This is a genomic window from Sphaerochaeta associata (genome assembly GCF_022869165.1).
GTDB classification, from domain to species: Bacteria; Spirochaetota; Spirochaetia; order Sphaerochaetales; family Sphaerochaetaceae; genus Sphaerochaeta; species Sphaerochaeta associata.
Genome location: NZ_CP094929.1, coordinates 1497462 through 1612804 on the forward strand (window position 1 = coordinate 1497462; position 115343 = coordinate 1612804).

General features: G+C 52.2%; 98 protein-coding genes, 7 tRNA genes, 3 rRNA genes and 1 riboswitch (2 of these 109 cut by a window edge). Of the genes, 81 read left to right on the forward strand and 27 right to left on the reverse strand.

The genetic code is table 11. The features are described from left to right. Positions 1–1244, reverse strand: partial view of a chloride channel protein gene (locus MUG09_RS06930; RefSeq protein WP_244774855.1) — the 5' portion only. The gene continues 70 nt to the left of window position 1, outside the view; 1244 of the gene's 1314 nt are visible here — the first part of the coding sequence; its start codon is at positions 1242–1244; the stop codon falls past the left edge of the window. Between the two features lie 111 nt (positions 1245–1355). Here MUG09_RS06930 and MUG09_RS06935 point away from each other — a divergent pair, with 111 nt between their 5' ends. Further along, positions 1356–2057 carry an L-ribulose-5-phosphate 4-epimerase gene (locus MUG09_RS06935; protein ID WP_244774857.1) on the forward strand — a complete coding sequence of 234 codons (702 nt, stop codon included), beginning with the start codon at positions 1356–1358 and terminating at the stop codon, positions 2055–2057. An 11-nt stretch (positions 2058–2068) separates the two neighbouring features. Continuing rightward, on the forward strand, positions 2069–3541 hold the full coding sequence (locus MUG09_RS06940; RefSeq protein WP_244774859.1) for an L-fucose/L-arabinose isomerase family protein: 1473 nt from the start codon (positions 2069–2071) through the stop codon (positions 3539–3541). Between the two features lie 34 nt (positions 3542–3575). Here MUG09_RS06940 and MUG09_RS06945 read toward each other — a convergent pair whose 3' ends face one another. From MUG09_RS06945 to MUG09_RS06955, 3 genes are read right to left on the reverse strand one after another with little or no spacing between them, the layout of a single operon-like run. After that, the gene (locus MUG09_RS06945; protein ID WP_244774862.1) at positions 3576–4478 is read right to left on the reverse strand and encodes a hypothetical protein; all 903 of its coding nucleotides are present in this window, start codon (positions 4476–4478) and stop codon (positions 3576–3578) included. An 18-nt stretch (positions 4479–4496) separates the two neighbouring features. Beyond that, a complete protein-coding gene (locus tag MUG09_RS06950) occupies positions 4497–5867 on the reverse strand; it encodes an aldehyde dehydrogenase (protein ID WP_244774864.1) in 1371 nt (456 codons plus the stop codon). A 45-nt stretch (positions 5868–5912) separates the two neighbouring features. After that, positions 5913–6977, reverse strand: a complete 1065-nt coding sequence (locus tag MUG09_RS06955; RefSeq protein WP_244774866.1) for a M42 family metallopeptidase — start codon at positions 6975–6977, stop codon at positions 5913–5915. 85 nt (positions 6978–7062) lie between these two features. Further along, a riboswitch (Fluoride riboswitch) is annotated at positions 7063–7140 on the forward strand. A 23-nt stretch (positions 7141–7163) separates the two neighbouring features. Here MUG09_RS06955 and MUG09_RS06960 point away from each other — a divergent pair. Next, a complete protein-coding gene (locus tag MUG09_RS06960; protein WP_244774868.1) occupies positions 7164–8417 on the forward strand; it encodes a cation:proton antiporter domain-containing protein in 1254 nt (417 codons plus the stop codon). Between the two features lie 252 nt (positions 8418–8669). Here the strand turns inward: MUG09_RS06960 and MUG09_RS06965 are convergent. The 4 genes from MUG09_RS06965 to MUG09_RS06980 form a co-directional block, all read right to left on the reverse strand. Continuing rightward, a tRNA-Glu gene (locus tag MUG09_RS06965) sits at positions 8670–8741 on the reverse strand. Positions 8742–8773: 32 nt separating this feature from the next. Then, positions 8774–8846 (reverse strand) — tRNA-Lys (locus tag MUG09_RS06970). A gap of 79 nt (positions 8847–8925) precedes the next feature. After that, complete coding sequence (locus tag MUG09_RS06975) at positions 8926–10290, reverse strand: ATP-binding protein (RefSeq protein WP_244774870.1); 1365 nt, start codon at positions 10288–10290, stop codon at positions 8926–8928. Between the two features lie 24 nt (positions 10291–10314). Continuing rightward, entirely contained in the window at positions 10315–11655 is a 1341-nt protein-coding gene (locus tag MUG09_RS06980) for an MATE family efflux transporter (RefSeq protein ID WP_244774872.1), read from the reverse strand. A gap of 475 nt (positions 11656–12130) precedes the next feature. Here MUG09_RS06980 and MUG09_RS06985 point away from each other — a divergent pair. The 8 genes from MUG09_RS06985 to MUG09_RS07020 all read left to right on the forward strand — a co-directional run bounded on the left by MUG09_RS06985 (position 12131) and on the right by MUG09_RS07020 (position 21027). Next, positions 12131–13671 (forward strand): 16S ribosomal RNA (locus tag MUG09_RS06985). Between the two features lie 133 nt (positions 13672–13804). Next, positions 13805–13878: transfer RNA gene (locus MUG09_RS06990), tRNA-Ile, on the forward strand. Positions 13879–13965: 87 nt separating this feature from the next. After that, positions 13966–16900 (forward strand): 23S ribosomal RNA (locus MUG09_RS06995). Positions 16901–16971: 71 nt separating this feature from the next. Continuing rightward, positions 16972–17084 (forward strand): 5S ribosomal RNA (rrf, locus tag MUG09_RS07000). Together the 16S, 23S and 5S rRNA genes with 1 tRNA gene alongside form the textbook arrangement of a ribosomal RNA operon. 99 nt (positions 17085–17183) lie before the next feature. Continuing rightward, positions 17184–18215 carry a DegT/DnrJ/EryC1/StrS family aminotransferase gene (locus tag MUG09_RS07005; protein ID WP_244774875.1) on the forward strand — a complete coding sequence of 344 codons (1032 nt, stop codon included), beginning with the start codon at positions 17184–17186 and terminating at the stop codon, positions 18213–18215. Positions 18216–18225: 10 nt separating this feature from the next. Beyond that, positions 18226–19089, forward strand: coding sequence for an NAD(+)/NADH kinase (locus tag MUG09_RS07010; RefSeq protein ID WP_244774877.1), 864 nt, complete (start codon positions 18226–18228; stop codon positions 19087–19089). Next, entirely contained in the window at positions 19082–20755 is a 1674-nt protein-coding gene (gene recN, locus MUG09_RS07015; RefSeq protein ID WP_244774878.1) for a DNA repair protein RecN, read from the forward strand. The genes MUG09_RS07010 and recN overlap by 8 nt, the downstream gene beginning before the upstream one ends. A 2-nt stretch (positions 20756–20757) precedes the next feature. After that, positions 20758–21027 (forward strand): GNAT family N-acetyltransferase, encoded by a 270-nt coding sequence (locus MUG09_RS07020; protein ID WP_244774879.1) that lies wholly within the window; start codon positions 20758–20760, stop codon positions 21025–21027. Here MUG09_RS07020 and MUG09_RS07025 read toward each other — a convergent pair. After that, entirely contained in the window at positions 21014–23353 is a 2340-nt protein-coding gene (locus MUG09_RS07025; protein ID WP_244774880.1) for a DUF3536 domain-containing protein, read from the reverse strand. The genes MUG09_RS07020 and MUG09_RS07025 overlap by 14 nt on opposite strands. A gap of 94 nt (positions 23354–23447) precedes the next feature. Here MUG09_RS07025 and deoD point away from each other — a divergent pair, with 94 nt between their 5' ends. The 19 genes from deoD (at position 23448) to MUG09_RS07120 (ending at position 41721) form a co-directional block, all read left to right on the forward strand. Next, a complete protein-coding gene (deoD, locus tag MUG09_RS07030; RefSeq protein WP_244774881.1) occupies positions 23448–24155 on the forward strand; it encodes a purine-nucleoside phosphorylase in 708 nt (235 codons plus the stop codon). A 90-nt stretch (positions 24156–24245) separates the two neighbouring features. Beyond that, positions 24246–24977 (forward strand): DUF4912 domain-containing protein, encoded by a 732-nt coding sequence (locus MUG09_RS07035; RefSeq protein ID WP_244774882.1) that lies wholly within the window; start codon positions 24246–24248, stop codon positions 24975–24977. Continuing rightward, positions 24977–26572: a glycoside hydrolase family 57 protein gene (locus MUG09_RS07040; RefSeq protein WP_244774883.1), complete on the forward strand. Its 1596-nt coding sequence runs from the start codon at positions 24977–24979 to the stop codon at positions 26570–26572. Before MUG09_RS07035 ends, MUG09_RS07040 begins: the two co-directional genes overlap by 1 nt. A gap of 239 nt (positions 26573–26811) precedes the next feature. After that, positions 26812–27267 carry a division/cell wall cluster transcriptional repressor MraZ gene (mraZ, locus tag MUG09_RS07045; protein WP_244774886.1) on the forward strand — a complete coding sequence of 152 codons (456 nt, stop codon included), beginning with the start codon at positions 26812–26814 and terminating at the stop codon, positions 27265–27267. Then, entirely contained in the window at positions 27267–28157 is an 891-nt protein-coding gene (rsmH, locus tag MUG09_RS07050) for a 16S rRNA (cytosine(1402)-N(4))-methyltransferase RsmH (RefSeq protein ID WP_244774888.1), read from the forward strand. Before mraZ ends, rsmH begins: the two co-directional genes overlap by 1 nt. 13 nt (positions 28158–28170) lie before the next feature. After that, on the forward strand, positions 28171–28515 hold the full coding sequence (locus tag MUG09_RS07055) for a hypothetical protein (RefSeq protein ID WP_244774890.1): 345 nt from the start codon (positions 28171–28173) through the stop codon (positions 28513–28515). Further along, complete coding sequence (locus MUG09_RS07060; protein ID WP_244774892.1) at positions 28512–29900, forward strand: UDP-N-acetylmuramoyl-tripeptide--D-alanyl-D-alanine ligase; 1389 nt, start codon at positions 28512–28514, stop codon at positions 29898–29900. Before MUG09_RS07055 ends, MUG09_RS07060 begins: the two co-directional genes overlap by 4 nt. Beyond that, positions 29890–30825, forward strand: coding sequence for an MraY family glycosyltransferase (locus MUG09_RS07065; protein ID WP_244774894.1), 936 nt, complete (start codon positions 29890–29892; stop codon positions 30823–30825). The genes MUG09_RS07060 and MUG09_RS07065 overlap by 11 nt, the downstream gene beginning before the upstream one ends. Positions 30826–30829: 4 nt before the next feature. Next, on the forward strand, positions 30830–32065 hold the full coding sequence (locus MUG09_RS07070; protein WP_244774896.1) for an FtsW/RodA/SpoVE family cell cycle protein: 1236 nt from the start codon (positions 30830–30832) through the stop codon (positions 32063–32065). Continuing rightward, positions 32062–32817 carry a cell division protein FtsQ/DivIB gene (locus MUG09_RS07075; RefSeq protein ID WP_244774899.1) on the forward strand — a complete coding sequence of 252 codons (756 nt, stop codon included), beginning with the start codon at positions 32062–32064 and terminating at the stop codon, positions 32815–32817. Before MUG09_RS07070 ends, MUG09_RS07075 begins: the two co-directional genes overlap by 4 nt. A 28-nt stretch (positions 32818–32845) precedes the next feature. Further along, positions 32846–34093 carry a cell division protein FtsA gene (gene ftsA / locus MUG09_RS07080; RefSeq protein WP_244774901.1) on the forward strand — a complete coding sequence of 416 codons (1248 nt, stop codon included), beginning with the start codon at positions 32846–32848 and terminating at the stop codon, positions 34091–34093. Positions 34094–34121: 28 nt separating this feature from the next. Continuing rightward, positions 34122–35366: a cell division protein FtsZ gene (ftsZ, locus tag MUG09_RS07085; protein WP_244774904.1), complete on the forward strand. Its 1245-nt coding sequence runs from the start codon at positions 34122–34124 to the stop codon at positions 35364–35366. A 2-nt stretch (positions 35367–35368) separates the two neighbouring features. Continuing rightward, positions 35369–36268, forward strand: a complete 900-nt coding sequence (locus MUG09_RS07090) for a tyrosine-type recombinase/integrase (protein ID WP_244774907.1) — start codon at positions 35369–35371, stop codon at positions 36266–36268. Next, positions 36265–37008 carry a TSUP family transporter gene (locus MUG09_RS07095; RefSeq protein WP_244774909.1) on the forward strand — a complete coding sequence of 248 codons (744 nt, stop codon included), beginning with the start codon at positions 36265–36267 and terminating at the stop codon, positions 37006–37008. Before MUG09_RS07090 ends, MUG09_RS07095 begins: the two co-directional genes overlap by 4 nt. 32 nt (positions 37009–37040) lie before the next feature. Next, positions 37041–37901: a DNA-processing protein DprA gene (locus MUG09_RS07100; protein WP_244774911.1), complete on the forward strand. Its 861-nt coding sequence runs from the start codon at positions 37041–37043 to the stop codon at positions 37899–37901. Continuing rightward, a complete protein-coding gene (gene xerA, locus MUG09_RS07105; protein ID WP_244774913.1) occupies positions 37894–38790 on the forward strand; it encodes a site-specific tyrosine recombinase/integron integrase in 897 nt (298 codons plus the stop codon). The genes MUG09_RS07100 and xerA overlap by 8 nt, the downstream gene beginning before the upstream one ends. After that, the gene (gene hslV / locus MUG09_RS07110) at positions 38780–39319 is read left to right on the forward strand and encodes an ATP-dependent protease subunit HslV (RefSeq protein ID WP_244774915.1); all 540 of its coding nucleotides are present in this window, start codon (positions 38780–38782) and stop codon (positions 39317–39319) included. Before xerA ends, hslV begins: the two co-directional genes overlap by 11 nt. Positions 39320–39322: 3 nt before the next feature. Next, the gene (hslU, locus tag MUG09_RS07115; RefSeq protein ID WP_244774917.1) at positions 39323–40702 is read left to right on the forward strand and encodes an ATP-dependent protease ATPase subunit HslU; all 1380 of its coding nucleotides are present in this window, start codon (positions 39323–39325) and stop codon (positions 40700–40702) included. Positions 40703–40710: 8 nt separating this feature from the next. Beyond that, positions 40711–41721, forward strand: a complete 1011-nt coding sequence (locus MUG09_RS07120; protein ID WP_244774919.1) for a flagellar biosynthesis protein FlhF — start codon at positions 40711–40713, stop codon at positions 41719–41721. Here the strand turns inward: MUG09_RS07120 and MUG09_RS07125 are convergent. Continuing rightward, the gene (locus tag MUG09_RS07125) at positions 41718–43292 is read right to left on the reverse strand and encodes a peptidoglycan D,D-transpeptidase FtsI family protein (RefSeq protein ID WP_244774921.1); all 1575 of its coding nucleotides are present in this window, start codon (positions 43290–43292) and stop codon (positions 41718–41720) included. The two genes, MUG09_RS07120 and MUG09_RS07125, sit on opposite strands and share 4 nt — an antisense overlap. Positions 43293–43426: 134 nt before the next feature. Here MUG09_RS07125 and MUG09_RS07130 point away from each other — a divergent pair, with 134 nt between their 5' ends. Next, entirely contained in the window at positions 43427–44545 is a 1119-nt protein-coding gene (locus tag MUG09_RS07130; RefSeq protein WP_244774924.1) for a M23 family metallopeptidase, read from the forward strand. Between the two features lie 36 nt (positions 44546–44581). Here the strand turns inward: MUG09_RS07130 and secA are convergent, their stop codons facing one another. Next, a complete protein-coding gene (gene secA, locus MUG09_RS07135) occupies positions 44582–47347 on the reverse strand; it encodes a preprotein translocase subunit SecA (RefSeq protein WP_244774927.1) in 2766 nt (921 codons plus the stop codon). A gap of 176 nt (positions 47348–47523) precedes the next feature. Between secA and murG the strand changes: the two genes are divergently transcribed. The 6 genes from murG to MUG09_RS07165 are packed head-to-tail and all read left to right on the forward strand — an operon-like array spanning position 47524 to position 54923. Beyond that, the gene (gene murG, locus MUG09_RS07140; RefSeq protein WP_244774928.1) at positions 47524–48594 is read left to right on the forward strand and encodes an undecaprenyldiphospho-muramoylpentapeptide beta-N-acetylglucosaminyltransferase; all 1071 of its coding nucleotides are present in this window, start codon (positions 47524–47526) and stop codon (positions 48592–48594) included. 3 nt (positions 48595–48597) lie between these two features. Beyond that, positions 48598–49125 (forward strand): CvpA family protein, encoded by a 528-nt coding sequence (locus MUG09_RS07145; RefSeq protein WP_244774929.1) that lies wholly within the window; start codon positions 48598–48600, stop codon positions 49123–49125. Further along, a complete protein-coding gene (locus MUG09_RS07150; protein WP_244774932.1) occupies positions 49118–50299 on the forward strand; it encodes a hypothetical protein in 1182 nt (393 codons plus the stop codon). Before MUG09_RS07145 ends, MUG09_RS07150 begins: the two co-directional genes overlap by 8 nt. Further along, positions 50296–51489 (forward strand): two-component system sensor histidine kinase NtrB, encoded by a 1194-nt coding sequence (locus tag MUG09_RS07155; RefSeq protein WP_244774934.1) that lies wholly within the window; start codon positions 50296–50298, stop codon positions 51487–51489. The genes MUG09_RS07150 and MUG09_RS07155 overlap by 4 nt, the downstream gene beginning before the upstream one ends. Further along, positions 51479–52840: a sigma-54-dependent transcriptional regulator gene (locus tag MUG09_RS07160; RefSeq protein ID WP_244774936.1), complete on the forward strand. Its 1362-nt coding sequence runs from the start codon at positions 51479–51481 to the stop codon at positions 52838–52840. Before MUG09_RS07155 ends, MUG09_RS07160 begins: the two co-directional genes overlap by 11 nt. Then, the gene (locus MUG09_RS07165; RefSeq protein ID WP_244774939.1) at positions 52827–54923 is read left to right on the forward strand and encodes an ATP-dependent DNA helicase; all 2097 of its coding nucleotides are present in this window, start codon (positions 52827–52829) and stop codon (positions 54921–54923) included. The genes MUG09_RS07160 and MUG09_RS07165 overlap by 14 nt, the downstream gene beginning before the upstream one ends. An 88-nt stretch (positions 54924–55011) precedes the next feature. On the opposite strand, the gene MUG09_RS07170 is transcribed toward MUG09_RS07165, so the two are convergent. After that, positions 55012–55284 (reverse strand): co-chaperone GroES, encoded by a 273-nt coding sequence (locus MUG09_RS07170; RefSeq protein ID WP_244774941.1) that lies wholly within the window; start codon positions 55282–55284, stop codon positions 55012–55014. A 221-nt stretch (positions 55285–55505) separates the two neighbouring features. On the opposite strand from MUG09_RS07170, the gene MUG09_RS07175 reads away from it, so the two are divergent. The 6 genes from MUG09_RS07175 to ppdK all read left to right on the forward strand — a co-directional run bounded on the left by MUG09_RS07175 (position 55506) and on the right by ppdK (position 62709). Next, positions 55506–55961: a hypothetical protein gene (locus MUG09_RS07175; protein ID WP_244774943.1), complete on the forward strand. Its 456-nt coding sequence runs from the start codon at positions 55506–55508 to the stop codon at positions 55959–55961. Positions 55962–56195: 234 nt separating this feature from the next. After that, on the forward strand, positions 56196–57077 hold the full coding sequence (locus MUG09_RS07180; RefSeq protein ID WP_244774945.1) for a sigma-70 family RNA polymerase sigma factor: 882 nt from the start codon (positions 56196–56198) through the stop codon (positions 57075–57077). A 158-nt stretch (positions 57078–57235) separates the two neighbouring features. Then, positions 57236–57973, forward strand: coding sequence for a GntR family transcriptional regulator (locus MUG09_RS07185; RefSeq protein ID WP_244774948.1), 738 nt, complete (start codon positions 57236–57238; stop codon positions 57971–57973). A gap of 10 nt (positions 57974–57983) precedes the next feature. Then, positions 57984–58826, forward strand: a complete 843-nt coding sequence (kduI, locus tag MUG09_RS07190; RefSeq protein WP_244774950.1) for a 5-dehydro-4-deoxy-D-glucuronate isomerase — start codon at positions 57984–57986, stop codon at positions 58824–58826. 4 nt (positions 58827–58830) lie between these two features. After that, the gene (locus tag MUG09_RS07195) at positions 58831–59634 is read left to right on the forward strand and encodes a gluconate 5-dehydrogenase (RefSeq protein WP_244774952.1); all 804 of its coding nucleotides are present in this window, start codon (positions 58831–58833) and stop codon (positions 59632–59634) included. A gap of 363 nt (positions 59635–59997) precedes the next feature. Beyond that, positions 59998–62709, forward strand: coding sequence for a pyruvate, phosphate dikinase (gene ppdK / locus MUG09_RS07200; protein ID WP_244774955.1), 2712 nt, complete (start codon positions 59998–60000; stop codon positions 62707–62709). Positions 62710–62797: 88 nt separating this feature from the next. Here ppdK and MUG09_RS07205 read toward each other — a convergent pair. Next, positions 62798–62869, reverse strand: a tRNA-Thr gene (locus tag MUG09_RS07205). Positions 62870–63006: 137 nt separating this feature from the next. Here MUG09_RS07205 and MUG09_RS07210 point away from each other — a divergent pair. The 7 genes from MUG09_RS07210 (at position 63007) to MUG09_RS07240 (ending at position 67553) form a co-directional block, all read left to right on the forward strand. Next, complete coding sequence (locus tag MUG09_RS07210) at positions 63007–63294, forward strand: hypothetical protein (protein WP_244774957.1); 288 nt, start codon at positions 63007–63009, stop codon at positions 63292–63294. Further along, positions 63291–64310 carry a tRNA (adenosine(37)-N6)-threonylcarbamoyltransferase complex transferase subunit TsaD gene (tsaD, locus tag MUG09_RS07215; RefSeq protein ID WP_244774959.1) on the forward strand — a complete coding sequence of 340 codons (1020 nt, stop codon included), beginning with the start codon at positions 63291–63293 and terminating at the stop codon, positions 64308–64310. Before MUG09_RS07210 ends, tsaD begins: the two co-directional genes overlap by 4 nt. A gap of 11 nt (positions 64311–64321) precedes the next feature. Beyond that, on the forward strand, positions 64322–64855 hold the full coding sequence (locus MUG09_RS07220; RefSeq protein WP_244774960.1) for an adenine phosphoribosyltransferase: 534 nt from the start codon (positions 64322–64324) through the stop codon (positions 64853–64855). Between the two features lie 67 nt (positions 64856–64922). Next, positions 64923–64993 (forward strand) — tRNA-Gln (locus MUG09_RS07225). Between the two features lie 5 nt (positions 64994–64998). Further along, positions 64999–65070 (forward strand) — tRNA-Glu (locus tag MUG09_RS07230). A gap of 74 nt (positions 65071–65144) precedes the next feature. Then, on the forward strand, positions 65145–66782 hold the full coding sequence (locus MUG09_RS07235; protein ID WP_244774961.1) for an ABC-F family ATP-binding cassette domain-containing protein: 1638 nt from the start codon (positions 65145–65147) through the stop codon (positions 66780–66782). A 9-nt stretch (positions 66783–66791) separates the two neighbouring features. Continuing rightward, the gene (locus MUG09_RS07240; protein ID WP_244774962.1) at positions 66792–67553 is read left to right on the forward strand and encodes a type III pantothenate kinase; all 762 of its coding nucleotides are present in this window, start codon (positions 66792–66794) and stop codon (positions 67551–67553) included. Here MUG09_RS07240 and MUG09_RS07245 read toward each other — a convergent pair. The 3 genes from MUG09_RS07245 to MUG09_RS07255 all read right to left on the reverse strand — a co-directional run bounded on the left by MUG09_RS07245 (position 67550) and on the right by MUG09_RS07255 (position 70148). Next, a complete protein-coding gene (locus MUG09_RS07245) occupies positions 67550–68773 on the reverse strand; it encodes an aminopeptidase (RefSeq protein WP_244774963.1) in 1224 nt (407 codons plus the stop codon). The two genes, MUG09_RS07240 and MUG09_RS07245, sit on opposite strands and share 4 nt — an antisense overlap. 10 nt (positions 68774–68783) lie before the next feature. After that, complete coding sequence (locus MUG09_RS07250) at positions 68784–69971, reverse strand: aminopeptidase (RefSeq protein WP_244774964.1); 1188 nt, start codon at positions 69969–69971, stop codon at positions 68784–68786. Between the two features lie 106 nt (positions 69972–70077). After that, positions 70078–70148, reverse strand: a tRNA-Gly gene (locus tag MUG09_RS07255). A 114-nt stretch (positions 70149–70262) separates the two neighbouring features. Between MUG09_RS07255 and MUG09_RS07260 the strand changes: the two genes are divergently transcribed. Then, entirely contained in the window at positions 70263–70511 is a 249-nt protein-coding gene (locus tag MUG09_RS07260) for a DUF3276 family protein (RefSeq protein WP_244774965.1), read from the forward strand. Positions 70512–70560: 49 nt separating this feature from the next. After that, complete coding sequence (locus tag MUG09_RS07265) at positions 70561–71019, forward strand: GNAT family N-acetyltransferase (protein ID WP_244774968.1); 459 nt, start codon at positions 70561–70563, stop codon at positions 71017–71019. Here the strand turns inward: MUG09_RS07265 and MUG09_RS07270 are convergent. Next, on the reverse strand, positions 71016–71645 hold the full coding sequence (locus tag MUG09_RS07270) for a ribonuclease HII (protein ID WP_244774970.1): 630 nt from the start codon (positions 71643–71645) through the stop codon (positions 71016–71018). The genes MUG09_RS07265 and MUG09_RS07270 overlap by 4 nt on opposite strands. A 79-nt stretch (positions 71646–71724) precedes the next feature. Here MUG09_RS07270 and MUG09_RS07275 point away from each other — a divergent pair, with 79 nt between their 5' ends. From MUG09_RS07275 to rnc, 12 genes are all read left to right on the forward strand, one after another. Beyond that, on the forward strand, positions 71725–74574 hold the full coding sequence (locus tag MUG09_RS07275; protein ID WP_280529393.1) for a chromosome segregation SMC family protein: 2850 nt from the start codon (positions 71725–71727) through the stop codon (positions 74572–74574). 62 nt (positions 74575–74636) lie between these two features. Next, complete coding sequence (gene ffh / locus MUG09_RS07280) at positions 74637–75971, forward strand: signal recognition particle protein (protein ID WP_244774974.1); 1335 nt, start codon at positions 74637–74639, stop codon at positions 75969–75971. 37 nt (positions 75972–76008) lie between these two features. Then, positions 76009–76263: a 30S ribosomal protein S16 gene (rpsP, locus tag MUG09_RS07285; RefSeq protein WP_462708819.1), complete on the forward strand. Its 255-nt coding sequence runs from the start codon at positions 76009–76011 to the stop codon at positions 76261–76263. A 15-nt stretch (positions 76264–76278) separates the two neighbouring features. Further along, complete coding sequence (locus MUG09_RS07290) at positions 76279–76512, forward strand: KH domain-containing protein (protein WP_013606980.1); 234 nt, start codon at positions 76279–76281, stop codon at positions 76510–76512. 3 nt (positions 76513–76515) lie between these two features. Beyond that, positions 76516–77022 (forward strand): ribosome maturation factor RimM, encoded by a 507-nt coding sequence (gene rimM, locus MUG09_RS07295; RefSeq protein ID WP_244774979.1) that lies wholly within the window; start codon positions 76516–76518, stop codon positions 77020–77022. After that, entirely contained in the window at positions 77019–77771 is a 753-nt protein-coding gene (trmD, locus tag MUG09_RS07300) for a tRNA (guanosine(37)-N1)-methyltransferase TrmD (RefSeq protein WP_244774981.1), read from the forward strand. Before rimM ends, trmD begins: the two co-directional genes overlap by 4 nt. Next, positions 77758–78114, forward strand: coding sequence for a 50S ribosomal protein L19 (gene rplS, locus MUG09_RS07305; RefSeq protein ID WP_244774983.1), 357 nt, complete (start codon positions 77758–77760; stop codon positions 78112–78114). The genes trmD and rplS overlap by 14 nt, the downstream gene beginning before the upstream one ends. Positions 78115–78218: 104 nt before the next feature. Next, a complete protein-coding gene (locus MUG09_RS07310; RefSeq protein WP_244774985.1) occupies positions 78219–78710 on the forward strand; it encodes a hypothetical protein in 492 nt (163 codons plus the stop codon). After that, entirely contained in the window at positions 78707–79207 is a 501-nt protein-coding gene (gene coaD, locus MUG09_RS07315; RefSeq protein ID WP_244774988.1) for a pantetheine-phosphate adenylyltransferase, read from the forward strand. The genes MUG09_RS07310 and coaD overlap by 4 nt, the downstream gene beginning before the upstream one ends. Positions 79208–79267: 60 nt before the next feature. Beyond that, positions 79268–79453 carry a 50S ribosomal protein L32 gene (gene rpmF, locus MUG09_RS07320; RefSeq protein WP_013606986.1) on the forward strand — a complete coding sequence of 62 codons (186 nt, stop codon included), beginning with the start codon at positions 79268–79270 and terminating at the stop codon, positions 79451–79453. Between the two features lie 21 nt (positions 79454–79474). Then, positions 79475–79714, forward strand: a complete 240-nt coding sequence (gene acpP / locus MUG09_RS07325; protein ID WP_244774989.1) for an acyl carrier protein — start codon at positions 79475–79477, stop codon at positions 79712–79714. A gap of 32 nt (positions 79715–79746) precedes the next feature. After that, entirely contained in the window at positions 79747–80475 is a 729-nt protein-coding gene (gene rnc, locus MUG09_RS07330; protein WP_410176444.1) for a ribonuclease III, read from the forward strand. Here rnc and MUG09_RS07335 read toward each other — a convergent pair. Continuing rightward, on the reverse strand, positions 80448–81806 hold the full coding sequence (locus MUG09_RS07335; RefSeq protein ID WP_244774991.1) for a CCA tRNA nucleotidyltransferase: 1359 nt from the start codon (positions 81804–81806) through the stop codon (positions 80448–80450). The two genes, rnc and MUG09_RS07335, sit on opposite strands and share 28 nt — an antisense overlap. Before the next feature lie 122 nt (positions 81807–81928). Here MUG09_RS07335 and ileS point away from each other — a divergent pair, with 122 nt between their 5' ends. The 8 genes from ileS to MUG09_RS07375 all read left to right on the forward strand — a co-directional run bounded on the left by ileS (position 81929) and on the right by MUG09_RS07375 (position 92961). After that, a complete protein-coding gene (gene ileS, locus MUG09_RS07340) occupies positions 81929–85057 on the forward strand; it encodes an isoleucine--tRNA ligase (protein WP_244774992.1) in 3129 nt (1042 codons plus the stop codon). A gap of 4 nt (positions 85058–85061) precedes the next feature. Further along, complete coding sequence (locus tag MUG09_RS07345; protein ID WP_244774993.1) at positions 85062–85946, forward strand: hypothetical protein; 885 nt, start codon at positions 85062–85064, stop codon at positions 85944–85946. A 21-nt stretch (positions 85947–85967) separates the two neighbouring features. Continuing rightward, positions 85968–86144, forward strand: coding sequence for an FmdB family zinc ribbon protein (locus MUG09_RS07350; RefSeq protein WP_244774994.1), 177 nt, complete (start codon positions 85968–85970; stop codon positions 86142–86144). A gap of 5 nt (positions 86145–86149) precedes the next feature. After that, positions 86150–87142: a tryptophan--tRNA ligase gene (trpS, locus tag MUG09_RS07355; RefSeq protein WP_244774995.1), complete on the forward strand. Its 993-nt coding sequence runs from the start codon at positions 86150–86152 to the stop codon at positions 87140–87142. Between the two features lie 183 nt (positions 87143–87325). Further along, complete coding sequence (locus MUG09_RS07360; RefSeq protein ID WP_244774996.1) at positions 87326–88477, forward strand: ABC transporter substrate-binding protein; 1152 nt, start codon at positions 87326–87328, stop codon at positions 88475–88477. A gap of 66 nt (positions 88478–88543) precedes the next feature. Continuing rightward, positions 88544–90346 (forward strand): ABC transporter permease, encoded by a 1803-nt coding sequence (locus MUG09_RS07365; protein WP_244774997.1) that lies wholly within the window; start codon positions 88544–88546, stop codon positions 90344–90346. A gap of 12 nt (positions 90347–90358) precedes the next feature. After that, positions 90359–91474 (forward strand): ABC transporter ATP-binding protein, encoded by a 1116-nt coding sequence (locus MUG09_RS07370; RefSeq protein WP_244774998.1) that lies wholly within the window; start codon positions 90359–90361, stop codon positions 91472–91474. Further along, on the forward strand, positions 91471–92961 hold the full coding sequence (locus MUG09_RS07375) for a phosphohexomutase domain-containing protein (RefSeq protein ID WP_244774999.1): 1491 nt from the start codon (positions 91471–91473) through the stop codon (positions 92959–92961). The genes MUG09_RS07370 and MUG09_RS07375 overlap by 4 nt, the downstream gene beginning before the upstream one ends. Here MUG09_RS07375 and MUG09_RS07380 read toward each other — a convergent pair. The 6 genes from MUG09_RS07380 to MUG09_RS07400 form a co-directional block, all read right to left on the reverse strand. Beyond that, positions 92924–94297 carry a glucose-6-phosphate dehydrogenase gene (locus MUG09_RS07380; RefSeq protein WP_244775001.1) on the reverse strand — a complete coding sequence of 458 codons (1374 nt, stop codon included), beginning with the start codon at positions 94295–94297 and terminating at the stop codon, positions 92924–92926. The genes MUG09_RS07375 and MUG09_RS07380 overlap by 38 nt on opposite strands. Positions 94298–94304: 7 nt before the next feature. Beyond that, positions 94305–94937: a 6-phosphogluconolactonase gene (locus MUG09_RS07385; RefSeq protein ID WP_244775003.1), complete on the reverse strand. Its 633-nt coding sequence runs from the start codon at positions 94935–94937 to the stop codon at positions 94305–94307. A gap of 48 nt (positions 94938–94985) precedes the next feature. Further along, complete coding sequence (locus MUG09_RS16535) at positions 94986–96242, reverse strand: 2-hydroxyacyl-CoA dehydratase (protein WP_280529394.1); 1257 nt, start codon at positions 96240–96242, stop codon at positions 94986–94988. Continuing rightward, complete coding sequence (locus tag MUG09_RS07390; RefSeq protein ID WP_280529395.1) at positions 96239–99166, reverse strand: acyl-CoA dehydratase activase-related protein; 2928 nt, start codon at positions 99164–99166, stop codon at positions 96239–96241. The genes MUG09_RS16535 and MUG09_RS07390 overlap by 4 nt, the downstream gene beginning before the upstream one ends. 82 nt (positions 99167–99248) lie before the next feature. Then, complete coding sequence (gene thiI / locus MUG09_RS07395) at positions 99249–100451, reverse strand: tRNA uracil 4-sulfurtransferase ThiI (protein WP_244775006.1); 1203 nt, start codon at positions 100449–100451, stop codon at positions 99249–99251. After that, positions 100448–101587, reverse strand: a complete 1140-nt coding sequence (locus MUG09_RS07400) for a cysteine desulfurase family protein (RefSeq protein ID WP_244775008.1) — start codon at positions 101585–101587, stop codon at positions 100448–100450. The genes thiI and MUG09_RS07400 overlap by 4 nt, the downstream gene beginning before the upstream one ends. Positions 101588–101680: 93 nt before the next feature. On the opposite strand from MUG09_RS07400, the gene MUG09_RS07405 reads away from it, so the two are divergent. Further along, complete coding sequence (locus tag MUG09_RS07405; protein WP_244775010.1) at positions 101681–102745, forward strand: 3-dehydroquinate synthase; 1065 nt, start codon at positions 101681–101683, stop codon at positions 102743–102745. A gap of 1 nt (position 102746) precedes the next feature. On the opposite strand, the gene MUG09_RS07410 is transcribed toward MUG09_RS07405, so the two are convergent. Together MUG09_RS07410 and hisS are read right to left on the reverse strand one after the other, a co-directional pair. Then, positions 102747–105239, reverse strand: coding sequence for an oligonucleotide/oligosaccharide-binding fold domain-containing protein (locus MUG09_RS07410; protein WP_244775012.1), 2493 nt, complete (start codon positions 105237–105239; stop codon positions 102747–102749). A gap of 10 nt (positions 105240–105249) precedes the next feature. After that, on the reverse strand, positions 105250–106584 hold the full coding sequence (hisS, locus tag MUG09_RS07415) for a histidine--tRNA ligase (RefSeq protein ID WP_244775015.1): 1335 nt from the start codon (positions 106582–106584) through the stop codon (positions 105250–105252). A 118-nt stretch (positions 106585–106702) separates the two neighbouring features. Here hisS and MUG09_RS07420 point away from each other — a divergent pair, with 118 nt between their 5' ends. Beyond that, a complete protein-coding gene (locus MUG09_RS07420) occupies positions 106703–107968 on the forward strand; it encodes a tRNA nucleotidyltransferase/poly(A) polymerase-related protein (protein WP_244775017.1) in 1266 nt (421 codons plus the stop codon). Here MUG09_RS07420 and MUG09_RS07425 read toward each other — a convergent pair. Beyond that, entirely contained in the window at positions 107965–108840 is an 876-nt protein-coding gene (locus MUG09_RS07425; RefSeq protein WP_244775019.1) for a hypothetical protein, read from the reverse strand. The genes MUG09_RS07420 and MUG09_RS07425 overlap by 4 nt on opposite strands. An 85-nt stretch (positions 108841–108925) precedes the next feature. On the opposite strand from MUG09_RS07425, the gene rsxC reads away from it, so the two are divergent. The 7 genes from rsxC to MUG09_RS07460 form a co-directional block, all read left to right on the forward strand. Next, entirely contained in the window at positions 108926–110236 is a 1311-nt protein-coding gene (rsxC, locus tag MUG09_RS07430) for an electron transport complex subunit RsxC (RefSeq protein WP_244775021.1), read from the forward strand. Continuing rightward, positions 110233–111327, forward strand: a complete 1095-nt coding sequence (locus MUG09_RS07435) for an RnfABCDGE type electron transport complex subunit D (protein WP_244775022.1) — start codon at positions 110233–110235, stop codon at positions 111325–111327. The genes rsxC and MUG09_RS07435 overlap by 4 nt, the downstream gene beginning before the upstream one ends. Then, positions 111324–111881 (forward strand): RnfABCDGE type electron transport complex subunit G, encoded by a 558-nt coding sequence (locus tag MUG09_RS07440; RefSeq protein ID WP_244775023.1) that lies wholly within the window; start codon positions 111324–111326, stop codon positions 111879–111881. Before MUG09_RS07435 ends, MUG09_RS07440 begins: the two co-directional genes overlap by 4 nt. A 198-nt stretch (positions 111882–112079) precedes the next feature. Beyond that, the gene (locus MUG09_RS07445) at positions 112080–113192 is read left to right on the forward strand and encodes a transposase (protein WP_244771299.1); all 1113 of its coding nucleotides are present in this window, start codon (positions 112080–112082) and stop codon (positions 113190–113192) included. A 157-nt stretch (positions 113193–113349) separates the two neighbouring features. Then, positions 113350–113991, forward strand: a complete 642-nt coding sequence (rsxE, locus tag MUG09_RS07450; protein WP_280529406.1) for an electron transport complex subunit RsxE — start codon at positions 113350–113352, stop codon at positions 113989–113991. A gap of 1 nt (position 113992) precedes the next feature. Further along, entirely contained in the window at positions 113993–114586 is a 594-nt protein-coding gene (rsxA, locus tag MUG09_RS07455; protein WP_244775025.1) for an electron transport complex subunit RsxA, read from the forward strand. 10 nt (positions 114587–114596) lie between these two features. Then, positions 114597–115343, forward strand: the 5' portion of a protein-coding gene (locus MUG09_RS07460) for an RnfABCDGE type electron transport complex subunit B (protein ID WP_244775028.1). Its footprint extends 54 nt past the window's final position; the window shows 747 of its 801 coding nt (coding positions 1–747); its start codon is at positions 114597–114599; its stop codon lies off the right edge, out of view.

Consider the following 115343-nt stretch of genomic DNA (forward strand, 5'->3'; position numbering starts at 1 on the left):
AAGAGGTAGGCGACGCTGCACACAAAGAAAAGCGATGTTGGATTGCCGAATCCATACAGCTCCAACCCCAACACGAAGCAGGCCAGAGGCAGCTTTGTACTACCGCTGAGCATTCCGATGGCTCCGAACATTGAAAGAGCGGAGACGGGGATGGGAAGAAATTGGCCGAAAATGGCTCCACTTGTGGCTCCAATGACAAGGATTGGTATGACTTCACCCCCGATAAACCCGCTCCCTATGGTCAGCGCCGTCAGCAACAACTTAAAAAGCGGTGCAAAATTGCTGGTGGTGCCGTACTCAGCCTCGATGATTAGGTCGAGGGAGAGTCCGTTGTAGGCGAACGAGCCTGTCAATGCAAAGATGCCAAGGGATGCAAGCAGCAGCAACGTGCTGGCAAGCAAGGCTTTCTTGTACGGGTTTGCAGTAATGCGGGAGAAAAGGGTTTTTGTCAGATGGATCAGGTGGCAGAAAAGCCGGCTGGCCAAGCCCAGCAGGATTGATAGTGCCAACAAAATCAAGAGAGTAGGGAAATCGAGAGGAAAAGCCTCGGCGCGTACCGGAACCAAAGTGTGCGTATGCAGCGCCTGGCTTACCATGCAGGCTGTGAATGAGGCGGTCAGACAGGGAAGCAGGGCGTCGGTTCTGTTTACCCGGGGGTTGGAGAACTGCATCCCGAACAAAGTGCCTGCTATCGGGGCGTTGAACAGGGCTCCGAAGGCCGCCCCTGCTCCACTGATCAGCCAGATCCCCTTCTGCTGGATTGATTGCGGGCGATGCAGAAATCGGGTTTCCAGGCGTGAGCAGTAGCTGCCGATGGAAGCACCCACCTGTACGCCGACCCCTTCCTTTCCCCCCGATGCCCCAACCAGATGGGTTATGAAGGTGTTGAGCAGCAACAACGGAGCCATTTTGGTGGAAATTTTTTGCTTATGGGCATCGCGGTCCTTCTCATATCCGATACTGGTAGGGTGGGCGATATCGAGAATTCCTTGATTGATCAAGTCGATCACCTGCGAACCTCCATCCTTCAGATAGGGACCGAGTTTCTGATAGAGCAGCGCGGTAACAAGAGCCCCGAGGGGGATGAGCAGGAGGATCCACTGATGGTGGGTCCTGATCTCGCCTGCCATTGCCACGAGGAAGGTCAACAGGCTGATGACCGGTCCGATAAGGAGTCCGAGCAGAATGGCTCGGACCGTCCAAGCCAGGATGGGAATTGAGAAATGACGTCTTCTATGGTCCATGTTGCCATCATACGAGCTTTTCTCGATTCTTGGAACCTCAAGTGAGGCTACTTTGCCTTGACAACACACAAAGGTTGGCACACACTTGCTTTTGGTACGCAAGGAGAATCTATGCTGAAAGAGTTGAAAGAGAGAGTATGTGAAGCAAATCTGCTGTTGCAGAAACACAAGTTGATCACCTTTACCTGGGGCAATGTCTCCGAAGTGGACGATAATCGCGAATTGATGGTAATCAAGCCGTCCGGTGTTGCATACGACGACCTTACTCCCTCTTCGATGGTGGTTGTGGAGTTGGCTACCGGCAAACGGGTTGAGGGTTCCTACAATCCTTCGAGCGACACCCCGACTCACCGGTATTTGTTCAATCACTTCGAAAAGGTCAATGCAGTTGTGCACACCCATAGTAGATGGGCTACCATTTTTGCGCAGGCAGGACGAGGAATTCCCGCATTGGGAACAACCCATGCCGACTATTTCTATGGGGAGATTCCCTGTACCAGGGCGATGACGCCTGCCGAAATACAGGGAGAGTACGAAATGGAGACGGGCAAGGTAATCGTCGAACGCTTTTTGGACATTGATCCCAAAAGCATCCCTGCCGTCCTGGTGAACAGTCATGGACCCTTCTGCTGGGCAGATGATGCAGTCAAGGCTGTTGAATATGCGGTGGTGCTCGAGGAGGTGGCGATGATGGCCTACCATTCGATGCTGCTCGGCGATGCAACGTACATGCCGATGGATGGTCATCTGCTTGATAAACATTATTTACGGAAACACGGCTCTCATGCCTATTACGGTCAGATTGGTAAATAGGGAGTAATGCTATGAACAACATGGAAACGGTCAGATTGGGTATGGTTGCTGTCAGCAGAAGTTGCTTCCCCCGTACATTGTCCGAGAAACGGCGCAAGGCGGTGAAAGCCTCTTATAAGGATGAGCTCTATGAGTGTCCGGTCATTGTGGAGAATGAACGGGATATGCTCAACGCCCTCAAGGATGTACAGGACCACGGGGTGAATGCCTTGGTGGTGTTCCTGGGGAATTTCGGACCTGAGACACCCGAGACCCTGCTTGCAAAGCGTTTTCCAGGCCCGGTCATGTATGTCGCAGCTGCAGAGGGCGATGGGGACCTGCATGACGGCAGGGGAGATGCCTATTGCGGCATGCTCAACTGTTCCTACAACCTGAGTCTGCGTTCATTGCGCTCCTATATTCCCGAGTACCCGATAGGTAGTGACCGGGAGGTGGCGGATATGATTGAATCTTTCATCCCGATCGCCCGTACGGTACTCTCTCTGAAAAAGCTCAAGATCATCAGTTTCGGGCCGAGACCCCAGGATTTCCTGGCCTGCAACGCCCCAATACAGGGTCTCTTCGACTTGGGAGTGGAAATCGAGGAGAACAGCGAGCTCGATCTGCTGGTTGCCTACAACAAGCACGCCGATGATTCCAGGATACCCTCATTGGTAAAAGAGATGCAAAACCAAATCGGCTCAAGCCCTTACAGCGGCATCCTTGACCGGTTGGCCCAATATGAGTTGACCTTGCTTGACTGGGCTGAAGAGCACAAAGGAGAACGTTCCTACGTGGCCTTTGCAAACAAGTGCTGGCCCGCATTCCAGACCGAGTTCAAATTCGTCCCCTGCTATGTGAACAGCCGTTTGACCGAGCGGGGTATTCCCGTCAGCTGCGAAGTCGACATCTATGGCGCGCTCAGCGAGTACATCGGCCTGTGTGTCACCCAGCTGCCGGTGACGTTGCTGGATATCAACAACACCGTGCCCGCCCCGATGTATGAGCAGCACATCAGGACCAAGCGACCCTACCGCAACGACGACTTGTTCATGGGCTTTCACTGTGGAAACACCGCCTGTTCGCTGCTGAAGAATCCCCATATGGGCTATCAGCTCATCATGAAGCGGGATTTGGAACCCGAATTGAAGCATCCGGATATTACCAGAGGAACGATGGAAGGCGATCTCATCAGCGGACCTGTGACCATCTATCGGTTGCAATCCAATGCCCGCGGACAGTTGAAAGCCTATATAGCCGAAGGTGAGGTCCTCGATGTTCCTACTTCCAGTTTCGGCAGCATCGGGATCATCGGCATTGACGAGATGGCACGCTTCTATCGCTATGTGCTTCTAGCGAAAGCCTATCCTCATCACACTGCAGTTGCCTTCAGGCATGCCGGAAAAGCGTTGTTTGAGGTTTTTCGCTATCTGGGCATTGAGGATATTGCATTCAACCAGAAACCGGGTCATCTCTATGCAAATGAAAATCCCTTCAAGCACTGAGCTTGAAGGGATGTTTGCCGTCACTTGATTTTCTTTAGATCCAGGAGTTTCTCAACGCCTCGATTTCCTGGAGCTCCTTGGTGTCGGTTGCCTTGATGGGTCTGAACACCTTGGCTTTCTCCAAGATATAGGAGAGCACCATCACCGCCTCTTGGCGGTCGCTCATTCTCGTCAGGTCGACGGATGAGTAGAAGGGCTTGGTCGCCCCGCCGTCCTTACCTTCATAGTAGCGGTATTTCTCCAGGTTGGTAGCAGCCTTCTGCCAATCCTTCTGTATTTTTGGCAACTCCTTGGAACGCTTGGAAGCACTCCAATTACGAGCATACAACTCTTCGGCCAGCTTCTTGTAGTGTCCGGGATACAACAGGTGCGAGGGGATGGTATCGAGGGCCATACGCATGTAACTTACCGCCCAATCCTTGTTTCCAAAGGAAATTATTCCTCCGGGCAACTCGTCGTACAGGCTTGAGAGTACATACCATGTCTCGCTCGAGTCGAGAGTTTTAAAGTCATTGACGATGACTGTCAGGTCCTCGAGCATGCCCTTGGCTTTCCCGAGGGCGTTCAGCGGGCCCTTCGTCTGACCCCAACGACCGATATTGGATGATTTCCAAAGATATCCCAAAGAGGTGGGGTGCTTCTCGATGGATGAAAGGGCATATGTCTCACCTTTCTCATACAGAGCAAAGCGTCCAGTCTTGTCATTCTCATCCAGGTCGTCTCCGAGGGAGACCATCACTCTGGCGAGCCGCCATAAAACCTGAGCTTCCTCCTCGGCGTTCGAGGCTTTTCCGAGCTGGACGAGCAGTTCCTGCTCGGCTTCGCTGAAAGCATCCCGATCGTAGAGGGCATCGGCTTCAGTAACCGAAATTGCCGAAAAAATGAGACTGCAGACCAATAAGATTGCAGTCAGCGCCACCAGACGTTTCACACGCATAGAACCTCCTTGTGTATGTCAGGAAAAGAGTCGCTTGATTAAGGCCAGTTTGCCCCGGTAGGGAGCGTACCGTAGCTTGATTTCGAGCCAGGTCTTGCTTTCAAGGATGCTTTTTGTATGGCTGAAGGTCTTGAACCCTTCTTTCCCATGATAGGCTCCCATGCCGCTGTTTCCGACGCCTCCGAAGGGGAGGGCGGAATTGGAAAGATGCATGACCACATCATTGATGCATCCGCCGCCGAAACTGAGAGACCGAAGTATTTGCTTTTGGTGCTCCTTGTTGTTTGTAAAGCAATATAATGCCAGCGGATGTTCGCGCTTTTGGACGAAAGCCAGCGCTTGTTCGAACGTATCGTAAGGGACCAAGGGGAGGATGGGTCCGAATATCTCTTCCTGCATCAAGGCTGAATCAAGCTGGGGATCTGTAATGATGGTGGGGGCGATACGCCGCGTTTTTGGATCTATCTGTCCGCCCCAGGCAAGAGTTCCGTATGCAAAGAGCTCGATGAGACGGGAAAAGTGCTTTTCGTTGATGATGTTGCCCAGGTCGCTGGAGTGCAGGGGGTCGGATCCGAACATCGAGGTAATTGCGCTTTTCATCTGTTCAAGCAAGGCATTGGCAACTTTCCGTTCGACCAGAACATAGTCGGGGGCTACACATGTCTGTCCTGCATTCAGGCACTTGCCCCAGATGATCCTTCGTGCAGCCAAGCCGATGTCGGCATCGGCCTCGACGATGACCGGACTTTTGCCTCCAAGTTCCAAGGTGACCGGGGTGACATGCTTTGCAGCACTTTCCATCACCAATCTGCCCACTTGGGGACTGCCGGTGAAGAAAATGTGATCGTAGCGATGCTGCAAGAGTTCACGATTCATCTCCGCTCCCCCTTGGAAGGTGGCCACATGGTTGCTGTAAAAGAGCTTGGAGAGCAGTTCCTCGATCACCATGGCAGTGTGCCCGCTGTATCGGGAAGGCTTGAGAATGACACAGTTGCCTGCGGCGATTGCACTGATCAAAGGTGCGATGGTGAGTTGGAACGGGTAGTTCCAAGGGCTCATGATCAGCACGATGCCCAGCGGCTGGGCGATGGTATAGGCTTTGGAGGGAAAGGAGAGGAGGCTGGATTTGACCCGATGTCTGCCGGCCCAGGCCTCCAGATGCTTCAGATGTTCGTCAATCTCCGCATAAACGATACCCAGCTCGGTGGCGAATCCTTCAAAGTCGGTTTTCCCCAGATCCTCATAGAGCGCATTGAGAATTTGCTTCTCATAGGAACGAATACCGTCTTTCAGACGCTTGAGCTGTTCTTTCCTCCATGAAATGCCAAGTGTGGTTCCACTTTGGAAAAACGCCTGCATCTCGCTCAGGCAAAGCTGGATTTCATTCATGCTTCCCCCCCTTTCAGCCAGTATGACACCCTCTGGGTGGCTTTGTCAAAATGTTGCGATGGTTTGTGCGTTCAATTCAGTCAGCATCGCTGAGGCAAGCCTGATCGAGTTCTGTACATCATCGAGGCTGCTTACCCCCCAATGGGTGTGGGCGTAACGCACCGGGATGCCGATGACGATGGTGGGCACTCCCTGTTCGGAAAGATGAAGAGCAGAGGCGTTGGTCGCCCCTCCGTTTCGCACTCCTTTCTGTACTGGGATGTCAAATCTTGCTGCGATGTCCAACGCAAACTTTTGGAAACGTGGGTTGGTGATCATCTTCGAATCGATGAATCTGAGCATAGGTCCTTTGCCTACGATTGTCTGCTGTTGGTAGGCGGGCAGGAAGGTATCGTCGGCGGGACTTCCCTCAAAGCAGATCGCCACATCAGGCTTTACTTTACGGGCTGTCAGCTGGGCGCCCCTGCAGCCGACTTCTTCCTGACTTGCAAATCCTGCAACCAGGTTGACATCCAATTGCTTTCCTTTCAGTGCATCAAGCACATCGATGATGGTAGTGCAACCCAGACGGCAATCGAACGCTTTTCCGAACAGCAACCCGTTTTCTTCGTTGTAGATAACCTTGGCTTCGGGAATTATCGGGCTTGCAACATCGACGCCCATTTGCAGGACTTGTTCAATGGTTGAGGCTCCGATGTCGATATACATGGAAGCGATATCGGGAGCACTTTTCCGCTCTGCTTCGCTTTGGTAGTGCGGGGGTTTTGATCCCACGATGCCTGGTATGGTTTTTCCGTCAAAGGTCTGAACACGTACCAAATGGGCGGGAATGTTGGAGGAAACCCAGCCGCCGATGGGGATGAATTCAAGCATTCCATCGGGCCGAATGCATTTGACCATGAAACCTACCTCGTCGGTGTGGGCATCAAGCAGGACTACAGGTTTATCGGATTGGTTCTCTGTTCTATAGAGGTAGAGGTTTCTCAGTGAATCCTCGGCGAATCGACCGAGTGTTCCTGCTTCGTCACGGATTGCCCGGACGATATCATCCTCAAAGCCGCTGATGCCGTTGGCATCACAAATTCTTTGTATTCTGGAAAGTTGACTCATATGCATGCTCCTATAACAATGCATAATTATCCATAGATACTGGTTTTTGTATACCGACTTGACTGCAGCCGAACATATTTCTAGAATCAGTGACGGTGATGGGGTTCGCCTTCATAATGAAAACCGCAGAGCTTTGAAAGCTGCTGATGACTCCTGGAATAGATTACGTTCTTGCCGGAGGTTTGTATGGCTTTCAGTCTTGCTGCCGTGGTTTTGCTGTGTCTGTTCTTGGATTGGCTCTTGTCCAAAGCGCGTATTCCTGCCCTCATCGGCATGCTTTTTGTGGGAGTTCTCTTTGGACCGGCGGTCCTGAACTTTTTGGATCCTTCCTTGCTTGCTGTGGGATCCGATCTGCGTATGATTGCATTGATCGTCATCCTGCTTCGTTCAGGATTGGAGCTTTCGCGAGAAAGTCTGCATAAGGTCGGTTTTCATGCAATTCTTCTCTCCTTTCTTCCCGCCTTGTTTGAAGCATCGACCGTCATGCTCATCGGGCCTCCTTTGTTGGGCCTTTCGCTTCTTGAAAGTGCAATCCTTGGGTGTGTCTTGGGAGCTGTCTCCCCGGCTGTCGTGGTGCCGATGATGGTTTCCTGCATCCAGGAGAAACGTGGTACCGAGAAAGGCATCCCAACACTCGTGCTCGCCGGTGCCAGCATGGATGATGTCACCGTCATTGTTGCATTCAGCATCGTTCTCGGCCTGTATGTCGGCGATACCATGAATCTGGCATGGACCCTGGCAGGCATACCTCTTTCCATAATCTTTGGGATTGCTGCAGGTTTGGCCATCGGGCTTGTCTTGATACGGATATTCGTGCGGTTCAATCCGCGGGCAACCAAACGGGTATTGTCCATGCTGATGATTTGCATTCTTCTCGTAGAGCTGGGCGATGTCCTGGAATCGTTTCATATCCCCTTTGCAGCCTTGCTTGCGGTAATGTCCATCGGCTTCATAATTTTGGAGAAGCGAGAGCATATGGCTCATGAGCTTTCGGCGAAGCTAGGGAAAATTTGGGTTTTTGCCCAAATACTGCTCTTTACCATGGTTGGTTCGCAAGTTGATCTTACTGCAGCATGGGAAGTGGGCCTGGATGCGATACTCTTGATTCTCATCGCGCTTATCGGACGGAGCATGGGAACGTATCTGTGCACTCTTGGAGGCGGCTTCACAGCAAAGGAGAAGGCTTTCATTGTAATTTACTATCTGCCGAAAGCTACAGTCCAGGCTGCCATCGGGGCCACACCGCTTGCGGTAATGGGCTTGCACGGCATGCCCGTCAGGGCGGGACAGGTGATTTTGGCTGTCGCAGTGATGAGCATCATCCTGACAGCCCCCTTGGGAGCAATCGCCCTTGATTGGGCGGCACATCATCTTCTGAGTGTTGATACAAGAGATACTTTCAGTAGTTCGGTGGCGGTGAACGAGGGAGCTGCAACCTAAAGCGCTGCGGGTGTGGATACAACAACCTTAGATTGCAGCCCGGAAGAAGGGTACATCACAAGGATGGCAGGTAGCTGATTGGGAGATATGATGCTATCGATTAGACCATCCTGTATCTTCTTTGTATACCGTGTTCTAGCAGAAGTCAAGGGGGCGGCTTTGCGCTCTGTTCGATAAGCTTCTCAGAGAGCAAACACCATGCCTTGGAGCAATAAGAAAGGGAACCTGTACGATGACAGGCTCCCGGTATACCATCTCCTAGGGGAATTGAACCCCTGTTGACGGGATGAAAACCCGTTGTCCTAACCACTAGACGAAGGAGACATTACTGCGTGTTCCAAAAAACAGAGGCAAGATGAGCCGCACAGGATTCGGACCTGTGACCCACGCCTTAAAAGGGCGTTGCTCTACCAACTGAGCTAGCGGCCCCTGCAACGTAAAGGACTATAGCAGAGAGCAAGAAAGGGTGTCAACTACCTTGAAGGAAAAAAGACGGATGAAGAGCTTTCTAGTGATAATGCCGGTCCTCTGGGAGGAGGTAGAGTTGCATGGCTTCTTCCATAATTGCTTGTGTCACCGACTCTTTTCCTTCAAAATCCGCTATGGTTCTCGCCACTTTACAACACAGGTACGAGCGTCTGAAACTTTGTTGGGTCGAGCCTGCAACCTTGGTGTACAGCGGCAGCAGTCCCAGGATCTCCTGTTCGCTTCGATGCATATGGAGAGCCCGTACTGTTTCGATTCGTTCGTTGTCTATGGATGTCGTGGTGACTTCGCTGGTCAACAGATTTTCACTGGTCACGGCGATGGCTATGGCAAAACGGTCGATGAGAGGGTGCCCGAGCTTCGCCCAGAATGCGTCGATTTGCAGTTCACTGCAACGGCATATCCTGTCCAAAGAACCAAGGTTTGCACAAGGACATGCATTGGTGGCGCTGGCGACCAAGGTGCGCAGAGGATAGCCGCCGAAAGCTTGAACATCCATCACCGATGTGAGTGTAGTGCGGATATTGGGCTTTTGATGGGATAATTCGTCTACGATGAGCACCCCCTCGTGTGCTTTGCAAAGCGAGGGAATGATGCCCCTGTACAAATCGGCTTGCCTCATCCCCACATCAATGGAAAAAGAAGGTCTTCTTTCTATGCGGTGACCATGCAGAGCCGATAGTTCCTGTTTGATTTCACTGCCGGGCGAAGGAAGCAGAGATGCGATACGGCTGAGTAGAAGGCTTTTACCCGCTCCAGGAGGACCGTAGAGGAGAATCGGCAGGTTGCCGGCGGCGGCATATATGAGGGCTTGTTTGGCTTGTTTCAGGCCGATGATGTTTACGAAGGGGTCGTCACGAGTCTCTGTGGCATCATCGGTTTCACTGAAGTGCATCTGCTCTCCTTGATGCAGGACGCAGTATTTGCAAAGGTGGGAACCTGCTTCATCAAGCGTGTCGCACTCATGGAACTGTATGCCTTCGATTGCATCGGGCAGCTGTGTGCTGCGACCTATCAGTACCAAGCCGATACCCTGCCGCTTGCAAAGTGATGGAATGTCCCGTAGCGACGGCGTAGCCTTGAGTACGCCGCCCAGTCCCAATGGACCGAAACAAAGTACCGACGGTGCTTGCAGCTCAAGAATGTGTTTCTCATATGCGAGTAGAGCAAGGGCGAGCGGAGCAGCCATCTCTTCAATGGTGCTCAGATGCGGCAGCTGTACTGTTGCCTTGGGCAACGAGGGGAGGAATGAGCGCAACAATACCTTAAGATCTCGCTGTTTTGCAGATGAGAGTCCCAGGATGGTCAGTTCATGATTGCTTTTGGCCAGTTCAATGGGGACGAGTCCGCCTCGATAGCCGTTGCTTTGATATCCATAGATCAGCATGCCCTGTAAGGGATGGGGACTGCTCTATTGCTTCAAGAGACGGGAAATTCTTCTGTATTGGAGTTTATACGCCGCCAGCAAAAGCAGGGCGGCCGCCATCCATGCTATGGGGCTGGAGAGACAAATGCCGACATATCCAAGCACCGAGGGGAGTGTAAGGGCCACCAATGCACGGAAAATGAGTTCCTGAATGGAAGAGAGCATGGGTATGAGTCCGGATCCCAAGCCTTGGGATGTATTGCGAAAAACGAAGATCAGCCCGAGAGGTATGAAGAAATAGGAGATGATATGCAGGTATTGGACTGTTTGCCCGATAACCTGCTGCTCTGACTGGTCAATGAAGAGGAGTGCGAGCTGCCTGCCAAAGAGGAATATCAACGCCAAGGCTATTGCACTGAAAAGAATACATAAGAGAACAGCACTACGCACCCCTTGTCGTACACGTTCAAGGTGACCCGAGCCAAGGTTCTGGGCGCTGAACGTTGCCATGGCAAGACCCAGGGTTACCAAAGGCTGGGTGACCAATTGCTCGATTCTCACACCCACCGAGTACGCTGCAACCGTGTTGCTTCCGCTCTGGTTGATTACCGATTGCACGATCATTACCCCGATGGCGCATACAGAGAACTGTAATGCACTGGGCAATCCTATTCTCAGCAATCTGCTGATCATGGGCCATTCGATGTTCCAATCCTGCTTGGACAGATGCAGGCTCGGATACCGTTTATAGATATAGAGAAGACACAGCAATGCTGAGATTGTCTGGCTGAGAACGGTGGCCAATGCAACGCCTTTCACTCCCATTCCCAAGTTGACGACGGCGATCAGGTCTCCTGCAATATTGAGCGCCGATGCTATCAAAAGGAAATATAAAGGAGAACGGCTGTCACCAAGCGCTCTGAGAATTGCAGCAAGCAGGTTGTAGTAGATGGTGGCTACGATGCCTGTATAGATAATAAGCAGGTAGGAGAGCGAATCGTCGATGATGTTGTGCGGAGTCTTGAGCATAAGCAGAAGAGGCCTTGCCGTCAGTATGGCAATCGTAGAGACGACGATGGAGAGAAAGCAGGCACTGAGTATGCTCATTGCGACGGCTTTGCGCATGCTTGAAGGGTCCTTTGCTCCAAACTTCTGGCTGATGATGACGGAGAATCCGGCGGTAAGACCGACGACGAAGCCCAGGATGAGAAAGGTCATGGAGCCTGTTGCGCCTACTGCCGCCAAGGCATCGACGCCGACATACCTCCCGACTACGAAGGTGTCGACCATTGAGTAGAATTGTTGGAAAAGATTCCCCCCGAGAATGGGCAGCATAAAGAAGAATAACAAGCGAGCGGGTTTACCGCTGCTCATGTCGTGTTCCATGGATGGCTCTCCTGCGATGCATCGTATCGCTGATTCTTCCCTTGGGCAAGCAGAGAAACGTGACAGGAATTGCTCTTATGCGGCAGGTTTTGCGATTTAACACTTTTTTCCTATAAATACTGGACAGAAGGTCTGAAAGCCCGTATAGTGCCTTCTTGTCGGCCGGCGGCGCCGAGGAGGGAAAATGAAGAAAAGGGCGGAAAGCCCTTGACTGAAGGGCCCCGAATCGGGTAAGTTGGTCGAGCGCCTCAGAGAGTGGGGTGCGGGAAGCAGGCTGGTGCCGGCTTACCCTGGATTTATGAAACAACGAGCGTTAGGGAAGGGAAAGAGAAAGAGAAGGAAGCAACCGCAAGGGGCTTCCCAGTCAATTACCTAAGAAATGATGAACAGTAGTGAAAAGCTACGTTCGTTTGCGAGGAATGACAGGGCGAACTATTGAAGTATAGCAGCCCGCACCTTCGGGTGCGGGATTCCTATGACGGAGAGTTTGATCCTGGCTCAGAACGAACGCTGGCGGCGCGTTTTAAGCATGCAAGTCGAGCGGCAAGGGCCTTCGGGCCCCTAGAGCGGCGGACGGGTGAGTAACACGTGGACAATCTGCCCCCCGGCCCGGGATAGCCCAGGGAAACCTGGATTAATACCGGATGAGACGGGACCCGCGATGGCGGGATCCGGGAAAGGCGCTGCGGCGCCGCCGGGGGATGAGTCTGCGTCCCATTAGCTAGACGGCGGGGTAACGGCCCACCGTGGCGACGATGGGTAGCCGGCCTGAGAGGGTGGACGGCCACATTGGAACTGAGACACGGTCCAGACTCCTACGGGAGGCAGCAGCTAAGAATCTTCCGCAATGGGCGAAAGCCTGACGGAGCGACGCCGCGTGAACGAAGAAGGCCGTGAGGTTGTAAAGTTCTTTTCGGGAGGGGGAACAACCGTGGCAGGGAATGGCCGCGGGATGACGTGAATCCCGGAATAAGCCCCGGCTAACTACGTGCCAGCAGCCGCGGTAACACGTAGGGGGCGAGCGTTGTTCGGAATCATTGGGCGTAAAGGGCGTGCAGGCGGTCCTGCAAGTCCGGCGTGAAAGACCCCGGCCCAACCGGGGGGACGCGCTGGAAACTGCAGGGCTTGAGTACAGGAGGGGATGCCGGAATTCCAGGTGTAGGGGTGAAATCTGTAGATATCTGGAAGAACACCAATGGCGAAGGCAGGCATCTGGCCATGTACTGACGCTGAGACGCGAAGGTGCGGGGAGCAAACAGGTTTAGATACCCTGGTAGTCCGCACAGTAAACGATGTGCACCAGGTGGCGGGGGGTCGACCCCCGGTACCGTAGCTAACGCATTAAGTGCACCGCCTGGGGAGTATGCTCGCAAGGGTGAAACTCAAAGGAATTGACGGGGGCCCGCACAAGCGGTGGAGCATGTGGTTTAATTCGATGGTACGCGAGGAACCTTACCAGGGCTTGACATACGCCGGAAGCGCATCGAAAGGTGCGTGCCGCTTGCGGCCGGCGTACAGGTGCTGCATGGCTGTCGTCAGCTCGTGCTGTGAAGTGTTGGGTTAAGTCCCGCAACGAGCGCAACCCCTGCTGCCTGTTGCCACCACGTGAAGGTGGGGACTCAGGCGGAACTGCCGGTGACAAACCGGAGGAAGGTGGGGACGACGTCAAGTCATCATGGCCCTTATGTCCTGGGCTACACACGTGCTACAATGGCCGGTACAGAGCGCAGCGAGGCCGCGAGGCGGAGCGAATCGCTTAAAGCCGGTCCCAGTACGGATTGGAGTCTGCAACCCGACTCCATGAAGTTGGAATCGCTAGTAATCGCGCATCAGCATGGCGCGGTGAATACGTTCCCGGGCCTTGTACACACCGCCCGTCACACCATCCGAGTCGGGGGTACCCGAAGTCGCCAGCCCAACCCGCAAGGGGGGGCGGTTCCGAAGGTACGTCCGGTGAGGGGGGTGAAGTCGTAACAAGGTAGCCGTACCGGAAGGTGCGGCTGGATCACCTCCTTTCTGAGAAGAAAGGCTGGATGCGGCCCTCACAGCCGCGTCCGTCAACGGTCGTCGACCAGCAGGTGCAAGTCCTGCAACAAATCGCCCTTCAGCTTCCAATCAACTCTTCTCTTCTCTGATATTTCTGTTAACCGGGACTGTAGCTCAGGTGGTTAGAGCGCGTGCCTGATAAGCACGAGGTCATAAGTTCAAGTCTTATCAGTCCCATTTTCAGTTGCGTTGGCAACTTGTTTTTTTACAGAGCATTTGCGAATAGAGCAAGTCAACATAGCGCAGGGATTGGAAGAATGATATGGTCAAGTGAATAAGGGTCCACGGAGGATGCCTAGGAGCTGCCAGGCGAAGAAGGACGCGATAAGCTGCGATAAGCCGCGGGAAGGGGCCAATACCCGAAGATCCGCGGATTTCCGAATGGGGTAACCCGTATGTCTGGATGACATGCACATGCACGCGAATAAAATACCGTGCATGGGAGATACGCTGGGGAGTGAACCATCTAAGTACCAGCGGGAGTAGAAATCAAACGAGATTCCCCCAGTAGCGGCGAGCGAACGGGGAGGAGCCCAAACCGCGTGCCCTCGGGTGCGCGGGGTTGTAGGGATGCGGCGGGGGCCTGCCCCGTGCAGTGAGAAACCGCAAGCGTAGCGGAACGGACCTGGGAAGGCCGGCCAGAGCGGGTGAAAGCCCCGTACGCGAAACGCTTGCGGCTGCATGGCCGCGTTACCTGAGTACGGCGGGACACGAGAAATCCTGCCGGAATCCGGGGGGACCACCCTCCAAGGCTAAATACTCGGCAGCTACCGATAGCGCATAGTACCGTGAGGGAAAGGTGAAAAGGACCCCGGGAGGGGAGTGAAAGAGAACCTGAAACCGTGGACCTGCAAGCGGTCAGAGCCCGAGAGGGTGATGGCGTGCCTTTTGTAGAATGAGCCTGCGAGTTACCGTATGCGGCGAGGTTAAGGGATGGGAGTCCCGGAGCCGCAGGGAAACCGAGTCTGAACAGGGCGTTCAGTCGCGTGCGGTAGACCCGAAGCCAAGTGATCTAGCCATGGCCAGGCTGAAGCAGGAGTGAAATCCTGTGGAGGGCCGAACCTAAATCCGCTGAAAAGGGTTGGGATGAGCTGTGGCTCGGAGCGAAAGACTAAACAAACTTGGAGATAGCTGGTACTCTCCGAAATAGCTTTAGGGCTAGCGTCGCATGGACTGTCGCGGAGGTAGAGCACTGGATAGGTGAGGGCCCGTCACTGGGTACCGAGCTTAACCAAACTCCGAATACCGCGATACAATGTGCGGCAGTCAGACGGCGACTGATAAGGGCCGTCGTCGAGAGGGAAACAGCCCGGACCGCCGGCTAAGGTCCCCAAGGCGTGCTGAGTGGGAAAGGAAGTATGATTGCACAGACAGCCAGGAGGTTGGCTCAGAAGCAGCCACCCCTTCAAAGAGTGCGTAACAGCTCACTGGTCGAGTAGTCATGCGCCGATAATGTAACGGGGCTAAGCACGCCACCGAAGCCGCGGGACAGCAGTGATGCTGTCGGTAGGAGAGCATTCCGTGTACGGAAGAAGCGGGGGCGCAAGCCCCCGTGGACGGGACGGAAGAGAGAATGCAGGCATGAGTAACGAAAAGACGGGTGAGATCCCCGTCCGCCGAAAGCCTAAGGTTTCCAGGGTAAAGTCAATCTACCCAAGGGTCAGTCGGCCCCTAAGGCGAGGGCGAGAGCCGTAGCCGATGGGAAGCGGGTCAACATTCCCGCACCTCCCAGGGTTCCGATGGGATGACGCATAGGGCGAAACGCAGCCGGGCGACGGTAGTCCCGGCCGAAACGGCGAGCCGACGAGGCCCCCAGGCAAATCCGGGGGCCGAGGCGAGCCGCGAGCGAGCCGCACCACGGTGCGGTGAAGTGCGCGTAGTCGTCGTGCCGAGAAATAATCCCTAAGGAACGGCCCTGGGGGACCGTACTACAAACCGACACAGGTGGGCGAGCTGAGAATGCACAGGCGCACGGAAGAATTCGCGTTAAGGAACTCGGCAAAATGCATACGTAACTTCGGGATAAGTATGGCCCCCGCGAGGGGGTTGCAGAGAAACGGCCCATGCGACTGTTTACCAAAAACACAGGTCCATGCGAACCGGCAACGGGAAGTATATGGACTGACACCTGCCCGGTGCTGGAAGGTCAAGAGGAGTTGTCAGAGCGATCGAAGCAGCGAATCCAAGCCCCAGTAAACGGCGGCCGTAACTATAACGGTCCTAAGGTAGCGAAATTCCTTGTCGGGTAAGTTCCGACCCGCACGAATGGTGTAACGATATGGGCGCTGTCTCAACGCGAAATCCGGTGAAATTGAAGTCCAGGTGAAGATGCCTGGTACCCGTGGTTAGACGGAAAGACCCCGTGAACCTTTACTTCAACTTGGCATGGAGACTTGGGCAGGGATGTGTAGGATAGGTGGGAGGCCGCGAGGCGTGGGCGTCAGCCTGCGAGGAGCCGTCGGTGAAATACCACCCTTGCCTGTCCAATTTTCTAACCGCGGCCGTCATCCGGTCGCGGGACAGTGCCAGGCGGGAAGTTTGACTGGGGCGGTCGCCTCCTAAAGAGTAACGGAGGCGCGCGAAGGTCACCTTAGGATGGTTGGGAATCATCCGGCAAGTGTAAAGGCACAAGGTGGCTTGACTGCGAGGCAAACAAGCCGAGCAGGTACGAAAGTAGGTCTTAGTGATCTGGCGGTAGCGAGTGGAAGCGCCGTCACTTAACGGATAAAAGGTACTCCGGGGATAACAGGCTGATCTTGCCCAAGAGTTCATATCGACGGCAAGGTTTGGCACCTCGATGTCGGCTCATCGCATCCTGGGGCTGGAGCAGGTCCCAAGGGTTTGGCTGTTCGCCAATTAAAGCGGTACGCGAGCTGGGTTCAGAACGTCGTGAGACAGTTCGGTCCCTATCTGCCATGGGCGTTGGATGTTTGAGGGGTTCTGCTTTTAGTACGAGAGGACCGAAGTGGACGAACCTCTGGTGTACCGGTTGTCGTGCCAACGGCAGCTGCCGGGTAGCTACGTTCGGAAGGGATAACCGCTGAAAGCATCTAAGCGGGAAGCCCTCCCCAAGATGAGACATCCCACCCGCACAAGCGGGCGTAAGGAAACAGGGAGACTACCTGTTCGATAGGCCGGGGGTGCAAGCGCGGCAACGCGTTCAGCCCACCGGTACTAATCATCCGAGAGGCTTGACCATATCATCCTTCCAGTCCCAGGGCTGCCAAGGCCGGTCGTACGGATCCATCCGTGCTCCCAGGCGTTGGCCGGCCCGGTGGCCACAGCAGGGTGGACACACCCGTTCCCATCCCGAACACGGAAGTTAAGCACCCTCACGCCGATGGTACTACGGTTAGCCGTGGGAGAGTAGGTAGCCGCCGGGCCTTCTTTTTTTCTCCTCTGCAACCCTCCCTTTGTGGAGGGCCTTTTTTTGGCCTTCCTATTGCAGTCAAATACGGATATACTTGCCCGAGGAGGCAATTGTGGCACTGATTCCTTTCAATAAACCTACGCTGCGACGAAAAGACATGGATGCTGTTTTACAGACCATGGTTGATGAACGCATAGGTCCTGGTGAACGAAAGAATGCATTTCTCAAGCAATTTTGTGAGATGACCGGTGCCAAAGGCGGTATAGCCCTCCGTTCCTATGTCGATGGACTTAGATGTGCCTTGCAGGCTTGCAAGCTTGAGCTGAACGCAAAGATAGGGGTAAGCATACTCTCTCCATCCTGGTATCGATATGTAGTGGAATCTTTGGGCTATGAGCTTGTATGTGGAGACATCGATGCCGAGCATGGCTGTCTTTCCCAAAACGAGGCCGAGAGGCTCGTTGGGTTGGGTTGCAGTGTCTTGCTGGTACACCTTCCCATGTGTCAAATTCCTGTTTCTTGTGACTATAGGCAGCTGGGAGTGCCCGTCATCGAGGATATCACACAAAGTCTGGCTAGTGAGTATGAAGAACAAAAAGCAGGTACGTACGGTGACTTGATTCTCTGTGCCTTTGAAGAGGATTGCATCGTCAGCACCGCAGGCGGTGCCGTTCTCGCGTATACCAAGGAACCGTATCAGGCAGCAGTGAAAGCATTTGAATCAGAGTTGCGTCCGTATATCGAACTGCCTGACATGAATGCAGCGCTGGGTATGATTCAGCTTGCCACATTGCCCGAGCAATTGGTCAAACGTCGTGAACTCTATACACTTTTTGCAAAATCGCTGCTGAAGACATCACATCGGGTTTTCGGTATCGGAAACATTGATTTCCAACCCAACGGGTACGGTTTTTGCGTAGCATTGGACAGTCGGCCCGAGGATGCCGTAAAATTTGCCAACAAGTATCAGGTATCGGCTAAGAAAACCTTCACCGATACGCTTGCCGCACAGGCTGACGATCGCTTCGACCTCTATCCAAAAGCCATACCGCTCTATCTGAGAGCCATTACCCTGCCCCTGTATCCGTTTCTCAAACAGTCCGAAGTTGAACTGTTGATGAAAGTCATTTCTCACTTGAGCTAAGGAGTCAACCATGGAAGAGAGGCCTGTACGGCATGTACTGATCATAGCGAATTGGGGGAAAACAGCTTCCCATTCACTTTCGCAAACCATCGCCGAATACCTTGCCCGCAAGGGTATTACGAGCAAGGTGTTCCGTACCAACGCTGAAAATGAACCGCTTGAAGTGCAGGATGGAACCGATTTGGTCATCTGCCTCGGCGGTGATGGAACAGTCCTCTATTGTGCCCGTTATCTCCAGGACCTCGGTATTCCCATTCTTGCCATCAATCTGGGAACGTTCGGATTCATCACCGAGATATCGGTTGATGAGTGGCAGGAGGCAATCGAGTTCTATCTGTCGGGGAAGAATTGCATCAGCAGGCGTTTGATGATTCGTACTGCAGTCCTTCGAGACGGTGTCAAAGTCTTTACAGGCCATGGGCTGAACGAGATGGTGGTATCCTCCAGCGGCATCAGCAAGGTCATAAGCATGGCGCTTCGCATCGGCGACACCGATGCAGGTTTCTTCCGCTCCGACGGCATGATCATTGCGACACCCACAGGCTCGACCGGCTACAGCTTGGCGGCCGGGGGGCCGATCCTCGATGTCGACCTCTCATCGCTTATCATCACTCCCATCTGTCCCTTTACCCTTTCCAATCGTCCGTTGGTTGTCAGCGGAGAATCAAGGATAACCCTGACTATTCCCAAGGGGCAGCGAACTGGCCTTGTCCTTTCGCTGGACGGTCAGCAAACCTTTCCATTGATGGAAGATGACGTGATAGTAGTGGAGAAGTCACGCAGTAAGGCGCTCTTGGTCACAAGCGAAAGGCGTAATTTCATAGAAGTACTCCGTGATAAACTGAATTGGTCAGGAGGAGGCCTCCATGCTTGAACGGCTAGAGATTCATCACTACGCACTCATTGAAGACAGTGCCATCGAATTCCCCGAGGGATTCAGCGTCATTACCGGTGAAACCGGAGCCGGTAAATCCATAATATTAGGAGCTTTGTCGTTGATGCTCGGAGAAAAAACCGAGGTGCAGTCAATCAGAAGCGGTTGCGATTCGGCCACCGTCAGTGCCTCGTTCCATATTGCAAAGCAGATGGGAGCCCATCTGGCGGCCTACCTTGCAAAAGAGGAGCTGGAGCTGGAAGACGACACCCTGGTGGTAAGCAGGACCATCAAAAGCAACGGCCGCTCCTCCATCTCAATCCAAGGAAGGCTTGCCACCCGGTCCGAGCTTTCCCTCATCACCAGCGAGTTGCTCGACATCAGTGCACAAAGAGATCATCAAAGTCTCTTATCCACCTCACATCAGCTTTCCGTTCTGGATGCCTTCGGCTCTTGTGAGGCTGAAAAGGCGGCCTACAAACGCGCGTATGAACAGTACCAGAACCTGAAATCCGAACTTGAGAGCACGAAAGCTCAGGTGGAGGCTGCAAAACGTGAATTGGACTACCTCGGTTATGCCGTCGATGAGATAGAGAAAATCAACCCAAAGCCTGCAGAGGATGAGGAAATCGCCAGCCAAGTGCAGCTCATCGCCTCATTCGAGCACATCCATGAGGTCCTGAGCCAGGCCGTCTCGCTGTTGCACGGAAATGAACAAGGGCTGAGCACGATCGCGTCCCTGTATCAAGTGAAAACCCAGCTCGCACTTGCAAGCAAGGCCGATTCCTCGTTGCAAGTCCTTGGGGAACGACTGGAGAGTGCATCCATAGAAATCGAGGACATCTATGAAAGTGTTCGCGACTACCTTAACGGTATGACCTACAGCGAGGCCGAGCTGGACCGCCTGCAGAGCCGCCTCGCCCAACTGCAACGGTTGAAAAAGAAATACGGTCCGAATCTGGAAGCTGTACACTCCTTCCTTAAGCAGAGCAAGGAGAAACTCTCCTTGTCAGAACAAGGGGAAATTGTGTTGAGCAAGTTGGAGAAGCAGATAAAACTTGCCTATGAGAAACTTATGCAAGAAGCCCTTCTTCTTCAGGACAAGCGCAAAAAAACTGCATTGCTGCTTTCCCGTGAAGTGGAAACCAAGCTACGAACCTTGGGAATGAAGGAAGCCGTATTTGCTATTGCCTTCAGCCAAACAAGCCCGACTTCAAACGGAATCGATGAGGTCAGTTTTCAGATTTGTGCAAACCCCGGTCTTGAGATGCGTTCGATCAAGGATGTTGCAAGCGGAGGGGAACTGAGCCGTATCATGCTCGCGGTCAAGACATCCCTTGCCCAAAGTGATGCCGTACCCACCTTGATTTTTGACGAGGTGGATGCCGGAATCGGGGGTAGTGTGGCACTGTCGGTGGCTGAGCAGCTAAAGAAGCTGGCATCGACGCACCAAGTCATTGTCATCACCCACCTCGCTTCCATTGCAAGCAAGGCCGATCACCATCTGGTGGTGAGCAAGGACATCCGCAACGGGATGAGTTACTCAACCATCACAGCGGTCGCCGACGGCGAGCGGCAAAAGGAAATTGCCCGCATGCTCAGTGGTGATGATACCAGTCAGGAGAGCCTGGGGCATGCACGAAAACTTTTGGAGAAAGGAAACTGAGTATGGAGTATTACCAAACCGAGAATGGGTTTGCCTATGGAAAGCCTCCGGTGGCACGCGTGGTGGCCCGGAGATCGGGCAGTGATAAGATCATAATCGATCACACCTACGTTTCGACTGAGCTCAGAGGGCAGGGTATAGCACGCATCCTGGTGATGCTTGTAGTCGAGCAGGCGCAGAAAGAGGGACGATCCATCGTCCCCCTGTGTTCCTATGCAGCGAGGGTGCTCAATGAAAAGCCCGAGCTATCGGCTTTGATTACATCCCTGTAATCGTGATATCGAAGTTCAATACGTTACCCAACGCATTGATCAAATCGACATCGGTTGACTCCGGCAGCGGCTTGAGCATGCTTACATACGGATATACTGCATCCTGGATGGCCGTCAGATCGGGTTGGAATCCACGCTCGCGGATGATGCCAAGAAATTCCAGGACGAACCGACTGTTTTGATCGTACAAGCCGTAGCTCTGGATTTTCTCCGCCATCGAACCCATCTCATTGTCGAAAATGCTCTTGATCAATTCGAGATCGGGTTGTTTCCCATACTTCACAAAGAAATCGAGCATCAGGATGAAATCCTTCTTGAATTCATCCCACATTGCCAGCGTTCCGAACATGAAGAGATTTTTAATCGCCTGCAAGGACGAGCCGATCAGCTCCTGATACAGGGAACCCATCGGCAGATAGGGAATGTTTGTGGCCAGGCTTGCATAGTGGTACAGATTCTTGGAAAGTTGTTTGATCTGGCTTTGGTCGATCGTGCAGACGGTTCGGTCGATTTGGTCGAACAACTCATCGCGCATTCTCAAATCGATGTCCTCATGATCCAGATAGTAGGTTTGGACTTCGGTAACGCTCGAACCTTGGATTGTAATCGAGTACTCCAGTTGCATGGTGTCAGGATGCAGATCGACGGCTGCACACTCATAGCGTACCAGTGATTGCTTGTTAAGCAAAACCAGGCTGACACTGTTGTCGCTGTTCAGGGTATAGGACTCAAGTTGGAAGTAGCCATAGGTTGTCTTGTGGTCGATGGTGTTGGCGATTCGGCGATTCAAGGTAAAGTACAGGGCGGCCTCGACTTCACCTCTGAGCAGTTGCAGGCTCTCCATTGCGATGGTTTGGCCGTTGCCGTCCTGCTTCCGGTTTGCCTTTGCCTTGCCCAGATCGTCCAGCAGGTTGAGCATCAGCTCATCACCGGAGAATCGCTGACAGAGCTGGACCGCCATCAGGGCGTAGGTGATGTTCTGCCTGGGCTCAAGACCGGCAAGATCGTTGAAGAACCATCCGCAGCTTGTGTAGGCAAAGTGTTTGTACTTCTGTGCCAGCAACAACTGCGCCAATTGCTCCATTACCTGATGATCGTCGGTGTATTGTGTCAGGAAGGAATCCATGTCCATTTGTTCGGAAGCGACCGGGGCAAATGCATGCAAAAGCGAAAGAGGCTCGGATTTGGGGCCTAGCAGGCGCTTGACTTCAGCATTGAAAATGACGTCTATATTGCGGCTGAGGTTGTCAAACGCCTTGCGCAGCGGAGTTCTCCACTTTTGGTTCCAACTCTCGTCGCCACCGGTGTGGCATCCACAGTCACGGTACCAGCGGCTGACTCCGTGCGAGCAGGACCAACTGGTTCCCTTCTCCTCTTCTCCTTCGTGCAGATGGGCCCATTCGGTTGCCGGATGGGTTGCCAGATGGGCTGCATAGTTGGTGAACGTGAAATCATCACGGTCCTCTACTTTCTTGATGAGGGCTGCCAGAGCCATGTCACCATACGGCTCGTGATGGCCGTAAATCTCACCGTCGGTGGCCGTGTGGATGAGCTGTGCCTTATCTGCATTCTTGATGGCAAGCAGCCGATCATACAACTGGTCTGCATCCCGGAGGAAGTGACCGAAACTGATTCCTTCAGCCATCCGGTGGTTGTAAAAGAAAGCATTGATGGACTTTCCGGTTTTTCCCTGCAACAGGAAGGGCCTGTCATACGGGGCGGGGTTTCCGTTCAATTCCTGGATGCTGGATTCATCCTTGGAAATGGCACGGCACTGCCAGGGAGAGAGGATGACAAAGCTGACTCCGCTCTCTGCAAGCAGATCTACGACCATGGGATTGATGGCTGTTTCAGACAGCCAGAGTCCCTTGGCATCCCTTCCGAATCGTCGGCTGAAATCATCCAACCCCCATAGGATTTGTGTTCTTGCATCCTCTTTGGTGCAGAGAGGAAGGATGGAGTGGTTGAAAGCCTGGGCGATGGCATTGCCGTAACCAAGCCTTTCTACACTGTGGCGGTCGGCCTCAAGAATCAGGTTGTATGTCTCAGGATGTTCTTTTTGCATCCATGAGAGCAGGGTGGGGCCGAAGTTGAAGCTCAGGTACTCATAGTTATTGGTCATGCTCAATATTCTGCGGAATGCCGAAAGATAACGGGAGTGGCTGTTTGCGCTGTAGCAATCAGCATGAATCCGTTCATTCCAATCAGGATACGGGCCGGCAGAGAGCTGCTTTCCAATAATTCCAGTCTGGGGATTCTCTCTCGGGGGCTGATAAAAGTGCCCATGCAGAATAAGTGAGGTCTTCTCTTGTTGCATTGTTTTCATATCGCAGGGTGAAGTATATCATAGCGAACAAATCGATAATAGATGCATCTTGCACTTTACTCCTTTCTGGTCGAGAATATGGTAGGAGGAGCTTATGAGCATTCATATTGTTGCAGATACAAAAAGCATCGCCCCTACCGTGCTGCTGCCCGGCGATCCGCTGCGGGCACGACATATTGCACAAACCTATTTGACCGATGTCACCCAATACAATGAAATTCGAGGAATGTTCGGATATACCGGCTATTGGCAGGGCCACCGGGTTTCTGTGCAAGGAACCGGGATGGGGATGCCGTCTTTCTCCATCTACGCCAATGAACTGATCGACTCGTATGGGGCCAAACGCCTTGTTCGTGTGGGAACCTGCGGGACCATGAGCGAAAAGCTTAAGCTCAAGGATATCCTGATCGCCCAGGCGGCTGATTGCGACAGCGCCATGAATACCAGTCGTTTCGGTTCCTATCAGTATGCTCCAACGGCTTCCTTTGAACTATTGCACAGGGCCTACGAACATGCAAAGGCCGCCGGTATCGGTTTTGCGGTAGGGAATGTGTTCACCAGCGACCAGTTTTACGACATGCACGGCGATCAAAAGAAACAGATTGCGCAATCGGTGGGGACGATGGCCATCGATATGGAGACGTGCGAGCTCTACACGCTGGCCCATCTCAAAGGCGTCGAGGCTTTGACGCTGCTGACTGTCAGCGACTCCCTGCTTACCGGCGAACAGGTAAATCCAAAGGAGCGCCAGAGTACATTCAATGCCATGGTGGACATAGCCTTGCTCACGCTCTTCAGCTAAGGCCTTGTACTGCACGCTGTTGACTAAGACGATTGATTCTTTTACGATTGAGAGAAAGAACATCCGTCTGGATGCGTTGCGGGAGTAAGCATGATTCTCATCAATATTGATTCCTTGTCTACTACCGAGCTGCAGTACATCGCCCAACAAGAGGGCCTTGCTACCTGGCAGTCACTTGATCGTGAAGAGCTCATCGATGCCCTTGAGGAGGCTTTCGAAGATCAGGATGATGAAATACCTGCAGTCTTGAAGGGTAAGATCAACCGAAACCGATATTGCAACTCCCTTACCGATTACCGGGGTACCTTGCAGCACATCAATGGGCTGCCCGGGGTTGAGGAGCTTCCGGAGAGTTATTTCGATACATCAATCCATCTGTTGTTGCGCGACCCCCAATGGGCGTACGCCTACTGGTCGCTCTCCCCGTCGGCCCTGCACACGGTGTTCGGTGAGGAAGGGGAGCTGAATGGATCGCTGTTCCTACGGGTGCAGGAAACACAGCTGGACACCAAAGAGATCAAGACCTTTGACATCAGCATCAAAGGCGAGGATTCCCAGTGGAATATCAATCTGCCGAACATGGGATCATCCTATCTGGTGGACTTGTGTTACCGAGACCAAAAAGGCAACGAGATGTCCCTGGCTCAGAGCAAAAGCGTTGAGACATATCCTTCCTACTGGCAGAACAATGTAGAACAACTTGCTCTGGACGAAGACCTGTTTACCATTCACTTCTCGTCGCTGGTGACCAAGGAAGGGGAGATTGTAGACAATGCAGTGCTTCGTGATATCGCTCAAGTCTTGAGCAAGGGGGTGCTGTAATGCCCGTTAATTCCGTAGCATTCATCCTGAATGCCCACCTTCCGTTCGTACGTCATCCTGAATACCCCCGCTTCCTTGAGGAAGACTGGTTGTTCGAGTCCATCAGCGAGAGTTACCTCCCCCTGCTGAGAATGTTCAACAAGCTCAAGGCGGAGAAGATTCCCTTCAAGTTTACCATCAGTCTTTCCCCGACGCTTTGCTGCATGCTTGTCGACCCTGTTCTGCAGGAACGGTTCGTGCAGTATCTGGAACGGCTCATCGAGCTTGGAGAGAAGGAAGTCGAGCGTTGCGGCAAGGAACAACCGGAATTCCTGGAAATGGCCCGGTTCTACCTCGACCAGGCCAAGCGCAACCTCTCCGATTATCAGGACATCTACCGCACCAACATCCTCGATGGCTTCAAGGCATTGGAGAGCAGCGGGCATCTGGAATTGATCACCACCGCTGCAACCCATGCATACCTGCCGCTCTACAAGGAGTATCCGACGGCCATCAATGCTCAGATCGAGCTGGGAGTCCAGTCGTTCCTCACCACCTTCGGACACCTTCCCAAGGGATTCTGGCTGCCCGAGTGCGGCTATTATCCGGGCCTTGAGGAGAACCTAAAGTACCATGGCATCTCCTGGTTCCAGACAGCGAGTCAGAGCATGTTGCTCTCCCCGGACAAGGTTCAGTACGGTGATTACCGTCCGGTACGCTGTCCCAACGGTGTGGCGGCCTTCCCCAGGGATTTCCAAGGAACCAGCTTGGTCTGGTCGAACACCAGCGGGTATCCGGCTGATAAAACCTACCGTGAGTTCTATCGCGACATCGGCTACGATTTGCCGATGGAGTATATCAAGCCGTATATTCATGAGCCGGCGGTACGTGTATTCACCGGCTACAAGTACTGGGCCATCACAGGTCATACCGACCAGAAGGTGCCCTATCAGCGCTCTGAAGCACAGAAGAAAGTAGTCGAGCATGCACGCAATTTCATCTACAATCTGAAAAAGAAAGGTCGGCAGCTCTCTGCTGCCATGGATGCAGAGCCGCTTTACACCCTTGCCTACGATGCCGAACTGTTCGGGCACTGGTGGTTCGAAGGAATCGACTGGCTTGAACAGGTCATCCGTCTTGCAGCCGTCCAGGGTGAAGAGATTTCCTTGGTCACTCCATCGCTTTTCCTATCCAGGGAAGGGGCCGATCTCCAGACGGTCCGGCCGGCTTTCTCTTCCTGGGGTCAGGGAGGATACAGCGCAGTGTGGCTTGACGGATCAAATGCCTGGACCTATAGGCACATTCACAAGGCAATCGAGCGGATGGAGGAGCTGGCGGTCAGGTTCAACGATCAGATCAGCCTCAAGCAGCGGTTCCTCAATCAGGCTGCAAGGGAGGTCCTGCTTGCCATGGCAAGCGACTGGCCGTTCATCCTGTTCAACAAGAGCAGCACCGAGTATGCTCAGAAACGGGTACGTGATCACCTGAGGAATTTCAATGTCGTCTATGGAAATATGTGCAAGAACGCCGTCAACACCGAATGGTTGGTGAAGGCTGAGAAGCGCGACATTATATTCAGCGACATGGATTACAATATTTTCAATCCCGACAGATAAGTACCTTGTGCCTTTCCATTCAGCCCTTCCCGCACCGGGAAGGGTTCTTTTATGCGCTGTTTTCCCTGTGTTCTTGTAGGATAAGGCTTACACCTGTTAAGCAATGCAGGTTGATATTGTTGTGTTTGGAAGGTGAAACATGGAATTGGTTGGTTGTACTCTGGTGGTAAGGAGTGTACATTATTGGGTACAAGTGGGAAAAAATCCCAATATTGAGGGAATTAAGCAGGAGTAATGTCATGTTGACTGGTGAATTTTACAACACCATTGACGACAAGGGTCGCATTCTCATCCCCTCTCGGCTGCGTACAGCACTCGAGGGAGATGCCTTGTATGTGACCCGGGGCTTGGAAAATTGCCTGTGGCTGATGCTCCCCTCCGACTTTGAGAAACTGAAGAATACGATCATGAATGGGCCCGGTTCGATGTTCGATCGCAAGCTGCGAATTCTGCAGCGTGGAATGATAGCACCGGCGCAACTGTGTGAGTTCGACAAGGTGGGAAGAATCAACATCCCATCCAGCCTCAGGGAGAGCGTCGGGCTCGGCCTGAAAGAGGAGTCGGTATTGCTGGGAACCGGCAACTATCTGGAACTTTGGAACAAGAGCGAGTATGAGCGGTACCTGGCCTCGAGCATGTCCGAGTTCCTCGATGCCGCACAATCACTGAGTGAGATGATCAGGGAGGACCTGTAATGGAATACGTACACTATTCGGTCATGGCACAGGAAATCCTTCAGTATTTGGTCCCTCCCGCCGACAGCGAAGCAACCATGGTCGATTGCACCTGCGGTGAGGGCGGGCACACACACCTCTTCCTTTCGACCTATCCCATGCTGAAGGTCATCGGCCTCGATCGTGATGCAACCATACAGCAGAAGGCCATAGAACGGATGAAGGAATTCTCAGACCGTTTCATTCCAAGGAATATATGGTTCAACGACTTTTTCGACCAAGGCGAGGATCAGGTGTATGACTTGATTCTCTTCGACCTGGGTATTTCCAGCTTCCATTATGAAGAGTCGCAACGAGGGTTTTCGTTCCGCAAGGACGAGGCGCTCGATATGCGCCTTGATGAGAGTGCTTCCATCAGCGCCTTTGACGTGGTCAACGGATATCAGGAAGAACGGCTTGCCGATGTCATTTACAACTTCGGGGAGGAACGGTATTCGAGACGCATCGCCCGAGCCATTGTGGAACGACGCAAACTTACGAAGATCGCGACCAGCGAAGAGCTTGCCTCAATCATCTACAAGGCGGTCCCCGCCAACTATCGATACGGCCATATCCATCCGGCGACCCGGTCCTTCCAGGCCATCCGGATTGAAGTCAACCGGGAGCTCGACCGAATCGAGCCGGCATTGCGTGGTGCAATAAAGGCACTGAAGAGCAAAGGTCGTCTTGCTGTCATCAGTTTTCACTCCCTGGAGGACAGGCAGGTCAAATGGCTGTTCAAGGGGATGGCGGAAGGAGATGATCCTGCAATACGGATTTTAACCAAGAAACCCCTGGTCCCCACGGATCAGGAACGAGAGGAGAATGCGGCAAGCCGGAGTGCCAAGCTGCGCATCATAGAAAAGCGCTAAAGGGGAGTGGGGTATGAGTAATGACTGGTATACTACTGATCTGAAGCAACGGCCGGTGCAAAAGCTGGGTCGGGCCCGATATGTGCAGCAGCTGGTCATAGTACTGATGCTGCTCTGTGTAATGGGTGCCATCTTCGTGCCCCTCTGGCAGCGGGGAGTAAACCGCTCTCTTGAAGTTGAATACCAGACGTTGCTTGAGAACCGCCAATCATTGGAAGAGCAACAGCAGGTACTGAAAGCCAGCATTTCAAGTCTTAGTATGCCCGAAGCTCTTATTCACGGTGCCTGGAGGGAAGACATCGCTTTCCAGCCGATCAAGGCTCAGGCCGTGGTACTGGTGGCAAGGAGCAATCCATGAGTGACTACCAGCATATCGATACCTGCCGTTTCACAGCCTCCTCCATCGCCCCCCTTATGAAGGCCGATTGCCTGAAGTCAGGGGGAACTAGTATTGCGAATGTACAGATCGATAGTCGCCAGTGTACCGAAGGTTCCCTCTTTTTTGCCTTGAAAGGCGAGAAAAACGATGGGTTTGCCTACCTTTCGGATGTTGCCAAGGCCGGGGCCGCTGCAGTCGTGGTTCCCAAAAGCCGGGCTCAAGAGGCCTCCAAACTTGTCAGCTGTCCAGTTCTTGCGGTGGATGACGTGCTTACCGCCTTGCATGACCTGGCCCGCAGGTACATGCAGCGTTTTCCCTCGATCAAAACAATCGGCATCACCGGCAGCTGCGGAAAAAGCACGACCAAGGAAGCGCTTTCGCGTATTACTGCCGTTTTGGGCTCGACTGCAAAGACTCCCGGAAACCTCAATAGTGAATACGGCCTGCCATTGAGCATGTTCGGTCTGCACGCCGGTACTCGCTACGGTGTATTCGAGATGGGTATCGATCATGTGGGTGAGATGGACAGGATGGTCGGCATTCTCAAACCCTCGATAGCCCTGCTTACCAATGTCGGTATCTCCCATCTGGAGAAAATGGGAAGCCAGAAAATAATCGCCGAACAGAAAGCCCGCATCTTCCACACCGGTATTGAAACCGGGTTTGTCAGCAGCAGCTGCAAGCATATCGATGTGATCGAGCGCGTTGCAGGTCGCCACTTGGTCCGTTACGATTCCAAGGATATTTCAGCCATCGATCTCGGCCTTGACGGCTGGATGATCACCTATGAGGGACATAGCTTTCACGTGAAGTCGGTGGGTCGTCACCTGCTTGAGGACGTGGTGGGAGCAATCAGTGTAGGGCGTTACCTGGGAGCAAAGGCAGGTGACATCGCCGAGGCTTTGGAAGGATTCGAACCGATGCACGGCCGCTCGTTCGTCCATCGAAGTGATGTAACCATCATCGACGACAGCTATAACGCCAGCCTCGATTCGACCAACAGCATTCTCACCTACCTGTCGGGTCTCAGCTGGAAAGGTGCCAAGAAAGTGGTGCTCGGACCGATGAAGGAGCTGGGAGCGCTTTCGAATCATGCCCATCGCATGGTGGCAAGAACTGTCGCCTCCTCGACATTCAATCAAACCTACCTCTATGGTGCTGAAATGGAAGAAGCCTCCCTGGAGTTGAAAAAACTGGGCTACCGCGGTTTAGTGAGCTACACCCGGGATTTCGAGGAACTCGAAGGCATGGTGCACAAGCACATGCAGGGCGGAGACCTGTTCTTGCTCAAGGCATCGCGGTCGGTTGCCATGGAGCGCCTGATTCCTTCACTGCAAAGGAGGTCGCCCGGATATGCAAGCTAGATATCCCATCCTCCTGGTTTCGGCTTTTGTTGCGACCTTCGTCCTATCGAAGGTCCTGTTGTCTGTTGCCGGGCGCAGTAATGTAGCGATCAAGCCGGAGCTTTTGGGGACGCAGGCCAAGAAACAAGGCACTCCGGTAATCGGGGGAATTGCCTTCTGTCTGGGGACTTTGCTTGTCACGCTTCTCGACCCGGCCCTCATGCAGGAAGGGGTGGTGTTTCCTTTGCTCGGCCTTTTGCTCTTTGCCCTCATCGGGCTTCTGGACGACAGAATGAAAATTCGCTCCAACAACGGAGACGGCCTCTCCAGCCTGCTCAAGCTGGCCCTGCAAATCAGCGGATCGCTTGTGTTGCTGATGCTGCTCGACTCACAAGGATTGCTCGATACGCGTCTGGACATCGGCTCCTTCACTCTTGAGCTGGGAACCGCCTATTATGCCTTTGCCTGCATGTATGTGCTGTATTTCGTCAATGCGGTGAACATCACAGACGGGCTTGATGCGCTGGCGGCTGGATCGGCAATGCCTCTTCTTGTGCTCCTGCTTCTGCTTGCCCGTCGAAGCGGCATCATCGCTTCTCCGGCTCTTATCGGTTCGTTGCTTGCCTTTCTGGTTTTCAACAGAAAACCGGCCAAATATTTCATGGGTGATTGCGGCAGCCACGCCTTGGGTGCCTATATTGCAGTTTCAGCCTTGGTCATGGGCTGTGAGGCGGTATTATTTTTTGCCAGCGGGCTTTTCTTGGTTGAACTGGCTACCAGCCTGATTCAAATCATCTCCATCAGACGGTTTGGGCGCAAGGTGTTTACCATTGCCCCTTTGCACCATGCCTACGAGTTGAAGGGAGTCGCTGAAGGACGCATCGTCTCCTTCTTCACGCTGACCTCTTGGGCTTTTGCCCTGTGCTCGCTCTTGATAAGCAGGTGATGCGATGGATGTACGACGGGATTTTGATGATTGGCAGCAGAGTGAGGAGTCGTCGGATGTGATGGGCGGCAGCCTGAGTGCATTCACCTTTCTATGCATCATTCTACTGATCACAACCTTGGGCTTGATCATGCTCTACAGCGCCTCGTACAACGAAGCCCTGATTCACAACCTTCCTCATTACTACTTCTTCTCCCGCCAGCTGATGTTCGTCGGTCTCGCACTTGCAGTCTCACTTATCATACGGTACATTCCCATCTCTTTCATCAAGGCGTTGTGTTATCCGATCCTTGCTGTTTCCGTGCTGCTGTTGTTGATGACCCTTTTCACCCCCTTCGGCCAGCAGCGGTTGGGTTCGCGGAGGTGGCTGCAGATCGGCTCGCTGCCTTCCTTGCAACCTTCGGAGTTCGCAAAAATCGCCATTATCCTTTTTTATGCGGTCTACCACCAAAAAGACCGCAGTTCAGAGTCCGTTGTGCGTCGGTTCGGCATGCCGATCGTTGTAAGTCTGGTCATCACCGCATTGATTTTCGCCCAGCGCGACTACTCTTCGGCCTTGCTCTTTCTTGGCCTCAGTTTTGCCCTGTTGCTTGCCAGTGGTTTCAAGCTTTCCCATCTGCTTGTTCTGCTTGCCTTCCTCGCAGCCCCCGCCTTGGTCGCCATGTTCAGTCAGAGCTATCGGGTGAAACGGGTTTTCTCCTTCCTGTTCCCATCCCTTGACCCGGTGGGCATGAATTACCAGGTATCGAATAGTCTGAAAGCGATCAAGGCAGGGGGACTGTTCGGTGTTGGATTGGGAAACGGACAATACAAACTCGGCTTACTCCCCGAAGTGCAGAGCGACTTCATCTTCGCTTCGATCTGTGAGGAGATCGGCTTTGTCGGAAGTGCTTTCATCCTCATCCTTTTTGCCATGATCGCCATCCTCGGATACAACGCTGCAAGCCGGATGCAGAGCCGCGACCGCTTTCTCAGCATCAGTGCTTTCGGACTTACCAGCATGATACTCTTCCAAGCCATTCTTAATTTGGCGGTTGTTACGGCTTTGCTGCCCCCAACCGGTATTCCCCTGCCGTTCTTCAGCCAGGGCGGTACCAATCTTTTCGTAGTTCTGTGCAGCAGCGCCTTGCTGTATCGGATATTGTTGATCAGCAGCGGGAAAATCCCGCTGGTCAAAAGTTCGCTGAAACCGGAAGAACGCAAAGCAATCCTCTTTCCCGAGGAGGGGAGCCTTTCATGAGCAGAATGGGGGTCAAGGTGAAACTGGCCTTGCTCATCCTTCCTTTTGCCCTGTTTCTAGGCCTGCTGCTCTTGCGCTCGATTCCCGCATTCAATCTTCAGACAGTACAGATTACGGTGGAGGGAGGTACTGAGGAAGTCCCATACGAAGCGAAGCAATACTTCGCCTCGTTGGCGGGTACCTCGTTGTTTTCCATCAATCTGGCCGCCCGGATTCAGGAACTTGAAACAATTACCGGTATACAACAGGTGAAGCTTGTGCGAAAGTTGCCCTCCTCGTTGTTGGTGACGCTCCGCCTCTCGGATGCTCCTGCCGTAATCGTGGAGGAAGGGGGGAGCCAGGTGTATTTGGTCGAAGACCTGCATCTGAAAGCCCTGCATTCCGATGATGTGGCTGCTTGGCAACGAGTCTTGGTCACCATCGAGGTGCCGCCCTCCTATGCCCGGATGATGGTTCGCTATGGTGTTGACGACTCGTTTCTACAAGTCATGGAGTTGGCAAAGTCGCTGGAGGGAAAAACCACCTTGATAACTACGATAAAATACGATAATAATAGTAGTAACAGCTTTGGAAAGATGGTTCTGGAACTCTCGTCCCTGAATGCCCAAATTTGGGTGAGGGAGCCTGTGGGTGCGGCGCAAGTGAGTGCAGCCGTCTTGCTGGTCCAAGAGGACCAAAAGGATGCGCTTTCTTTCCTCAGCTCGCAAGCCAGGCGTTACGACCTCTATCGTGAGGGTTTGGTACGCAGGTGATGAGACCGACCAGAAGGGGGTTGCTGTAATGGCTGGTGAAAAGATGTTGATGGGATTGGATATCGGCTCGAGCCGGACCAGATGTGTAATCGGCTCGGTGAGCCGGGACGGCCAGCTTATGGTCGACAGCATCTGTGAACATCCGAGCGAAGGGGTGCGTGCCGGTTCCATCGTCAATATTGAACAGACTTTGAAGACCATCCAGACGGTGATCAACGAGGCGGAGCTCCAAGCAGGAGCTGAGATGAACGAAGTGATCATCGGAATCGGTGGAGAAAATATCGTTGGAATCGCCAGTACCGGTGTGGTCGGCATCAACAGCAAGGATCAGGAGATCAAGCGTGAGGACATTTTCAGGAGTCTTGAGGTGGCGAGGGCATTCGAGCTTCCCCAGGATCGCGAGATTCTTCATACCTTGGTCCAGGACTTCCAAATCGACGGGCAGATGGGCATCAAGGACCCGATAGATATGCTTGGTCACCGGCTTGAGAGCCGAGTTCTCATTGTTACCGCTGCCTCGTCGATGTGTCAGAATGAACGAAAGTGCATCCAGCGTTCGGGCTTGACCGTACAACGTTTGGTGCTCCAGAGCCTTGCCGACTCCGAGGTTGTGCTCAGCAGCGAGGAGAAGGAGATGGGGACGATCCTCATCAATATCGGAAGCGGTATCACCAATATGATCGCCTACTCGAACGGGGCTCCCGTGTATACCGGGGGTGTCAATCTCGGCGGGGAAGCGGTAACAAACGACATTGCCTATATTCTGAATAAAACCCGTGCCGCAGCCGAGCAGATTAAATGCGAAAGCGGGCACAGTTATGTCCCCTCGGTCTCCAGCGACGATATGATTCTCATTCCGCAGGTCGGGGGACTTCCCTCCATCAAGATGCCGAAGAAAGAGCTGAGCAAGGTCATCGAACCTCGCATGGCGGAGATTTTCTCCCGTTTGCAAAGCGATTTGGAGAAAGCCCAGATCCAGGGATCGTTTGGTGGAGGTGTGGTATTGGTTGGTGGGGGAGCCCTGCTCAGCGGGGTGACCGAACTTGCCAGTGAGATTTTCCGGCTTCCCGCCCGCCTTGGGTTCCCCGAGGCGATCGGAGGCTTGGATCGAAGCTATATCAGTCCCCAGTACACAACGGTTTTGGGGTTGCTCAAGAGCGAAGCACGCAAGGTTCGTGAGACGGGGACATCATCCAAGTCGCGCAAGGAGCGGGTGCATCGCAAAGAGGGTGGGGCCGCCTCCAAGCTCCGTGGATTCTTCAGGACCTTGTTTTAAGTAAAGCCGAAGGGCAAAGGAATATGCTATGGATTTTGGAATGTTTGAAGTAGAGGATATGGTCCAGGACGAACAGGCCACCTCTACAATCATCAAAGTAGTCGGGGTGGGTGGAGCCGGTGGAAATGCGGTGAACCGTATGATTGCCAGCGGCTTGAAGAAGGTACACTTTGTTACCATGAATACCGATATGCAGGCTCTTCAGCGTTCCAACGCCCAAATCCGGATTCCAATCGGCAAGGAGTTGACCGGAGGCCTGGGTGCGGGCGGTATACCTGAAGTCGGAGAAAAAGCCGCCCAGGAGAGCAAAGAGGACATTCGGCGTGAAATTGAGAATGCCGACATGGTGTTCATCACTGCCGGCATGGGAGGCGGAACCGGTACCGGTGCCGCTCCCGTTGTAGCTGAAATTGCCAAGAGCTGCAATGCCTTGACTGTGGCGGTCGTTACCACCCCGTTTGCATTTGAAGGAAAGAAGAAACTGATGCTTGCACAGGCTGGCATTGAAAAGCTGCGCAAGCAGGTGGATACACTGATCATTATCCCCAACCAGTACTTGTTGAAGGTGGTAGAGAACAATACCCCGATCAAACAGGCCTTCCTGATGGCAGATGAAGTGCTGTACATGGGTGTTCAGGGTATCAGTGAATTGATCACCGAACCTGGGGAAATCAACATAGACTTTGCCGACGTCCGCACAGTTATGAAGGGCAAGGGTGATGCCTTGATGGGCATCGGTTTCGGAGAGGGAGCCAACCGTGCAGTCGATGCCGCCAGGCAGGCCATCAGCAACCCGCTTTTGGAGAATGCCAGCATCGAGGGAGCCAAGAGTGTATTGGTCAACCTTGCTGGCAGTGACACCCTTACCTTGCAGGAGTACCAGGATGTAGTGGAATTGGTCACCGAACGCTGTGCCGATGATGCATTGGTTATCGCTGGACAGGCCTTTAACCCGGAACTGGGTGACCGTATCAAGGTTACTGTGGTTGCTACGGGTTTCGAGCGCAAGGAGGATGTCGTAGGAGCCGAACTTGCAGATATGGATATGGTAAAGCGACGGTATGCCGCCTCGGCAAAGCGGGATGACGGCAAGAATGAGGAAGCTCTGCAACCTGCAAGGAAGAACGAGGAGCAGCCCGATATCGCCTCGATTCAAGTGAACCGATGGCAGGATTTGCAGAAACAGCTCGGCAAAGGACCGGCTACCAATGCGAATGATTACAACATACCCGCCGTTCTGAGGTACTCCCGCAATAAAGCGGATGACAACTGAGCATGGGCAACTCCTCCAATGTCCTCCTGATTGAAGATTATACCGACTATCTAGGCATGCAGCGTCGCCTTTCGGAGGCGACGCAGTCTGTATACGCACATGAGGTCTCTCTTTTTTTGGCTACAAGCGTCGACTATGAGACGGTGAATGTAAGATGCATCGAGGCGTATCTTGTTGAGCAGGTACGGATTCGCCATTTGAGTGAACGCAGCGTTGCAAAGGTCGTCTCTGCGTTGCGGTCCTTTTTTTCGTTCCTGCAGTTGAGCAAGATCCGGGAGGACAACCCGGTTTTGCTTGTCCAGCGTGGCAGGCAACAGCAAACCCTTCCTCAGGTGGCGAGCATTGCACAAGTGGATGCACTGCTGGAGAGCATCGACACCTCCGACTTATTGGGCTTTCGTGACCGAACGCTGTTTGAGCTCATCTATTCCTGCGGTTTGAGAATCAGCGAGGCCTGCGACCTTGAGGTTTCCGACTATCAAAAGACCAGTATCAGGGTTGTGGGAAAGCGTCATAAGATCCGTATCATTCCCGTCGGTGAGGTGGCGCGCAGCTGGATCGACGCCTATCTGACGCAAGTACGTCAGGAACTTGTCGGCATGCGTGGTTCGACCAAGGCCTTGTTCGTTGGAAGGAGAGGTCGTAAACTGACCCGGCAGGCTGTGTACAAGCGTTTCATCGCTTATTGTGATGCCGGTGGCTTGGATGCCAAGGTGCATACCTTGCGACACAGCTTTGCAACCCATCTTTTGGAAGGTGGAGCCGACCTCAGAAGCGTGCAGGAGCTTTTGGGCCACAGCGACATCAAGACCACGCAAATCTACACCCATGTGGACACCAGGGTGTTGCAGAAGGCATATGAACAATTCCACCCCGATACCGAGGATGGGCAGCAGTCATGAACATCCTGATACTTTTGTGTCCCATCATTGCATTCGGCTCCTTCGTTGATGCCATAGCCGGTGGCGGCGGTTTAATCACCCTCACCGCGTATGTCGCGCTGGGGCTGCCGCCGCAGACGGCGCTGGGCAACAATAAGTTTGCCTCGGCCAGCGGGACCTTGGTTGCTTCCATCCAGTACCTTCGCAAGTCCCAGGTTTCCCTTTCCATCGCATCGGTGGCAACGCTGTTCAGCTTCATCGGCTCTGTTGTCGGATCCTTTCTTGCAACCCGCTATGCCGATACCTATCTGAACTACCTGTTGGTCATTTTGGTTCCGGCAGTCGCCCTTTTCATGGTGTTTAAGCCCGATTTCGGTCAAGCCAAGGAGAAGAGCCGCTTGCTGCTCTTCTCCCTTGCGTCGATTACCGGCTTGGTGATCGGAGCCTATGACGGTTTCTTCGGTCCGGGTACCGGAATGTTCCTCACCCTGATTTTCACCTCTGTATTGGGAATGGATCTGCTCAAGGCCTGCGGGACCGCCCGCATCGTCAATCTTGCCTCCAATGCAGCCGCTCTTGCCATGTTTCTCTCTCATGGAGTGATAGATTTCTCAATCGCCATCCCTTGTGCCGTCAGTGCCGTCATCGGGGGCTTTTTGGGAAGCCGGCTTGCTTTGAAAATCGGGGTGAATGTGGTCAAGCCTGTGATGCTCTTCGTACTTTTCCTTCTTCTGGTGAAGGTTGCGGTCTCCCTGTTCTGAAGCAAACCGCCGGCCTTCACCCCTTTGGAGGCATGAAACTCTCAACACTTCTTTCAATCAGTCAGCTTTCGATCGGGGCCGAGGAGAAGCTCGGTCTTGCTTACAGCAATCCATCTGCAAATGAATTGATATCACTCGGTGCGAATGCAAAAAGAACCGAGCGGATGCTCGCCTTCCTGGCCCATGGCGGCGCCCGTGTTGTCTTTTACGGGATGGCTTCCTACCCCGCACCCTTGTATCAACTGGACAATCCTCCCTTCCGTCTCATGTACAAAGGAGACCTGCCGAAACAAACGGACCGGTTTCTGATGGTATGCGGCACCCGTTGTCCCGATGCACTTGCAAGCCGGAGTTCCTATGAGTTTGCACTTGAAGCGGGAGCGAACGGGGTGGTTGTGGTTACCAGCAACAGCCGGGGCATCGACCGCAACTGCCTGTATGCCCTCAAGGACAGCAACAAGGCGGCACTTGTGGTTTGTGACTGCGGGCTGGCAGTCAAACGCATCACCTCCAACACCCTGCTTGCCGGTTTTTGCACGATTTCCGCTTTTGAGCCTGATGATCAGGCCCTTTCCTTCCGATGCCTCAGCCGCAATGTTCTCTCGACCGCCCTGGCCGAGGCGACGGTGGTGATGCAGGCACCGCTCAAATCGGGGGCGCTGCACTGTGCGACCTGTGCCCTCGACCTCGGCAGGGATGTCTATGTGCACAGCACGGGAACGCGAACAGGTGAAGTCAATACCGGTTCCCGCTCGCTTGCAGAAATGGGCGCTGAAGTGGTAACGGGATATCCGGATGTGGCTCTCAGGCACGATTGGCCGCAGGACAGGCGAATCCAAGCCGGCTCATTGTACCGTTTCGGGCCCTCATGCTATAGTCTAAGCCATGCATGAAGAGCCTTTGATTGCAACATTTCTGCAGACACAGAAGAGTTTGAGAAACCTCAGTGATCATACCCTGCTTGCCTATGAGCGGGACTTATTACAGCTGCAAGCCTATTTTGCGTCCTTGGGCGTCTCGCTCTTGCACAGCACCCGCGAGGATGCCCGTATGTTTGTGCGTCATTTGGTCAAGGACAAGCAGTATGCGCAGGCGAGCATCAACCGCAAGATCAGCTGCGCCCGGGTTTTCTACTCCTCGTTGCTCAAGAACGAGCTCATTGCCTCCAACCCTTTCTCCCTGATAGCGGTACACCGTCGTCAGGACAGGCTTCCTTCAGTCCTTACCGCTGCCGAGGTAGCTTCACTGCTCTCTCTGCCCTATGCTGATTTTCCCTCAACCCGCGATATGGTGGTGTTTACGCTGCTCTACGATACCGGTTGCCGCATCAGCGAACTGCTCTCGATCAAGGAGAAGGACATTGAGTGGGAAGAGCGGCGGATTCGTGTAGTAGGGAAAGGAAACAAAGAGCGATATGTCTTTTTCACCGAGCGTTGCAAGGTGTTGATGACATACTATCTGCAGTTGAAGCGGGAGCGTTTTTCCTGCCCTGAACTGCTCTGCTCGAACAAAGGAAAACAGTTGCCGATGAGCACCGTTGGTAGTATGTTTGCTGTGTATAGAAGAAGACTCGGGTGGCAGAAACCATTTACCCCTCATGTATTGAGGCACACCTATGCCACCCATCTTTTGGACAATGGGGCTGATATACGTTTGGTGCAGGAGCTGCTGGGTCATCAAAGCATCTCGACAACACAGATTTATACCCACGTATCACAAGAGAGGTTGGCCCGCGTCTATGCATGCAGCCACCCTCATGGAAGGAAACAGGATGAGCACTAGTTTTAAAGGAACCACAATCGTAGCAGTCCGCAAGGACGGTCATGTAGCAATAGCAGGCGATGGGCAGGTAACCGCCGGCGATACCATTCTCAAGTCGAATGCGCACAAGGTGCGCACCCTCTATGATGGCAAGGTAATCACCGGTTTCGCCGGCACCACAGCCGATGCCTTCACGCTCTTCGAGTTGTTTGAAGCGAAATTGAAACAGTTCAACGGCGACCTTACCCGGGCGGCGGTGGAACTGGCCAAACAGTGGAGAGTCGACAAGCAGCTGCGCCAGCTCGAGGCCATGATGCTGGTCAGCGACGGCAAGCGAATTTTCTTGATCAACGGGGCGGGTGATGTAGTGGATCCCGAGCGTGATGCCATCGGTATCGGCAGCGGCGGGAACTATGCACTCAGTGCAGCTTTGGCCTATTTGGATGCAAGCCCGACGATGAGTGCTGAGCAGATAGCACGCAAGAGTGTGGAGATTGCAGCAAAGCTGTGCATCTACACCGATGATTCAATTCATGTAGAGGTATTATAATTTATGGTATATACAGCAAGCAGGAAGCTTGACGAACTCAAACCTTCCGAGATAGTAAAGGAACTGGATAAATATATAATCGGCCAGAAGCAGGCAAAACGGACCATTGCGGTTGCCATCCGCAACAGGACCCGCCGCAAACGGCTGCCACTGGAAATCCGTGATGAGGTTTCTCCGAAAAACATCATTATGATCGGTCCCACCGGTGTGGGTAAGACTGAAATAGCCCGCCGTATCGCAAAGCTTTCCAACGCCCCCTTCATAAAAGTGGAAGCAACCAAATACACCGAAGTCGGGTATGTCGGACGGGATGTGGAGTCGATCATCCGTGATTTGATGAGCATCGCCGTACAGCAGGTGAAAGCCGAGCTTGCCGAACGAGAGCAGGAAAAGGTTGTCACCAGGGTGGAGGATCGTTTGTTGGATATTCTTCTGCCGCAGGTTAAGGAAGATCATTCGGTGGACATAATTCCGGTGGGCAGCACGTACAGCGACAGCCAGAAGGCAACCCGTGAAAGATTTCGGCAGATGCTGCGCGACGGCAAGTTCGACGAGCGTGAGGTAGAGATCAATGTCCAGAGCCGCAAGCGTGTCGGCATCGAAGTGCTTGGACAACCAAACATGGAGGAGTTGCAGGAGGCGATGCAGAGCATCGGTTCCATTTTCGGCAACGGTAAAGGCCACAACCGCAAGCTGACGGTCAAACGCGCCCGCGAAATTTTCACCGAGGAAGAGACGGACAAGGCGGTTGACACCGACCGCGCCATCGATGAGGCGAAGGAACGGGTCGAGCAGATGGGTATCGTATTCATCGATGAAATCGACAAGGTTGCCAAGGGCGGCGGCTCGGGCGGCGGCATCGATGTCTCCCGTGAAGGGGTGCAGCGTGACATTCTTCCCATCATTGAAGGAACCAGCGTATCCACCAAGTGGGGCGTCATAGACACCACGCACATCCTGTTCATTGCCAGCGGAGCATTCCATGTCTCAAAACCCAGCGACCTGATACCCGAGCTGCAGGGACGTTTTCCGCTGCGCGTGGAGCTTGACGACCTGAAGGCCGAGGATTTCTACCGAATACTGACCGAACCGGCAAATGCCATTACGATGCAATATCGTGAACTGCTCAAGACCGAGGGTGTTCAGATCATCTTTGAGGATGATGCCATCAGAAGAATCAGTGAGATTGCCTATGAGGTGAACTCAAATCATGATAATATTGGAGCCCGAAGACTGTTCACCATTATGGAAAAACTGCTTGAGGAGTTGAGCTTCAGCGCAGATGAACTCAGCGGTCAGACCATTCCCATCACCCAGGCATATGTGGATGAACGCCTTGGTGATGTAATCCAGAATCAGGATCTCTCGAAGTTCATCCTGTAGGAGCGCATTTGGAATTTCTGAGTCTTGAAGCAAGTGATTATGAAAGCGCACTCAGGCAGGCCCGTAGCGAATACGGGAATGCCGTGCGCATTCATACACGAAAGGATTTCACCAAGGCTTCGATGCTTTCTAAACAAAAACGCTGCAAGATCACCTTTTATCTGGTGGAATCGAAACCCCCGGTTTCGGTGGTTGAAGAAGACCCTGGGCGGATTGAAGTCTTCGATGCTGATGCCTACATGCAGGAGCTGCTCGTTTCCAATGATGTACCTTCTTCACTACATGCAGAGGCCAAGCAATTATTGGTTGCCGACAAGGGTGAGCATTCCCGCGCGGAGGTTGAGATAGCCCTGCTGCAATACCTGTTCGACGGAGTGCAGTTCGAGGAGGAAATAAGCTCACGGTATGCTGTTTTCGTCGGAGCTGCAGGAGTGGGGAAAACCACCATATCGATCAAGACAGCCCTGCATCTGCGCTCTCAGAAGGCAAAAAAGGTTGCGTTGTTGAGTCTGGATACCAATCGCGTCGGCTCACTCGGTCACATCAGGCAGTTAAGCCGTGAGTTTGCGCTCCCCTTGTTTGAAGCCTCACATGAAAAAGCATTGTCTGAATTGCTGCCTTCGCTCGAATCGTTCGACCATGTTCTGGTCGACACCTGCTCATTCAGTGCAAAGTATGAGGAAATGAAGCCCATCCAGGATGCGATGCTGGCACTGCTTGGTGAAAAGGAGTGCAGCACCTATCTGGTATTGAGCGCTACGTTCAAGGAAAGCGATTTGGCGGCCCAGCTGCAGATCTTCTCCCCGTTGCACATCCGAGCCGGCATCTGTACAAAGCTTGATGAGACCAGAGGCATCGGCACCTTGTTGGGTTTTACGCGCAAATCGAATCTGCCGTTGCTCTTTCTCTCCGACGGACAAACCATTCCTGACGATTTGCACATTGCATCGGCTTCCCATCTGATGAAATGCCTGCAAGGCTTCAGCCTCGATGTAACCCAATTTTTTCCATCAGCCTAGCGAACTTCCGTATCCTTGGCTTTCAGCTTGCCCTGGCTTACCAGCGACTGCACCAGGTTTGCGACGGCAGGGGCGGCGATGTTCGAACCCCAGATGGTATCCCCCTTGGGATTACCCGCTCCGATATAGATGATGTACTTTGGATTGTCGATGGGCACCATTGCAAGGGTTGAAGCCAAAACTGTTCCATCCTCATAGCTGTTGGTAAGCGGATTAAGAATCTGGGCTGTTCCGGTCTTCACTCCCACATCGACGCCGGCGACTCGGGCACGTACCCCGGTACCGCCATCCTCGGTTGCCATAAGCATACCGCTTCGAATGAGGCTTGTGGTTTCGCTGTCCAATACTGATTGAATCACCACCCGCTCGCGTTCATACAGAATGCTTCCGTCAACGGGGGAAGTACGTCTGAGAATGAGATTGGGTTGCAAGAGTTCTCCTGAAGGGCATAAGGCTGTGGCTGCGGTTGCAAGATGAAGGGCCGAAGTGAGGAGTTCCTGTCCAAAGGAAATGGTTGCCTGCGATCGGCCGGACCATGTGGAGGGTGGGGCGATCTGGGAGCGGGCTCGGGATGGAAGACCGATATCATAGGAGCTATTGAAGCCAAAACTTGTAAGTATGTCATAAAAAGCCTTTGCATCCGTCTGAAGGGCCCAGTGAACGATCGCCCCGTTGCAGGATTTACTGATCATCGTCCGCTCATCCACCTCACCGTGGACAGCAGTGCAATTGACGGTGATTCTGCTTGCTCCGGCTTGGAAGGTATAACTGCCGTCGCAATCGAATGTTTCAGAGGTCTGCGCCTGGCCGGCTTTGAGCACCGCCGCCAAGCTGAAGAGCTTGAAGACCGAGCCCGGCTCGTAGAGAAGATTTACCGCATTGTTTCTTCGTTGCTCCATCTTCGAAGCCGAAAGATTGTTGATGTCGTACCAGGGATAGCTTCCCATGCCCAGGATATCGGCGTTGACAGCATCGAGAACGATCGCCATCGCATAATCGGGGTTGTGTTGGTCGGCAATCTGCTGCAATTGGACATCCAATGCATATTGGATGTCCAAATCGAGAGTGAGTGTGATGTCCTGCCCATAGGTCACGGGAGCAGTGCCGATTTCGGGGTAGGGATTCAGATGAGCCTCCTCACTGAGCTCGATTCCCTCGATGCCGTATCCCTCTGTATTGGTGAAACCGATGATCTGCGAAGCGTGGAATTGGGCGGGGTAGGTCCTTCCCATGCGTTTCTCGACATTCACCTGTCCTCTGAGGGAGTACTTTTGGATTGCATCCAGCAGCGGTTGGACCATCCGGTCATCGATGCGCTCCTTGATCTGGGCGTAGGTAGTGTACGACTGCGCCTTGTTTTGTATTTCCTGGGGGTTCATCTGCACGAAAGGGGCTATGACTTCACTTACAAGCTGCATGTCCTTGATGGCATTGAGATGGAGATAGACTCCCCAGTAGGGTGTCTGGATGGCGAGGATTCTTTGGTTTCTGTCATAGATGGTGCCTCTGACGACCTGCGAAGCAACCTGAGGATTGTTGTAAGATTTGCTCGTGTTTTGATTAAAAAGCATCAAAAAGCCCAACCTGAGCAGAAAAATTCCTAAAAATATGATACATAGAAGGCACAAGAGCCTGATATAGGAATGTTTTGGACTGGTAGCCATGATTGTTTTATACTACTATGTAGAAAAGGTAATGTCGAGCTATGGCAAAAGACTATTATGACGATATGCAGGAGCGGCCTTCCTGGCGGTCACGGACAGAGGGGCAGCGGACAAAACCCAGCCGTGGTCTGATCTGGACCATTGCACTGGGGATAGCCATCTGTGTGGTGGTAATAGTCATTTGGTATCAGTTCTTCCCGGCTCAGGAGAGCAGGACTGGTGAGAGCCCCAAGACCGTAGTCGAAGTGCTTCCTCAGGTAGAGAAAATCATCGATGCACCCCAGGTATCCGCAGTAGTCGCTCCTTCCACCGATGCTGCAGTTCCTTCCGCAACCACTTCTGTGGCCGATGCAGTGGTTCTCGACACCCAGGCCCGTTCACTTTCCGACCGGCCCGTCGTGGGGGGGCCGTCCAGCTCGGTAACCGTCCAATATGCAGATCACTTGGTTGCTTCGGGAGAGGACCTTGCCTCCATCGCAGCCTTGTACAATCTGAAGACCCAAACATTGATCAGTGTCAACCAGATTCGTAACATCCAGGCGATACGGGAAGGCGTTACGCTGCGGATTCCCGACCGTGACGGACAGTTGTACACCGTTCGCGAGGGGGATATGCTCTCCACCATTGCACGCAAATACAGTCCATCCCTGGGATGGAAGACCCTGCAGGAGATCAACGGTCTCAAGAGCGAGAACATCCTTGTCGGCCAACAGCTGTTCATCCCTGATACTTCTTCAACCTCCACGAAACAACTTGCCGATGTAGCTCCGATTCAATTTCAGAAACCTGCCTCGGGTACAATCACCACGCTTTTCGGGCAACCATACACAAATCCGGCTACCGGAACCAGTGAAAGCATCGGCGGCATCCTGATCGTCGGTAACTGGGGTTCGGCGGTTGTCGCTTCGGCCGGCGGCCAGGTGGTCGATGCCGGTTATGAGGTGAAAGGCAGGGGTCGGTTCGTGGTGCTCAGCCATGAAGGTGGATACCGCACCAGCTACCATCATCTGGAGAATGTTGAGGTACGCATCGGCATGACGCTCTCCAAGGGTGAGACGATAGGAAGCATCGGTACCAGCGGCACCACCTATGAGCGGCCGACGCTCTTCTTCAGCATTGAGCAGTCGGGTATCGCCCTCGATCCAACACAGTTCTTCTAGAGAAAACAAGGGACCGGAAATTCCGGTCCCCATTTCTTACACATTCTTTCCATGACAGTGTTTGTATTTCTTGCCGCTGCCACAGGGGCACGGATCGTTGCGTCCGACCTTCGGTTGGTCGCGTCGGATGGTGACCGCTGCGACATCGCCTCCTCCCTGTACACGCCTGGCCGGTTGGGATTCTGAAGCGAATGCTCCCTTTGCAGTGTGTGACTCTACCATTCTTGCTTTGCTGCTCGGTCTCTGGTAGGACTGTTCGGGTCGGGTGATCTGCACACGTACCAATGTCTGGGCCATGAAATGCTTGATGCCTTCGAGCATCTCATTGAAGATTTCAAAGCCTTCAACCTTGTACTCCACCAAAGGATTCTTCTGTGCATAGGAGCGCAGTCCTACTGCATCCCTAAGATCCTCAAGGGTAGTCAGGTGATCCTGCCAGCGAAGATCGACCTGCCTGAGGTAGTTGAAGCGGAGGAAGTCGTTGAACGGTTTTTCACCGGTCAGTGCAACCTTTGAGTCGATTTCGGCATTGATACACTGAACCAGATGCTGCTTGTACTGTTCGCTTGTGGCTTTTGCATCCAGGACAGGAACGGTGAGTTGGAAAGTGGTCAGCATCTCAGAGAGGATTTTTGTTCCTTTCTGGTCGTCCTTGGCATCGGCGAATACGGTATCGACGATTCCCGAGCTGATTTCATGACAGATACTCCTCACACGCTCAATAAGATGCTCGTCAGCCAGGATTGCATCGCGCTCGCCATACATGAAATTGCGTTGTTCGTTCAGTACATCGTCATAGTCGAGCAAGTGTTTTCTGATTTCGAAGTTTCGGTCTTCAACCCGTTTCTGGGCTTTCTCGATGGCATTGGAGAGCATTCGATGCTCGATCGGCTCCCCGTCCTGCATTCCGATTTTTCCCAGGATGTTTTTCAGGTTCTCCGAAGCGAAGAGTCTCATCAGGGGGTCGTCAAGCGATACAAAGAAACGGCTGGCACCGGGGTCCCCTTGTCGGCCGCTTCGTCCTCTGAGCTGGTTGTCGATACGTCGTGATTCATGCCGCTCCGTTCCCAGGATATAAAGGCCGCCTAGTGACTTTACTTCTTCATAGTCCTTTTTCCAAGCAGGGAAAACCTGCTTGAGGGCGTCGGCGAACTCTTCGGGGGAAGCTTCCGTGCCGCATACTCTGCGTGCTCTCGCCTCAATGCTGCCCCCAAGCTTGATATCCGTACCACGGCCTGCCATGTTGGTGGCGATGGTGACCGCCCCCTTGGCACCGGCTTCCTCGATGATCATGGCTTCACGGGCATGGTTCTTGGCATTGAGCACCTCGTGCTTGATGCCCATGCGCCTAAGCAAAACTGAGAGCAGCTCGCTCTTTTCAATGCTGATGGTACCCACAAGAATTGGTTGGCCGGTCTTGTGGACCTTTTCGATCTCCTCACAGATGGCCTTGAACTTGAACTGCTCGTTGTAGTAGACAAGGTCGGGGAAGTCTTTGCGGACCACAGGCTTGTTCGTAGGGATGACCACCACATCAAGATTGTAGATTTTCAAGAATTCCGGTGCTTCGGTGTCGGCGGTGCCGGTCATGCCGCTGATCTTGTCATACATGCGGAAGAAGTTCTGGAAGGTAATAGTGGCCAACGTCTTGTTCTGTCCGAGGATCTTGATTTTCTCCTTGGCTTCTATAGCCTGGTGCAGCCCGTCGCTGTACCGTCTGCCATGGAGGATACGGCCGGTGAACTCGTCGACAATCTGGACCTGGCCGTCGACCACCACGTAATCGACGTCATTGCGATAGAGTCTGAGCGCCTTCACCGCCTGGGTGACATAGTGAACGTATTCAAAGTTCTCATCGGCATAAATCGAACCGTTTATGACATGGTGCTTGTTCAGCAACTCTTCCATGTGCAGCATCCCTTGGTTGGTGAAGGAGACTTTCTTCTGTTTTTCATCAAGTTTGTAGTCGCCGCGCTCCTCAAAGGGCTTGGCGTTGCGGTCGAAGCGGGCAAGGGGGTCCTGCTCGTAGTAGTCACCGGTCTCGGGATCCTTCTCACACTCGACCAAGGAGGATGCGATTTTCGCAGCACCCAGTACCTGGGCCGAGTCGTCCTCGCTTTGGCCGCTGATGATCAAGGGGGTTCTGGCTTCGTCGATGAGAATCGAGTCGATTTCGTCGATGATGCAATAGTGATGCTTGGGCTGGATTTTCTCCTCGGCCGACCACTTCATGTTGTCCCTGAGGTAGTCGAAGCCGAATTCGTTGTTCGTACCATACGTTACATCCCTGCTGTATGCTCTTCGCTTGGCCTCATTGTCCATATCCGAGAGGATGACTCCCACCGAAAGCCCCAAAAACTCGTATATGGGTCCCATCCATGAAGCATCACGGCCTGCAAGGTAGTCGTTGACAGTGACGATATGCACCCCTTTCCCTTCAAGGGCGTTCAGATATGCTGCCGGAACGCAGGTGAGGGTCTTGCCTTCACCGGTTTTCATCTCCAGGATTTTTCCCTGATGGAGTACGACTGCTCCCATAATCTGTACATCATAGTGCCGCTCACCCAGAACACGCTTGGAGGCTTCCCTGGCCAGGGCGAAAGCCTTGGGCAGCAAACTCTCCAAGGAGGCTCCTTCTTCCAGTTGCTTCCTGAACTGTGCAGTTTGAATAGGGAATTGGTCATCGGACAACGCTGAAGCCCAAGACTCTTCCTTGTTTACCTGCTCCACGAAGGGAAGGAGTGATCGCAGGTCCTTGTCTTGCTTGGTTCCGAACAATTTGGTGAAAAATGAGGTGCCCATGGATATCTCGCTTGCCGATAAAGATTGAGGAGCTTGGCCCCTCCTTCCTAGTATACTCATTCTCATGAGGCAAGAAAAGTGAAACCATGAGAAAAAGGTGGGCCAAATCTACCCGCACTGTATCAAGATGATACAAGTGACTAGCCGTTTCAAAGCTGTCATGGTATAGTCAACCTATGATTGTCTGCTATACAGGGGGTGGCACCCTCGGTCATATCTATCCCGCACTTGCCGTACACGAGGTTCTTGGAAAGCGGGCGGGGTATCAGGCTTTTTGGATCGGACGGGAAGATCGATCAGAAAAAGAGGCCGTGGAACTAGCGGGCATTCCTTTTTTTGCCATCCGCAGCGGAAAACTGAGACGATATCGGTCGCTGAAAAACCTGCTTGACATCGGCAATGTGCTCGTAGGGTGTTTTCAAGCCTTCTGTATACTCAGACGCAACAGGCCGAACGTGCTCTTTTCCAAGGGAGGCTTTGTCTCCGTTCCTCCTGTGCTCGCGGCCTTTCTCCTCGGAATACCGGTAGTCAGCCATGAAAGCGATGCCAGTGCCGGCCTGGCCACCCGCATCAATGCCCGCTTCTCCCGCTTTGTCTGCGTTCCGTTTGCACAGGGATTCGAAACAATACAGAAGCACAAGCGTGTGGTTACCGGCAATCCCATCCGGCAGGCCTTGGTTGCCGAGGCCGAGCAGCCGTACAAAGAGGGTGAACTTGCGTTCATCGGTAAGGATGAGAAGCTCATCCTCGTTCTCGGAGGCAGCAGCGGGTCGCAGCAGATCAATGCCCTTATTCGAAGCAATCTTGAAGCATTGACCCAATTGGCGTATGTTTATCACCAATGCGGGTCCAAGGATGTACAGAACCTGGTACACGAGCGATACACCGAAGTCGCTTTCATCACTGATTTGCTGCCATCCCTCTTGAAACGGGCGGATTTGGTGATCAGCCGCAGCGGGGCGAACACCATCGCAGAGCTTGCGCTCTTCGGATGTCCGAGCCTGCTCATCCCCCTAAGCCGTCAATACAGCAGGGGAGACCAGATAGATAATGCGCTTCGTCTTGCCTCCCTCGGTGCTTCTCGCGTACTCTTGGATGAGAACGACCTCAATCGATTCTTCGTGGAAGTAAAAGACTTGCTGGACGATAGGCAAAAGCGCACAATGCTTTCTGGGAACATCAGGAAACTGGCACAAAAAGAGTGTGCACATTCTATAGCTGAGCTGCTTGGCAGCGTGAAGGAGTAAGGTATGCAATGGGGACTGACCATCGGATCCGTGTATTTCAATTCGATTGACATCATTGTCTTTGTCCTGGCGATCATTGGAGGCATTGCCGATACCCTTACAGGGTTTGCCGATGCATTCTCCCACCGAAGCGGGTATATCGTGGGATTCTTTTCCGGCCTCATGTTCACCCGTATCATCGCAGATGTATTAGGCACATCTTTTTCCCTGCCTCCGATTCTCTCCAGCCTGATCGCTTTTGTGCTCCTGTTCCTGATCGGGTATGGTTTGATGCGTATAGTCGGCAATCTCTTGGAAACTGCGCTCAATGCCACAGGGCTTCGTGCGGTGAACGGGCTTCTGGGATTTCTTTGGGGCGTGATCGAGGTGGTCATAGCCGCCAGCGTCATCATCTACGTACTGGAACTGCAGAAAGCCTTCGACCTCTCCCCTATTTTCGATGCCAGTCAATTCGTCCTCAATATTGTCAGGCCCTTGGTTCCCGACACGGTCCACTGGTTCTCCTCCTCGATACAGGTAGCCCATGTTTGAATTACTTGAGCCTTTCCAAAACTCCTTGGCCTCTCAAATGCGAAGCCAAATACAAAGCGGTACCTTCAGCCAGGTCAACCTGTTTGGAGGTCCCCGCTACAGTCTGAGAATGAGTTTCGCCTTGGAGGCGGCCCGCGTCCTCTCCTGCAGTGAGCAGGGCCGGGTTCACTGCAACTGTGAAAGCTGCCGTAAATTTACAACGCTTTCCGATCCCGGTGTGCTGATCGTCAGTCAACGCGACCATAAAAGCATGATCGAGACGCATCTTGCAGCCTTCAGTCGCTTGAACAATGATTTTTCCAGGAAGGCGCTTATCCGCAGCATCCGGATCCTGCTTTTACAGTATCATCCATCCTTCAGCCCGGCTACACCGAGCCAGAACTCTTTGTACGATGCCGCTTCTGTTGTGAACGAACTCTTGATTTCCCTCAGCCAGGAGGGGGAGTTAAGTCAAAAAGAGGCAAAGAAGTGGGCGGATGAGATTCGCTCCTCGCTGAAGAACCTCTATGCGGCAAACCGCAGGAATACTACAATCACCATCGGCCAGGTACGGGCGGTGGATGAGTGGGTGAACCGGACCAGTATGGGATCGCATAAGCGGTTCATCATTTTGGAGGCGATGGAACAGACCAATGTCTCGGCGCGCAACAGCCTGCTTAAGATGCTGGAAGAGCCGCCTGAGGATACCTACTTTTTTCTTATCAGCGAATTCCCCAACCGAATCATGAGCACCATTCTCTCCCGTGTCCGCAGGTATGTTTTTCCCCCTTTGGGAAAGGAAGCGGTATTGAAATATTTGGAGCCGTACTACCTGCATGAAAGGCAGTATGAGAGCCTTGAGCAGTTCTATCTGGAAGGCGGGGGCATGGACCTGCAGAAGAATCGCCAGATTGCAGGCATGCTCTACTCGTCGGTGCAGAGCCGGCGTTACCTCAGCCTCACCGATTTGCAGCAACTGCTGACCAATGTCGAAGAAATGGACAGCTATGAGTATGTGTTGCGCGCGTTCTTGGATTTGCTCACCGTCGCTTTGGAGGAGAGAACCCTTTCGGCCGACCTGGCATACAGACTCTCGTCCTTGGTGAACAACAGCTTTTCCGAGAGCCAGTTGTTTAATCAGAATGGAAGATTGATGCTTGAGGCCCTGTACTATCGAATGATGGAGGAGCGATGAAGAACTTTGTCCAGCGGGCGATTCAGAAGATCGACCAGCTCGATACGAAGCAGATAGTCGACATCCTGCGTTCCCAGGCAAGTGATGTCGAGATGCTGGAGAATGTGCTGGAATCGATTCACGACGGAGTCATTCTCACCGACGAGAAGCTGACGGTCCTGTATGCCAACTCCAACTGCCGCAATCTTGTTCCGATGGCACGATTCCGTTCCTATGAGGGGATGGCCCTGTCGAAGGTCCTGGAGGACGAGCATGTACTGAAGTACATCAATCTGAGTGTGCAGCAGAAGAAAAGCGACGAGGACAATGAGTTCACCTTCCAAAAGGGTGACACTTTGCAGACCATCGCCGTAACCGTCTTCTCCTACAAAAGCAGCTCCGAGCGCAACCGCTCTTCCTATGTGGTAATGCTCAGCGATGTCACCGAGCATAACGCCAACGAAGCCAGACTGCGCAGAAGCGAGAACCTGGCCTCCATGACCACCATGGCGGCCGGGGTGGCGCATGAGATCAAGAACCCATTGGCGGCCATGGCGATCCATTTGCAGTTGCTTCGCAAAGCCTTCGGACGTAAGGAATCCCTTACCCTCGACGATGCGGCGCGGTACTTGGATGTACTCGATGAAGAAATCAGCCGGCTCAATTCGATCGTGGTCGACTTTCTTTTTGCCGTCAGGCCGATGGATACCCGGCTGCGTTTGGGACAGATCAAACGAACCCTTGAGGAGGTTGTCAAGTTTGTAATTCCCGAACTCAGCGAGCACCATGTCCATTTGAAGCTGGATCTTCCCACCTCACTGCCGAAGCTGGAGTTTGACGAGCATCTGATCAAGCAGGCTCTGCTCAACCTCATCAAGAATGCAATGAATGCCATGGAGAGCGGCGGGATGTTGATACTGCAGGCAAGGCATGACCAAAACCAAGTCTTGTTGAAGGTCATCGATACCGGAATCGGGATGGATGAGCAGACCCAACTGAAAATATTCGAACCGTATTTTACCACCAAGGCGACAGGAACCGGCCTTGGGTTGACCGTAGTATATAAGATCATGAAGGAACACAAAGGCGATATCACCGTCCAAAGCAAACTCGGCGAGGGTACGACGTTTACACTCTACTTCCCCGTACCCCGCAGTGAACGACTTGCATTGGACAGTCAGGCCATGGCGGAGGCAGACTATGAAGCGTAGCATCCTCATCTGTGATGATGAAAAGAATATCAGAAGCGGTTTGGCAATGGCGATGGAACTGGAAGGCTATGAGAGCATCGAGGCAACCGATGGTCAGGATGCATGGGACAAAATCAACAAGATGGGAGTCGACTTGGTCATAACCGACCTGAGAATGCCCAGAATGAGCGGAGAGGACCTGCTGCGAAAAATCATCGGGGCGTATCCGCGTATGCCGGTGATTATCCTCACCGGTCACGGAACCATAGAAACAGCTGTCGAGGCGATGCGCGGCGGTGCTGTCGACTTCTTCACCAAGCCTGTGGATTTGGACCGTTTGTCGCTGGTCGTCAGGAAAGCTCTCTCCGATACCGACCTCTATGCCGAGCATGAACGGTTGAAGGAAGAGGTCCAGCAACTGAAGGCGCGCAATCGCTACGACCGCATCATCGGCAAGAGCCAGAAAATGGTGGAGTTGATGGACACCGTCAGCCAGGTGGCCCCGACCAAGGCATCGGTGCTCATCACCGGTGAGAGCGGGGTGGGAAAAGAGCTGGTCGCCGATGCGATCCATGAGCTGAGCAACCGCAGCAAGGGCCCTTTCATCAAGGTGCATTGTGCAGCCCTTACGGCAAGCCTCTTGGAGAGCGAACTGTTCGGTCATGAGAAAGGCTCCTTCACCGGGGCGGTCAAGGAGAAGAAAGGGCGCTTTGAGCTTGCCGACGGGGGAACGATCTTTCTCGATGAAATCGGGGAAATCGACGCCCAGACACAGGTCAAGCTACTGAGGGTGCTGCAGGAGAGGCAGTTCGAGCGGGTGGGCGGAGAGAAATCAATCACCGTTGACGTACGCATAGTTTGTGCCACTAACCGCGACCTGCCCAAGGAGATAGAAAAGGGGAACTTTCGCGAGGACCTCTACTATCGTTTGAATGTGGTGCATCTGGATGTTCCTCCCTTGCGCGAACGCAAGGATGACATTCCCCTGCTTATGACCAGTTTTCTGCAACAGTTCAACAGTGAGAACGGAAGGAGCATCGAGGCCTTTTCCAACCAGGCCAAGCGGGCCTTGTTGGGGTATGAGTGGCCGGGGAACATCCGTGAGCTTCGCAACTGTATCGAAAGTGCGGTAGTGCTTGCCAGAACCTCCATCATCGAGGTCGAGGATCTTCCGGTTCATATCGGCAAGGCACAAAACGCCAGCAGCGTATCACTTGAAGTTGGGATCACCCTCGCCGAAGCAGAAAAACAACTGATCATCTCCACCCTTGCCTCATGTGCAGGGAACAAGACGAAGGCGGCCGAAGTATTGGGTATCGGGCGCAAGACCTTGCACCGTAAGCTACAGGAATATCACATTGACGAAGCATGACATTTACGAGATCTTCGACAAGGGGGGTCTGCTTGAGAAACACTTTCCCGGGTATGAATACCGGGAAGGCCAACTCATGATGGCCGAGCTGGTCAGGGAAAGCTATGAGAGTGGTGCCCTCGCAGCCATCGAGGCCGGGACGGGTATCGGTAAATCCTTTGCCTATCTTGCGGTTGCCTTGTATCATGCAATGAGCAGTCCGGATGAGCGCACCGTCATCGCAACCAGCACGATCAACTTGCAGAAACAGCTCTATGAAAAGGACTTGCCGATGCTTTTCCGGTATCTCGGCGTTTCATGTAAAACAGCTCTGGCCGTCGGCCGGGGCAACTATGTATGCATTCTCAGGTTTGTACAGACGAGAAGCGAATCCAGCCTGCTCAGCCAAGACCCGCAAAGCGAGCTTTATCAGATAGGGCAGTGGATGAAAAGCACTCAGACCGGTTTGTTTGCCGATTATCCCTCACGTTTGAGTTTCGAGCTGAGAGGAGAAATATGCTGTGATGGCGATTTGTGTCCTAATCACAGCTGTGAATACTTCAAGGAGTGCTTCTTCTTTAAGGCCAAGGCGAAGGCCAAGGAAGCGAAAGTCATTGTCAGCAACCACCATCTGCTCTTCACCGACGCCCAGAGCAGGCACATCAGTGATGTAGACTACAGCGAGGAGATGATTCTCCCCCCGTTCAATCGACTGATCATCGACGAGGCCCACAATATTGAAGCGAATGCAACCGAATATTTCACCGATGAATACAGCTCCAAGGAGATGCTGCGTCAGATTCACCGCATCCAGCGTACCGGCAGGTACAACAACAAATCATTGCTCGAGCAACTGGGTGAGTACAGTACGGAAGTTGATATCATCGACCGTATCCAGGATGACATCCTTCTGCTCCTGCAGGAGGTCGGCACCTTGGACCAATACTTGCTGGCGGTTTTTCAGAAAAACGATTTCCAGCCTGTCCTGATCAAGGCCGAACAGCAGCATCGCCTGGCCGATTTCGTAAAAGCAGCTGCTTCGGTGGCGGAAGCAAGCGGTCGGCTGGCCGCAAAAATCAATGTATTTCTTGAACACAACAAGGTTCCTGAAGAGTTGGATGCAAAAATTACCGAGCTGAAGGTGCGCGGGAGTAGAATATCACTCATGAGCGAAGTGCTTACACGTTTCTGCAACTTTGAGCTGTGGCAGGATGAGGTGCACTGGTTCAATGCAGAGGCGAACAACCGCGACCGCTCCGTCCAGGTTCGCATCACACCTCTGTCGATAGCTCCGTTGCTCGTCGATGCTCTCTTCACCAAGCTCGATACGGTGGTGTGCACTTCGGCCACCCTGGACTTGAGCGACCAATTTGCATTCTGGGGGAGCAGGGTGGGGCTTCCGTATGATGAAGGCCGTCCGTTTCTGAAAGGGATTTTCCTCTCTCCCTTCGACTATAAGAGCCGTTTGATGCTGCTCACCCCATCCGATGCCCCGCTTCCAGCGAAAGAGATGGAGGAGCCGTACATCAACTATCTGGCCCGAACCATCTGGGATGCGGTGAACAGTGCCGGGGGAGGCTCCTTGGTCCTCTTCACGTCCTATGTCATGCTCAAGAAGGTCAAGGGCATGTTGGAAGCACAGTTTGAACAAGCCGGCCTCACGTTGCTGGGCCAAGGCGAGCTTGACCGTTACACCCTGCTCAATCGGTTCATCGCCGAGCAGGACAGTACGCTGTTCGCCACTTCCTCCTTCTGGGAAGGCGTGGATGCTCCGGGTGACACGCTGCGGATGGTGATAATCGTCAAGCTTCCGTTCACCGTTCCTTCCGACCCGGTGTTCAAGGCCCGATGCGAAGCCATAGATAAAATGGGTGGAAGTGGATTCTATCAGCTTGCCTTGCAGTCGGCGACCATGAAACTCAAGCAGGGTTTCGGCAGACTTTTACGGAGTACGGCCGACCGGGGGGTGGTGCTGATTCTCGACAGCAGGGTCATCACGAAGAATTACGGGGTGTACATGCTTCGTGCCTTGCCTGAAAGCTTTCATCCGGAAACTCTGACGGCAGGGATGTGTGACAAGATCGAGAACTTTCTCTATGGATGAGAGAAGCTGAAGCTGGAAAGAGAGCGTAGAGAAATTGCAAAAAAAGAGGTGGGAACTGCTTCCCACCTGCTTCTGGCATCTGTTGATGCTACTCGATGATTGCAAGGATATCGGACATGCCAAGGATCAAGTACTCCTTGCCGTCGGCTTTCACAGAGGTTCCGCTGTACTTGTCGTGCATCACGCGGTCTCCTGCCTTGACGGTCATCTTGACCTTCTCAGTCCCTTCACCGACTGCAACAACAGTGCCGATCTGGGTCTTCTCCTGCGCTGTCTGAGGGATGTACAGACCGCTTGCAGTCTTCTCCTGCACCTCTTCAATTTTCACCAATACTCTGTCTGCCAAAGGCTTAATGGTCATTGTATGTTCCTCCAACCATAATTAAATGTGGTAGTGTAATAACGAGGGCTTCGCCTTCGCTTCAGATAATATAGTCAAAAGTAGCAAGACAGGCAAGCTGATTTATGCAAACTACGCGCAGCCTGTGCAGAACCTGCGCAGTGCGAAAAAACGTCGCTCCAAAGCTTGCCGTTATTAGGAGCCTTTACTATATTCAGTGTACGATGAAAAGGGAATGTGAAATGGAAGCACAGCGAGAACAGAATACCCAGCTTATGAAACAGATGGATTGTGTGTTTCTCAGTGCCGAATCCAGCTTGGAGCAGATTTGGAGACACTTTTATACGCTTGCTCACCTGTTCGCCAAGTCCCAGGACCTTGCGAGCAGCCTCAACTGCTTCATCGATGTATTTTTGATCAGGGGGAACGAGATGCACAATCCGGATAAGGATTGGCTCGACTTCTTCCGCCGTCAATTTGCCATGTACCTGATGGGCAAGCGACGTATTACCTGTTCACTCAGCGAAGGCGACATGATTCATGATTTTTTGAAGATGGAATACGAGATGCTCAAAGAAGAGCTTGAACAGAGTGAACTTCCTTTTGCCCGGGAGAATCTGAGTCAGTGGTTTGCCTCCATCGAGCTCGATTTCCCGTGGCTTGTGGGCGATTTTGAACCAAAATGGTCGGTTGGCTGAACAAGTACAAGGTTTTTGGGTCAGAATGAGCCGGAAAACCATGTGTTTTCATCAGGCGTGTCAAAATGAACCACATTGCAGCCTTTTTTCCTACCTTCAGCAGGTGAAATGTACCAGCTAATACTTTTAGAAAATATATAAAAGCCTATCTAAAAAAGAAATAATAAAACTATTTATAAACTTGGCACGCTAGTTGCATCTACTTTTACAACGACCCAAAAGGGAGAATGCAAGATGAAAACGAAACGCGCCATGCTTACCAATAACGATGCTTCTTACGCTTATGACGATGCAAATATTCTGAGTATGTATCTGAAGGAAATCAACCGCATCCCGCTGTTGACACCCGAAGAGGAACTTTCGCTTGCCAAACGCGCCCAGAAGGGTGACGAGTTCGCCCGCAAACGTATGATCGAAGCCAATCTTCGGTTTGTGGTGAATGTAGCCAAGAAATATCAGAACCAGGGTATGCCTTTGATCGATCTGATCAATGAAGGAAACATCGGTCTGATGACGGCTTTGGGCAAGTTCGATCCCGACAAGGGTTATCACTTCATCAGCTATGCCGTGTGGTGGATCCGTCAGTCGGTCATGAAGGCGATCAATGAGAAAAGCAGGGCGGTGCGACTGCCCCTGAACCGAACCAATGAATTGCTGCAGATCCAGAAAGCGCAACGCTCCCTTATGAAAGATTTGAGCACCGATGACCCAACCATGGAGGATATCGGGACTTTGACGGGGTTTGAACCCGAGCACGTTTCCAACCTGCTTTCCATAAGCCGTGATTTGATCAGCCTCGATGCACCTGTCTTCAATGACGGAAGCACCAGCAACATCGGTGATTTCATCGAGGATGAGTCGCAGAATCCCGAGCAGTCCTTGATGGATGCTTCCTTGAAAGAAGATGTGCGATCATTGCTCGCCACACTCAGCGACAAGGAACGCGAGATCATAGAGCTTCGCTTCGGCCTTGAGGGAAAGACCCCGATGTCACTGAAGGAAATCGGAGAGTTGTACAACCTTACCAAGGAGCGTATCCGCCAGATCGAGAAAAAAGCCCTTGAAAGGCTGAGGAATCCTTCGAAGAGCAAGATGGTGGAAAGCTATATTGCATAACAGCACCGCAGGGTGTATCCATATAGATTGAAAAAACCGGGCGACACGTGTGTCCGGTTTTTTCGTATTGACAGGTCAATTGCTTCATGTTAGGATGCAAATGGATAATTTGCATGCGAAAAATATATTTCGAATGCAAAATGGGAAGAAGGAGTACCATGCGGGCAAAAGATACTGCGAATCATGTATACGCCTCTTTGCGCAAGGAAATACTGGGATTGGACATTGTCCCCGGACAATTGATGCGGGAGCAGGACATCTGTGAGCGGTTTGAGGCAAGCAGGACTCCTGTGCATGTCGCACTTGAACGGCTGTGCGATACAGGCCTGCTGGAGTTTGTTCCTTACAAGGGTGTGCGTGCCACCTTGCTGAAATTTTCCCACATCTATCAGATCATATTGATGCGCACCGTCCTTGAGACCAAGGTCCTCATCGACTTTGCCCGGAAAGCCGACCCGTTCGCCTTGGAACGCTGCCATCATTCGCTGCGCAACCAAGGAATACTGCTTGCAAGCGACCAATTCGAGCCTGCGGCATTCTACGCGTTGGATTCTCAACTGCATCAGACGTGGTTTGATGAAGTGGGGTTCCCCTTGTTCTGGGATGCCATTCAGGATTCAGAAGTCTATTACACACGCTTTCGTATGCTGGACATTGTGGAAATGCATAATTTCAAAGAAATTGTGCAGGAGCATGCTGTACTGCTTTCGTTGTTGGAATCACAGCAGTATGATCACATCGAAGGTGTGTTGACCTATCATTTGTTTGGAGGGATTCGCCGTATGCAGTATGTCTTGCAGTCGGATCTCGGTTCATATTTCAGTGATGCACAAAATATCGGGTCGTACCTTGACAGGGTGCTGTCATTCGAGCGGCCGGATTGTCTTTCAGAGTAGGAGGAATTACATGGACATTCGTTATTCAACAGGAAAAGAGGCCTTCAGGCACATGACCACCGAGGAGCTTCGCAAGGAATTCTTGGTACAGAACATCTTCAAGGCCGATGATGTAAGTGCTGTGTACTCGCACATCGATCGGATTGTCACCCTGGGTGCCATGCCGGTCTCCGGCAAGCTCGACCTTGCCAAGAACATCGATCCGATGAAGGACTTCGGCGTGAACTACTTCTTGGAGCGACGGGAACTGGGGATTATCAACATCGGCGGTGATGGGGTGGTGGAGGCTGACGGGGTGACCTACAATATTGTACACTTCGATGGTTTGTATCTACCCAAGGGTACCAAGCAGGTGAGCCTTGCAAGCAAGGCTGCCAAGAATCCGGCCAAATTCTACATGAGCAGCACCCCCGCCCATCAGGTGTTTCCGGCCAAGCATATTGTTTTTGCCGAATCCAAGCATGTACCTGCCGGCAGTGCGGCCGAAAGCAACAAGCGCACGATCAACCAATACATCCACCCCGACGTACTGGATACCTGCCAGCTTTCAATGGGCCTGACCCAGCTGGATGAGGGTAGTGTGTGGAACACGATGCCCGCCCACACCCACGAACGCCGCATGGAAGTGTACTTCTACTTCGACATCAAGGAGAAGCAGACGTTGTTCCACCTTTTCGGCGAACCAACCGAGACCAGGCATATCGTTGTAGGCAACGAGGAAGCGGTGATCAATCCGTCGTGGTCCATCCACAGCGGGGTAGGTACGAGCAACTATACGTTCATTTGGGCTATGTGCGGCGAGAACCGCACCTATACGGATATGGACTGGGTGGCAACCCAGGATTTGAGGTAAAACCATGGCAAATATGCAGGAAATGTTCTCCCTAAAGGGAAAGGTGGCCTGGGTGACCGGAGCCAGTTACGGGATCGGGTTTGCAATCGCCGGTGTGTACGCACAGGCAGGGGCGAAGATTGCGTTCAACGACATTACTCAAGAGTTGGTGGACAAGGGACTTGAAGCCTACAAGCAGGCCGGGATCACAGCAAAAGGCTATGTATGTGACGTAACCGACGAGGAAGCCGTAATGAAGACCAATGCACAGATTGCAAGGGATCTGGGACCGGTCGACATCCTGGTGAACAACGCCGGCATCATCAAGCGCATCCCGATGCACGAGATGCCCGCAAGCGACTGGCGCAAGGTCATCGACATCGACCTCACCGCTCCGTTCATCGTCGCCAAGGCGGTACTGCCTTCGATGATGGAGCGCAAGAGCGGGAAAATCATCAATATTTGTTCCATGATGAGTGAGCTCGGACGTGAGACGGTCAGTGCCTATGCCGCTGCTAAAGGTGGCTTGAAAATGCTTACCCGCAACATCGCCAGCGAATACGGCAAGTACAACATCCAGTGCAACGGCATCGGGCCCGGGTACATCGCCACCCCGCAAACAGCTCCTCTGCGCGAGCGGCAGGCCGACGGCAGCCGACACCCGTTCGACTCGTTCATCGTCGCAAAGACACCGGCCGAGCGTTGGGGAAACACCGAGGACCTTGAGGGTCCGGCTCTCTTCCTCGCTTCGAAGGCCAGTGACTTCGTCAACGGCCATGTCCTGTATGTGGATGGGGGTATTCTTGCCTACATCGGCAAGCAGCCCTGACTTTAAGTAAACACTGATACACCCGTTCAATTCCTATGTGGATGAGGACGGGTTATTTTTGTTGCTGTTTGTTGCAGTTTTTTGCGGAATCTATTGGTTCCTCAAAGGGAAACTTAGTAATCCATGAATTGTAGAGAAAAACTTGCAAAAAGCCGTAAATTTTAATGATGTCTTCTTGTTGGAATCGGTATCTTGTATCCAGGAAAATTGGAATATTGTTCCAAAAACCAATTGAACAAATATTTATCTAATAAGAACTTGATATACCTATAATTGTTGTTTTACCCGCGGATTTGATTGACAGTACAGCGCCGAACAGATAGGATTTGTTCGTCAAGTATAGAGAAAGAACAGGAGTCAAGTATGGCAGAGAAAAAAACAAAGTATGTCTATTTTTTCGGCTCCGGTAAGGCGGAAGGAACGGCTCAAATGAAAGAGCTGCTCGGCGGAAAAGGTGCAAACCTCGCCGATATGACCAGCATCGGTCTTCCTGTGCCTCCGGGCTTTACGATCAGCACCGAAGCGTGTGCGTATTATAGTTCCCATGAGGGAGCCTATCCTCAGGGCCTGAGAGAACAGGTGCTTGAGAACCTTGCCAAGCTTGAAACCTTGATGGGAGCGAAGCTCGGGGACAACGAAAATCCCTTGCTCGTTTCCGTTCGCAGTGGAGCTGCACAGTCCATGCCCGGTATGATGGATACCATCCTCAACCTCGGACTCAATCCCACCAGCGTAAAGGCTTTGATTGCGAAGACCAACAATGAACGCTTTGCCTGGGACAGCTATCGCCGTTTCATGCAGATGTTTGGTGATGTGGTCATGGGTGTTCCCCACCACGAATTTGAGAGTGCCCTGCAGGATGTGAAGGATTCCAAGGGAAAGAGCCTGGACACCGAACTCGACAGCAAGGACCTGCAGGAAGTAATCGCCCGTTATCAGCGCCTCTATAAGCGCTATACCGGTGAAGAGTTCCCGGTCGACCCGATCGACCAGCTTTTCAAGAGCATCAACGCAGTGTTCAAATCCTGGAACAACGAGCGTGCAAACAAGTACCGCCAGATGAATGACATCCGCGGACTGCTGGGAACCGCTGTCAATATCCAGAGCATGGTGTTCGGCAATATGGGTGACACCAGCGGGACCGGTGTTGCTTTTACTCGTGATCCGTCAACCGGTGAAAACCAGTTCTACGGTGAATACCTGATGAATGCCCAGGGCGAGGACGTCGTAGCAGGTATTCGTACTCCCGAGCCCATTGAGACTCTGCGTGCGGTCAACGCTGATGTGTATGACCAACTGGTAGGCATCCGTTCCATTTTGGAGAAACACTACAAGGACATGCAGGACATCGAGTTCACCATCCAGGAAGGGAAGCTGTATATGCTGCAGACCAGAAACGGCAAGCGCACGATTTTCAGCTGGCTCCGTTCTCAGGTCGAGATGGTTGAAGAGGGTTTGATCGATAAGGAAACTGCAATTGCAAGAGTTCCGGCGGGTGAGTTCGGCAAGCTTTTCGCACCGATTCTCGATGCCAAGTATATTAGAGATAATGGTTTGAATGAAGTGACCCGTGGATTGAATGCTTCCCCCGGAGGTGCTTGCGGCCAGATATATTTCACCGCCGATAAGGCCGAGGAGATGGCAGCCCTGGGTAAGGACGTTATTCTAGTCCGTGCAGAGACCAGCCCCGAGGATATCGGTGGCATGGCCGTTGCAAAGGGCGTAGTGACCTGTCGTGGAGGTATGACCAGTCACGCAGCGGTAGTCGCACGTGGCATGGGTTGTCCGTGTGTCAGCGGTGCAGGGGACATCCACATCAATGAAGCGAAAAAGACTCTTGAAGTGAATGGCACGAATCTGAGCGAAGGAGACTATATGTCCATCGACGGATTCACCGGTGCTGTCTACGGTACCAAGATTCCTGTGCGTTCCTCGGAAATCGTCCAGGTGCTCAACGGCCATATGAAGGAGAGTGAATCCAACCTCTTCTACAACTACAAGACCTTCATGGCATATGTGCAGGAAGTCAAGAGACTTGGCGTGTACACCAATGCCGACACCCCCCACGATACCGAGATGGCTGTGGCCTTTGGTGCTGAAGGAATCGGCCTGTGTAGAACCGAACACATGTTCTTCGGTGGAAACCGAATCATGTCGATACGTAAAATGATTCTTGCAAACAATCTGATTGCACGCGAGAAAGCCCTGTCCGAGTTGCTTCCGATGCAGAGAGGCGATTTCGAGGCGATTTTCCTTGCACTCGAGGGAAGACCCGCTACGATCCGCCTGCTTGATCCCCCGCTTCATGAGTTCCTTCCCAACGACCACACCAGCCGCCATGAATTGGCGCTGCAGATGGGTCTGACGGTCGAGGAAGTGGCGCAGAAGTCAAGTGCTCTGCACGAATTCAACCCGATGCTCGGCTTCCGTGGCTGTCGTCTGGCCATCATCTATCCTGAGATTCTTCGCATGCAGGTGAGGGCTATTATTGAGGCGGCCATCAACGTCAAGCGCAAGGGTGTCGACGTACTTCCCGAGATCATGATTCCCTTGGTAGGCAACTACAAGGAGTTTGTCTTCTGCAAGAAGCATGCACTGGAAGTCATTGAGAAGATATTCAATGAGCAGGGCATGAAGGTGCATTACAAGATCGGAACCATGATCGAGGTACCCAGAGCTGCAATTACCGCTGATGAAATCGCCCGTGAGGCGGAGTTCTTCAGTTTCGGTACGAACGACTTGACCCAGATGACCTGTGGCTTCAGCCGTGACGATGCAGCTTCCTTCCTTGGTCCCTATGTGAACGATACTGACAAGCAGTTCTATGACTACGATCCGTTCGCCACCATCGATATCGATGGCGTCGGCAAGCTCGTAGACATGGCTGCCAAGCTTGGTCGTTCCACCAATCCGGAGATCAAGTTGGGTATCTGCGGCGAGCATGGCGGTGACCCCAAGACCATTGCATTCTGCGACAAGGTCGGTTTGGATTATGTCTCCTGCTCTCCGTTCCGCGTTCCCATCGCACGTCTTGCTGCAGCCCAGGCATCAATTGCCGCCAAGAAGGCGAAGTAAACGAGCTGAAACAGTATGGTACCCGGGCTTCGGCCCGGGTTTCCTGTCTTAGGATATAAAAAAAAGCGGTTCCCGAAGGAACCGTGAGAGCCAAAAAAGGGAATTGAACCCTTGACCTGCTCATTACGAGTGAGCTGCTCTACCCCTGAGCTATTTTGGCATGCTAGGTAAAACAGGTGCATTTTACCCGAAAGAGGGAAGAAGGTAAAGATGGTATTTCTGTAAATGTAGAGACCCAATCTTGCCTTGACCTTTAAGGCTCTTGTCTAGTACGCTTACGACTGAAGAGGGAGTGCATTGAAAACGGATCCATTGTTCAGCCATGCTGTCGCCCAGGAGGTGGTTGTTTTGCTGAATACTGAAAAACATGGCGTTGGAACCAAAGTGGGATTGAGCTGGCAACCTGATGTTGCCCAGTTCCTGCTGGACATGTTTCCAGACGCCTTGGAGTATGGCCTGCAACTCAGTGACATCGCCCCGCTGGTCAGCGAGGATGAGTTTTCGTTCGATGACGAGGACTTTGATTTTCTTGACGACGATGATTTTCTTGACGAGTTCGACGACGATGAGGATGACTCCCTATGAGAGTTCTAGGGATTGAAACCTCCTGCGATGAATGCTCTGCAGCAGTCGTGGAGGACGGACGCACCATCCTAAGCAATATCATCGCCACCCAGATTGAACTTCACAAACCGTACGAAGGAGTGGTTCCCGAGCTTGCTTCGCGTTTGCATACCCAGTGGATCGGTACGGTCGTACAGACCGCACTGCAGAAAGCCGGCCTAGAGCCTCATGACATCGATGCGGTCGCTGTTACCAACCGACCCGGCCTCCTGGGCTCCTTGTTGGTTGGCTTGAGCTTTGCAAAAGGTTTTTCGGCTTCCCTGGACATTCCTTTCATCACCATCGATCACATCCGTGCACACCTGTATGCATCCCAGATTGAGCATCCGCTTGAATATCCGTACTTGGGCCTGTTGGTAAGCGGGGGTCATACGGTCATCTGCAGGGTTGACGGATATGATGCGATTGAAGTTCTCGGTACAACCATCGACGACGCCATCGGTGAGGCCTTCGACAAGGTTGCCAAGCATTACGGTTTCGGCTACCCCGGCGGCATAGCCATCGATCGGCTTGCGAAGAAAGGCAATCCTCTTGCCTTTCTCTTTCCTGGTCCGACATTGCATTCCAAGGACCACCCCTACGATATTTCCTACAGTGGATTGAAGACTGCTGCGATCAACCAACTGGATGCATTTTGGGATGGCAGCAGTGAGAAGAGTCCTGAAAATATTGCCGCTTCGTTCCAGCGCGCCGCTGTGAACATGCTTATCAAGCGCGTCAGAGCTGCCTTGGAGGAGACCGGACTGAAACGGCTGAGTGCCGGAGGCGGAGTTGCTGCAAACAGCTACCTGAGGCTTGAATTGGAAGCACTGAAAAAAGGCGGCTATGAAGTTTCCTTTCCATCCCTTAAACTGTGTACGGACAACGGTGCCATGATAGCAGCGTTGGCGTACCGCTATCTGGCCGATGGCATACAAGGTGATTACTCCGAGTCGGCAAGTGCTCGGGTGACTGCATTTAAAAAACAATATTCATGACGAGAGGCCCTATGGACGCACATTACGATTTGGACAGTGTAATTCGAAAGGTACCTAATTTCCCCAAGGAGGGAGTCCTCTACTACGATATCACCGGTATTCTTGCAGTGCCTGAAGCATTTCAGTATTGCATCGATCGGATGCATCAGCTTTGTGAGCATCGTAGAATCGATGCCATTGCTGCAGTAGAAGCGCGTGGCTTCATCTTTGCCGCCCCGCTTGCCCAGCGCCTTGGCCTGCCGTTGATTCTTGTGCGCAAGATGGGCAAGCTTCCCAACAAGGTGTTTACCAAGAGTTTCGAGCTGGAATACGGCTGTGATGTAGTCTGTGTCCAGGAAGTGGATATCCAAAAGGATAGCCGCGTACTGTTTGTCGATGACCTCATCGCCACCGGCGGTACTCTGAAAGCCGCTGCATCCATGTTCGAGGAGCACGGTGCGAAGGTTGAGGGCTTTATGGGTGTCATCGGACTGCCGTTTCTCAATTACGACAAGGCCCTTGCGCCCTATCCGGTGGAAGTGCTGCAGCTCTATCACGGTGAGTAGGAATAATTTTCCCCATCCCCTTGACAAAGCATACGCATTTCCGTATTCTACCACAGGATTTTGAAATTGGGATGTAGTGTAATGGTAACACTGCAGATTCTGGTTCTGCCTTTGGGGGTTCGAATCCCTCCATCCCAGGCATCGGTTCCTTCGTCTAATGGTTAGGACAGGAGATTCTCAGTCTCTAAATAGGGGTTCGATTCCCCTAGGAACTAAAACGAATGAGGAAGGGGCAACCTTGTAGGTTGCCCTTTTTTATCGCTATACTAGGCATAAGGAACCGCACACTATGATTACAGCTTCAAATATCGGTCTTTCCTACGGAACCCAGGTTCTCTTCAAGGAAGTCAACATAAAATTCACTCCCGGCAACTGTTACGGCATCATTGGTGCCAATGGCGCCGGCAAGTCGACTTTTCTCAAGATTCTCTCCGGCGAAATCGAGTCGGACACCGGAGAGATCATCATCTCGACCGGCCAGAGAATGGCTGTTCTCAGGCAGGATCACTTTGCTTTCAATGAATACACCGTTCTTGAAACCGTCATCATGGGGTATGAACAGCTGTATGCAGTGATGAAGGAACGGGATACCATTTATGCCAAAGAAGACTTCACCGAGGAGGACGGCTTGAGGGCCGCCGAGCTCGAGGGGGACTTCGCAGACATGGGCGGTTGGGAAGCCGAGGCCCAGGCGGCCCAGATGCTCGATGGGCTGGGCATCTCCACCGATTTGCAACAGAAGAAAATGAGTGACGTCGAGGATAACGTGAAGGTTCGTGTCCTGCTTGCACAAGCGCTGTTCGGGAACCCCGACATCCTGCTGCTGGACGAACCGACCAACCACCTTGACCTTGAGTCCATTCACTGGCTCGAGGACTTTTTGGCAAACTTTGACAATACCGTGATTGTAGTCAGCCACGACCGTCACTTCCTCAATACGGTTTGCACCCATATTGCAGACATCGATTTCGGAAAAATCCAGCTCTATGTCGGCAACTACGATTTCTGGTACCTGTCCAGCCAGTTGGCCGCCAAGCAGATGAAGGATGAGAAGAAACGACGCGAAGAGAAGATTTCGGAGTTGAAAGAGTTCATCCTTCGATTCTCCAGCAACGTGGCAAAGGCCAAGCAGGCAACCAGCAGAAAGAAGTTGATCGACAAGCTCACCATCGACGACATCAAGCCCTCCAGCCGCAGATTCCCCTATGTAGCCTTTAAACCACTGCGTGAATGCGGCAAGAACATTCTGGAAGTCAAGGGGCTCACCAAGACCATCGACGGTGAGAAGGTGCTCGATAACTTCGATCTGGTGCTTAACAACGGCGATAAGGTTGCTTTTGTAGGACCCAACCACTATGCCAAGACTGTATTGTTTGAGATCCTGACCGGCAATATGGAACCCGACGCGGGTACATTCACCTGGGGGGTGACCACCAGTCTTTCCTACTTCCCTAAGAACAACAGCCACCTGTTCACCGAACACGTATCCATCACCGACTGGCTGCGCGAATTCAGTGAGGACAAGGACGATACCTATATCCGCTCCTTCCTTGGACGCATGCTATTCAGCGGGGATGAAGCCCTCAAGGATTGTACCGTACTCAGCGGCGGGGAGAAGGTTCGTTGTGTGCTCTCTCGTATGATGCTGGAGCAGGCGAACTGCCTTATCTTCGATGAACCGACCAGTCACCTGGACTTGGAAGCCATTACCGCTCTCAACGACGGACTGATCGATTTCACCGGTGTGCTCTTATTCAACAGCCATGACCACCAGTTCGTCGAGTCTATCGCCAACCGAATCATTGAATTCACTCCAAGCGGGGTCATTGACAGATTGATGGGCTTTGAGGATTATTTCAATGACAGTTCCATCAAGGCTCTTCGTGATGAGAAGTACAGTGGTTCGCACCATTCGATAGCGCTCTAGGGAGGCTCCATGCTGGTTGCAGTAGATATCGGGAACTCTAACATTGTCATTGCTGTCCACGACGGAATGAAGTGGGTGCAGTCGTTTCGGATTTACAGCGACCAGAAGAAGACCAGCGACGAATACTTCGTCGTTCTGGACAGCCTGATGAGCCATGCCGGCCTCTACAAGCACGATATCAATCGGGCGGTCATCAGTTCGGTCGTACCGAACTTGACCCGTTCCATGCAGAAGAACATCATCAGGCTTTTCGACGTCCAGCCGCTCATGGTTGACCACAAAGTGGAAACAGGACTGAGAAAAGAGACGATACCTGCAGAATTAGGCAGCGACCTGCTTGCCAATGCCGCCCAAGCGCATTATATGTATCCCGAGCACCCGGTAGTGGTTGTGGACTTCGGTACGGCTCTTACGTTGACCACTGTCGACAGCGATGGGTCTGTCCTTGGCGCTTCCATCGCCCCGGGACTTGTCACCGCGGTCAACGCCCTGTTCGGCAATACCGCCCAACTTCCACAGGTTGAACTGAAAGTGCCTCCTACAGCCATCGGCCGGAACAGTCAGGAATCAATCAGAAGCGGAATTATGTTCGGGTATGCAGGCATGGTGAAGGCCATCATAGAGCGTACCGAGCAGGAGCTGGGTCGGGAGGTCTTCGTCATTGCGACCGGAGGTCTCAGCCAGACCATAGCTCCCTTGATCGACCGAATCAACCAACTCTCAGCGATGCACACACTCGATGGCCTTCGCTTGATCAGCGATCTGAATTAAAAGACAAATACACCCTTTCTCATCACAGCAAAGGTATTCCCGTCACGAGTCGTGGCGTCGATATCCATGTCCTTTGAACCGATCATGAAATCGATGTGCATGAGACTGGTATTGCATCCGGCCTCGTGCAGCTGTTCATCAGTGGACAGCATCGCTCCGTTCGCCAAAGCAGTAGGATAGCCGTCTCCGAGGGCGAGGTGGCAGGAGGCATTCTCGTCGAGAAGAATTGAGTTGAAGATAAGATTGCTCTGGGCGATGGGGCTGGTCTCGTCGACCAAAGCCACTTCACCCAGGCGCCGTGTCCCTTCATCGATTGAGAAGAAGGTATCCAACGCCTCTTTTCCTTCGCGGGCGCTGTATTCAACCATTTTTCCTTCCTTGAAGACAAAGCGGACATCCTCGGTTTTTACGTCGAGTACATTCACCGGTTTGGTGGTGGTCACATATCCGTCTGCCCTCATACGGTCGGGAGTGGTGAAAATCTCCTCGGTGGGAAGGTTTGCAAAGAATTGAAGGCCGTCCGGCATTGAATCGGCTCCACCGGTGAATCTGGCCTGGTCGGTAAAGCCGATGGTAAGGTCGGTCTTGCTGCTCTTGAAATGAAGCGTATCGATTCCCTGCTCATTGAGATGATTCCTGCGACGGTCAAGCATCTCCTTCTTCTGTTCCCAGGCAAGGCCGGGATTACTCTGGTCGAGCAGGAGAATCGGCTTAAGTACATCCATCAGATCCTCGGTGGCAGCCTGTTGTCCCAGCACCTGCTTTGCCCACAGGGGGCCCGGTGCACAACAGACACACCAGGCAAGTTGGCTGCGCATCAATTTCTTGCTGCGTGCTTCATGGAACCTGCGCTTTGCCTTTCCCAGGATTTGATTCTTCGCTTGGTCGAGCTCGGCGTGATCGAGCCGCTCTTCTGTTGCGTCTATGCGGATGTAGGACCAGCCTTCGGTGCACATTTCATAGTCGAGAGCCTTCATGTATGCGGGATTGAACGTAAGCTGATCTTCATTCTGGGATGCCAGGCGCGATGCCAGTACATCAAGATCGTCAAGCAGAACCTGTACAAAAGTGGCACCATGACGATAGGCCGATTTGCTGAGCTCACGGGCAAAGTAATAGGTCCCGGGGCCTGTTAGAATGAGTACATTCTTTCCGCTTTGGAGATTGATGCCTTTCTTAATAATAAGCTCGGCGTATGATTCTATAAGTTTCTGGTCCATAGGTTTGCTCCTAAAGGTTGTATATCCCTTCGATCATGATTTCATGGATTTGCTCATCATCGGTTCGTAAGCTTGTTGAGAGATGCGTGTCTCCCACCGGGATTTCCAGTCTCACCAAGGATTCATTGAGCTTGCTCTGCTTGATGTCGTCGTCGTTGCTGTGGGTGGTAAGGGTGTCCAAGGAGAATCCACCGAGAATAATCGTTGCGGTGATTTCCTTGGCAAAATGCGGATGAATCGATTTCTCGAGGTATCGGCTCTCGATGGTGTCATTGTCCGCAAGGGCGATTTCACTGACGTGTCTTGCGCCCTCATCGATGCTGAAAAAAGCAGCCAGTGCCTCTTTTCCTGCATCGGCCTGCCAATCAATCACTTCACCATTCTTGACGGTAAACCAAGCTCCTGTCACCTCGGTTCCCAACACATAGAAAGACCGGGATGATGCAAAAGTCCCGTTGGCTGATGTGCAATCCAATGCAGCATGGAGGCTTTGGACCGGCAGTGTAGGGATGAAATATCGTTTACTGGCCAATGTCGTTCTCCCACCGGCCCACAGCGTATCACGGGCAAGCTCGGCTTCAAGCTGCCAGCCGTCTGATACGAATGTGAATCTGCCATGTCCAAGCTTGTTCAACGCCTTCTTGCGATACTCCAACACATTACCCTGCTCCTCCCAGAATGAGACGTTCCAACCGCTGTCCAGGCGGTAGAGCATGCTGAATAGATTCCACATTTCTTCTTCAGTGGCGGTCCTGCCAAGCAGCCCTGCCGCCCAAGTAAGGCCGGGGTAGGGCACATTGGCCCAGGGGACGGCAATACGGCGATCAAGGAATACCGGGTCGCTGAGGTGCCCGAACTTTGCGATGGCGGTCACTTCGACGACAACTGAAGCAAAATCTGTATCAGTTCGATAGGGGATGGTATCCAAATCAAAGAGATGGCACATGACGGAGGTGTGTACAGGCGGCCGGAAAATCTCTTTTTCTTCGGGTTCTATCGGATAAGCTTGGACTACCTTCCCATGATTGGTCTCCACAATGGTTACGCTTTGGCGGGTTGTCAGGCATGCCTGCCTGGCCAAAAGGCGTGCAAAGTGCATTGTTATTGCTTCGGTATTGATCGAAAGGCTGTCACCTTCGGTCAGCTTGAGTTGCACGTCGATGATAAGCTGTGCATACCGTTTAAGTAAGAGTTCCATGAATCCTCCAGTACAATTCAATACTATAGCAAATTATTGATATGCGATATACCAGCGAAATGCACAAGACAAAAAAACCCACACGCACTTGTGTGGGTTTTGCTTGAGCGCCCAACGGGAGTCGAACCCGCTTCTTCAGCTTGGAAGGCTGAGGTAATACCATTATACGATAGGCGCAGTTGCTCGGTACGGTGTTTTTATAAAGTATTCTGAATTCTTCGTCAAGTACCTGTAGTTGACAGAGGAGCATAAACCCTGTTACAAGTACTGCATAGCGATACAAGCGAGGTTATGAGCGTGGGACAGCGTGGAGAAGTGTATTCAACGAGACTTGTCAAGAATGACAGGACCTATTTCTTTAATGTGAAAGAGAACATTTACGGGGACATGTTCCTCAATTTGGTAGAGAGCAAGGGTACTCCTGACAGTGATAAGTTCATCAGGCAGTCACTGATTGTCTATCAGGAAGATTTGGGAGAGTTCTTGAAGGAACTGCAGAAATCCTTGGATTTTATCAAGCAGAACACCAAGCAGAAATAAACCAAGTGGGCAGCCGAAAGGCTGCCTTCCTTTAGCAGGAGAGGCATCGATGGAAATAAGGATGATGCAGGCAGCTGATATTCCTGCAGTCTGTTCACTGGTCAGGCAGGTCTTCGACCAAGCCCTTGCCCCTGACTATACGCAAGAGGGAATACAGACTTTCTATGCATTCATTGAAGAAGAGGCGATGAGAAGCCGGCTCTCAGACGGCGGGTTTGGATTGGTTGCCTTCGTGGATGGAGACCTCGCTTCTCAGATAGAACTACGCAATAACTCCCATATCTGCCTGTTGTTCACCAAGGTGGAACATCAGGGTAAGGGTTTGGCAATGGCTTTGGTTGAGCAGGCGCTGCAAATCTGCAAAGAACGAGACAAAAAGGTGGCGGCGGTCAGTGTAAATGCAGCGCTTTCTGCAGTCACTGCCTATACACACCTGGGCTTCAAGCAGAGCTCTGCCGAGCAGGAAAGGAACGGTATACGATATGTACCGATGATCAGGCTTCTCTAGAAGAGGGTTGCCTGCTTCTGTACTTTGTTTTGTTTCTGTTCAATATGAAAAGAACGGCGATGAATGGGGGACAACCCATAGAGCAGGCAAGCCTCTCGGTGCTCTGAGGTTGGATAGCCCTTGTGCTTTGCAAAGTTGTAGTGAGGCCATTTTCGGTGACAGAGCACCATGTAGCGGTCCCGTTGATTCTTGGCTAAAATGCTTGCAGCCATAATCTGCGGGACCAGAGCATCTCCGCCCACTATTGCCCGGGTGGCACAGTCAAGGTTCGGCCGTTGGTTGCCGTCGACAAGTGCTACATCAACATGAACTTTTGAACTGATTTTCTCGTAGGCTCGCTGCATGGCCAGAAGGGAGGCCTGAAGGATGTTGATCCGATCGATTTCCTTGGCAGTGGCAATTCCGATTGCCCAGTAGAGGGCTTTCTCCTTGATCACAATTTCTGCTTCAAGCCGGTGTTTCTCACTCAACTTTTTTGAGTCGTCGAGCAAGTGGGTGGGAAAATCCGGACCAAGAATGACTGCAGCGGCTACAACAGGGCCTGCAAGCGGTCCCCTGCCGGCCTCATCCAAGCCGCATACTACCTGCGCTTCCTCTTCGAATGAAAACAACAGGGCCTCTTGCACATTTTCCTCCTACTTTTACCGACGAACAACCTATGCTATAATCCCCCCATTACTGCGTCAAGCATAGAGAGGGTGAATTTTGTTTCTAAAAAGCCTGGAGATATATGGTTTCAAATCCTTTGCGGACAAAGTGAATTTGGAATTTTCAGATGGAATTACCAGCCTGCTTGGCCCCAATGGATGTGGAAAAAGCAACATTGTCGATGCCATCAAGTGGGTGCTCGGCGAACAATCAACAAAAACACTCCGGGCCGGTCGCATGGAAGATGTCATCTTCAACGGCACCGATACTCGCAAGCCCCTGCAGGTTGCAGAAGTATCCCTGGTCATCTCCAACGAGGAGCGTCACCTTGGTATTGAAGAGGCTGAGGTTGAGATTAAGCGCCGTATTTTCCGTAATGGAGAGAGTGAGTACTATCTGAACCGTAATCGGGTTCTTCTTAAGAACATTCGCGAGCTCTTCTACGACACGGGAGTAGGCAAGAGCGCCTACTCCATCCTGGAACAGGGGAAAATCGACCAGATTCTCTCCTCCAAGCCAGAAGACCGGCGCTATATTTTTGAGGAAGCGGCAGGTATTTCGCGGTTCAAGGTTCAAAGCATCGAAGCCGAGCGAAAATTAGCCAAGACCGATGAGAATATTTTGCAGGTTGAAACAATCCTCAAGGAAGTGAAGCGCAATTACGAGACCAAGAAGAATCAGGCGGCCAAGGCAATCTCCTATCGGAATCTCAAGAAAGAGCAATTCTCCCTCGAAGTCGATGTCCAGCTTTCAACCCTTAAATCGTACTTGTTGCTCAGGGAGAGCAAGATTGAGCAAAAGGAACGCCATGAGCGTGACTATGAAGCTCAGAAAGGCTCGCTCAGCAACTGTGATCAGGAAATCGAGCAGATGCAGGACCAGCTTCGCACTTTGGGGTCCGAACGCATAACAATGCAGACCGAGCTTCAGCGACTGGATGAAGCCATCAAGGGCAAGGCGGATAAGCTGGACTTGTTGACCCAGCGTTTCCGGGATTTTCTGCAGCAAAAGGATCAAGCAGCCTCCAGAAGCCAGGTTATATTGGAGCACATAGAACGCGACACCTCCGAAATCGACCAAAAGTTGGACGAGATGGCCGACATTGATGCATCAGTTGTTCAACTTGAGGAGGAGATGGCACGCAACCAAAAAGCATTGGATGCATCCCGTGCCATGCTCTTGGGCCACAATGAGGAGATTGCCGGTTTGGAGGCGAAGAATCTTCGTCTGGATGAGACTCTTGAGGAACTCTCGCTGAGAATCAAGGAGTTGACCGATATCATCGTCATCCAGCTGGAGGAGAAGCTGAAACAGAGCGGGTACAATTTGCAGAAAAAGCAGGCAGCAAGAGCCGACCTGGTTGAAGGCATCGAGCACGTGAAGAAAACTCTTGAGGAACAGATGCAATTCCTCAAGCAGCTTACTCATACCGCTCTTTCATCGCAGGATCTGGTTGAGCGTCAGATTCAGTTCCACCAAAGCCTGGGGATTGCTCTTGGACGTATACAAACCCTGTTTCAGACGTATGAGGCCATGCAACCGTCCTTCCTTGACGAGCTCATCAGCCCCGAAGGTACGATTTCGGAGAAACATCGTCTGGATGATCGAATGCTTTCCATACGCAAACAGGTGCAGTCGAATCGTGAACGCATCGCCTATCTGCGAGAAGAAAACGTACGGCTTTCCCAGGAGATCGAACGGTACCAAGACTCCATCGGCGACCAGAAGGTTGCCATGAATCAGCTGCTCTCCCAAAAGAGTGCAGCCAAGGAGTGGGTGTCCAAATTGCAGCGCTCGGTCACCGAGCAGGAGTACCAATACAAGGATGCCCTCAAACTGGCTGAAACCGCTCAAGAGAGGATTTATGAGACACAGGAGGATATCCGTAGTGTCGAAGGCGAGGTGAAGGAGAGTAAAAGCCGCATTGCTTCACTGAATGCGGATCTGAAAGAGTTGATTCTGGTCATTGAAGAGCAGAGCAACCAGATCCGTGCAAAGCAAAACCAGAAGAATGAGCGCTATGAAGAGCTTCAGAACCTCAGGTCGGAGAAAGAGAAGCTTGAGCTGCAGATCGACCAGCTTGCAAGCAATGTCGCATCCTTGTACACCAATTTCTTTGACAACTATGGAAAGAGTCTGAAAGAGTTCGAAGGCCGGATGAGCGAGGAAACAGCTGACATTCCCGTTCTCAAGGCCCGTTTGGACGAAGTGAGAAAAAGCATAGATGGGATGGGATACATAAACCAAATGGCGGAGGAGGAGTTCGGCGAGGTCAAGGAGCAGTATGACTTTCTGACCAAACAGCTGGATGACCTGAACAAGGCAAAGGCTGATCTGGATTCTGTGGTGCTTCAGATCAAGAGCCGCAGTGAAGAGCTTTTTCTGGCATCCTACAAGCAGATCAGTCAGAATTTCCAGGAGATGTTCCGTCGATTATTCGGAGGAGGGCGCGCCGAACTGACCCTGGTCGACCCCCAGAATGTCTTGGAGAGCGGAATCGACATTCTTGCACAGCCTCCGGGAAAGAAACTGACACACCTGGCCCTGCTCAGCGGTGGAGAACGATCGATGACCGCCGTCGCACTATTGTTTGCAACCTATTTGGTAAAGCCATCGCCATTCTGTATTCTCGATGAGATCGATGCAGCCCTCGATGACCGGAATATCGGATATTTTCTCTCGGTACTGGAGGAATTCGCCCGAAAGAGCCAATTCATCATCATCACTCACAACAAGCATACCGTCATGGGAAGCCAGACTCTGCTGGGGGTAACCCAGATGGAAGCCGGGGTATCTACGATGGTCAGCTACCGTATCGGAAACTTTAAAGGCGAGCAGGTTATTCTCAACGAGCAGCAACAGGCTGTTTCGTTCGATGAGGAAGGCCAGTCTCTTGGCGGTTCTTGACAGAAAAGACTGCTGTACGGTATAAGATGTAACTTGAGTGAAATTCATAATAGAGTAAGGTAATGTTTGATTCAATAAGCGATAAGTTCTCCGGCATCATGCGAACGTTTGCCGGCAAGTCCAAAATAACCGAGAAGAACATCCAGGATGCCGTTGAAGAAATCAAGGTGGCGCTCCTGGATGCTGACGTGAACCTGCGGGTTGTCAGACGCTTCATCAATGGGACCATGGAAGAAGCTCTCGGGGAGAAAGTCCTCAAGGCCGTCGACCCGGGTCAACAGTTCGTGAAGATCGTCTATGATCGCATGGTTGCCCTGCTCGGGGATGAGGAGAACCAGAAACTCTTACTCAAAGGTCCCGATACCACCACCGTCATATTGATGATGGGTTTGCAGGGCTCTGGCAAGACCACCACCAGTGCAAAGCTGGCAGCCAGGCTCAAGCGAGAGGGCAGGCGTCCCCTGTTGGTTGCAGCCGACTTGGTAAGACCTGCAGCCATCCTGCAATTACAGGTTCTCGGTGAATCTGTCGGTGTACCGGTCTTTACCCTTGAAGGGGAGAAAGACCCGTCCAAGGTTGCAAAGGCAGCCCTTTCCCAGGCAAGGAAAGATCAACGCGACATCCTTATTGTAGATACCAGCGGACGCATGCACCTCGATCAGACTCTCATGGATGAGATCCAGAAGGTCCGTGATGCAATCAAGCCGGATGAAACGCTTTTTGTCGCAGACTCCATGACCGGCCAGAATGCCGTTGCCATCGCCCAGGAATTTGAGCAGAAGGTTGGTATTTCGGGTGTCATCCTCTCCAAGTTCGATAGTGATACCCGCGGTGGTGCCGCACTCTCACTGCGTTCGGTTGTCGGAAAGCCCATCAAATTCATCGGTGTCGGTGAGAAGATGGATGACATCGAGCCGTTCTATCCCGAGCGCATCGCAAGCCGAATCCTTGGCATGGGCGATATCGTCAGCTTGGTGGAAAAGGCACAGAGTGCCATCGACGAAAAAGATGCACTCAGAATGCAGGAGAAGATGGCGAAGAACACCTTCGACCTGCAGGACTACCTTGATCAATTGAACAATATGGACAAGATGGGTTCGATGGAGCAGCTGCTGGAGATGATACCCGGAGCCAAGGGACAGATCAGCGAGGATGACATCGACAAGGCGGAAATTCGCAGGGAGAAAGCAATTATTCTTTCCATGACCTATGCGGAACGTGCGAATTACCATATAATGGGGCCGACCAGACGTAAACGGGTGGCTGCCGGCAGCGGAACCACTGTATCGGATGTAAACCGTTTGCTGAAAAAGTTTGAGAAAATGCGACTTACGATGAAGAAGTTTGCAAAAAATAAAAAATACCAGGCTGCAATGCTGAAACAGATGGGTATGTAGAGTTGAATTCGTAGGAGGAATTGACGTGAGCACAAGCATGAGACTGAAGAGATTTGGCAGCAAGAAGAGACCTGACTACCGTATCGTGGTGATGGACTCCAGGGCTAACACCCAGAGCAGAACCCTCGATGAGGTTGGTCAGTACCACCCCTTGGCCGAGAAGGACAAGCAGGTTGTACTGCAGGTCGAAAAGATTAAGGAATGGCTCGTCAAGGGTGCACAGCCCAGCGATACCGTAAAAAGCCTGCTCAACAGAAATGGTGTAACTGTAACCAGAACTGTCCAGGAATAATTCCAGGAGATGGTTGTGGAAAAAGATCTTGTTGAATACATTGTAAAGTCACTGGTTGATGTCCCTGACGAAGTCAGCATCAATGTGGTCGAGGGCGAAAAGTCCACGATCCTTGAGCTGAAGGTCGCCAGCGAGGATGTCGGCAAGGTGATCGGCAAGCAAGGCCGCATTGCAAAGGCTATCAGGACAATCCTGAGTGCCTCAGCCACCAAGGGTGGCAAGCGTGCCGTGCTCGAAATTCTGGACTGACGTATGGAAGAGTTGCTCTGGACTGCTACCGTTAAGAGCCCGTTTGGGATTAGTGGTGAGGTGAAAATTCATCCGCACAATGATGATTGTTCCTACCTTGGAAAACTCAAGGAGGTCATCCTGCGTGCAAAGGATGGTGCAGAGCAGCGCCTCACGATACAAGGTTTCAGGATGATGGGTTCTCAGGCCCTGATGAAGTTCGAGGGATTTGATGATCCTGAAACTGCAAGGGCCCTGAACGGTCAGCACCTGATGGTGGAACGCAGCAAGGCAGCCCCTCTGAAGAAGGGACAGTACTATGTTGCCGACCTTATTGGTTGTACGTTGGTGCATGAAGGCAAGGCTCTTGCAGAAGTGGTCAGCAGTATGGATGGTGCTCAGGCCGTATTGTTGGAAGTTCGTACGGCTGAAGACCAACTCTATATGGTACCCTACCTGAAGGAGTATATTGGAGAGGTTGATCTGCAGAACCGAACGATTGAGTTGAAGACTCCCTGGATTCTCTCGTGAAGATTCAGATAGTCACCCTTTTTCCCGAGATGGTGGAGGGGTTCTTCGAAAATTCAATCATGAGGCGGGCTGTGCAAAGCGGCTTTGTGGAGTATGAAATCATTGACTTCCGCCGCTTTGCCACCGATAAGCATCAGAGTTGTGACGATGTACCCTATGGAGGAGGAGCAGGCATGGTGATCAAAGCTGATCCACTGTGCAAGGCACTCTCTTCCATCGAGGCGCAGTCCAAACGGGTCGTGTATGCTTCCCCCTCTGGAAAACGCTTCACCCAGCAGTATGCCGAGATCCTGAGCAAGGAAGACGAATTGGTCTTCATCTGCGGTCATTATGAAGGTATTGACCAACGTGTGATTGACCTATATGTTGATGACGAGATTAGTATCGGGGATTATGTTATCAGCAGCGGGGAAGTCTCCACCTTGGTGATTGTCGACGCAGTCTATCGTCTTCTGGACGGTGTGATATCAAGCGACTCACTTTCGGAGGAGAGTTTTCATGATAATTTGCTCGAATATCCCCAATATACAAGGCCTGAGACCTATTGCTCAAAAGGTGTCCCTGATGTATTATTGAGCGGACATCATGCCAAAATTGGCCAATGGCGACTGCAGAAACGGTTGGAGAAGACTTTGTCACATCGGCCGGATTTGTTGGAGACGGCATCCTTGGATGCGAACTCCAGAAAGATTTTGAATGCATTGAAAGAACATAGTGCGAAGGGGACCGTAGACGATGGATGTTATTAAGGCTATTGAGTCAGAACAGATGAAGGAAAATGCAGAAAATTTCTGCGTTGGCGATACCGTAAAAGTGTTCTTCAAAATTATTGAAGGTACCAATGAGCGTGTTCAGGTTTTCGAAGGCCTGGTTATTGCCAAGAATAATGGTGGAATTCGGAGAACGTTTGTTGTCCGCAAGATTTCCTACGGCGTAGGTGTGGAAAGGATTTTCCCCTTGCACTCCCCCCGTATCGAAAAGATTGAAGTCATCCGCAAGGGCCGTGTCAGAAGAGCGAAGCTCTACTATATCCGTGGCAAGGTCGGCAAGAAGGCCAAGGTCAAGGAACTTATCCGCAAGAAGAACGCCTAAAGGTTGTTCGACACGCGTATTCAAGGGGACGGCAGGTTGCCGTCCTTTTCTGTTGTATTGCCCTCCTTTGCAAAACAAGGTAGGCTAGTCTATGCGAGGTAGAGATGGAAGCAGAGAAACCAGTCAATGAGCAAGGGCAGATGAAACGGGAGAAAGGCCGCAAGGACAAACGCAATCGATCCAAGAAGCAGTCCAAGGCGAAACAGACACAGAAAGAGAGTGTCAATAAACCCAAGAACACCCTTCTGCCTGAACAGGGTAAAAAAGTATTTCACAGCAATCTTCCCCAGGTTCCCGTCAAGAGAGTGGCCGAACCGCTTGAGGGTTGTAAAATCTGCGGTGAAGTCATTGATGTCATCGCCAGCGCCTTGACACATCCTGAAGGCGGCTTCTGTCATTTTGATTGTGTATTGAACCAGATTGCCGCAGAGCAACCGTTGGCCGACAACCAGAAGGTCAGTTACATCGGAAGGGGAACCTTTGCGGTGGTTGAGACTAAAGAAGACGGTACGTATACATTTCTCAGACGGGTGGTTTGGGAGAATGCTGAATCCTTCGAACAGATGAAGAAATTCGTGGAGGCGACCAAACAATGAGTATTCCCAGCAGGACAGCCATGCTTCCAGGCTCTTTCGATCCCCCGACTAACGGACACATCGACATCATTGAACGCAGTGCCCGTCTGTACGAGAAACTCTATGTCGTAGTAGCGGACAATGTGCAAAAGCAATGTCTGTTCACCCCCGCCGAACGCATGGAGATGCTGCGTCAAATACTTATAGATCATAAGAACATCGAAGTGGTAAGCTATCGCGGCTTGGTTGTAGACTTTGCTCGCGACCATCAGGTAGGGGTTATGATCAGGGGTGTCAGGGCTCTGGTCGACTTCGGCTACGAGTTTGAATTGGCTATGACCAACAAGCAGCTCAACGCAGCCCTGGAAGTCCTGTTCATGCCTACCAGCCCTAAATATTTTCAGCTTAGATCGAGTGCCATCAAGGAGATGGCTGCCTACGGAGCCGATATCAGCCCGATGGTCCCCCCCCTTGTCGTACAAATGATGAGAAATCGAATCAAGTTGTTGACGCTTTAGGGGTTTTCCGTTATTCTTCCATACGTGTCAAAATTTTGCATAGTGTAAGAGGATATCAACATGGCAACACCCAAATATAAGACTTCGAAGGCAAGTGCCGCTTCCAGAAAGGCTGCCAACATGCGTCTTGCTGCCCCCACGCTCTCCCAGTGTGGTACCTGTGGAAATATGGTTCTGCCTCACCGCGTGTGCCCCAAGTGCGGATTCTATCGTGGCGTGCAGGTCATCGAGCTGCAGGACAAATAAGTAATACTCAGGAGAAGCGAGATGGATAGCAAAGAAGTTTTTGAAAAAGTAAAGTCTTTGATTGCAGAGAAGCTGGAGATCGATGATGCCAAGATCACCATGGAGGCCTCATTCCGAAAGGATCTTGGAGCAGATAGCCTGGATACCTACGAATTGGTGTACGCCATTGAAGAGGAACTTGGAATCTCCATCCCTGATGAGAAGGCCAATGAGTTCGAAACGGTTAAGGATGCTGTAGACTTCCTTGCAACCCAGCTCTAAGGCAATCTAGTTCAATGGAGAGTACACTCTTCATGAGAGCTCCCGCCATCTCATCAGATAGAGAGCGGGAGCTTCTTGTATTTATCAGGGAAAGCCACATTATCATCTCGAATCTTGAATTGCTGAATCTGGCCTTTACGCATCGCTCCTATGCCAATGAGACTTCAGAGATGGTAGACAATAATGAACGACTCGAGTTCCTGGGTGACAGCGTGCTTGGCATGTGTGTCGCCGATTGGCTTTTTAGGAATCTTCCTGCAAAAGCCGAGGGGGATTTCTCAAAAATCAAAAGCGTTGTAGTCAGTGAGGACAGTCTTGCGATGATTGCAAGGAAGCTTCATGTCGACAAGTACCTTCTCATCGGAAAGGGTGAGGAGAATACCGGAGGAAGGGACAAGAAGGCCCTGCTCGCCGACTGCATGGAAGCCCTGTTCGCCGCGTGCTATCTGGACAGCGGTTTTGAAGCTGCCAAATCGTTTGTCATGCGGTATCTCGAACAGCAGATCAGGGCGGTGCTCGACGATGATTATCATCGTGACTATAAAACCAGCCTGCAGGAGTACATGCAAAAACGCTGGCGTAAAGTTCCTTCCTACACACTGGTGAAGAAAACCGGGCCGGAACATGACTACACCTTCTTTGTTGAAGTCGATGTAAACGGCAAGGTATTCGGGCCTGCCAGCGGAGTGAACAAGAAACAAGCAGAGCAGATGGCAGCAAAACTCGCCTATGATCAGCTGGTGAAACCCAGCAATGATTGATACTTCTGCGCAAGATCGAGCAGCTGTTCACGGTTGTTTTGTCCGGGGTCGTCGAGAACCGTATCCAAAAGATAGGTGAGGGTGGCCCCGATCCTTTGGCCCTTGGGAATTCCCAGGCTCATCAGGTCGTTTCCATTCACTGCCAGGTCCTTGATCGACAGGGCGTCGCGTGCCTCGATGATTGCATCGATGCGATTACCCAATTCATCAATCAGGGAAGTATCGGCTTTGCCGTGGATGGCGATTTGGTCGGCAATCCTGAGCTGAAAGAGCTGGGGAATGAACTCCAAGCCGACACGGGTGATGAAACGACGGACGGCGCTGTCGCTCCAGTCGCTCTGATAGTCAAACATATGATGGCGGACCAGATGGGAAACCAACTTGACCTGCTCGTTGCTTGCTTTCAAACGTCTGAGCAAGGATTGGGTGATTCTCTCACCTGCAACGTCATGCTTATTGAATGTATTGCGGTCATCGGTTGGGACAACCACTTCGCTCTTGCCGATGTCATGCAGCAGTGAAGCGAGTCTCACTTCCAAGGATGTCGCGTACATCACCGAGGCCTGACAGGTGGAAATGGAGTGGGAAAGTACATCCTCGTGGTGCATCCCGCCTTGGTATAATCCATCGGATCCCTTGAACTCCGGAAGAATGACAGTAAGAACGCCTTGTTCCCTGAGGTAGGCAAGGGCCCTGCCCGGATGGTCGGCGAGCACCAGCTTGAATAGTTCATCGCGTATACGCTCTGCACTCACCTTATTCAGGTTTTCCCGCATTTCTCCCATGGCCGCCAAGGTCCGCTCCTCGATGGAGAAGTTGAGTTTTGCTGCGATACGGGCGGCCCTCAGTATTCTCAGGGCATCCTCTGCAAAACGCTGCCGGGGGTCTCCGATCGCCCTGATCGTCCTGTTCTTCAGATCCTTTCTTCCTTCATGCAGATCGATGATGCGTCCGCTTTGACAGTCGGCTGCAAATGCATTGATCGTAAAGTCACGCCGCTTGAGGTCTTCCTCAAGACTTGGGATGAAGCTGACCGAGCTGGGATGCCTTCCATCAAGGTATTCGGCCTCGCTTCGGAAGGTTGTGACCTCGAAGCTTTGCTTCTCGAAATGCACGGTAACCGTGCCGTGTTCGATACCGGTCGGTATCACATGCTTGAACAGCTTCATCACTTCTTTCGGCAGGGCGTCGGTGGTAAAATCGTGGTCCTCGCTTTTCAGGCCCAAGAGATGGTCGCGTACAGCTCCTCCCACAATATAGAGGGAGAATCCTGCATTGGCAAAGTGCTGGGCAAACCTGCGGATGACAGGTGGAATCGGAAGGACGTTCATACTCGAACAGTAGCGTGCATGCCAAAGAACGTCAACGGGAAAAACCGCATACAAAGGTTGTCATTTCTAGCGGATATGAATAGAATGGCATTCATGCGACTGCATAGATGCGAGGAGTAAGTATGTTTCGTCCAGTAAACACCAAAGTGGATTTCCCTCAGATGGAAGAGAACGTTTTGACGTTCTGGCAGGCAGAGGATATTTTCAAGAAATCGATTGAATCGAGGTCACAGGAGAACGAGTATGTGTTCTACGACGGACCTCCGTTTGCCACGGGTCTTCCCCATTTCGGCCACTTGGTTCCTGGAACCATCAAGGATGCAATCCCAAGGTATCACACCATGAAAGGCAAGCGCGTACGTCGCGGTTTCGGGTGGGATTGCCATGGCCTTCCTGTTGAGTATGAGATGGAAAAGTCACTGGGCATCAGCGGTCATTCAGCCATCGTCAAGTATGGTGTGGCCAAATTCAACGAGCAGTGCCGCTCGATTGTCCTGCGCTATACCAAGGAGTGGCAGAACACCATCAATCGCATGGGCCGCTGGGTCGACTGGGACCATGGGTATCGCACCATGGATACCAACTATATGGAATCGATCTGGTGGGTTTTCAAGACCCTTTATGAAAAGGGATACATCTATGAAGGATATAACATCCTTCCCTACAGTCCAGCCCTTGCAAGTCCTCTGTCAAACTTTGAGGTGAACCTTGGCGGGTATCAGGATGTGGTCGACCAGGCTGTAACCGTGCGCTTTGCCGTCGACGGCCAGAAAGACACCTACTTTCTGGCGTGGACGACCACGCCCTGGACGCTTCCCTCCAACCTCGCCTTGGCCTTCGGGCCGGATGTCGACTATGTGAAGGTGCATGACAAGACCGATGGGAATTACTACATCCTCGGAAAGGCCCGCCTTGAGCATTACTACAAGGATCCGGCTTCCTATGAGATCGTGGACGAACAGAAGGGTTCCTACTACAAGGGGATGCGCTATCAGCCGCTGTTCCCGTACTTCGCCGGCCTGAAGGATCAGGGAGCCTTTGTCTGCGTCAACGGCGACTATGTAACAACCGAAGATGGTTGCGGTATTGTCCATACCGCTCCAGGATTCGGTGAGGATGACTACCAAGTGCTCAAAGGCAGTGGAATTCCTGTAGTATGCCCTGTGGACATGGAGTGCCGATTCACCAGTGAAGTCCCCGACTTCGAGGGGCGGTTCGTCAAGGATGCCGACAAGGACATCATTGCCTATCTCAAGGATCACAATCTTCTGGTCAAGCGTGAGAACTACCTGCACTCCTATCCGTTCTGCTACCGCACCAAGAAGCCTTTGATCTACCGCGCCATGAGCTGTTGGTTCGTAGACATCAACAAGATCAAACAGTATATGCTCAGTTCCAACGACCAGATCACCTGGATGCCTGAGCATCTCAAGTACGGCCGATTCGGCAAATGGCTCGAAGGCGCCCGTGACTGGGCAATCAGCCGCAACCGTTTCTGGGGAAATCCGATTCCTGTCTGGAAGTGCGACGGCAGCGACCATATCGAAGTCATCGGCAGTGTCGCAGAGCTCGAGGCCAAGTGCGGCAAGAAAGTGGACGACCTGCACAAGCACTTCGTCGATGATCTTACCTGGCCAAGTCCCGACGGGAAGGGCACCATGCGACGCATCGGCGATGTACTTGACTGCTGGTTTGAATCGGGTTCGATGCCCTATGCCCAACAGCACTATCCGTTTGAGAACAAGGAGTACTTTGAAGGGCATTTCCCCGCAGATTTCATCTGTGAAGGACTTGATCAGACCCGTGGATGGTTCTATACCCTCACCGTCATTGCCGCCGGTTTGTGGGAGAAGCCTGCGTTCACGCACTGCATCACCAACGGCATCGTCTTGACGGCCGAAGGCAAGAAGATGAGCAAGAGCGAACGCAACTATACCGACCCGATGGAGATAGTCAAACTCTATGGGGCTGATTCGCTTCGCTTCGCCTTGATGAACAGCGCCGTAGTACGTGCAGAAGACCTGAAATTCAGCGAGGATTCGGTCAAGGAAGTGCTCAAGACCCTTATCATTCCCCTGTGGAATGCGTATTCGTTCTTTGTGACCTATGCCAACATCGATGGGTATGAACCATCTGAGACGGCTTTTGAGGATTTGACCAATCCTATGGACCGATGGATTACCAGTGCCATGCAACGGTTTGTTCAGGAAGTTACAGCAGCCTTTGAGGCGTACGACATCCAAAAAGCTTGCTCGCTCTTCGTCCCGTTCATGGATGACCTGAACAACTGGTACATCCGTCGCAGCCGCAGACGGTTCTGGAAAGGGGAGAATGATACGGACAAGAAGCAGGCCTACGATACCCTGTACAAGGTCTTGATGACCTTCATCAAGGCTGTTGCCCCGATCATTCCGTTCACCACCGAGGATATCTATCAGAATCTGCGCACCAGCGATATGGAGCAGAGTGTCCACCTGTGCATGTACCCCGACTATGATGAACAAGAACGTGATCTTGCATTGGAGAGCCAGATGTCCTTGGCCCAGAAGGCAATAGCCATGGGACGGTCGCTGCGCGCTTCCAACAATCTGAAGATTCGTCAGCCGTTGAAGACGGTGTTTCTCGTTGACCGTGAGGAAGATGAGCGGGCGATTCTGCTTTCGATGCAGGATATTATCGCAGAAGAGCTCAATGTCAAGGAAGTGCACATAAGTTCGGATGAATCGGAACTGGTCGACTACAGTGCCAAGGCGAACTTTAAAGTGCTGGGAAGCAAGCTCGGCAAGGATATGAAGGAAGTCGCCGCTCTTATTGCTGCGCTTGACGGCAGGGTGATTGCATCCATGCTCGATGGAAAGAGCCATACAGTTGTCTACAGCAAGGGTGAGATTGCCATTTCCAAGGACGAGATCATCGTGCAGCGTACCGAACTTGAAGGCGTGAAGGTCCTCAATGACGGCTCATTGACTGTTGGTTTCGATACCAAGGTCACTCAAGAGTTGCTCGAGGAAGGTATTGCCCGCGATATCGTACGTTCCATCCAGAATCTCCGCAAGGAGAGTGGGTTCGAGGTCTCAGACCGAATCCGTCTGACCTGGGATGGTGATGATGTGGTCAAACGTGTTTTCGAGCACTTCGGGCAGACTATTGCAAAAGAAACATTGTCCAATTCGATGAGCTTTGCTACACTTGATGGAGAGGCAATTGATTGCGGTGATCACATGGTGAGGTTGGCGGTAGAAAAGGAATAGGTGCATGATTAGATTCTGCAAAATTGCATCGGCTTTCGTTTTGGTGGTCTTGATCCTCTCCTCCTGCGCTACGGTGGCAGATAAGGGGAGGCCCTATTATGACTTCCAATCGATGGGAGAAGAGAATGTGATTGTAGTGACCGTCGATGCCCGCAAGGAGCCTGAACTCATTCTAACTGCCTTCTCTGACCTCGAGGAGTTTGCCCGCCGTTCCAGACGGGTATCGCTCTCCTTGAGACCTACATCCGATGCCTATCCCTTGGAACCTGATTCCCTCTCGGCTTATGGGGTGGTGGAAGGGGACTATCCGAAGTTTCTCATAAATACCGGCATGATGTATGCCAAGGAGTTGGAACGCAAGGGCAACAGCGACGGCCTTATCTGGTTCAGCCAGAAGAACGGGCCTGTCTCGCTGTATACTCCAAAGAATGACAAGCTGCTCTTCACCAATGACTCGTATGAACAGAGTTATGCGAGCTTTGCAGTGAAGAACCGGCTGATTGATGACCAGACGGCGATGCAGATGGCCCAATCATCGATTGCAGTGTACTCTCTGCATCCCGAAACCTTCTTTGATTTAGGACTCGGATTGCCTGATACCGTGATCAGACAGGCAAAGCTGATGCTGCTTTTGATTAATTCGGATGAGACGGGTTCGTATTTTTTGGATGCATATATCACCATGGATACGACAAGGCTTGCCTCGACGTTGTCTCAGATGGTACGTACTGCATACCTTGCCAGATTGAAGCGGGAGAAGATTCCCTATACGATCGCAGACTTGATGAAGATGTTTCTAATAGAGGATGATCGGGTGACGATCAAACAAATGGAATTGGGCGAAGAGCAGATGCAAGCTCTCAGACAAAGTCTGGGCGGCATGCTTTAAGCCATAGAGGAGATACATACAATGCCTTCTTATGAGTACGAGTGCCAGCTTTGCAAAGCACGAGTTGAACTGGTCCAGTCTTTGGACAAACATGAGGCTCCAGCCGTCTGCCCTTCCTGTAACATGGAGCATACCATGACGCGGGTCAACATTCCCTCTTCGTCGATTCCTGTCCAGGAACCACAAGAGAAGGAGTGAGCCTCGTGGAACAAACCAAGAAACGAATTCTAACCGGAGACCGAACAACCGGCCGCTTGCACTTGGGACACTATGTCGGTTCGTTGAAAAGCAGGGTGGAATTGCAGGACAGTTACGATACCTTCATCCTTCTGGCAGATGTGCAGGCGCTCACGACTCATTTTGAGCATCCCGAGCTTATCAACAGCAGCATCTATGATGTTGCAATGGATAACCTTGCAGTAGGACTCGATCCTGCAAAGGTTACCTTGGTACAGCAAAGTCAGGTCACCTCGATTGCGGAGTTGACGGTTTTTTACTCCATGATTGTGACGGTCAACCAGCTCAGGCACAATCCAACGATCAAGACGGAGGCGAAGAACTACGGCTATGCCGACCTTACCTATGGTTTTCTCGGGTATCCGGTAAGCCAGACTGCCGATATCACATTCTGCAATGCGCACCTTGTTCCGGTTGGTGAGGACCAGGTCCCGCATATAGAGCTCGCAAGAAAGATAGTTCGCAAGTTCAATGATATGTACGGCACGTCGATTGTTGAACCCGAGGCGAAGCTCAGCGCTGTGGGAAGGTTGTCAGGCCTCGACGGCAATGCAAAAATGGGTAAGAGCCTTGGCAATGCAATCTATCTTTCCGATACCCCCGAAACAGTGTGGGAGCGGGTGCGTAATGCTGTTACCGATCCTGCAAGAATCACCGCGAAGACTCCAGGGCATCCGGAAATATGCAACGTCTACAAGTATCACTGTGTGTTCAATCCAGAGGAGTCAGATGATATCGCATATCGATGCCGAAATGGCCTGATTGGATGTGTCGCCTGCAAGAAGCGCCTCAATGAAGTGCTCAATGCCATGCTCGATCCCATTCGCGAGAGGAGAGCCTACTATGAGGCCCACCGCTCTGAAGTCAGGGATTTGATCATCGAGGGTACGCGCAAAGCAAATCAGATTGGAAACGACAACCTGCATGCGATCAAGGAAAAAATGCACGTGCTGATCTAATCGGTTCCATAGAGTGAAAATATAGCCATCAGAAAAGAGTTGTCTCTTTTTTGGTGGCTATATTGTATTCCAGCTAAAACTGATGGTAAAAACCACAAGAACCTTTCATTTGCCGCCGTCGAGTCTGATGCTATAGTGGTTGTAGGTGGGGAGACAGGTGTGCTCCCGCCCAAAGGAGTCTTTATGAAAAAACTGCTCGCATTGGTTCTCATTGCAGCCCTCCTGCCGATTGCTTTGTTCGCCACCGGCTCGAAGGAAGCACCTGTTGCCGCTCCTGCTCCTGTTATTGAGGAACTCACTCACGATGAGTTGGTCTCGCGGGCCAAGGCTGAAGGAAAGGTCGTTGTCTATGCAACCACCAGCCGTATCGCCAAGGCAGCCGAAGGGTTTACCAAACTCTACGGCATCCAGGTTGAGAGTTCAAACCTGAAGGATTTTGAGTTGATCGAGAAGGTTGCCAAGGAGGCACAGGCAGGCGTCAGCGGAGCTGACTTCGTACTTGCCCAGGATGCTGGAAGACTCGTCGGGGAGCTTATCGAGCCCGGTTACCTGTACAACTATGTACCGCCGACGCTCAAGAATGTAATTCCTGCTTCCATGCAGAATCCTTTACAGGCTTTCGCCATCAACAAGGTGTTCATCTACAACGATGAAGGACTGGACAAGAGCCCGTACTACAACATCTGGCAATTCGCTGATCCCAAGTACAAGAGTCTCCTTCAGTTCAAGAATCCGTTCCAAGAGGGTGTTAACGCCAACTTCCTGACCATGATCACCAATGACTACTGGTCGAAGAAAATTGCCGACGCCTACAAGTCCTACTTCGGTAAGGATATTGTTCTTACCACCCCCAATGCCGGGTTTGAATGGATCAAGGCCATCTACGAGAACGACCTGATCGTAGGTACGAGCGATACCACGATTGCCGAGAATGTCGGTATCAAGGGACAGAATGAAAAGCGTGAGAATCCCCCGGTGGGCCTGTTCGTATTCTCCAAGGCACGCTATGCAACCAGCAAGAATCTCGCACTCAAGCCGGCCATGGAAATGGAGCCGTTTGCAGGTTTCTACTACAGCCTCTATGCCTTGATGGCCAAGAGTGCCAAGAACCCCCATGCAGCAAAGCTGTTCATCGAGTATCTGTTCACCGAGGAAGGATTTGCTCCTTGGGGATCCGACTGTGGAACCTACAGTGCCAATCCCAACAACCCGATTCAGGAAGACATCGACTTCCCCTTCGAGGTATGGATGCCGCTTCTGGTTGAAGAAGAGGGCGCCTACTGCTTCGACAACCGTGCAGAGGTGGAAGAGTTCCTCAATCAGTATATTTATTAGTCGTACCACTGTATTTGCTAGGAGCCTGCAGGTTTTCCTGCAGGCTTGTTGAAAAGGAACATACACATGAGTGCCAAAAGCAAACTCAATCAAATAAAGGCTTTTTTCAAGAAGCCTCATAACATCATTCTGGTGGTGCTGCTCGTGGTGCTGGGGTATCTGACCCTCGTACCGCTTTTGACCATCATACTTGATACCGTTACGGTCCATTCCAGTGAAGCCCGTTTCGTGAAAAAGCCTGTTGGCTCGCTGACGCTCTATCACTGGACCAAAATGTTCGCCAGCGGGATTACCAGTCAGAAGACGTTCTATGAGCCGTTTGTAAACACCATGGTGGTTGCTTTTCTCTCTTGTGTCCTTGCCATCATCATCGGTGGTTTCTTTGCTTGGACCGTAACCAGGACAAACATCAGGGCCAAGGCCTTCATCTCCACCGTGTTTGTGTTTCCCTACATCATGCCGGCATGGACTCTGGCCATGGCTTGGCTCAATTTCTTTCGCAACTCACGAATCGGGGGCGCCCCCGGTCTATTCACCGTATTCACCGGGTTGGAGACTCCCAACTGGTTTGCATACGGCCTTTTCCCCATCGTTGTAGTTCAGGGGTTGCACTATGCACCATTCGCATACATCCTCATCGGCGGAATTCTGAGAAACATGGATGCCAACCTTGAGGAAGCAGCCATGCTGCTGCATGCCAATCGGATGCAGATCATGATGAAAGTAACATTACCCATAGTGAGACCGGCCCTGCTGTCCACCTTCCTTTTAGTCTTCTCCTCCACGATGAGTGCCTTCGCCGTTCCGGCTTTTCTGGGCAGTCCGGTGCGTTACCAGGTGTTGACGACGCAGATGTACCGAACCCTCAACGGAATGAATCCCGGTTACGGGTATATCATGGCTTTGGTGATGATTGTCATCGGAGTCGGCATTTTGATGCTCAACCAATGGATCACCGGTCGACGCAAGAGCTATACCACCATCACCGGCAAGAGCTCCAACATCAGCCTCTTCAATTTAAGAAAAGCGCGCACTCCGCTTACCGTGATCTTGATTACCATCCTGATGATGATCGCCATCCTTCCGCTTGTTTCCTTTGCGATTGAATCCTTCATTATGGCACCCGGTGATTACTCCTTCTCCAACTTCACCTCCGAGTTCTGGATTGGAAAGGGAAGGGCGGACATTGCAAACAGCGAACCGGGAATCCTTCGCAATCCATCCATCTGGCTCGGCTTGACCAACAGCCTCAAGCTATCAATCATCATCAGCCTGATTGCAGGAACGGTGGGCATGCTCAGCGGCTACGCCATCGCAAAGCGCAGAGGCTCCAAACTCTCCACTTGGGTGAACAACCTTACCTTCTTCCCGTACCTCATGCCCTCAATGGCATTCGGTGCCATTTTCCTTTCGATGTTCGCCGTACGCAGAGGCTTGATTCCCGCCATGTATGGTTCATTCTGGCTTCTTGTCATCGTAGGAGCGGTCAAGTACCTTCCTTTCGCATCGCGCAGCGGCATCAATGCAATGCTGCAGCTCTCCGGTGAAATCGAGGAAGCGGGAACGATCATGGGTGTCGGCTGGTTCAAGCGGATGACCAGGATTATTTTCCCCATCCAGAAAACCACGTTCATCAGCGGCTACCTGCTGCCGTTCATCAGCTGCATGCGTGAGCTTTCGCTGTTCATCCTGCTCGTTTCACCGTCCACCAGGATTCTTACCACCTTGTTGTTCCAGTACAACGAAAAGGGGTGGAACCAGTATGCCAACGCCATCAACCTGATGATCGTCGTCATCGTCGTAGGATTCAACCTGTTGATCAACAAACTTACCGGTGCCTCGATCGACAAGGGAATCGGCAACAACTAAGAGGAGTCACCCATGCCAAGAATTGAATTGAAACATATCACCAAGAAGTTCGGGAAGTTCGTTGCCGTTGATGATTTGAATATGGTTATCGAAGACCGCTCCTTTGTCACGCTGCTCGGACCTTCAGGGTGCGGCAAGACCACCACCCTCAGGATGATCGCCGGTCTTGAGACGCCCACCGAAGGGATCATCACCATCAACGACAAGGTGGTGTTTTCCAGTGAGGACGGCATCGATGTCCCACCGGACAAACGCGACGTGGGATTTCTGTTCCAGAACTATGCACTGTGGCCGCACATGACCGTTTACAAGAACATCGCATTCGGACTGGAGAATCTGAAATGGTCCAAGGAAGCAATCAAGACAAGGGTGGAAGAGCTGCTTGCCATGCTCAAGATCAGCGAATTTGCCGGCCGCTATCCCTCCGAGCTCAGCGGAGGCCAGCAGCAGCGCGTTGCCATCGCCAGGACGCTGGCAACCGGGCCGAAGGTATTGTTCATGGATGAACCGCTGTCCAATCTCGATGCAAAGCTGCGCATGGAGATGCGCTCCGAGCTCAAGCGCCTGCACCGGGAAACCGACTCGACCTTCGTCTACGTCACCCACGACCAGCTTGAGGCCATGACGCTCTCGAGCATGGTCTGCCTCATGAAGAACGGGTATATGCAGCAGTATGCACCGCCTTTGGAAGTGTATCGGAAACCTGCGAACACCTTCACCGCCGACTTCGTCGGTTCTCCGAACATCAACCTCGTCGATGGGTTGGTGGACCAGGAAAAGCCCATTGTACTCAAGCTCACCAATACGGTCCGCCTGGTTTTCCAACCGAAAACGAACATCGCCGTTCGTCAGGGGCAGGCCATCGTTCTGGGATTGAGACCGGAGCATATTGCAGTCACGCAGATGAAGGCCGACGCCGAGGCGGAGGTTCTGAGCTCGCTTCCCTCTGGCATGGAAACCATCATCGCCCTTTCGATGGACGACATCCGTCTCCATTCCGTAGTGTTCGGGGACATCGATTTCGAGGTGGGCAAGAGCGTAGGACTCTCCTTCGGTCATGGGGTGTTCAACCTCTTCGACAAGGAAAGCGGCAAGAATGTAGGGCAGGGAACCCTTTTTCGGGCATGAACGGGCGATATACATTGTTCAGAGCACATGATATCCGGGGAAAGCGAGAGGCCTTTGCAGGCACTGAAGGTGAGCGCCTCGGTGCTGCTCTGGCCCTCTATTTCATTCATACCCTCAAGGTAATGAGGGTCGTTCTTGCCCGTGATGCAAGACTTGGAGGAGCTGAATTACAGCAACAGCTTCTTTCAGTGTTCTGCAAAGCCGGGCTTGAAGTGCTTCTGGAACCGAACCCCATAGGAACATGCCAGTTCTATTATGCCTGTCTTTCCCACATCGATGCAGCCGCTGTCATGGTGACGGCAAGTCATAATCCCGCATCATATCTGGGTATGAAACTTGTAGGACCGAATCTGCAGGTGATAAGCATGGGTCATGGTCCTGCAGGAGGTCTTGAGCTGATACAGCAGCTCTACGAAGCGAATGAGCCTATCAACGAAATCGGCAGGCAGGGCAGCGTCCATATGTTGGACACGCTCGGTGCGTTCATCACGTATTCGGCGGAGCTTGCAAATGTCGGCTCTCGTGATGTCAGCGGCCTGTCGGTCGGTTGTGACTTCCAGCATGGGAGCGCAGGATGTGCGATAGGGCGGGCTCTTGGAGAACTTGGTGTTCACTACTCGGCACTCCACCTGATTCCCAACGGCAATTTTCCCCAAGGTGATCCCAACCCGGGCATTGAAGCAAGCATGCAGGATGCAAAGGCCTTCCTTGCTGTCAAACCGCTGCCCTTGTTTTTCGCCTATGACGGGGATGGGGACCGCATGGACGTATTGTACAAAGGACGGCAACTCTCTCCTTCCTTGGTATTGCTCAGCATTGCCGATGAACTTGTCAATCTAAACAAGGACGGGTGCGAACCCACCTTCCTGTTCGATGTGAAAGCCTCCCCACCGTTGCTTTTTGAAATGCGGAGAAGGGGGTATAAGGTCGCTATTGTACAACCTGGGCATTCTGCGGTCAAGCAACGCATGAACAGCAGTCGGACGGACTTCCTCCTGTGCGCAGCCGAGGAGTCGGCGCACTACTATTATCAACTCAAGGGGATGGACGGCACCCGGTACGCCTCGGAGAACACACTCTTCTATACGCTGTTGATTCTCAAGGCATACAAGAAGAATCCCTCTCTGTTTGAGACGGCCCGAGCCTTGCAGGATGCCTTTTACCGCGAACGTGAATGGTCGGTCTCTATTACGGATGAGCAAGACCGTTCGGCCTTCCTTGAGAAGGTTCAGCTTTATTTGCTGTCAAAGGGTGCAAAGGCGGTGTCGCATGACAGCCGGGGCAACAGTCTCGGAGCGACCCTCTACCGCTATGGTCTTGATGAAGGGGCGACGCTGAGCGCATCCTGGTTCCAAGTATTCCAGCGACTGAGCCAAAGCGAGGACAACCTGCTGCGTTTCGAAGTCCTCGCCTCCGATCAGGGACTGGGGCGATCGATAGCTGAAGCTGTCAAGGCTTTGCAATCTGGGTTTCATCAAACCAGGTGAAATGGTTGTCCTTGGCAAGCTGGCTGGCAAAACGAGGCAGGGTCCTGATCGGATAGACTTCACCCACCAAGTCGCTTTCAAGCATCGGTTCCACAATTCTCCAGGACTCGGTGATTTCCTTCATGGTGGGAAAGAGGCTCTTGTCGGCGATCAGGATCTTTTGGACTATCTGCTCATAGGCTTCGGGTGTGTTTGCTCCAAAGGTCTCGCTCTGATTGAATCGGAACCGAACCGGTTTTGACTTCCAACTGGTGTTCGGCATCTTCAAATTCATGCTGATATCGATGGTAAGTTCAGGATGGATGGTGATGATCACTCCGTTCTCTGCGATGCTTTGGTCGTGCATCACCTCCTTGGTGGTGTTCTTGAACTTAATGTAGATCAGTGACTTGGCTTCCTTCTGCATCTTGCCTGTGCGTACATAGATGGGGATGTCGGCAAAGTAATAGGTGTTGACAAACAGCTTCAGTGCTGCATAAGTGGGGGTCTGCACCACATGTCCGCTGTTAACCCCAAGCGACTCATACCTTCCCATATGAAACTCCCTGACGGGGGAGATGGAGCGCAGCACTTTTTCCTTCTCCACTGAAATGTCCTCCGGGGAGAGGCTGGCCGGCTCACTCATGGTAAGGTAGGTGACAATCTGCATGATGTGGTTCTGGATGGTATCACGTACTACGCCGATTTTTTCATAAAAGCCCAGGCGCTGGTCAACCCCGTGTGTTTCATCAAAAATAATCTGAATCGATTCAATGGTGCGATTATCCCAGATTCTGCGGATGATGTCGTTGTGAAAACGCATGAGCAGTAAATTCTGCATGAACTCCTTGCCAAGGTAGTGGTCTACACGGAATATTTCCTTGTCCGTGAATGCTTTTTCAAGAATTTCATTGTAACGGAGTGCGCTTTCCAAGTCGAAACCGAAGGGTTTCTCCACTACGATTTTCTTGGTGAGCGTACAGTAGCAGTCAAGACTTGCATCAATCGCCTTGATCTGGTGAATCGCATCCTCATACAGAGAAGGCTGCAGAGCCAGATAGTAGATGAACTCCACTTCATCACTTCCCTCGATCATGCTCCTCAGCTTCTTCGTGAGAATTGATACTGCATCAGTATCAGCCATGTCGTAGTACAGGTAGTCGAGGTTGTCTGTAAAGGACGCTGGTGCAGAAGGAGATACGGAATTCAGGAGAAATTCCTCACGGGTGGTATAACGTCGTCCAAGTGCCAGGACGGAGAATGAGTACTGCTTTTCCATGAGGTTCTGATAGGCGGGGTACAGTTTTTTCAGAGCAAGGTCTCCGGTACCGCCGTATTGGATGATGATTCGTTTCATGGCCTTCTTACTCCTTCAAGTCTGTAATGATCAGGGTCGAAAACCGCTTGTCCCTGAAGAATGCGCAGGGAAGCGTGTCAGCTTGCTCTTTCCCACCGAGAAGCCTTGCAAGAGCATCCCGCTTTCCCTCTCCGAAAAACAACATGACTATCCTTGACTGCGCCGCAAGTGTCGAAAATCCGTAAAAGGTGAACGTGGCCCGCCTGTTCGGCGGTTTTGGACTCCGGTCTATGACTTTGACCTGAACCTTCTCCTGTTCGGGCCAGGAGCCGGGGAACAGTGATGCAATATGGCCGTCTTCACCTACACCCAAGTATACCCTATCAAAGAGGGAAGGCGGTAGCTCTTCTCCCGGAACGGGAATGGAAAGCTGGGACAGGGCAAAGGCATCCGTCAGGCCGGCTTGCACAAGCGTGTCCAGATTATGCTCGCCTTCAAGCCGCTCGTCGACCAGATACAGACGAATTCGTTTCTGGATGTCCTTGTCAACAGAGAGCAACCCTTTGACGATGTACTGTGCACTTCTTCCCCCAGGAAGAGCGATGCAAAGAGTACCTGCTTTTTGCACCGAGAGTTGGACAATGTCCTGCTCTACAAGCTGTGATAGGTCTTGTGGATGTTCAATGCGTTCTATTCTCATAGCATTAATGTAACCAAAGAAATGGAAGTAGAATAGTAGGAGATAGCCCTATTCTCCACTTTTTCTGCCATCAAGGTTCTCTTTTGCGATGGAAAGCATGAGTTTGATGCGATTCTCCTGATTGACATGGGTTGCGGATGGGTCGTAATCGATGGGTACTATGTTCGCTTCAGGGGCACGTTCAGTGACCGCCCTGATCATGCCTTTTGCACAAATATGGTTGGGAAGGCAGCCAAAGGGTTGGGTGCAGACGATATTGGTGTAGCCTGCATGCACCAAATCGAGCATCTCGGCGGTCAAAAGCCAGCCTTCTCCCATCTTCACCCCGTAGTCGATCAGGCCGTCATTGAGTTGCTTCATTTCGGTATAGGGAATGGGCACGGTAAACCTGCCGGATTTCTGCATTGCCTCGCGTGCCATGTTCTCGACCTTGAAGAGTTGCTTGAGCACAAGCTGGGTGATGATGCTGCTGATCCTGCGTCCTCCATAGTAGCTCCTGTCGATGATGGCATTGTCCGCCCCATAATAGAGAAATCCCATCATGGATGGTACCATGACCTCGCATCCCTGTCCTTCGAGATACGCCTGGAGGTTGTTATTGCCCAATGGCGAGTATTTCATATAGATTTCGCCGACAATACCGACTTTGATCTTGGTCTCTTTCCTGACCTCAATTGCGGCAAACTGCTTGCAAATCTCATTGAGATTGCGTTTCATTGCATACCCGATATAGCCCCTGTTATGGGCGAATCGCTCGCTGAGGTAACTTGTCCAGGTTTTGACCAGGGCATCGGCTTCGCCCTTGTTCACTTCGTACGGTCGTACCTGATTGGAAAGGGCCATCAGCAGGTCTCCGTAGACAAATGCGCTGTACGCCTGCAACAGCATGAAAAAGGTGAGCTTGAAGCCGGGATTCTTCTCCATCCCCTTGAGGTTCAAGCTGATTACCGGGATGTGGGAGAGTTGACACTTTTGCAGCGCCTTGCGCAGCAAAAACAGGTAGTTGCTCGCCCTGCAGCCCCCTCCGGTCTGGGTGATGACCAAAGCAATCTTGTTTGTGTCGAAATTGCCGTGCTTGACCGCGTCGATGAGTTGGCCGATGACGAGCTGGGCTGGATAGCAGATGTCATTGTGTACATATCTGAGGCCTTCGCGGATGACGTTCGGCCCCTGGTTCTCAAGCAGGACGACCTTGTAACCGTGATTGGCAAAGACCTCCTTGGCGATGTTGAAATGAACCGGCGACATGTTGGGTATGAGGATGGTATAATCCTTTTTCATTGCTTTGGTGAATACGGTACTCATTGGCAGCCCGTCTCCCCGATTGCTGCAAGCAGGCTGCGGATCCTGATTTTCACCGCTCCAAGGTTTGCAATCTCATCGATTTTTATCTGGGTGTAGATTTTTTTCGTCTGCCTGAGGATGTCCCTGATCTCATCACTGGTGACTGCATCGAGTCCGCAGCCGAAGGAAACCAGTTGGATGATCTGCATATCGGCCTGGGTCGTCACATACCGGGCGGCATCATACATCCTTGCATGATAGGTCCATTGGTTGAGCACCGTACGCTTTTGTTTGGGTACCAAATGACTGATTCCATCCTCGCTGAGCACTGCACAGTTGCACTGCAGCAGCAGGCTGTCGATGCCGTGGTTGACTTCACCATCGACATGGTAGGGCCGTCCTGCAAGCACCATGATCGGCCATCCACGCTTTCTCGCCTCATTGATGATGATAAGGCTTTGCGCCCTCACAGCCTTCTGATACTTCTTCAGCGCCTCGTAACCGAGTTTGCATGCCAGCCTCACTTCCTTCTTGTCAAGAATGAAATGCTTGGAGAGAATTTCATGCAGGCGCAATGGCAAAAAACGCTCATCGGCAAGACTCAGGTAGTCGCTGATGAAAAGCACCTTCTGCTCAAGAAGGGCCGGCATATTGTGTCTGAGCACCTCGGGGTAGTAGGCGACAACAGGACAGTTGAAGTGGTTGTCGCCCTTTTCCTCCTTGAGATTATAGCTCGAGCAAGGGTAGAATACGGTCTCAACACCTGCATCTATCAACTGTTGGATATGTCCGTGCATCAACTTCGCCGGATAACAGATGGTGTCGCTGCTGATCGTCGATTGCCCCCTGAGGTAGGTCTGTCTGGTGGATGGCTCGGATACTACAACCTCGAAGCCCAGACTGGAGAGGCATGCATGCCAGAAGGGCAGCTGTTCGTAGTAGGAGAGCTGCAAAGGAAGGCCGATCCTTCCACGTTTATTTCTTTCGCTTGCAAGGCCGGCCAGGTATTGCTGTTTGAAGGCATAAAGGTTGAGCAATTCCGGATTGCTGACAAAGCTGTCGGGTCGTACGATGCGGTCGCACTTGTTCCCGCTGATCAGCTTTCGATCCGAGTCGAAGCTGTTGATGGTAAGCAGACAGGCGTTGGTGCATCCCTTACAGTGGACGGTACGCGTTCGGTGGGAGAATGAGGAGAGCTTGGCAAGTGAGAGGGTGGTCGTAGCCTTATGGTCTTTATCGTGCTGCTGTTTTGCATGCAGTGCGCAACCATAGGCTCCCATCAGTCCCGCCTCATCGACTCGGATGACTTCGCTTCCGAGTTCCATTTCAAAGGAACGAAGCACTGCGTCGTTGAGAAAGGTGCCCCCCTGCACAACGATGTGTCTTCCCAACAGGGATGGGTCCGTCGTCCGGATAACCTTGTACAGCGCATTCTTCACCACACTGATGGCGAGCCCTGCAAAAATGTCTGCAACGCTGGCCCCATCCTTCTGAGCCTGCTTGACCGAGCTGTTCATGAAAACCGTACACCGACTGCCGAGGTCGACGGGATTCCTCGCTTTCAGGGCAAGCTGTGCCGCCTGCTGGGATGAGTATCCAAGAGCATTGGAGAAGGTCTGCAGGAACGAACCGCATCCGGACGAGCACGCCTCGTTCAGGAAGATGTCGTCGATTACTCCGTCCACGATCTTGAAGCATTTGATGTCCTGACCGCCTATGTCGATGATGAAGTCCACCTCAGGCAGAAAGGTATGTGCACTTTTGTAGTGTGCCATCGTCTCAACCAGTGAATATTCGAAATCAAAGGCGTTTTTAATCAAGAGTTCTCCGTAGCCTGTACTGCAGGATTTCACCAGCTGAATATCGGGATAGGTTGTGAGGAAGCTGGTCAGAAACTCTTTCACCGCTTGTACCGGGTTACCGTTGTTCTGTTGATAGCGGCTGTACAGAAGCCGGCCTTCGGTATCGATGATGCATGCTTTCACCGTGGTTGAACCGGCATCCACTCCAAGGAAGGCTTGGCCTTTGTAGCTGTGCGGGTCCGCTTTTTGAAGCTTTGCCTTCTGGTGGCGGGCACTGAATGCCTGCCACTGTTCTTGGTCGTCGAAGAGCGCCGGAATGGAGGTGAACGCCTTGTCTGCACGATAATGCTCAAGCTGATAGACCAGGTCCGAAAGCGAAAAAGAAGTTTCTTCCTTGGCCAAGGCTGTTCCCAAGGCCACAAAGTACAGGGAGTTTTCCGGACAGATTCCCTGGAGGTTCAACGTTTCGTCGAACGCCTTGCGCAGTGAGGAAAGGAAGGTCAGAGGTCCGCCAAGGTACACCACCTGTCCGGTAATTGGACGGCCTTGGGCAAGCCCTGCTATGGTCTGGTTTACCACCGATTGGAGAACCGAGAGAGCTATGTCGGCCTTGTCTGCTCCTTGGTTTATAAGTGGTTGGACATCACTTTTTGCAAAGACACCACAACGCGAAGCAATGGTATAGCTCTGTTTTGCCTGATGAGCCAGCACATCCATTTGGTCTTGGTCGACATGTAGCAGGCTGGCCATCTGGTCGATGAATGAACCGGTACCGCCAGCGCACGTACCATTCATCCTCACCTCCATGTTCTTTCCTAAAAACAGGATTTTTGCATCCTCCCCACCGAGTTCGATTACTACGTCGGTGGAAGGAAGGTAGTGCTGGATGGCGATACGGGTGGCATAGACTTCCTGGACGAACGGGAGGTTCAGCTGTTGGGAAAGCCCCATCCCTGCTGAACCTGAAAGCGAAAGACAGACCTTTGTCTGTCCAAGGCTCTCAAGCAGTGGAGTAAGCATTTGGACAGCGGTTTGGGGGATTTGTGAATAGTGTCTGCGGTACTCGTGATGAACAAGGTTCAGCTGTTCATCGAGCACGACACATTTCATGGTAGTGGAGCCAACATCCAAGCCGATTTTCACCGAGAAGCCTCCGAATACACAAACCATACGTAATTTTAAGGAGTTGGTACAGTGAGCCTTCTCCCGTTTTAGACACTATATGTCAATTTGTCTGAATACGCAGTTTCCCATCGGGTCCAAAGTCAAACACCTGGGCAGTTTTAATTGCCTGCTCCAATAACGGCTCGATTTCCATCTGTACATAATGTTGTGTCTCTATCTCCTTGTCAGGACGCACCAACGGGTGTCTGGGACTGAAAATAACACAACAATCCTCGTAAGGAAGGATGGAAGTCTCGTAGGTTCCGATTTTCTTCGCCAGATTCATGATCTCCTGCTTGTCCATGCCGACCAAAGGTCTGAGCACCAGCTGCTCGCTCATGCTGTCGGTGAAGGACATGCTTTCCAGCGTTTGGCTGGCTACCTGGCTGAGAGCTTCCCCTGTGACGATGCACATTGCCTCCTGTTGTACGGAAATGGCGTTGGCAACCTTCATCATGGCAGCTCGGAACATCAAGGTGGTCTCATCTTCTTGGCTGTGTTGCTTGATCCAAAGCTGAGCCTCGGTGAAGTGTACGACATGCAGTCGTGTTCCCTGTAGATAGGGGGCGATCAGGGAAGCCAGCGTCTTTACCTTCTCCAAGGCCAATTCACTGGTATACGGGTAGGCATGAAAATAGATGCACTCCATTTTCAATCCGCGTTGGGCCATTCGGTAGGCGGCCACCGGGCTGTCTATTCCCCCTGAGAGCAGGAGCATGCCCTTGCCCGCTGTAGTGACGGGTAGTCCTCCAGGGCCGCTCTTTGCAGAAGTGAAGAGGTATGCCTTGTCCCGTATCTCGCAATTGATCGTCATATCGGGATTCTTCACATCGACGGTAAGATCGGGGTATTCACTGTGTACCACCTCCCCGAGGATGCAGTCTATCTGGTAGCTGTTAAGTTCAAAATTCTTGTCCGCCCGCTTGGTGATCGACTTGAAGGTTCCCACCCCTTTGGAAAAGGGTTCGTCCTGCAACAAAACTCGTGCCGTCTCCTTGATTACCTCGATGTCCTTTGCGCAACGGAGGCATCGAGAGTACCCGACAACACCGAAGGTGGTGCTGAAGGCCATTTCGACGGTTTCCCTGGGGCAACTGTTCTCGATTTCGAAGAAAATCCGGCCTTTCTGTTTAGAAACCTGGGTACGGTATCCCTTGAGTTTGCTCTTGATGTTGTTCTTGAGTCGCTTCTCGAAAAAATCGCGGTTCAATCCTTTGAGGGAGATTTCTCCCAATCTGACTAAATACAGGGTAGAGTCGTTCATGCGTGCTCCAAATTAAGGTGTGTGATGGTTAGTGCCAAGGCCTCGGCGTCATGTTCCGTCGTATCCTTCGACAATGAGATGCGGATGCTGTTCTTTGCAAGCTGTGGCGAAAAAGCCATGGCAGACAGCACCCCTTGTGATTTCTGCTTGGCGTTGTTCGAGCAGGCGGATCCGCTGGAAACGCAGAATCCCTGGTCGAAGAGAAGGCGGGTGAACACTTCGCTGGGAAGGGTTGGATGGGATAGGGTGAGAATGTAGGGAGAGCAGTTCTCCGGCGGGGAGAGGACGGGCAGGAATGTGAGCCGATCCCTCAGATACCTATTCAGTGAACTCACTTGCTCAAAATTTTCCTCCAGGTTGCTGAAGGCCTCCTTGATGGCTTGATGCATAGCTGCTATTCCGCCCAGGTTCTCCGTCCCCGGTCGCAGTCCCTGTTCCTGGGCGCCTCCGCGGGAGAGGCTCTCTATACCGGCGTTGGTGTTGTACAGCATTCCGACGCCTCGGGGTCCGTGAAGCTTGTGTGCACTGAAGGCGGCACTATCCACACCCATGCTTTTCAAGTCGAACCTGATTTTGCCCAAGGCCTGGGTCGCATCGGTGTGGAAATGGATCTTGCGGTTGTTATGCCCTGCTTCAAAGGTACGGACAACCTCGACTAAACCACCGACATCCTGAATCGAGCCGGTGACATTGTTGACCAGCATGATGCTCACCATCCGTGTTTCACTGCTCAAGGCCCGTTGCAAATCCTCTTTCTGTACAAAACCCCTGGGGGCCGGAAGAACAGTCACCTTCCATCCCAATTGCTTGAGCAGCCTGGAATACTCGGAGACCGAAGGGTGCTCAATGCCGCTGAGGATGACCTGGCCCTTGCGTTCCTTCCAGATCAGACTGCTGAGGATGATGGCATTTGCCTCGGTGGCCCCGCTGGTGAAGGTAAGGGCGGCTGCATCCACGCCAAGCAGGCCTGCGATATCTTCCCTGGTCTGCTGAAGGAAGGCTTTGGCTTCTCTTCCTTCCTGATGAAGGGATGATGGATTGCCTCTATAATGCTCAACCGCCTTCGTATAAGCATCCAGTGCGGCTGCGCTTATGCTGGTGGTGGCTGCATTGTCAAAATATCGTATCTCGTGCATGGCCCACATTGTGCGACAATGCAAGGATTTTTGCAAGCACGGCTTCATAAATGGTCCTTGTCTTAACCCCTTGCTCTAGGGTATAACAAGGCTATGAAGAAACTGACGACAGCCGTACTCGACCAAGGGAAAACTACTGATATTTTGCTTGCAGATGACTTGAAGGATCTAGCCAACCATCTCGGAGGGTATGGCCGCGCAGTCATGTGGGTGTTCGATACCAATACGGCCAAGCTGTTCAAGCAACTTCCTCCCGCCCATGTAGTACTGGAAAGCGGCGAGAGTTCGAAGCATCTATCCTCGCTGGAGCGTATTCTTTCAACCTGTCTCGACGAAGGGTTGGCTCGTGATGGTCGGATCATCGGTTTCGGTGGTGGAGTGGTCTGCGACCTCTCCGCCTTTGCCGCATCGGTATACATGCGCGGCTGCAGGCTTACCCTCGTACCGACCACGCTGCTTGCCATGGTCGATGCTGCAGTAGGGGGCAAGACCGCAGTCGATTTTCGCGGCATGAAGAACATGGTCGGCTCCTTCTATCCCGCAGGCGAGGTCCTCATTTGCATCGATACGCTGAGAACGCTCAGCGACAAGGAGTTCCTCAACGGTCTGGCTGAAGTGATCAAGCATGCCTTGCTCAGCCAGGATGAGGAGTTGTACAAGTTTCTGTTGGTCAAGAAAAATGAGATTCTCAGCCGGGAACCTAAAACCTTGGCGACGTTGGTGGAGCTTTCGTTGGAAGTAAAGAAATGGTACATCGAGCAGGATCCAACCGAAACGAAAGGTATCAGGCAGATGCTCAATCTCGGGCACACCTTTGCTCATGCCTTGGAATCCTCCTCGCACTTTGGTTCCTGGAGTCACGGGGCGGCCGTTGCGTGGGGAACCTGCCGGGCATTGGAAGCCGGCATCGCCATGCAGGTCACCGACAAGGCTTATGCTATCGGTGCGACCAAGCTGTTCAAGAGCTATGGCTACGATATCGAACATCGAATCGGACGCGGCGATTGGATTGAGTTCCGAGACCATCTGCTCAAGGACAAGAAAAAAGCGGACGGCAAAGTCCTGTTTGTCCTTTTGGAAGGACAGGGAAAGGGTGTGCTCCGTCCGCTTGAGATGCCTTTGATCCAGCACCTCGTCATTGCAAAACCGATATTCTAGGTCATTCGACCAACTTCAATAGTGTTCCATAGACCTTGTCCACCCGCTTGGCAAGGTTTTTTTGACCTGCCGCCTCCAAAGAGTCGGCGAGCTGAAGCAGGGTGAACAGCGAAGTGTCCAAGGCATCGAAACAGTCTTCAACGGCAGTGAATCGATAGTTGCCGTTGCCGCTCTCTTCCAAGGCCGTGAAATGCAGCTGCTTGCGCTCTTTCTTGCTCTTGGTGAATGCGAGCAACCATATCAGGTTGTCTACCAAGGTCGACGCATCCTCTATGGTGTAGACTCCCGACGGAGGATTGTCCAATATACCCTGATCGATCTTCAGTTTACCCTGCAATTCCAAAATAGAGAAGAACTTATCACCATAATGAATATAGAATCCCTGGTGCATGAGGGTTGCGGGGAAGTTCTTGGGACGCTTGGGGGCCTTCTCGTTGGCCTGTACCAGGTAGGTGAGGTCTTCGAGCGGGATGACGGCCACCAGTTTCTGCTTCTTCTTTCCGATGACCAAGGTCGGGTAGGTGCGCTTGTAGACTGTGATGGTAGCCTTTCCCTTTTCCTCGGCTTTTCCCTTCTTCTCTTCGCGCTCCTCTTTGCGGGAAGGTTTTTCACCCTTGGCCAGGGCGGTGAGCCGAGGATAGAGCTCGCTGGAGATGTCATCCAGCCATGCCTTCTCCAGCGGACTTACGCTGCGGGCGTACAGTCGGCTGGTCTGAACGATCTCGCCGGCGATGATGAATTGGGGAAGCGTTTTGAAGTATGCGCTTCCGGGGTGAATGAACACCTGGTCTGCAGTCAGGCTTTTGTACATATTGCCTTTCGCCTTGATGCATACATATTGCATCAAGCCGCTGGCGATGCAACTCAGGTATTCGCGCACAGTCCCTCCGCTGGAAATGGGAAAACCGATGTCCGAGCATATCTCTCCGAGCTGTTCATTGACATGGACGATTTCCTGCATTCCTTGGAAATCGAGATAGCTGCGCTTGCAGAACTTCTGTTTTGCTTCCTTGCCGGTGTTCGCTGTGTATTGGCGATATATGTTCAAATATGAGACGAAGTCGCCGTATTCTGAGTTGTTGAAACGCTTGTGGGCAGCACGACTCTGCTCCTCCTCGCCGGGAATCAACAGGAATGGAGTCTTGGTGGAGAGGAAGGAGACAGCGATCAGCACTTCCTCGAGAACCTCGGGGTGGTTCATCATCGCCTCGACAATCACCCGTGAATGGCGGGGCAGCAGGGGGAAGCGGCACATCAATGATCCGACCGAGGTAAGTCGGCGGTACTCGTCGATGGCGCCGATGAAACGAAGCGTGTCCTCGGCGCTGGCAATGGCACTGTGCTTGGGACGGGTGATGAAGGGAAAGTGCTCGTAGTCGTAGATGGAAAGGTCGCTCATCCTCAAAACGACTTCGCTGAGGTCGGTTCTCAGGATTTCTTCGGTTCCATAGGGGAGCCTGCTCTGGTAATCCTCCTCGCTATAGAGGCGGTAACAGACGCCCGCTTTCGTACGTCCTGCACGTCCCTTGCGTTGCTCGCAGCTCGAACGGCTGGTTGGCAGCGGAACCAGGGAAGAGGTGAAGTCCTTCTGATTGTAGAAGTTGATTTTTGCAATGCCGCAGTCGATGACCGTTGATATTCCGTCGATGGTAACCGAGGTTTCAGCAATATTGGTTGCAACAACCACCTTCGTCTTGCCCGCTCCGGTCTCATTGAAGACCGACTCCTGCTCCTCCTTGCTCAATCGTCCGAACAAGGGATAGATTTCAAGCAGATGATCGGGATCGGCCATATACAGTGCATTGACACAAGTCGTGATGTCAAACTCTCCGCTCATGAACACCAGGATGTCGCCTGAATGTTTTCTTGCCTCTGCCATGACGATGCCGGTGATGGCCTGGATCTGATAATCCAGCGTCTCCCGTTCCAACGGCTTGTAGATTACCTGGACGGGATAGATGCGGGCGTCGATGCTGACGATCGGGGCATTGTCAAAGAATTCGCTGAATACTTTTGTATTGATCGTTGCGCTGGAGATGATGACCTTGAACTCCTTGCGTTGTGCCATGACTTCCTTCAAGAGGCCGAGAATGAAATCGATGTTCAACGAACGCTCATGGGCTTCATCTACCAGAATCACTGAATAAGAACGAAGCAACGGGTCGGCCTTCAACTCCATGAGCAAAATGCCGTCGGTCATGACCTTGATGCGGGTGTTGGATGTAGTAGTGTCTTCAAAACGCATCTTGTAGCCGACAAAACCGTCGTCCTTGCCGACCTGGCGCTTGATGAAATCGCTGACGCTGAGCGTTGCAATGCGTCTGGGTTGTGTTATTCCGACCTGCAACTGGTCTGCATAGCCTGCTTCGTGAAGAATCAGGGGGATTTGCGTAGTCTTGCCGCTTCCGGTTGGACTTTCGACTATGATGACTTGGTTCTTCGCAAGTCCATCAAGGATTTCCTGCCGATGGAGATACACCGGCAAATGTTTCATGTCTTTCAAATTATTTCCTTTGTAGTATCGTTAACGCCTCTTGCAGCGTCAGATTGGGATGGTTTTCTCGGTTTGCCAGATGTCTCAGGGTGAACCGATTCTGCTCTTCCTCTTCCTTGCTTACAAGAATGGCATAGGATATGGCATTGTTCTCGGCCCACTTGTACTGGGCTGCCAACTTCTTGTCCGTGAGATGGACGCAGACTCTCAAGCCTGCCTTCCTCAGGGACCTGGCAAGTTGGTCGTAATAGGCGAAGCCAGCCATATCGGTGTTGAAAATGGCTACATCGGCCGAACTGGTGGACTGCACGATGGGACTTTCCAGTTCCTCCAGTGCAGCCAAAAGACGGTCGAGTCCGATGGAAGAACCAACACCGGGAAGGTTCTCCTTCGTATACAGGCTTGCCAGGTCGTTGTACCTTCCTCCGCTGCATACCGAACCGAAGTTCGGCAGTTGCGTGAGGAAGGTTTCATAGACAATGCCTGTGTAGTAGTCAAGTCCTCGGGTGATGGACGGGTCGAATACGAAGTGATCGGCTATACCCGCCTTCATCAGATAGGCATGGATGGCCCTCATCCGTTTCGTGTGAACTTCTTCATTGCCGGCGAGGGAGCTCAAGCGGTCAAGCGTCTCCAAAAAACTCTCGTTCTCGTTCTCCTTGTGGATATAAGCAAGAATTTGGTTCGCTTTTTCGCTGCTGCCGGTAATCTCTGCAAGCTGGGAAGCTACCTCTTCCTTGCCGATTTTCCTGAGTTTGTCCACGGTCCTGAGAATTTCGGTGCTCTTGTCCAGTATGTCCAAATGGGCGAGGAAGGCATTGAACAGACCCCTGTGGGCGATGCAGAACTGATAATTCTCGACTCCCATGACAGAGAAGGAGCTGTCCATCATTGAGAGAATCTCAAAGTCGGCCTCCGCATTATCGACACCTACAATGTCAAAGTCGCACTGGGTGAACTCCCTGTATCTTCCTTTCTGGGGATTCTCGCCACGCCATACCTTGTCTATATGAAACCGCTTGAAGGGTAGGGCGAGTTCGCTTTGATGTTGGGCGAGAAAGCGGGCGAACGGTACGGTGAGGTCGAAACGCAGAGCCACATCACGCTCTCCATTGTCCTTGAAGTGAAATATCTGTTTATCTGTCTCACCACCACCCTTGCCGAGCAGCACTTCGGTATATTCCAACACCGGTGTATCAATGGGGACAAAGCCATAGGAAGAGAAATGGGTTTCCAGTTTGCTGATAATCGCCTTTTTGGGGATTTCCATAGCGGGCAGGAAGTCACGGAACCCTTTCAGAACCCTCGGTTCGATGATGCTTCCGGCCTTTGTTTTGTCGCTCATTGATTCATACTCCTGTTGTGTTTTTAGAGTGGATGGTGTACAAAGAGTGTATAACGAATCGCTTGTTCACTGCAATACGCGGTTCTTTCCACACTATACAACTTCATTTGAGAGCAATATGCTGATACGATACAAACAAGACGAATTAGGAAAGACCCTGCCTGTTGCCAATATCTATACGCAACCCGAGCATAAGATCCAAGCCAGCCTGCTTGACAAGGATGCCCTATGGGCGATCAAGAAACTCCAAGCCAGCGGTGCGGAGGCCTATTTGGTCGGTGGTGCCGTTCGGGACATGATGCTCGGCACCACTCCCAAGGATTTTGATATTGCCACCAGTGCATCACCAAGACAGATCCAACGAATGTTCTGGAATGCCAGAATCATAGGAAAGCGTTTCAAGCTGGTGCATCTGGTTTTCAAGGACAAGGTTTTGGAAGTCTCCACCTTCAGAAGCGGTGAGGAGGCTTTGGACGGGAACAATAATGTGTTCGGTTCCATCGATCAGGATGCAAAACGCCGCGATTTCTCCATCAACAGCTTCTATTACGACCCCACCAGCGGCCAGTTGCTGGATTTCAACCATGCCATGGAGGATTTCAAGAAAAAACGCATCAGTTCAATTATTGACTTGGATGAATCCTTCAAAGAGGACCCGGTCAGGATGATCCGGGCGATCAAGTACTCTGTATCAACCGGTTTCACCTTGCGTTGGAGCATTAAAATGGCCATCCGCAAGTACTCGAATGAACTTTCGCGGGTTTCTACAAGCCGGCTGACCGAAGAGGTGAACAAGATACTGGCCAGCGGTCACAGTTGTGATATTTTCAATGAGCTGAAGCGATACAAGCTTCTGGTTTTCATGCTGCCGGCCTTTTCCATTTACAGCAGTTATCCACAGGTGCAGTCGAGCCTGAAGGAGATGGACAAGCAGGTAATGCTTGCAAAGCAGGGGAAAGGCGCTGAAGTTCAGCTGGCAGACATGATCAAGGCTCTCGTTGATCCTTTGATCGTCTTTACCGATGAACAGCTGACAATCGACCAGCGCTTCAAGGAGACGTTCAGGCAGATCAAGGTGCTGATCAGCCCCATGACTCCGTCCAACTATGATATTGAGCTTGCCAGCGAACGACTGTTGTGCGAGCGAGGATTCAAGACTCCCCGCAACTGTGTCCGTGTGCAGCGCCCTGCCAATCGTATTCCCGGTCGCAGGCCTGCAGCAGCCGCTCAGCGCAAGCCCAGGGGCGAGGTGTCAGCCGAAGGGGCGAAGAAGCGAAGAACCAGAAAACGGGGACCGAAGAAGAGCCCGATGGCTATTGCAGGTGCACAGGCGCATTCCGAGCTGCCTGCAGCTCAGACCAGTGCTGAGGTGCATGACCTTTAGCCCCATTCCTCGATTTCTATGTTGACGCTGGAGACAAAGATGCTCCCGTACTTTTCCAAGCTGTCGGCGATGTACTCCTGCAGTTCTCCCAGCGTGGTGGAGATTTGGTGTTGCATCGGCACCCTGAGCTTGACCGTCAGGGCATAGCCTTCCGGTTTTATCTGGACCTGTACGCGCTTTACCTTGATCTGCGAATCGAATTCGTCCAGGCAATGGGCAACCATTTGCGTAAGGGCCGCTTCACTGACGGTCACTTTGCTGTACTTTGAGAATTCAGGTCGTACGATGGTTTTTTCAAAACTTACATTTCTCCGTTTGAAGGGAACCTTGCGGCCTTTCTTGTTCTGAAAGACTCGCATGGAATCGTAGACGATCTGCGGATAGTTGCGGGTGATTTCTATGGAGGGAACCGGGATTACGTGCTTGCCTTCCGAGTAACGGATGCGCATTGCGGTCTCAATCTGCTCCTTGGTGGCAATATCCTCGATGCGAAACAGTTTCTCCGGCTGGGGTAGATTGAGTCTTGAAGCAATCTTATATACCATTTTTTCACTGGTTCCGATGATCAGCACCCTATGGTACTTTTCCTTCGCCAGTGCATCGCTGACCTGCTTCTGATGTTCCAAATCATCGAATACGGCGGTACGAACAGCCGATAGGACATTCTCCTCCCGCTTCGCGGACTTCCCTGCAAGAATACGATCGCCACGGATGAGCAGACCATCATCAATGATTAAATCTATACGATATTTCTGGGCGACCAACTTGGAACGGAAGCTTTTACCGGTACCGCTTTTACCGACAAGTGCATATACCTTCGTTCCCTTCAGTTTCCAGAAGGCATACTTAAATACTCGATTCATGGTTCTCATTATACTGAAATTCTTGTACAATAGAACTGTATTTGCTAAAATTCTCATTCTGTTCTGATAATCATCTACATAAGGAGCGTTATGCATGCAGAAAGTACCTACGTTCAGCAAGGGTGGTGTGCATCCTGATGACAAGAAGGTATTCAGCCGTTCCCAGTCGATCGAAAGACTACCCATGCCGTCGGAGTTGATCGTCGCACTGTCACAGCACCTAGGTGCACCGGCGAAAGCCCTCAAAGCCAAGGGCGATACCGTGCTCAAGGGAGAAAAAATAGGGGAGAGTGCAGGGTTCATCAGCTCTGATGTCCACTCACCTGTCAACGGCGTTATCAAGGAAGTCAGGCGGGTCAACCTTGCAAACAGCGTTCAATGCGATGCGTTTGTGATAGTTCCCGATGCCGAGCAACCCGATCAGGAAAGCGTTGAGCTCGATTGGAAAGAGCAAAGCAGTGCAGATTTGCTTGCTAAAATCAAGGATTTGGGCATTGTGGGCATGGGCGGAGCCACCTTCCCAGCCCATGTAAAGTTCACTGTTCCCCGTGACAAGAAGGTGGAAGCCTTTGTTGTCAATGGTGTGGAGTGTGAGCCCTACCTGACCGCCGACTATCGCATCATGCTCGAAAAAGGCGAACAAGCGCTCGAGGGAGCCATGATATGCGCCAAGATCACCGGAGCTCGGCGAGTTATCGTAGGTATCGAGATGAACAAGCCCGACTGCATCTCCCATCTGCAAGAAATCGTCAAGCAGAAGGGTTACCCGATTGAAATCGTAGGTTTAAAAGTCAAATATCCCCAGGGAGATGAGAAACAGTTGCTCAAGGCTACCATCCAACGGGAAATCCCTTCGGGGAAACTTCCTCTTGATGTCGGTGCCGTTGTGGCGAACATCGGCACTTGCAATGCAATCTATGAAGCAATCGTATTGGGCAAGAGTCTCTACGAACGGGTGATCAGCGTCACCGGAGAGTGTATTGCCAACCCCAAGAACATCCTGGCTCCGGTGGGAACCAAGGTAAGCGACTTGCTCGCCTTCTGCGGTGGTTTTTCGAGTGAACCGGAAAAACTGGTCAGCGGCGGACCTATGATGGGTTTCTCTTTTTTCGATTTGGAAACCCCCATCACCAAGGGAAGCAGCGGACTGCTTGCTCTGCCTCCTCAGAAAAAGGTCCGTACTACACCGTGTCTGAACTGCGGGCGCTGTGTTGCAGCCTGCCCGATCGGATTGATGCCGGCAAGGCTGTATCGCCTGATCGACAATGGTCGCTATGAAGAGGCGATGCAGACCAGTCTTATGGACTGCAAGGAGTGCGGTTGCTGCTCTTATGTATGTCCGGCGCACCTGCCGCTCGTGCATACCATGAAGACTGGAAAGAAACTGGGGAGAAAGAAGAAATGAATAAACCTACCTTGACGGTTTCCTCTTCACCACATCTTCATGCGAAGACGGATACTGCATCAATTATGTGGATTGTATCGCTGGCCTTGGCACCGGCCACCTTGTGGGGTGTCTATGTGTTCGGCTTGCGTTCAGCTCTTGTTTTGGCGGTTGCCATTGCAAGTTCTCTGCTCTGTGAATTTTTGCTGGGGAAAGTCAGCAAGGAATCGACCTTGTGGGACGGCTCAGCCTTCCTTACCGGCTTGTTGGTCGGCTTGAATATGAGTCCTTCGGTTCCGTTGTTCATTCCCTTCCTTGCAAGTGCCTTTGCAATTTTTGTTGCAAAGTGGGTGTTCGGAGGTTTGGGAGCCAACTGGGCGAACCCGGCTCTTGCCGGCCGTGTGTTCGTGTTTTTCTCTTTCACGACACCTATGTCCAGCTATGTAACCCCCAAAACACTTGCATCTGCGATGCCTGACGCCTTGGCTTCTGCAACTCCTCTCGGATTTGCCAAGACTGCCATTGCTTCGGGAACGCTTGGCATGGATGCAAACGCCCTCTTGGAAGGAGCCTCGTATCCGGCCACTTCATTTGCACAGTCCATCTCCTCGGTGACGGGGTTCAGTGCCTACAGCATAGACTCCTTCTTGGGAAATGTAGCCGGTTGTATCGGAGAAGTGAGTGCTTTGGCTCTGCTGATCGGTGGTATTTTCCTGTTGGTCTCCAAAATCATTACCTGGCATATCCCGGTAACATACCTGTTGAGTGTAGGTGTCTTCTCTTGGATCTTCGGAGGTATTCCTTCGGCGAATGGAGCTTTCAGCGGGTCTTTCTTCCCCTCGATGTTCTCCGGTGGTCTGATGCTGGGAGCCTTGTTCATGGCTACCGACTACGTCACCAGCCCCATCAGTCACAAGGGTCAGATAGTCTACGGTCTTGGTTGCGGCTTCTTCACCTTTCTCTTCCGATATTTCGGCAGCATGCCCGAGGCCGTCTCGGTCTCCATTCTTCTGATGAATATCCTGACCCCCACCATCGACAGGTATATCATTCCCCGCAAATTCGGCGATACGCGAGAACTGCGCAAGAAACAGAAGGAGGCTAAAGTATGACCAAGAATATTAAATATGCCCTGATCCTTCTCTCTATCTGTGCCGTCTGTGCTTTCGCCCTGGCCTTGACGAATTCCATCACAGAGCCGGTCATCATCAAAATGGACGCTGAAAAACGTCTCAATGCCCTGAAGGCGGTAAGCGGCGGTTATACGATTGGTGAGCAGAAAGAAGTCAGTGGCCATGCATATGTAACGTATGCTATAGAGCTTTCCGACAATTCCAAGACTGCCGGCTACATCGTGGGACTGAAGAGTGCAGGCTATGGCGGTGAGATGACCTTGGTTGCATCCTATACCACACAAGGTGAAATGCTGTTTGCTCAGCTTTTAACCCATACCGAGACTCCTGGACTTGGTAAGAAAGCCGAGGAAGCAGGGTACATGGACAAGTTCAAGGGAACCGGTGCTGCTAAGCCGGTACCGACGAATAAAACCATGCTCGGCGATAGTGAGGCCCAAGCTGTAAGCGGCTCGTCGGTGACCTTCACAGCAGTTGCAAAGGCCATAAACGGTGGCAGCGAGTATGTGAAAAGCCTTGGAGGTGCAAAGTGAAAGCCAATATGAAAGAACTTAGAGGCTCTTGCAAAATAGCAAAAGCCTGACATTTCCATGCTTCCGGGCTGCCTGAGGCAGCTTCAGAAGCCCAGCCTAGATGAAAACAAGCATGTAATTTGAAGATTTGTATAGAAATGGACCTGACAATCCTTTATAATATGATTAACTACAAACAATTAGAAGGAGAGCAGGTCCATGAAAAGCATAGCAGAAATCCTCGGCGGTTGCCAGATGGTATTCGGTATTTCTTTCGACATCCAAGAGGTTTTCGAAGGGTATGTGACCGCCGAACACCGTACGTTCATCCAGATGCTGCAGGTGATAGAGGAATTTATGCCTGCATGCGAACGCAAGGAAAGCCTGCTCGGACGCAAGGGCTATGATGAGACGGCGATGATCCGTTCAGCCTTGGCCAAACAGTTTTTCAAGATTCCCACCGTCACCTCGCTTCGCAACCGCCTGCTCAGCGATCCGTCGCTGCGGCAGGTCTGCGGGTTCACCTCCGTACCCAGCGAGGCCACCTTCAGCAGGAAATTTGCATCCCATGCACGCCAAAGACTCATGGAGAAGGCGCTGGGCCCCTTGGTAAGCTCCTATCTGGACGGCCGCATCGTGGGTCATGTCAGCCGGGACTCCACGGCCATCGAGGCGCGCGAGAAGGCCGTGAACAAGAAGAAGGAAGTGATCCCGAGGGGGAAACCCGGCAGGCCCAGGAAAGGCTCTGAGTCGAAAACCAAGAAGCAAAACGTTCTGCAGAAGCAACTTGGCCAGACTGCCGAACAGGCAGTCGAGGAATTGAACTCCCAGTGCAGCTGGGGATGCAAGCGCAACAGCCAGGGCAACCGCAACTATTGGAAGGGCTACAAGCTTCACCTGGATGTCACCGACAGCGGCATTCCCGTCAGCACCATCGTCACGGGTGCCAACGTACATGACAGCCAAGCGGCGATTCCCTTGGAGCGGATGACCGGGCAGCGGATCAAACACCTGTACTCGCTGATGGACAGCGCCTACGATGCAAAGCCCATCAAGGACTTCATCATCGGAAACGGCAGGATGCCCATCATCGACCCGAACAAGCGGCGCAAGCAGCAACGGGTCCTCTCCCCCTCTGAAAAGCAGCGGTTCAGGATCCGTTCGACCGTCGAACGATCCAACTCCCACCTCAAGGATTGGCTTATTCCGCCGAAGATCATGGTCAGGGGGACGGAGAAGGTCTCCCACTGCCTGATGACCGGCGTGCTGTGCCTTGCTGCAATCAAGATACTGCAGTATTGCATCCTGCCGGGCATCCAGAAAACTGCGTAACACCACAAAGAGCAATGATGCATTCGCCTATCGTGGGGTAGGTGTGTCTTCTTGCACTCGATTATCGATGGACCGGGCGTATTTACTCGTTTGAAGCCCTTGATTGGACGGTTCGCTCCTCTTAATCAATGGTATTAGTGTCGTCGGATGGATTCAAATTCTCAATGAATCCTCATTTTGCAAGAGCCTCCTTACAAAAGGAATATTCAAAGAGAACCCGGTGTTCGTCATCGTCCTTGGTCTATGCCCTGTCCTTGGTGTTTCCAGTCAGGTCTCCAATGCCATAGGTATGTCGGCAGGTGTCTTGTTTGTCTTGCTGTTCAGCAATATTTTCATCTCGGCCTTGCGGAAAGTCATTCCTGCAAGCATTCATATTCCTGCCTATATTGTCATCATTGCGAGTTTGGTTACCATCATAGAAATGGTGATGCATGCTTTTGTTCCAGCTGTCTATAGTGCATTGGGAGTCTACCTTCCTTTAATTGTGGTAAACTGCATAATTCTCGGCAGGGCCGAGGCTTTTGCAAGTAAAAATACTGTGCTTGACTCAATTCTTGATGCAATCGGCATGTCGATCGGATTTGCTCTCGGCATCACCCTGATTGCTCTTATCCGAGAATTGTTCGGTTCAGGCACGATCACCTTGTTCCCGGTAGGTAATTTCGCTGGTGTCATCAACATCCCCTGGTTCTATGACAATCCAATCAGAGTTCTTGCTCTTGCACCCGGTGCTTTGTTGCTGATGGGATTCTTGAAGGCTTTCTTCGACTGGAACACCTTGCGAAAGAAGGATAGGTAACATGAGCTATATTGCAATATTAATAACATTTATATTTATCAACAACTTCATTCTCGTGCAGTTCTTGGGACTCTGTCCGTTCATCGGTGTCTCCAAGAACAGTGAGAATGCCATCGGTATGGGTGCTTCGGTTACCTTTGTTACCACGGTAGCTTCGGTTGTAACCTGGGCTATCTACTACTTTCTGTTGGTTCCTTTCAATCTGCAGTACCTGCAGACGCTGACCTTCATCCTGGTCATTGCAAGTCTGGTGCAGCTGCTTGAGATGGTGGTTCAGAAAATAAGCCCTGCCTTGTACAAGGCACTAGGTATTTATCTTCCGCTCATCACGACCAACTGTGCAGTTCTTGGTATTGCGATCATCAATATCTCCAGCAACTATAATGTGATGGAAGCCTTTACGGCAGGTCTTGCCGCGGGTCTCGGTTTTACGCTCGCCATTGTTTTGATGAGCAATATCCGTGAGCGCCTCGATCTGCAACCGGTACGCAGGGCGTATCGGGGAATGCCGATTGCTTTCATCAGTGCGGGTTTGATGGCCTTGGCATTCATGGCCTTCGACAAGTCCTTGATCACCAACCTGCATTTGGTATAAGGGGGGAGATGTGAATATTCTCTTTGCGATTTTAGTGGTGGCCGTCCTCGGCGGCTTGTTTGGATTCGGTCTTTCCTATGCTGAGAAAAAACTCGCCATCAAGAAAGATCCAAAAGTTCTCGCCCTTGAACCTATTATGCCCGGTGCAAACTGCGGTGTCTGCGGATATGCCGGATGTAATGCATATGCCGCCGCTGTCGCCTTGGGTGAAGCGGAAATCGGTCTGTGCAGCCCCGGCGGTCCTTCCCTGGTCGCTAAAATGGCTGAAATCATGGGAGCCAAGGTTGAAGCCAGCGGCGACAACCGTAGAAAAGTTGCACATGTAATGTGCAAGGGTAATACGGAGTTTACGGTAAAAGACTACACCTACGAAGGATTGCTTGACTGCAATGCAGCCTCCCTGTTGTTTGCCGGCGATAATAATTGCAAAAGCGGATGCATGCATTTGGGAAGTTGCATCAAGGTTTGTCCGGTTGGGGCTATCTCCAAGGACAAGGATGGGTATATCATTGTCGATGAAAAACTTTGCATCAGCTGTGAGAAGTGCGTCACCATCTGTCCGAATGGGGTCATGCAGATGATCTATGAGGATAGTGAGTATGTGATCGACTGCAATAGTCATGAGCCGGGTGGAAAGGTTCGCAAGCAATGTACGGTTGGGTGCATAGGATGTAAGATTTGTGAAACCAAATATCCTGAATCCGGATGCAAGGTTGATCGATTTCTTTCTACCTTTGATCAGACGCTCCCGCACAGC

What these genes read in the sequence shown, in the direction of transcription:
- MUG09_RS07160 (WP_244774936.1), top strand. Translation starts at nt 51,479, where the DNA reads ATGAAGCGTAGCATCCTCATCTGTGATGATGAAAAGAATATCAGAAGC.
- tsaD (WP_244774959.1), top strand. Translation starts at nt 63,291, where the DNA reads ATGAGAGTTCTAGGGATTGAAACCTCCTGCGATGAATGCTCTGCAGCA.
- MUG09_RS07025 (WP_244774880.1), bottom strand. Translation starts at nt 23,353, where the DNA reads ATGAAAACAATGCAACAAGAGAAGACCTCACTTATTCTGCATGGGCAC.
- MUG09_RS07040 (WP_244774883.1), top strand. Translation starts at nt 24,977, where the DNA reads ATGCCCGTTAATTCCGTAGCATTCATCCTGAATGCCCACCTTCCGTTC.
- rsxA (WP_244775025.1), top strand. Translation starts at nt 113,993, where the DNA reads ATGAGCTATATTGCAATATTAATAACATTTATATTTATCAACAACTTC.
- ileS (WP_244774992.1), top strand. Translation starts at nt 81,929, where the DNA reads ATGTTTCGTCCAGTAAACACCAAAGTGGATTTCCCTCAGATGGAAGAG.
- MUG09_RS07070 (WP_244774896.1), top strand. Translation starts at nt 30,830, where the DNA reads ATGGATGTACGACGGGATTTTGATGATTGGCAGCAGAGTGAGGAGTCG.
- MUG09_RS07365 (WP_244774997.1), top strand. Translation starts at nt 88,544, where the DNA reads ATGAGTGCCAAAAGCAAACTCAATCAAATAAAGGCTTTTTTCAAGAAG.
- hslU (WP_244774917.1), top strand. Translation starts at nt 39,323, where the DNA reads ATGGTATATACAGCAAGCAGGAAGCTTGACGAACTCAAACCTTCCGAG.
- MUG09_RS07370 (WP_244774998.1), top strand. Translation starts at nt 90,359, where the DNA reads ATGCCAAGAATTGAATTGAAACATATCACCAAGAAGTTCGGGAAGTTC.
- MUG09_RS07425 (WP_244775019.1), bottom strand. Translation starts at nt 108,840, where the DNA reads ATGAGAACCATGAATCGAGTATTTAAGTATGCCTTCTGGAAACTGAAG.
- thiI (WP_244775006.1), bottom strand. Translation starts at nt 100,451, where the DNA reads ATGAACGACTCTACCCTGTATTTAGTCAGATTGGGAGAAATCTCCCTC.
- ftsZ (WP_244774904.1), top strand. Translation starts at nt 34,122, where the DNA reads ATGGATTTTGGAATGTTTGAAGTAGAGGATATGGTCCAGGACGAACAG.
- MUG09_RS07125 (WP_244774921.1), bottom strand. Translation starts at nt 43,292, where the DNA reads ATGCTTTTTAATCAAAACACGAGCAAATCTTACAACAATCCTCAGGTT.
- mraZ (WP_244774886.1), top strand. Translation starts at nt 26,812, where the DNA reads ATGTTGACTGGTGAATTTTACAACACCATTGACGACAAGGGTCGCATT.
- MUG09_RS07150 (WP_244774932.1), top strand. Translation starts at nt 49,118, where the DNA reads ATGTTTGAATTACTTGAGCCTTTCCAAAACTCCTTGGCCTCTCAAATG.
- rsxC (WP_244775021.1), top strand. Translation starts at nt 108,926, where the DNA reads ATGCAGAAAGTACCTACGTTCAGCAAGGGTGGTGTGCATCCTGATGAC.
- MUG09_RS07345 (WP_244774993.1), top strand. Translation starts at nt 85,062, where the DNA reads ATGATTAGATTCTGCAAAATTGCATCGGCTTTCGTTTTGGTGGTCTTG.
- rpmF (WP_013606986.1), top strand. Translation starts at nt 79,268, where the DNA reads ATGGCAACACCCAAATATAAGACTTCGAAGGCAAGTGCCGCTTCCAGA.
- ppdK (WP_244774955.1), top strand. Translation starts at nt 59,998, where the DNA reads ATGGCAGAGAAAAAAACAAAGTATGTCTATTTTTTCGGCTCCGGTAAG.
- MUG09_RS07020 (WP_244774879.1), top strand. Translation starts at nt 20,758, where the DNA reads ATGGAGTATTACCAAACCGAGAATGGGTTTGCCTATGGAAAGCCTCCG.
- MUG09_RS07420 (WP_244775017.1), top strand. Translation starts at nt 106,703, where the DNA reads ATGCTGATACGATACAAACAAGACGAATTAGGAAAGACCCTGCCTGTT.
- MUG09_RS06945 (WP_244774862.1), bottom strand. Translation starts at nt 4,478, where the DNA reads ATGCGTGTGAAACGTCTGGTGGCGCTGACTGCAATCTTATTGGTCTGC.
- MUG09_RS07185 (WP_244774948.1), top strand. Translation starts at nt 57,236, where the DNA reads ATGCGGGCAAAAGATACTGCGAATCATGTATACGCCTCTTTGCGCAAG.
- MUG09_RS07245 (WP_244774963.1), bottom strand. Translation starts at nt 68,773, where the DNA reads ATGGACCAGAAACTTATAGAATCATACGCCGAGCTTATTATTAAGAAA.
- MUG09_RS07060 (WP_244774892.1), top strand. Translation starts at nt 28,512, where the DNA reads ATGAGTGACTACCAGCATATCGATACCTGCCGTTTCACAGCCTCCTCC.
- MUG09_RS07065 (WP_244774894.1), top strand. Translation starts at nt 29,890, where the DNA reads ATGCAAGCTAGATATCCCATCCTCCTGGTTTCGGCTTTTGTTGCGACC.
- MUG09_RS07090 (WP_244774907.1), top strand. Translation starts at nt 35,369, where the DNA reads ATGGGCAACTCCTCCAATGTCCTCCTGATTGAAGATTATACCGACTAT.
- MUG09_RS07235 (WP_244774961.1), top strand. Translation starts at nt 65,145, where the DNA reads ATGATTACAGCTTCAAATATCGGTCTTTCCTACGGAACCCAGGTTCTC.
- MUG09_RS06955 (WP_244774866.1), bottom strand. Translation starts at nt 6,977, where the DNA reads ATGAGTCAACTTTCCAGAATACAAAGAATTTGTGATGCCAACGGCATC.
- MUG09_RS07335 (WP_244774991.1), bottom strand. Translation starts at nt 81,806, where the DNA reads ATGAACGTCCTTCCGATTCCACCTGTCATCCGCAGGTTTGCCCAGCAC.
- MUG09_RS07010 (WP_244774877.1), top strand. Translation starts at nt 18,226, where the DNA reads ATGGAAGAGAGGCCTGTACGGCATGTACTGATCATAGCGAATTGGGGG.
- MUG09_RS07385 (WP_244775003.1), bottom strand. Translation starts at nt 94,937, where the DNA reads ATGAGAATAGAACGCATTGAACATCCACAAGACCTATCACAGCTTGTA.
- coaD (WP_244774988.1), top strand. Translation starts at nt 78,707, where the DNA reads ATGAGTATTCCCAGCAGGACAGCCATGCTTCCAGGCTCTTTCGATCCC.
- hisS (WP_244775015.1), bottom strand. Translation starts at nt 106,584, where the DNA reads ATGAGCGACAAAACAAAGGCCGGAAGCATCATCGAACCGAGGGTTCTG.
- MUG09_RS07180 (WP_244774945.1), top strand. Translation starts at nt 56,196, where the DNA reads ATGAAAACGAAACGCGCCATGCTTACCAATAACGATGCTTCTTACGCT.
- ffh (WP_244774974.1), top strand. Translation starts at nt 74,637, where the DNA reads ATGTTTGATTCAATAAGCGATAAGTTCTCCGGCATCATGCGAACGTTT.
- recN (WP_244774878.1), top strand. Translation starts at nt 19,082, where the DNA reads ATGCTTGAACGGCTAGAGATTCATCACTACGCACTCATTGAAGACAGT.
- secA (WP_244774927.1), bottom strand. Translation starts at nt 47,347, where the DNA reads ATGGGCACCTCATTTTTCACCAAATTGTTCGGAACCAAGCAAGACAAG.
- MUG09_RS07195 (WP_244774952.1), top strand. Translation starts at nt 58,831, where the DNA reads ATGGCAAATATGCAGGAAATGTTCTCCCTAAAGGGAAAGGTGGCCTGG.
- MUG09_RS07445 (WP_244771299.1), top strand. Translation starts at nt 112,080, where the DNA reads ATGAAAAGCATAGCAGAAATCCTCGGCGGTTGCCAGATGGTATTCGGT.
- rsmH (WP_244774888.1), top strand. Translation starts at nt 27,267, where the DNA reads ATGGAATACGTACACTATTCGGTCATGGCACAGGAAATCCTTCAGTAT.
- kduI (WP_244774950.1), top strand. Translation starts at nt 57,984, where the DNA reads ATGGACATTCGTTATTCAACAGGAAAAGAGGCCTTCAGGCACATGACC.
- MUG09_RS07400 (WP_244775008.1), bottom strand. Translation starts at nt 101,587, where the DNA reads ATGCACGAGATACGATATTTTGACAATGCAGCCACCACCAGCATAAGC.
- MUG09_RS07240 (WP_244774962.1), top strand. Translation starts at nt 66,792, where the DNA reads ATGCTGGTTGCAGTAGATATCGGGAACTCTAACATTGTCATTGCTGTC.
- MUG09_RS07435 (WP_244775022.1), top strand. Translation starts at nt 110,233, where the DNA reads ATGAATAAACCTACCTTGACGGTTTCCTCTTCACCACATCTTCATGCG.
- ftsA (WP_244774901.1), top strand. Translation starts at nt 32,846, where the DNA reads ATGGCTGGTGAAAAGATGTTGATGGGATTGGATATCGGCTCGAGCCGG.
- MUG09_RS07310 (WP_244774985.1), top strand. Translation starts at nt 78,219, where the DNA reads ATGGAAGCAGAGAAACCAGTCAATGAGCAAGGGCAGATGAAACGGGAG.
- MUG09_RS07130 (WP_244774924.1), top strand. Translation starts at nt 43,427, where the DNA reads ATGGCAAAAGACTATTATGACGATATGCAGGAGCGGCCTTCCTGGCGG.
- MUG09_RS06935 (WP_244774857.1), top strand. Translation starts at nt 1,356, where the DNA reads ATGCTGAAAGAGTTGAAAGAGAGAGTATGTGAAGCAAATCTGCTGTTG.
- rnc (WP_410176444.1), top strand. Translation starts at nt 79,747, where the DNA reads ATGAGAGCTCCCGCCATCTCATCAGATAGAGAGCGGGAGCTTCTTGTA.
- MUG09_RS06975 (WP_244774870.1), bottom strand. Translation starts at nt 10,290, where the DNA reads ATGCTGATCTATGGATATCAAAGCAACGGCTATCGAGGCGGACTCGTC.
- MUG09_RS07410 (WP_244775012.1), bottom strand. Translation starts at nt 105,239, where the DNA reads ATGAAACATTTGCCGGTGTATCTCCATCGGCAGGAAATCCTTGATGGA.
- MUG09_RS07265 (WP_244774968.1), top strand. Translation starts at nt 70,561, where the DNA reads ATGGAAATAAGGATGATGCAGGCAGCTGATATTCCTGCAGTCTGTTCA.
- MUG09_RS07440 (WP_244775023.1), top strand. Translation starts at nt 111,324, where the DNA reads ATGACCAAGAATATTAAATATGCCCTGATCCTTCTCTCTATCTGTGCC.
- murG (WP_244774928.1), top strand. Translation starts at nt 47,524, where the DNA reads ATGATTGTCTGCTATACAGGGGGTGGCACCCTCGGTCATATCTATCCC.
- MUG09_RS07170 (WP_244774941.1), bottom strand. Translation starts at nt 55,284, where the DNA reads ATGACCATTAAGCCTTTGGCAGACAGAGTATTGGTGAAAATTGAAGAG.
- MUG09_RS07250 (WP_244774964.1), bottom strand. Translation starts at nt 69,971, where the DNA reads ATGGAACTCTTACTTAAACGGTATGCACAGCTTATCATCGACGTGCAA.
- MUG09_RS06980 (WP_244774872.1), bottom strand. Translation starts at nt 11,655, where the DNA reads ATGGAACACGACATGAGCAGCGGTAAACCCGCTCGCTTGTTATTCTTC.
- rimM (WP_244774979.1), top strand. Translation starts at nt 76,516, where the DNA reads ATGGAAGAGTTGCTCTGGACTGCTACCGTTAAGAGCCCGTTTGGGATT.
- MUG09_RS07155 (WP_244774934.1), top strand. Translation starts at nt 50,296, where the DNA reads ATGAAGAACTTTGTCCAGCGGGCGATTCAGAAGATCGACCAGCTCGAT.
- MUG09_RS07380 (WP_244775001.1), bottom strand. Translation starts at nt 94,297, where the DNA reads ATGAAACGAATCATCATCCAATACGGCGGTACCGGAGACCTTGCTCTG.
- rpsP (WP_462708819.1), top strand. Translation starts at nt 76,009, where the DNA reads ATGAGACTGAAGAGATTTGGCAGCAAGAAGAGACCTGACTACCGTATC.
- MUG09_RS16535 (WP_280529394.1), bottom strand. Translation starts at nt 96,242, where the DNA reads ATGAGTACCGTATTCACCAAAGCAATGAAAAAGGATTATACCATCCTC.
- MUG09_RS07360 (WP_244774996.1), top strand. Translation starts at nt 87,326, where the DNA reads ATGAAAAAACTGCTCGCATTGGTTCTCATTGCAGCCCTCCTGCCGATT.
- MUG09_RS07095 (WP_244774909.1), top strand. Translation starts at nt 36,265, where the DNA reads ATGAACATCCTGATACTTTTGTGTCCCATCATTGCATTCGGCTCCTTC.
- MUG09_RS07145 (WP_244774929.1), top strand. Translation starts at nt 48,598, where the DNA reads ATGCAATGGGGACTGACCATCGGATCCGTGTATTTCAATTCGATTGAC.
- MUG09_RS07260 (WP_244774965.1), top strand. Translation starts at nt 70,263, where the DNA reads ATGAGCGTGGGACAGCGTGGAGAAGTGTATTCAACGAGACTTGTCAAG.
- MUG09_RS07035 (WP_244774882.1), top strand. Translation starts at nt 24,246, where the DNA reads ATGATTCTCATCAATATTGATTCCTTGTCTACTACCGAGCTGCAGTAC.
- MUG09_RS06940 (WP_244774859.1), top strand. Translation starts at nt 2,069, where the DNA reads ATGAACAACATGGAAACGGTCAGATTGGGTATGGTTGCTGTCAGCAGA.
- deoD (WP_244774881.1), top strand. Translation starts at nt 23,448, where the DNA reads ATGAGCATTCATATTGTTGCAGATACAAAAAGCATCGCCCCTACCGTG.
- MUG09_RS07350 (WP_244774994.1), top strand. Translation starts at nt 85,968, where the DNA reads ATGCCTTCTTATGAGTACGAGTGCCAGCTTTGCAAAGCACGAGTTGAA.
- hslV (WP_244774915.1), top strand. Translation starts at nt 38,780, where the DNA reads ATGAGCACTAGTTTTAAAGGAACCACAATCGTAGCAGTCCGCAAGGAC.
- MUG09_RS07220 (WP_244774960.1), top strand. Translation starts at nt 64,322, where the DNA reads ATGGACGCACATTACGATTTGGACAGTGTAATTCGAAAGGTACCTAAT.
- MUG09_RS07375 (WP_244774999.1), top strand. Translation starts at nt 91,471, where the DNA reads ATGAACGGGCGATATACATTGTTCAGAGCACATGATATCCGGGGAAAG.
- xerA (WP_244774913.1), top strand. Translation starts at nt 37,894, where the DNA reads ATGCATGAAGAGCCTTTGATTGCAACATTTCTGCAGACACAGAAGAGT.
- MUG09_RS07055 (WP_244774890.1), top strand. Translation starts at nt 28,171, where the DNA reads ATGAGTAATGACTGGTATACTACTGATCTGAAGCAACGGCCGGTGCAA.
- MUG09_RS07175 (WP_244774943.1), top strand. Translation starts at nt 55,506, where the DNA reads ATGGAAGCACAGCGAGAACAGAATACCCAGCTTATGAAACAGATGGAT.
- MUG09_RS07100 (WP_244774911.1), top strand. Translation starts at nt 37,041, where the DNA reads ATGAAACTCTCAACACTTCTTTCAATCAGTCAGCTTTCGATCGGGGCC.
- acpP (WP_244774989.1), top strand. Translation starts at nt 79,475, where the DNA reads ATGGATAGCAAAGAAGTTTTTGAAAAAGTAAAGTCTTTGATTGCAGAG.
- MUG09_RS06950 (WP_244774864.1), bottom strand. Translation starts at nt 5,867, where the DNA reads ATGAATGAAATCCAGCTTTGCCTGAGCGAGATGCAGGCGTTTTTCCAA.
- MUG09_RS07075 (WP_244774899.1), top strand. Translation starts at nt 32,062, where the DNA reads ATGAGCAGAATGGGGGTCAAGGTGAAACTGGCCTTGCTCATCCTTCCT.
- rplS (WP_244774983.1), top strand. Translation starts at nt 77,758, where the DNA reads ATGGATGTTATTAAGGCTATTGAGTCAGAACAGATGAAGGAAAATGCA.
- MUG09_RS07405 (WP_244775010.1), top strand. Translation starts at nt 101,681, where the DNA reads ATGAAGAAACTGACGACAGCCGTACTCGACCAAGGGAAAACTACTGAT.
- MUG09_RS06960 (WP_244774868.1), top strand. Translation starts at nt 7,164, where the DNA reads ATGGCTTTCAGTCTTGCTGCCGTGGTTTTGCTGTGTCTGTTCTTGGAT.